The 115,343-nt window shown below is 58.9% G+C and carries 101 protein-coding genes, 1 tRNA gene and 2 pseudogenes (2 of these 104 running past the window's edge); 48 read left to right on the top strand and 56 right to left on the bottom strand.

The genetic code is table 11. The features are described from left to right. Together pyc and ACR9ZQ_RS26460 are read right to left on the bottom strand one after the other, a co-directional pair. Positions 1-395, bottom strand: partial view of a pyruvate carboxylase gene (pyc, locus tag ACR9ZQ_RS26465; RefSeq protein WP_310385406.1) — the 5' end (the start) only. 3,070 nt of this gene lie to the left of the window's left edge; only the first 395 of its 3,465 coding nucleotides appear in the window; the start codon lies at positions 393-395; its stop codon lies beyond the left edge, outside the window. A 117-nt stretch (positions 396-512) separates the two neighbouring features. Then, a complete protein-coding gene (locus ACR9ZQ_RS26460) occupies positions 513-1,253 on the bottom strand; it encodes a LuxR family transcriptional regulator (RefSeq protein WP_113319852.1) in 741 nt (246 codons plus the stop codon). A 320-nt stretch (positions 1,254-1,573) separates the two neighbouring features. Here ACR9ZQ_RS26460 and ACR9ZQ_RS26455 point away from each other — a divergent pair, with 320 nt between their 5' ends. Then, positions 1,574-3,337 (top strand): glucan ABC transporter ATP-binding protein/ permease, encoded by a 1,764-nt coding sequence (locus ACR9ZQ_RS26455; RefSeq protein WP_113319853.1) that lies wholly within the window; start codon positions 1,574-1,576, stop codon positions 3,335-3,337. A gap of 137 nt (positions 3,338-3,474) precedes the next feature. Here the strand turns inward: ACR9ZQ_RS26455 and ACR9ZQ_RS26450 are convergent, their stop codons facing one another. The 13 genes from ACR9ZQ_RS26450 to ACR9ZQ_RS26390 form a co-directional block, all read right to left on the bottom strand. Then, on the bottom strand, positions 3,475-3,714 hold the full coding sequence (locus tag ACR9ZQ_RS26450; RefSeq protein WP_113319854.1) for a hypothetical protein: 240 nt from the start codon (positions 3,712-3,714) through the stop codon (positions 3,475-3,477). Continuing rightward, positions 3,714-3,872, bottom strand: a complete 159-nt coding sequence (locus ACR9ZQ_RS26445; protein ID WP_310385411.1) for a hypothetical protein — start codon at positions 3,870-3,872, stop codon at positions 3,714-3,716. The genes ACR9ZQ_RS26450 and ACR9ZQ_RS26445 overlap by 1 nt, the downstream gene beginning before the upstream one ends. A 28-nt stretch (positions 3,873-3,900) precedes the next feature. Next, positions 3,901-4,671 (bottom strand): 2-keto-4-pentenoate hydratase, encoded by a 771-nt coding sequence (locus ACR9ZQ_RS26440; RefSeq protein ID WP_310385413.1) that lies wholly within the window; start codon positions 4,669-4,671, stop codon positions 3,901-3,903. Positions 4,672-4,907: 236 nt separating this feature from the next. Then, entirely contained in the window at positions 4,908-6,140 is a 1,233-nt protein-coding gene (locus ACR9ZQ_RS26435; protein WP_310385415.1) for an OpgC family protein, read from the bottom strand. Positions 6,141-6,221: 81 nt separating this feature from the next. After that, a complete protein-coding gene (locus tag ACR9ZQ_RS26430; RefSeq protein WP_310385417.1) occupies positions 6,222-14,741 on the bottom strand; it encodes a glycoside hydrolase family 94 protein in 8,520 nt (2,839 codons plus the stop codon). A 550-nt stretch (positions 14,742-15,291) separates the two neighbouring features. Continuing rightward, the gene (locus ACR9ZQ_RS26425; protein ID WP_310385419.1) at positions 15,292-15,456 is read right to left on the bottom strand and encodes a hypothetical protein; all 165 of its coding nucleotides are present in this window, start codon (positions 15,454-15,456) and stop codon (positions 15,292-15,294) included. A gap of 132 nt (positions 15,457-15,588) precedes the next feature. Beyond that, a complete protein-coding gene (locus ACR9ZQ_RS26420; RefSeq protein ID WP_310385421.1) occupies positions 15,589-15,777 on the bottom strand; it encodes a hypothetical protein in 189 nt (62 codons plus the stop codon). Positions 15,778-15,939: 162 nt separating this feature from the next. Next, positions 15,940-16,689, bottom strand: coding sequence for an ABC transporter ATP-binding protein (locus ACR9ZQ_RS26415; protein WP_310385423.1), 750 nt, complete (start codon positions 16,687-16,689; stop codon positions 15,940-15,942). Beyond that, positions 16,686-17,519: an ABC transporter ATP-binding protein gene (locus tag ACR9ZQ_RS26410; protein ID WP_481429053.1), complete on the bottom strand. Its 834-nt coding sequence runs from the start codon at positions 17,517-17,519 to the stop codon at positions 16,686-16,688. Before ACR9ZQ_RS26410 ends, ACR9ZQ_RS26415 begins: the two co-directional genes overlap by 4 nt. Further along, complete coding sequence (locus ACR9ZQ_RS26405; protein ID WP_310385427.1) at positions 17,516-18,451, bottom strand: ABC transporter permease; 936 nt, start codon at positions 18,449-18,451, stop codon at positions 17,516-17,518. The genes ACR9ZQ_RS26410 and ACR9ZQ_RS26405 overlap by 4 nt, the downstream gene beginning before the upstream one ends. After that, a complete protein-coding gene (locus ACR9ZQ_RS26400) occupies positions 18,448-19,515 on the bottom strand; it encodes an ABC transporter permease (RefSeq protein WP_113319862.1) in 1,068 nt (355 codons plus the stop codon). The genes ACR9ZQ_RS26405 and ACR9ZQ_RS26400 overlap by 4 nt, the downstream gene beginning before the upstream one ends. A gap of 21 nt (positions 19,516-19,536) precedes the next feature. Then, complete coding sequence (locus ACR9ZQ_RS26395; protein ID WP_481429052.1) at positions 19,537-21,177, bottom strand: ABC transporter substrate-binding protein; 1,641 nt, start codon at positions 21,175-21,177, stop codon at positions 19,537-19,539. Positions 21,178-21,221: 44 nt separating this feature from the next. After that, positions 21,222-22,280, bottom strand: coding sequence for a dipeptidase (locus tag ACR9ZQ_RS26390; protein ID WP_310385433.1), 1,059 nt, complete (start codon positions 22,278-22,280; stop codon positions 21,222-21,224). 284 nt (positions 22,281-22,564) lie between these two features. On the opposite strand from ACR9ZQ_RS26390, the gene ACR9ZQ_RS26385 reads away from it, so the two are divergent. Beyond that, positions 22,565-23,044: an NUDIX hydrolase gene (locus ACR9ZQ_RS26385; protein WP_481429051.1), complete on the top strand. Its 480-nt coding sequence runs from the start codon at positions 22,565-22,567 to the stop codon at positions 23,042-23,044. Positions 23,045-23,098: 54 nt separating this feature from the next. On the opposite strand, the gene ACR9ZQ_RS26380 is transcribed toward ACR9ZQ_RS26385, so the two are convergent. From ACR9ZQ_RS26380 to ACR9ZQ_RS26370, 3 genes are all read right to left on the bottom strand, one after another. Beyond that, positions 23,099-24,124, bottom strand: coding sequence for an ABC transporter permease (locus tag ACR9ZQ_RS26380; RefSeq protein ID WP_481429050.1), 1,026 nt, complete (start codon positions 24,122-24,124; stop codon positions 23,099-23,101). 34 nt (positions 24,125-24,158) lie between these two features. Beyond that, positions 24,159-25,700, bottom strand: a complete 1,542-nt coding sequence (locus ACR9ZQ_RS26375; protein ID WP_481429049.1) for a sugar ABC transporter ATP-binding protein — start codon at positions 25,698-25,700, stop codon at positions 24,159-24,161. Positions 25,701-25,769: 69 nt separating this feature from the next. Beyond that, on the bottom strand, positions 25,770-26,699 hold the full coding sequence (locus tag ACR9ZQ_RS26370) for a sugar ABC transporter substrate-binding protein (protein WP_310385441.1): 930 nt from the start codon (positions 26,697-26,699) through the stop codon (positions 25,770-25,772). A gap of 385 nt (positions 26,700-27,084) precedes the next feature. On the opposite strand from ACR9ZQ_RS26370, the gene ACR9ZQ_RS26365 reads away from it, so the two are divergent. Further along, positions 27,085-27,588 (top strand): DUF1993 domain-containing protein, encoded by a 504-nt coding sequence (locus tag ACR9ZQ_RS26365; RefSeq protein WP_481429048.1) that lies wholly within the window; start codon positions 27,085-27,087, stop codon positions 27,586-27,588. A 7-nt stretch (positions 27,589-27,595) separates the two neighbouring features. On the opposite strand, the gene ACR9ZQ_RS26360 is transcribed toward ACR9ZQ_RS26365, so the two are convergent. Continuing rightward, the gene (locus ACR9ZQ_RS26360; protein WP_481429047.1) at positions 27,596-29,140 is read right to left on the bottom strand and encodes an alkaline phosphatase family protein; all 1,545 of its coding nucleotides are present in this window, start codon (positions 29,138-29,140) and stop codon (positions 27,596-27,598) included. After that, entirely contained in the window at positions 29,118-30,101 is a 984-nt protein-coding gene (gene galE / locus ACR9ZQ_RS26355; RefSeq protein ID WP_481429046.1) for a UDP-glucose 4-epimerase GalE, read from the bottom strand. The genes ACR9ZQ_RS26360 and galE overlap by 23 nt, the downstream gene beginning before the upstream one ends. Positions 30,102-30,204: 103 nt before the next feature. Here galE and ACR9ZQ_RS26350 point away from each other — a divergent pair, with 103 nt between their 5' ends. Together ACR9ZQ_RS26350 and ACR9ZQ_RS26345 are read left to right on the top strand one after the other, a co-directional pair. Beyond that, positions 30,205-30,405 carry a hypothetical protein gene (locus ACR9ZQ_RS26350; protein ID WP_481429045.1) on the top strand — a complete coding sequence of 67 codons (201 nt, stop codon included), beginning with the start codon at positions 30,205-30,207 and terminating at the stop codon, positions 30,403-30,405. Between the two features lie 10 nt (positions 30,406-30,415). Then, positions 30,416-31,060, top strand: a complete 645-nt coding sequence (locus ACR9ZQ_RS26345) for a ThuA domain-containing protein (RefSeq protein ID WP_310385451.1) — start codon at positions 30,416-30,418, stop codon at positions 31,058-31,060. 189 nt (positions 31,061-31,249) lie between these two features. Here ACR9ZQ_RS26345 and ACR9ZQ_RS26340 read toward each other — a convergent pair whose 3' ends face one another. Together ACR9ZQ_RS26340 and ACR9ZQ_RS26335 are read right to left on the bottom strand one after the other, a co-directional pair. Further along, complete coding sequence (locus ACR9ZQ_RS26340; RefSeq protein WP_481429044.1) at positions 31,250-31,507, bottom strand: DUF2934 domain-containing protein; 258 nt, start codon at positions 31,505-31,507, stop codon at positions 31,250-31,252. A gap of 177 nt (positions 31,508-31,684) precedes the next feature. Then, positions 31,685-33,214 carry an MFS transporter gene (locus tag ACR9ZQ_RS26335; protein WP_310385455.1) on the bottom strand — a complete coding sequence of 510 codons (1,530 nt, stop codon included), beginning with the start codon at positions 33,212-33,214 and terminating at the stop codon, positions 31,685-31,687. Positions 33,215-33,377: 163 nt separating this feature from the next. Here ACR9ZQ_RS26335 and ACR9ZQ_RS26330 point away from each other — a divergent pair, with 163 nt between their 5' ends. The 4 genes and pseudogenes from ACR9ZQ_RS26330 (at position 33,378) to ACR9ZQ_RS26315 (ending at position 37,158) form a co-directional block, all read left to right on the top strand. Continuing rightward, the gene (locus ACR9ZQ_RS26330; protein WP_310385457.1) at positions 33,378-34,322 is read left to right on the top strand and encodes a LysR family transcriptional regulator; all 945 of its coding nucleotides are present in this window, start codon (positions 33,378-33,380) and stop codon (positions 34,320-34,322) included. A gap of 435 nt (positions 34,323-34,757) precedes the next feature. Then, positions 34,758-34,967 (top strand): cold-shock protein, encoded by a 210-nt coding sequence (locus ACR9ZQ_RS26325; RefSeq protein ID WP_007824862.1) that lies wholly within the window; start codon positions 34,758-34,760, stop codon positions 34,965-34,967. Positions 34,968-35,304: 337 nt separating this feature from the next. Further along, positions 35,305-35,592, top strand: a complete 288-nt coding sequence (locus ACR9ZQ_RS26320; RefSeq protein ID WP_037072484.1) for a hypothetical protein — start codon at positions 35,305-35,307, stop codon at positions 35,590-35,592. A gap of 376 nt (positions 35,593-35,968) precedes the next feature. Beyond that, positions 35,969-37,158, top strand: a pseudogene (locus ACR9ZQ_RS26315) (IS481 family transposase). A 44-nt stretch (positions 37,159-37,202) separates the two neighbouring features. On the opposite strand, the gene ACR9ZQ_RS26310 reads toward ACR9ZQ_RS26315, so the two are convergent. Further along, positions 37,203-37,292: transfer RNA gene (locus tag ACR9ZQ_RS26310), tRNA-Ser, on the bottom strand. Positions 37,293-37,596: 304 nt separating this feature from the next. Between ACR9ZQ_RS26310 and rplU the strand changes: the two genes are divergently transcribed. From rplU to ACR9ZQ_RS26290, 4 genes are all read left to right on the top strand, one after another. Then, entirely contained in the window at positions 37,597-37,914 is a 318-nt protein-coding gene (rplU, locus tag ACR9ZQ_RS26305) for a 50S ribosomal protein L21 (protein WP_088677425.1), read from the top strand. A 34-nt stretch (positions 37,915-37,948) separates the two neighbouring features. Next, positions 37,949-38,218, top strand: a complete 270-nt coding sequence (rpmA, locus tag ACR9ZQ_RS26300; protein ID WP_007824841.1) for a 50S ribosomal protein L27 — start codon at positions 37,949-37,951, stop codon at positions 38,216-38,218. Positions 38,219-38,343: 125 nt separating this feature from the next. Further along, on the top strand, positions 38,344-39,000 hold the full coding sequence (locus ACR9ZQ_RS26295) for a GNAT family N-acetyltransferase (protein WP_481429043.1): 657 nt from the start codon (positions 38,344-38,346) through the stop codon (positions 38,998-39,000). After that, entirely contained in the window at positions 38,997-39,584 is a 588-nt protein-coding gene (locus ACR9ZQ_RS26290) for a GNAT family N-acetyltransferase (protein ID WP_481429042.1), read from the top strand. The genes ACR9ZQ_RS26295 and ACR9ZQ_RS26290 overlap by 4 nt, the downstream gene beginning before the upstream one ends. A 138-nt stretch (positions 39,585-39,722) precedes the next feature. Here the strand turns inward: ACR9ZQ_RS26290 and ACR9ZQ_RS26285 are convergent, their stop codons facing one another. After that, on the bottom strand, positions 39,723-40,589 hold the full coding sequence (locus tag ACR9ZQ_RS26285; protein WP_481429041.1) for an endonuclease/exonuclease/phosphatase family protein: 867 nt from the start codon (positions 40,587-40,589) through the stop codon (positions 39,723-39,725). Between the two features lie 83 nt (positions 40,590-40,672). On the opposite strand from ACR9ZQ_RS26285, the gene obgE reads away from it, so the two are divergent. From obgE to modC, 7 genes are all read left to right on the top strand, one after another. Next, complete coding sequence (gene obgE, locus ACR9ZQ_RS26280) at positions 40,673-41,743, top strand: GTPase ObgE (RefSeq protein WP_310389691.1); 1,071 nt, start codon at positions 40,673-40,675, stop codon at positions 41,741-41,743. Beyond that, positions 41,736-42,905: a glutamate 5-kinase gene (proB, locus tag ACR9ZQ_RS26275; RefSeq protein WP_481429040.1), complete on the top strand. Its 1,170-nt coding sequence runs from the start codon at positions 41,736-41,738 to the stop codon at positions 42,903-42,905. Before obgE ends, proB begins: the two co-directional genes overlap by 8 nt. Further along, positions 42,898-44,181 carry a glutamate-5-semialdehyde dehydrogenase gene (locus ACR9ZQ_RS26270; protein WP_481429039.1) on the top strand — a complete coding sequence of 428 codons (1,284 nt, stop codon included), beginning with the start codon at positions 42,898-42,900 and terminating at the stop codon, positions 44,179-44,181. The genes proB and ACR9ZQ_RS26270 overlap by 8 nt, the downstream gene beginning before the upstream one ends. After that, a complete protein-coding gene (locus ACR9ZQ_RS26265) occupies positions 44,162-44,818 on the top strand; it encodes a nicotinate-nucleotide adenylyltransferase (protein WP_310389695.1) in 657 nt (218 codons plus the stop codon). Before ACR9ZQ_RS26270 ends, ACR9ZQ_RS26265 begins: the two co-directional genes overlap by 20 nt. Before the next feature lie 494 nt (positions 44,819-45,312). Continuing rightward, on the top strand, positions 45,313-46,104 hold the full coding sequence (gene modA / locus ACR9ZQ_RS26260; protein WP_481429038.1) for a molybdate ABC transporter substrate-binding protein: 792 nt from the start codon (positions 45,313-45,315) through the stop codon (positions 46,102-46,104). 75 nt (positions 46,105-46,179) lie between these two features. After that, the gene (gene modB, locus ACR9ZQ_RS26255; protein ID WP_310389699.1) at positions 46,180-46,881 is read left to right on the top strand and encodes a molybdate ABC transporter permease subunit; all 702 of its coding nucleotides are present in this window, start codon (positions 46,180-46,182) and stop codon (positions 46,879-46,881) included. Beyond that, positions 46,878-47,948, top strand: coding sequence for a molybdenum ABC transporter ATP-binding protein (gene modC / locus ACR9ZQ_RS26250; protein ID WP_310389701.1), 1,071 nt, complete (start codon positions 46,878-46,880; stop codon positions 47,946-47,948). Before modB ends, modC begins: the two co-directional genes overlap by 4 nt. Here modC and ACR9ZQ_RS26245 read toward each other — a convergent pair whose 3' ends face one another. Continuing rightward, positions 47,949-48,326, bottom strand: coding sequence for a winged helix-turn-helix domain-containing protein (locus ACR9ZQ_RS26245; RefSeq protein ID WP_310389703.1), 378 nt, complete (start codon positions 48,324-48,326; stop codon positions 47,949-47,951). 209 nt (positions 48,327-48,535) lie between these two features. Between ACR9ZQ_RS26245 and rsfS the strand changes: the two genes are divergently transcribed. From rsfS to ACR9ZQ_RS26215, 6 genes are all read left to right on the top strand, one after another. After that, complete coding sequence (gene rsfS, locus ACR9ZQ_RS26240; protein ID WP_007824813.1) at positions 48,536-48,979, top strand: ribosome silencing factor; 444 nt, start codon at positions 48,536-48,538, stop codon at positions 48,977-48,979. A 118-nt stretch (positions 48,980-49,097) separates the two neighbouring features. After that, positions 49,098-49,580 (top strand): 23S rRNA (pseudouridine(1915)-N(3))-methyltransferase RlmH, encoded by a 483-nt coding sequence (gene rlmH, locus ACR9ZQ_RS26235; protein ID WP_310389706.1) that lies wholly within the window; start codon positions 49,098-49,100, stop codon positions 49,578-49,580. A 154-nt stretch (positions 49,581-49,734) separates the two neighbouring features. Next, positions 49,735-51,144, top strand: coding sequence for a murein hydrolase activator EnvC family protein (locus ACR9ZQ_RS26230; protein ID WP_481429360.1), 1,410 nt, complete (start codon positions 49,735-49,737; stop codon positions 51,142-51,144). Beyond that, positions 51,134-52,456 carry a S41 family peptidase gene (locus ACR9ZQ_RS26225; RefSeq protein WP_113183655.1) on the top strand — a complete coding sequence of 441 codons (1,323 nt, stop codon included), beginning with the start codon at positions 51,134-51,136 and terminating at the stop codon, positions 52,454-52,456. Before ACR9ZQ_RS26230 ends, ACR9ZQ_RS26225 begins: the two co-directional genes overlap by 11 nt. A gap of 77 nt (positions 52,457-52,533) precedes the next feature. Then, positions 52,534-53,733, top strand: a complete 1,200-nt coding sequence (locus tag ACR9ZQ_RS26220) for a divergent polysaccharide deacetylase family protein (RefSeq protein ID WP_481429037.1) — start codon at positions 52,534-52,536, stop codon at positions 53,731-53,733. A 12-nt stretch (positions 53,734-53,745) separates the two neighbouring features. After that, positions 53,746-54,279 carry an RNA pyrophosphohydrolase gene (locus ACR9ZQ_RS26215; RefSeq protein WP_007824800.1) on the top strand — a complete coding sequence of 178 codons (534 nt, stop codon included), beginning with the start codon at positions 53,746-53,748 and terminating at the stop codon, positions 54,277-54,279. 86 nt (positions 54,280-54,365) lie between these two features. On the opposite strand, the gene bfr is transcribed toward ACR9ZQ_RS26215, so the two are convergent. The 5 genes from bfr to ACR9ZQ_RS26190 all read right to left on the bottom strand — a co-directional run bounded on the left by bfr (position 54,366) and on the right by ACR9ZQ_RS26190 (position 61,179). Continuing rightward, a complete protein-coding gene (gene bfr / locus ACR9ZQ_RS26210; RefSeq protein WP_481429036.1) occupies positions 54,366-54,851 on the bottom strand; it encodes a bacterioferritin in 486 nt (161 codons plus the stop codon). Next, a complete protein-coding gene (locus ACR9ZQ_RS26205; protein ID WP_081493316.1) occupies positions 54,817-55,191 on the bottom strand; it encodes a BFD-like (2Fe-2S) protein in 375 nt (124 codons plus the stop codon). The genes bfr and ACR9ZQ_RS26205 overlap by 35 nt, the downstream gene beginning before the upstream one ends. A gap of 108 nt (positions 55,192-55,299) precedes the next feature. Then, positions 55,300-58,779 carry an error-prone DNA polymerase gene (locus ACR9ZQ_RS26200; protein WP_481429035.1) on the bottom strand — a complete coding sequence of 1,160 codons (3,480 nt, stop codon included), beginning with the start codon at positions 58,777-58,779 and terminating at the stop codon, positions 55,300-55,302. Beyond that, entirely contained in the window at positions 58,776-60,224 is a 1,449-nt protein-coding gene (locus ACR9ZQ_RS26195) for a Y-family DNA polymerase (RefSeq protein ID WP_481429359.1), read from the bottom strand. The genes ACR9ZQ_RS26200 and ACR9ZQ_RS26195 overlap by 4 nt, the downstream gene beginning before the upstream one ends. 10 nt (positions 60,225-60,234) lie before the next feature. Further along, positions 60,235-61,179, bottom strand: coding sequence for an ImuA family protein (locus ACR9ZQ_RS26190; protein WP_310389714.1), 945 nt, complete (start codon positions 61,177-61,179; stop codon positions 60,235-60,237). A gap of 162 nt (positions 61,180-61,341) precedes the next feature. On the opposite strand from ACR9ZQ_RS26190, the gene ACR9ZQ_RS26185 reads away from it, so the two are divergent. Further along, a complete protein-coding gene (locus ACR9ZQ_RS26185) occupies positions 61,342-61,779 on the top strand; it encodes a metallopeptidase family protein (RefSeq protein ID WP_310389716.1) in 438 nt (145 codons plus the stop codon). 2 nt (positions 61,780-61,781) lie between these two features. Here ACR9ZQ_RS26185 and ACR9ZQ_RS26180 read toward each other — a convergent pair whose 3' ends face one another. Next, entirely contained in the window at positions 61,782-61,988 is a 207-nt protein-coding gene (locus ACR9ZQ_RS26180; RefSeq protein ID WP_310389718.1) for a DUF1737 domain-containing protein, read from the bottom strand. Then, positions 61,988-62,893 carry an HpcH/HpaI aldolase/citrate lyase family protein gene (locus ACR9ZQ_RS26175; RefSeq protein WP_310389720.1) on the bottom strand — a complete coding sequence of 302 codons (906 nt, stop codon included), beginning with the start codon at positions 62,891-62,893 and terminating at the stop codon, positions 61,988-61,990. The genes ACR9ZQ_RS26180 and ACR9ZQ_RS26175 overlap by 1 nt, the downstream gene beginning before the upstream one ends. A gap of 113 nt (positions 62,894-63,006) precedes the next feature. On the opposite strand from ACR9ZQ_RS26175, the gene ACR9ZQ_RS26170 reads away from it, so the two are divergent. The 3 genes from ACR9ZQ_RS26170 to leuD all read left to right on the top strand — a co-directional run bounded on the left by ACR9ZQ_RS26170 (position 63,007) and on the right by leuD (position 64,510). After that, positions 63,007-63,237, top strand: a complete 231-nt coding sequence (locus ACR9ZQ_RS26170; RefSeq protein ID WP_007824784.1) for a hypothetical protein — start codon at positions 63,007-63,009, stop codon at positions 63,235-63,237. A gap of 109 nt (positions 63,238-63,346) precedes the next feature. After that, positions 63,347-63,766, top strand: a complete 420-nt coding sequence (locus ACR9ZQ_RS26165; protein WP_310389722.1) for a VOC family protein — start codon at positions 63,347-63,349, stop codon at positions 63,764-63,766. Positions 63,767-63,901: 135 nt separating this feature from the next. Then, the gene (gene leuD / locus ACR9ZQ_RS26160; RefSeq protein ID WP_113322202.1) at positions 63,902-64,510 is read left to right on the top strand and encodes a 3-isopropylmalate dehydratase small subunit; all 609 of its coding nucleotides are present in this window, start codon (positions 63,902-63,904) and stop codon (positions 64,508-64,510) included. A gap of 62 nt (positions 64,511-64,572) precedes the next feature. On the opposite strand, the gene ACR9ZQ_RS26155 is transcribed toward leuD, so the two are convergent. Then, positions 64,573-65,505 (bottom strand): pyridoxal-phosphate dependent enzyme, encoded by a 933-nt coding sequence (locus ACR9ZQ_RS26155; RefSeq protein ID WP_310389725.1) that lies wholly within the window; start codon positions 65,503-65,505, stop codon positions 64,573-64,575. A gap of 180 nt (positions 65,506-65,685) precedes the next feature. Between ACR9ZQ_RS26155 and leuB the strand changes: the two genes are divergently transcribed. After that, a complete protein-coding gene (gene leuB, locus ACR9ZQ_RS26150) occupies positions 65,686-66,798 on the top strand; it encodes a 3-isopropylmalate dehydrogenase (protein WP_113183662.1) in 1,113 nt (370 codons plus the stop codon). Positions 66,799-67,091: 293 nt separating this feature from the next. After that, positions 67,092-67,827 (top strand): annotated as a pseudogene (gene lpxE / locus ACR9ZQ_RS26145) (lipid A 1-phosphatase LpxE). Positions 67,828-67,911: 84 nt separating this feature from the next. Here lpxE and ACR9ZQ_RS26140 read toward each other — a convergent pair. The 5 genes from ACR9ZQ_RS26140 to ACR9ZQ_RS26120 all read right to left on the bottom strand — a co-directional run bounded on the left by ACR9ZQ_RS26140 (position 67,912) and on the right by ACR9ZQ_RS26120 (position 74,283). Then, positions 67,912-69,798 (bottom strand): MFS transporter, encoded by a 1,887-nt coding sequence (locus tag ACR9ZQ_RS26140; protein WP_310389730.1) that lies wholly within the window; start codon positions 69,796-69,798, stop codon positions 67,912-67,914. Between the two features lie 206 nt (positions 69,799-70,004). Then, positions 70,005-71,288 carry an FtsX-like permease family protein gene (locus tag ACR9ZQ_RS26135; RefSeq protein WP_481429034.1) on the bottom strand — a complete coding sequence of 428 codons (1,284 nt, stop codon included), beginning with the start codon at positions 71,286-71,288 and terminating at the stop codon, positions 70,005-70,007. Continuing rightward, a complete protein-coding gene (locus tag ACR9ZQ_RS26130) occupies positions 71,285-71,974 on the bottom strand; it encodes an ABC transporter ATP-binding protein (RefSeq protein ID WP_481429033.1) in 690 nt (229 codons plus the stop codon). The genes ACR9ZQ_RS26135 and ACR9ZQ_RS26130 overlap by 4 nt, the downstream gene beginning before the upstream one ends. A gap of 6 nt (positions 71,975-71,980) precedes the next feature. Beyond that, complete coding sequence (locus ACR9ZQ_RS26125; protein ID WP_481429358.1) at positions 71,981-72,439, bottom strand: hypothetical protein; 459 nt, start codon at positions 72,437-72,439, stop codon at positions 71,981-71,983. 95 nt (positions 72,440-72,534) lie between these two features. Beyond that, on the bottom strand, positions 72,535-74,283 hold the full coding sequence (locus ACR9ZQ_RS26120) for an alkaline phosphatase (protein WP_310389737.1): 1,749 nt from the start codon (positions 74,281-74,283) through the stop codon (positions 72,535-72,537). A gap of 69 nt (positions 74,284-74,352) precedes the next feature. Between ACR9ZQ_RS26120 and ACR9ZQ_RS26115 the strand changes: the two genes are divergently transcribed. The 3 genes from ACR9ZQ_RS26115 (at position 74,353) to ACR9ZQ_RS26105 (ending at position 76,721) form a co-directional block, all read left to right on the top strand. After that, complete coding sequence (locus ACR9ZQ_RS26115) at positions 74,353-74,583, top strand: hypothetical protein (RefSeq protein ID WP_310389739.1); 231 nt, start codon at positions 74,353-74,355, stop codon at positions 74,581-74,583. A 112-nt stretch (positions 74,584-74,695) separates the two neighbouring features. Beyond that, entirely contained in the window at positions 74,696-75,730 is a 1,035-nt protein-coding gene (locus ACR9ZQ_RS26110) for an aspartate-semialdehyde dehydrogenase (RefSeq protein WP_007824760.1), read from the top strand. A 169-nt stretch (positions 75,731-75,899) separates the two neighbouring features. Continuing rightward, positions 75,900-76,721: a lytic murein transglycosylase gene (locus tag ACR9ZQ_RS26105; protein WP_113322193.1), complete on the top strand. Its 822-nt coding sequence runs from the start codon at positions 75,900-75,902 to the stop codon at positions 76,719-76,721. Between the two features lie 53 nt (positions 76,722-76,774). Here the strand turns inward: ACR9ZQ_RS26105 and ACR9ZQ_RS26100 are convergent, their stop codons facing one another. From ACR9ZQ_RS26100 to pdxY, 3 genes are all read right to left on the bottom strand, one after another. After that, on the bottom strand, positions 76,775-78,400 hold the full coding sequence (locus ACR9ZQ_RS26100; protein WP_310389892.1) for a GGDEF domain-containing protein: 1,626 nt from the start codon (positions 78,398-78,400) through the stop codon (positions 76,775-76,777). A gap of 92 nt (positions 78,401-78,492) precedes the next feature. After that, a complete protein-coding gene (locus ACR9ZQ_RS26095; protein WP_310389743.1) occupies positions 78,493-79,134 on the bottom strand; it encodes a carbonic anhydrase in 642 nt (213 codons plus the stop codon). Positions 79,135-79,194: 60 nt separating this feature from the next. Further along, entirely contained in the window at positions 79,195-80,070 is an 876-nt protein-coding gene (gene pdxY / locus ACR9ZQ_RS26090) for a pyridoxal kinase PdxY (protein ID WP_037102147.1), read from the bottom strand. A gap of 276 nt (positions 80,071-80,346) precedes the next feature. Here pdxY and ACR9ZQ_RS26085 point away from each other — a divergent pair, with 276 nt between their 5' ends. Both ACR9ZQ_RS26085 and ACR9ZQ_RS26080 read left to right on the top strand, forming a co-directional pair. Then, positions 80,347-85,125: an NAD-glutamate dehydrogenase gene (locus tag ACR9ZQ_RS26085; RefSeq protein WP_481429032.1), complete on the top strand. Its 4,779-nt coding sequence runs from the start codon at positions 80,347-80,349 to the stop codon at positions 85,123-85,125. Continuing rightward, a complete protein-coding gene (locus tag ACR9ZQ_RS26080; protein ID WP_310389749.1) occupies positions 85,122-86,540 on the top strand; it encodes an MFS transporter in 1,419 nt (472 codons plus the stop codon). The genes ACR9ZQ_RS26085 and ACR9ZQ_RS26080 overlap by 4 nt, the downstream gene beginning before the upstream one ends. Positions 86,541-86,652: 112 nt before the next feature. Here ACR9ZQ_RS26080 and purH read toward each other — a convergent pair whose 3' ends face one another. From purH to htpX, 4 genes are all read right to left on the bottom strand, one after another. Then, complete coding sequence (purH, locus tag ACR9ZQ_RS26075; protein WP_310389750.1) at positions 86,653-88,269, bottom strand: bifunctional phosphoribosylaminoimidazolecarboxamide formyltransferase/IMP cyclohydrolase; 1,617 nt, start codon at positions 88,267-88,269, stop codon at positions 86,653-86,655. A 92-nt stretch (positions 88,270-88,361) separates the two neighbouring features. Then, a complete protein-coding gene (locus ACR9ZQ_RS26070) occupies positions 88,362-90,029 on the bottom strand; it encodes a heparinase II/III family protein (protein WP_310389752.1) in 1,668 nt (555 codons plus the stop codon). Between the two features lie 102 nt (positions 90,030-90,131). Further along, positions 90,132-91,523 carry an RsmB/NOP family class I SAM-dependent RNA methyltransferase gene (locus ACR9ZQ_RS26065; protein WP_481429031.1) on the bottom strand — a complete coding sequence of 464 codons (1,392 nt, stop codon included), beginning with the start codon at positions 91,521-91,523 and terminating at the stop codon, positions 90,132-90,134. After that, a complete protein-coding gene (gene htpX / locus ACR9ZQ_RS26060; protein ID WP_481429030.1) occupies positions 91,514-92,476 on the bottom strand; it encodes a zinc metalloprotease HtpX in 963 nt (320 codons plus the stop codon). Before htpX ends, ACR9ZQ_RS26065 begins: the two co-directional genes overlap by 10 nt. Before the next feature lie 110 nt (positions 92,477-92,586). Here htpX and ACR9ZQ_RS26055 point away from each other — a divergent pair, with 110 nt between their 5' ends. Together ACR9ZQ_RS26055 and ACR9ZQ_RS26050 are read left to right on the top strand one after the other, a co-directional pair. Beyond that, positions 92,587-92,811 (top strand): DUF1674 domain-containing protein, encoded by a 225-nt coding sequence (locus ACR9ZQ_RS26055; protein WP_310389758.1) that lies wholly within the window; start codon positions 92,587-92,589, stop codon positions 92,809-92,811. Between the two features lie 75 nt (positions 92,812-92,886). Continuing rightward, complete coding sequence (locus tag ACR9ZQ_RS26050) at positions 92,887-93,303, top strand: thermonuclease family protein (RefSeq protein ID WP_481429029.1); 417 nt, start codon at positions 92,887-92,889, stop codon at positions 93,301-93,303. Positions 93,304-93,335: 32 nt separating this feature from the next. Here the strand turns inward: ACR9ZQ_RS26050 and acs are convergent, their stop codons facing one another. Beyond that, positions 93,336-95,291, bottom strand: coding sequence for an acetate--CoA ligase (gene acs, locus ACR9ZQ_RS26045; protein WP_481429028.1), 1,956 nt, complete (start codon positions 95,289-95,291; stop codon positions 93,336-93,338). A 233-nt stretch (positions 95,292-95,524) separates the two neighbouring features. Here acs and ACR9ZQ_RS26040 point away from each other — a divergent pair, with 233 nt between their 5' ends. Continuing rightward, positions 95,525-96,226, top strand: a complete 702-nt coding sequence (locus ACR9ZQ_RS26040; protein WP_037102176.1) for a DUF1013 domain-containing protein — start codon at positions 95,525-95,527, stop codon at positions 96,224-96,226. 71 nt (positions 96,227-96,297) lie between these two features. On the opposite strand, the gene ACR9ZQ_RS26035 is transcribed toward ACR9ZQ_RS26040, so the two are convergent. Together ACR9ZQ_RS26035 and ACR9ZQ_RS26030 are read right to left on the bottom strand one after the other, a co-directional pair. Beyond that, the gene (locus ACR9ZQ_RS26035; RefSeq protein WP_310389764.1) at positions 96,298-97,233 is read right to left on the bottom strand and encodes a flagellin N-terminal helical domain-containing protein; all 936 of its coding nucleotides are present in this window, start codon (positions 97,231-97,233) and stop codon (positions 96,298-96,300) included. A 417-nt stretch (positions 97,234-97,650) separates the two neighbouring features. After that, positions 97,651-98,310 carry a YggS family pyridoxal phosphate-dependent enzyme gene (locus ACR9ZQ_RS26030; protein ID WP_310389766.1) on the bottom strand — a complete coding sequence of 220 codons (660 nt, stop codon included), beginning with the start codon at positions 98,308-98,310 and terminating at the stop codon, positions 97,651-97,653. A 196-nt stretch (positions 98,311-98,506) separates the two neighbouring features. On the opposite strand from ACR9ZQ_RS26030, the gene leuS reads away from it, so the two are divergent. Genes leuS through holA form a run of 3 tightly spaced genes read left to right on the top strand, consistent with a single transcriptional unit; the run spans position 98,507 to position 102,707 of the window. After that, positions 98,507-101,137 (top strand): leucine--tRNA ligase, encoded by a 2,631-nt coding sequence (gene leuS, locus ACR9ZQ_RS26025; protein ID WP_481429027.1) that lies wholly within the window; start codon positions 98,507-98,509, stop codon positions 101,135-101,137. Then, entirely contained in the window at positions 101,127-101,648 is a 522-nt protein-coding gene (gene lptE, locus ACR9ZQ_RS26020) for an LPS assembly lipoprotein LptE (protein WP_310389770.1), read from the top strand. Before leuS ends, lptE begins: the two co-directional genes overlap by 11 nt. Before the next feature lie 12 nt (positions 101,649-101,660). Continuing rightward, positions 101,661-102,707 (top strand): DNA polymerase III subunit delta, encoded by a 1,047-nt coding sequence (gene holA / locus ACR9ZQ_RS26015; protein ID WP_481429026.1) that lies wholly within the window; start codon positions 101,661-101,663, stop codon positions 102,705-102,707. On the opposite strand, the gene ACR9ZQ_RS26010 is transcribed toward holA, so the two are convergent. The 8 genes from ACR9ZQ_RS26010 to hemE form a co-directional block, all read right to left on the bottom strand. Next, complete coding sequence (locus ACR9ZQ_RS26010; protein WP_310389774.1) at positions 102,708-103,589, bottom strand: ParB/RepB/Spo0J family partition protein; 882 nt, start codon at positions 103,587-103,589, stop codon at positions 102,708-102,710. It lies immediately after the preceding gene. Between the two features lie 33 nt (positions 103,590-103,622). Next, complete coding sequence (locus tag ACR9ZQ_RS26005; protein WP_310389775.1) at positions 103,623-104,417, bottom strand: ParA family protein; 795 nt, start codon at positions 104,415-104,417, stop codon at positions 103,623-103,625. A gap of 19 nt (positions 104,418-104,436) precedes the next feature. Next, positions 104,437-105,054 (bottom strand): 16S rRNA (guanine(527)-N(7))-methyltransferase RsmG, encoded by a 618-nt coding sequence (rsmG, locus tag ACR9ZQ_RS26000; protein WP_310389777.1) that lies wholly within the window; start codon positions 105,052-105,054, stop codon positions 104,437-104,439. 28 nt (positions 105,055-105,082) lie between these two features. Then, the gene (gene mnmG, locus ACR9ZQ_RS25995) at positions 105,083-106,957 is read right to left on the bottom strand and encodes a tRNA uridine-5-carboxymethylaminomethyl(34) synthesis enzyme MnmG (RefSeq protein WP_310389779.1); all 1,875 of its coding nucleotides are present in this window, start codon (positions 106,955-106,957) and stop codon (positions 105,083-105,085) included. A gap of 65 nt (positions 106,958-107,022) precedes the next feature. After that, positions 107,023-108,345, bottom strand: a complete 1,323-nt coding sequence (mnmE, locus tag ACR9ZQ_RS25990) for a tRNA uridine-5-carboxymethylaminomethyl(34) synthesis GTPase MnmE (protein ID WP_310389781.1) — start codon at positions 108,343-108,345, stop codon at positions 107,023-107,025. A gap of 105 nt (positions 108,346-108,450) precedes the next feature. Next, on the bottom strand, positions 108,451-109,716 hold the full coding sequence (gene rho / locus ACR9ZQ_RS25985) for a transcription termination factor Rho (protein WP_029868909.1): 1,266 nt from the start codon (positions 109,714-109,716) through the stop codon (positions 108,451-108,453). A 198-nt stretch (positions 109,717-109,914) separates the two neighbouring features. After that, complete coding sequence (hemJ, locus tag ACR9ZQ_RS25980) at positions 109,915-110,451, bottom strand: protoporphyrinogen oxidase HemJ (RefSeq protein WP_007813813.1); 537 nt, start codon at positions 110,449-110,451, stop codon at positions 109,915-109,917. Continuing rightward, positions 110,451-111,488, bottom strand: a complete 1,038-nt coding sequence (gene hemE / locus ACR9ZQ_RS25975; protein WP_310389785.1) for a uroporphyrinogen decarboxylase — start codon at positions 111,486-111,488, stop codon at positions 110,451-110,453. The genes hemJ and hemE overlap by 1 nt, the downstream gene beginning before the upstream one ends. A 402-nt stretch (positions 111,489-111,890) precedes the next feature. On the opposite strand from hemE, the gene ACR9ZQ_RS25970 reads away from it, so the two are divergent. The 5 genes in view from ACR9ZQ_RS25970 to dnaQ are tightly spaced (at most 35 nt apart) and all read left to right on the top strand, a layout consistent with a single transcriptional unit that may run on beyond the window. Beyond that, positions 111,891-112,712 carry a pyruvate, water dikinase regulatory protein gene (locus ACR9ZQ_RS25970; RefSeq protein ID WP_113322174.1) on the top strand — a complete coding sequence of 274 codons (822 nt, stop codon included), beginning with the start codon at positions 111,891-111,893 and terminating at the stop codon, positions 112,710-112,712. Positions 112,713-112,747: 35 nt separating this feature from the next. Then, on the top strand, positions 112,748-113,347 hold the full coding sequence (locus ACR9ZQ_RS25965) for a Maf-like protein (protein ID WP_310389788.1): 600 nt from the start codon (positions 112,748-112,750) through the stop codon (positions 113,345-113,347). Further along, on the top strand, positions 113,340-114,197 hold the full coding sequence (locus ACR9ZQ_RS25960) for a shikimate dehydrogenase (RefSeq protein ID WP_310389790.1): 858 nt from the start codon (positions 113,340-113,342) through the stop codon (positions 114,195-114,197). The genes ACR9ZQ_RS25965 and ACR9ZQ_RS25960 overlap by 8 nt, the downstream gene beginning before the upstream one ends. Further along, positions 114,197-114,808 carry a dephospho-CoA kinase gene (gene coaE / locus ACR9ZQ_RS25955; protein ID WP_310389792.1) on the top strand — a complete coding sequence of 204 codons (612 nt, stop codon included), beginning with the start codon at positions 114,197-114,199 and terminating at the stop codon, positions 114,806-114,808. Before ACR9ZQ_RS25960 ends, coaE begins: the two co-directional genes overlap by 1 nt. Then, a protein-coding gene (gene dnaQ, locus ACR9ZQ_RS25950; protein ID WP_310389794.1) for a DNA polymerase III subunit epsilon crosses the window boundary here: on the top strand, positions 114,801-115,343 show its 5' portion. The gene runs 174 nt beyond the window's last position; 543 of the gene's 717 nt are visible here — the first part of the coding sequence; its start codon is at positions 114,801-114,803; the stop codon falls past the right edge of the window. The genes coaE and dnaQ overlap by 8 nt, the downstream gene beginning before the upstream one ends.

Here is a 115,343-nt window from a genome sequence, read left to right as displayed (position 1 = left end):
ATGGCGAGATTGCGCGCTGCCACCTTGTTGCCGAGCTGACGCATAGTATCGGCCCTCGGGCCGATGAAGGTGATGCCTGCGGCGTTGCAGGCATCGACGAATTCGGGGCTTTCCGAAAGCAGACCGTAGCCCGGATGAATGGCGTCGGCGCCGGAAAGCTTGGCGACACGGATCACTTCGTCGATCGAAAGATAGCTTTCGATCGGGCCGAGATCACGGGCGAGATGCGGGCCGCGGCCGACTTGATAGCTCTCATCGGCCTTAAAGCGGTGCAGCGCCAGCTTGTCTTCCTCAGCCCATATCGCGACCGTTTTTATTCCGAGCTCATTGGCCGCGCGGAAGACGCGGATGGCGATTTCGGAACGGTTGGCGACAAGGATCTTCGATATGGGCAATGTACTCTCCTCAAAGCACGAAAAACGGGCCATGCTGCACCCGCGAAGAGAATTCTTAACGTGCTGTTACAGAAAGTTCAATTTCCCTCGTCTCGACGAAATAGAATTTCTTAGATCTCAGGTAATCAAACCATACCGGAAAGCAAGCGCCACCGCCTGCTGCCGGTTCTTGGCCTTCAGCTTATCCTGCAGACCGTTCATGTACCAGTCGACCGTATGATTGGAGATCTTCAGATGCTTGCTGATTTCCATCGAGGTCATACCCTCGGCGAGATAATGCAGGATTTCCATTTCGCGCCGGGTCAGCTGTGTGTCGGTTATCGGCACCGTTTCCAGCGTCGCAGCTTCGCCCTGCAGATCGAGCAGCCGCCAGAAGGTTTTGCGGGCGATCGCCTCGAAAAGCGAGATTTCAGCCGGTGAAAGCTCGACGGGCTTACCGCCGAGGCTGAGGCTGCCCAAGATGCCGTTTCGTCCATAGATCGGGAAGACATAGCCGTCTTCCAGCCCATGGCCGAAGGCATCGACCATCATCTGCTCCATGCGGCGCTGATGCGGGTCGGCCCTAAAAGCGGCCATGCTGTCGCGCCAGCGGAAGGGCCGCTGCGCATGTGCAAGATACCGCACGGTCGGATCGACGAGCACATATTTTTTCACTGCATAGACGTGTGACCATCTGTCCGGCCACCGGCTGGCCATAGTCACACTCCATGGGTTGTCTCCCTGCTTGGGGTGGCGAAGCAGACCATAGAAATCGAATCCGCTCGCGCGGATCACCTTGTCGAGTTCTTCGATCGCGCTTTCGCTGTCGGAATGTTCCTCTAGAATCACAAGTAATTGAATTAAAGAATGAATTTGCACAAAATGCCCCTTGCCCGGACCAACGAGGCCGCCGGAGCAGGCCCGATAACCCGCCGCTGAACGGTCTTTATTAAAAAATTGCAGTTCACAAACTGGATGGTGCGCTAGACGCTCCAGGGAATGCAAGCGCAAATTGTCGCGATGTATGCCTAAGCAACAATTTCGAAACTATGGTCACTTATCGCACTGAGCGATCGCACCGTACGCGCGAATTTCGAAGCCGGATTCCAAACCTGAATATCCCGTTAATCGTCGGTTCAGGTAGATCTTTGTAGCATCGCATCATCCCGTTTTTTCGCAGATGCAAAAGAGGTCCCGACGTGTCGTTATTCAAGGTCTATGCAAGGGCTCTGCGCTATCTTGGCGCCTACAAGCTCCGCGTATCCCTCGTCGTTATCGCGAATATCGTATTGGCGGCCATCACCATCGCCGAGCCGATACTGTTCGGCCGTATCATCGATGCGATTTCCGGCAAGGGCGAGGTCAAGCCGATCCTCATGATGTGGGCGGCGTTTGCCGTCTTCAACACCATAGCGTTCGTCCTCGTGGCACGCGAAGCCGACAGGTTGGCCCATGGCCGCCGCGCGACGCTTCTGACCGAGGCATTCGGCCGCATCATCTCCATGCCGCTTTCCTGGCACCACCAGCGGGGCACATCCAACGCGCTGCACACGCTGCTGCGCGCTTGCGAAACTCTGTTCGGCCTGTGGCTGGAGTTCATGCGCAACCATCTTTCGACGGTCATTGCGCTTGGTCTGCTCATCCCGACCGCAATGTCCATGGATCTGCGTCTCTCCGCAGTCCTGATCGTGCTCGGTATCGCCTATTGGATCATCGGCCGTGTGGTCATGAGCCGCACCAAGGACGGCCAGGCTTCGGTCGAAAACCACTATCATACCGTCTTCGGCCATGTCAGCGATTCCATCAGCAACGTCTCGGTTCTCCATAGCTACAACCGCATCGATGCCGAGACGCGTGCGCTGAAGTCCTTCGCCGATCGCCTGCTGCAGGCGCAGTATCCGGTACTCGACTGGTGGGCGCTTGCGAGCGCGCTGAACCGCATGGCCTCGACGATCGCCATGATGGTCGTGCTCGTCATCGGCACCGTGCTCGTCCAGAACGGCGAACTGCGCGTCGGCGACGTTATCGCCTTCATTGGCTTCGCCAACCTGCTGATTGCCCGCCTTGACCTGATGCGTCAGTTCGCCACGCAGATTTTCGAAGCCCGTTCGAAGCTGGAAGACTTCTACAATCTGGAAGATTCCGTCCGCGAACGCGAAGAGCCGGCCGGAAACGGCGAGATCAAGGACGTCAAGGGTGACGTCGAGTTCAACGACGTCTCCTTCGGCTTCGCCAACAGCTCGCAGGGCCTGCACAACGTCTCCTTCAAGGTGAAGGCCGGCCAGACGGTTGCGATCGTCGGCCCGACCGGCGCTGGCAAGACGACGCTCGTCAACCTGCTCCAGCGCGTCTATGACCCGCAGGGCGGCCAGATCCTCGTCGACGGCCACGATATCAGCAAGGTCACGCGCAAGTCGCTGCGCCGCTATATCGCCACCGTCTTCCAGGACGCGGGCCTGTTGAACCGCTCGATCAGCGACAACATCCGCCTCGGCCGCGAGAACGCTTCGGAAGAGGATATGCGCCGCGCCGCCGAAGCGGCTGCCGCTGCCGACTTCATCGAGAACCGCGACGAGCAGTACGACACCCATGTCGGCGAGCGCGGCAACAAGCTCTCCGGCGGTGAACGCCAGCGTATCGCGATCGCCCGCGCCATTCTTAAGGATGCGCCGATCCTGGTGCTGGACGAGGCGACCTCCGCTCTCGACGTCGAGACGGAAGCCCGCGTCAAGGCGGCGATCGACAACCTGCGTCAGAACCGCACCACCTTCATCATCGCCCACCGTCTCTCGACGGTCCGCGAGGCGGATATGGTGCTGTTCCTGGATAACGGCCGCATCGTCGAGCACGGCAGCTTCGATGAGCTCAGCCACTCGAACGGCCGCTTCGCCGCTCTGCTCCGCGCCAGCGGCATCCTGACTGACGACGAAGTCCGCAAGGCCCATACGACCGAAGCTGCCTGATCGGCTTCGCAAGGACACGACAAAAGGCCGGAAGGGCATCGCTCTTCCGGCCTTTTTTGTTGCGCGGGATTCCCTGTGAATCGCTGTGGGCAGACCCGCTTGTTCTCATCATCGGTAAGGATTGATCCGTAGAGTCTCTAAGCCGCTTCTGCATAGACGAGGTCAGGTGCAAGGATCCATTCGCCCTGTTTGAGCGACATGACATCAAGTCTGCCGCGGCCATCTCTGGCGGCAACGCCGACAAACCGATAGCAGCCACCGTTCCGGTCGATGACCACGGCAGAAATCGGTTTGCCGCGAAGATGACCGACCACAGGGCCGTCTGCCTTCGCGGCATCAAGCAGGAAATATTCGTGAGGAATGTTGCGACTAACCATCAGGCGCGCCCCTCGCTCCGGATGGCCAGGCCGACAGCCGTCTTTGTCCCTGTCTTCATCGCTGCGTCCGGGCGATTGGCCTCAGCCGGAACCGGCTTGCGGCAGAACTGTTTCGTCTTCTTGATCTCGACAATGAATGGCTTTCGCTGCGACCTCATACCTTGTCCTTTCCGTTTGAAATGCGTGTCACGCAAAGATGCATTCGACCTGTCCAAGCGGTCCGAAATCAGCCGCCAGATGCTGGCCGGGCCAAACCTGAAGAATGGTGGTGCACGATCCCGTCGCAACGATATCGTTGGCCTGAAGCTGCCTGCCGTTCGCCGAAAGTTGGTTTGTCAGCCAGACGACGGCATTGAGCGGATTGCCCATGACCGATGCGGATGTCCCCGAAAAGACCGTCTGCTTGAACAGGAAGGTTGTAATATCGATGCTGGCAAGATCGGCTGATGTCAGCGCTCCGGTATGATCACCGCACAGGGTTGCGACATGTAGGCCGAAGTCGGCGATCGCTGCGTAATCTCCCGTGAAGACCCGCCGCGTGCGCCGGCCGAGAATGCCGACGGCCGGGCGACAATCGAGCACCGCTTCAGCAGCACTGTCGAGGTTGATCGGCTCTCCGATATCCGGATAAGACCGCAGCATCGTGAAAACCAGCTCACACTGGACACCGATGGTGCCTTGCGGCAGCCGGAATTCCTTCGTGCCGGCAAACAGTGCGGAAGCAGGAATTTCGGAATAGATCGACTTTGCAAGACCGAGAGTGTGGCGCGATTCCTCGCTCGTGCCGACGAGCGCATAGCCCTTGCGCTCGAAACCCAGCGCATCCTGCGCAATCGCCTGAATGTCATAGGCCTCACGTTTGGAGGAGATCAGGTCAAGCGGAAGATCGCAGAGTTCGTTATGCCGACGGCTCTTGGCGAGGATATCGGCTGTGGCGTCCTTGAGTTCGAAGTACATCTTCGTGCTCCCTATCATTGGCATTGCCTCAGGAAGCCAAAATGGAGCGAGGCGCGTAGCCGTTCCATTCGTGATGAACGGCTAAAAGATCAAAATCTCATAGTGATCCCGGAGGTCCCGCTTGCGGCTGCGCATTCCACCTGGAACAACTGCGTCAAGGCGTAACCACCCAACGCTCGGCGAAAAAGCCGGCGGCCTCTTCGACCGCCGGCTCCGTATTCCTTAAGGAAGTCTGCCTATTTGCGCTTGCCCTGGCTATAGGCGTCCACTCCACGGCTGATGCGGACGGGCACCGGAATGGCGCCGCCGCTGGCAAGAGGCCGAGTGTTTTCCTGTTCGCGCTTGTATTCGAGATGATAGGCATAGGCGAACTGGGCGGCGATGCCGACAAGCACGAAGATCGGACCGATGATCTGGTCACGGTTGGTAATGTAGAGCAGCACCTGCCCGACCATCGCCAGGATGGTGCCGGCGACAAAGATATTGAGCGAGTGCCGGCCGAGGATCGTCAGCGGATGATCGGCCGGGCGGCGGAAAGCCTGGGACACCGTCGGAATATTGATCACCAGATAGGCGAGCGCCAGCACATGCAGGAGGCGCGGCAGCGACAGGAATGTCTTGTCGAAGCCGGTCAGCACGGCAGGCAGGCCAAGTGCTGCAAGATAGTTTCCGATATCCCAAAGACGCGCCGTCACCCAGATGAAGGAGAGCACGACATAGCCGAGTGCCAGCGCGAAAAGCAGCGGATGGTGGGGAAGCGTGCCGCCGCGCTTGACATGCATCATCGACACGATGCCGATCGTGAACAGGAACTGCCAGGAGAAGGGATTGAGGAACCAGTCGCCCTCGAAAAGCATGTTCTGCGGCGCGATCTGGTAAATGCCGGCGAGCAGCCAGACCGTTCCGGAAACCGCAAGCGCCAGCAACGCGCTCTTCTCGTTCAGCAGCAGGATAAGTGGCACCATCAGCATCAGTGCGCCATACATCGGCAGGATATTGTTGTAGCCGATCTGATGGCCGAGCAAGAGCAGGGCGGGAATGCCCTCCTTCAGGTTCATCAGCACCGCCAGAATATTAATCTCGACCAATAGCCCCGGCCGGTGGAACAACCAGGCGCCGCAGATGAACAGCGCAAGCGTCACGAAAGTGGTGATCATATGGGCAAGATAAAGCGTGAAGGCACGCTTTGCCGCCTTGATCGCCATTTCCAGTCGCTTTCCCGCCTTGAAGCGCGAGCCATAGGCAAGACCGACTGCAATGCCCGAGATCAGCACGAAGGCTTCGGCGGCATCGGAAAAGCCGAAATTCTTGGTCGTGATATATTCGAAGATTTGCCCCGGAACGTGATTGATGAAGATCGTGATGAGGGCGAGACCACGAATCACATCGAGCCTCGTATCACGCTTGGACGCCGCCACTGATATGGAACTTCGTTGGGCGCCAATGGCTTTGGTCGGCATACCTGCCATGGTGTCTCTCCTGTTATCCGTTTTGCAAACGCTACGCCGGCCAAAAGGGTTCCCCCTTTGGCCGCGCGAATCGCCGGAAAATCAGCTTGGAGATTGCTGTTGTCCGACCGGATATCCCTCGTGGGGATTGGCGACTTCGCTGCCGTTTATCGACAGAGTGTAGCCTTCAGCATTGGACGCTTTTGAGACCGAAATGCGGTATTTGCTTCCGTCGCGTTCGATCTCTGCCGCAAACCCGTCCCAATTGGAAGGGAGCGACGGGTTCACAAAAAGTTGTCCACCCTTTAGCCGGATACCGAGGATACCTTCCACCGCCGCGCGGTAGAGCCAGCCGGCCGAGCCGGTGTACCAGGTCCAGCCACCGCGCCCGACATAGGGCGCATGGCCATAGACATCAGCCGCCACGACATAGGGCTCGACGCGATACCGTTCGGCCGCCGCCTTGTCCAGCGAATGGGTGATCGGATTGAGGATCTGGAAGCAACGCAGGGCATCGTCACCCCGCTTCAATTCCGCCAGCGCCATGACCACCCAGGTCGAGGCGTGTGTGTACTGGCCACCATTCTCGCGAACGCCCGGCGGATAGGCCTTGATATAGCCTGGATCCTTTAGCGACCTTTCAAAAGGCGGTGTGAAGAGGCGGATGATCCGTGCATCTTCGTCAACCAGCCGGTCGAGCACCGCATCCATCGCCTTGATGGCCCGCTTCGGATCACCTTCACCTGAGAGCACGCTCCAGGACTGTGCAATCGAATCGATCTGGCATTCCAGGCTCTCCTTCGAACCGAGCGGCGTGCCGTCATCGAAAGTGCCACGGCGGTAATAATCGCCGTCCCAGGCAGCGCTTTCGAGCGCCTTCTTGAGTTCGATGAGATGAGCCTTCCAGCGCTTCGCACGGGCCTTGTCGCCCCGGTCTTCGGCATACGGTATGAAAGAGCGCAATGTGCCGGCAAGGAACCAGCCAAGCCAGACACTCGTGCCACTGCCGCCGATGCCGACGCGATTCATCCCGTCATTCCAGTCGCCACCGAGGAAGAGCGGCAGGCCGTTCGTTCCCTTGCGAGCAATGGCGAGATCGATCGCCCGGGCTGCATGTTCATAGATGCTTACCGTATCCTCGGATATTTCCGGCTTGAAGAAGGAGTCATGCTGACCCTCCAGCAGCGCCGGACCTTCGAGGAAGGCAAGCTGCTCGTCGAGTACGCTCTTGTCACCGCTGACACGGCAATAATGATCGATCGCATAGGCGAGCCACACGACATCGTCGGAGATCATGGTGCGTACGCCGGCTCCCGTCCCCGGCAGCCACCAGTGCTGTACGTCCCCCTCGCGGAACTGGCGCGAGGCCGCATTGATGATCTGGCCTCGCGCAAGCGCAGGCTCCTGCAGCACGAAGGCGAGCGTATCCTGCAACTGGTCGCGGAAGCCGAAGGCGCCGCTCGCCTGGTAGAAGGCCGTCCGGGCCATGATGCGGCAGCCGAGGCTCTGATAGGGCAGCCAGGTATTGACGAGGTTGTTCATGCCTTGATCCGGCGTCGAGATCTGCAGCTTGCCGGTGAACTCCTGCCAAAAGCCCCGGTTCGCCTGCACCGCTTCATCGAACGAGGCCTTTCTGATATCGGCAAGCAGGGCGCGCGCCTCCTCTTCGGTGGACGCATCACCCAGGAAGAAAGTGACGTCGCGCGCTTCGTCAGCGCCGAGCTCGATATCGATCGCAAGGATCGCCGCTGGATCGCCTTCAAGATCCGTGGAGCCGGAAAGAGCAGCGGCTGCAGTCACGGCGACAGGCGCCTCAATCGTCCCGCTCTTGCCGATGAACTCGCGACGGCTTGCCGAGAAACTCGAAACCGTCTCGCTTACGGCGAGGAAGGCGGTGCGACCCGAATAGTCGATGCTGTAGGGGTTCGTCGCAAACAGCGCGCCTGTCTCTTCGTCACGTTTCGACAGGATGAAAGAGGCGGTCTTCTGCGGATTATTCCCAAGGACCCATTCCACATATGCGTAGAGCCTGAGCTTGCGGCTTGCCGAACCGGTGTTACGCAGACGCAGGCGCTGCAGCTTCACCGGCTTCTCGCGATGCACGGTCTGCGTCACTTCCAGCGCGATCTCGTGCTGCGTGCTGGAGAAAGTAGAGTAACCGAGACCGTGGCGCGCTTCGAAGCTGATATCGTTGCGACGGGAGAGCCCTGCAAACGGCGTCATGACCGCGCCACTTTCGAGGTCCGCTATGTAGAGGGCTTCGCCGGAACGGTTGATGACTGCATCGTTCGACCAGGAGGTGAGCTGGTAATCACGCGAATTGACGCTCCAGGTGAAACCGGCACCTTCCGCCGATACATGGAAGCCGAACCGGTCATTCGAGATGACATTGATCCAAGGCTGCGGCGTCGCCTGTCCGCCCGGCAGGCGCACGACATATTCACGGCCGTCGCGGGCAAAGCCACCGATGCCATTCCAGAAGTCGAGATCGCCTTCCTCCTCAATGGCAATAGTCTTGATAGCCGGGGCAGGTAGAGGCGGTATGCGCTTGACCGGCGTCTCCGTGTCCTCTGGCTCCTCCTTGACAGGGGTAAACAGCAGGCGGGCGCGGTTGATCTGATCAACCACCTTACCGTTCTTCGCATGCAGCGTTACGCGCGAGGCGGCGATCAGTGCCTGATAGGTGCCCTCTTCCATTAGATCCTTACGGACTGCGAAGATGTGCTGGCGCAGACCATCGGCCTGGCCCATGCGGCGCACGCCCTCGCACATGGCGTCGAGCGCGTGCTGCATATCCTGTGCATAGGAAGAGGCCCGTTCGTTCATGATGACGAGATCGGCGGTCACCCCGCGTGAACGCAGATATTCCTGCGCCAGCAGCGCTTCGCGGGCGATTTCGAGATCCATTTCGTCATCGATGCGCAGCGTGAAGATCGGGAAATCGCCCGAAATCGCCAGCGGCCAGAGCGCCGACTGCGACTGCATGCCGGCCCGGACGGCGCCATAGTCGCCGCGAAGCTGCATGTCGGGATAGACAAGATAGCGGCCGAGATACTGGAACGCTGCCGCCTGCTGCGAACTGACACCGACATGGCGCATCTGCACCTGTGTACGCGTCCAGGCCTGGATGAGTTCGTGGTTGAAGGCATCCGGATGGCGATAGCGATCGATGGCCTTATCCACCTCGGCACGGCTAGGTGCTGCAATCGTCCAGAAGATCACGCTGACCTTCTTGCCAGCCGGCACGCGCACAGTCCGGCGCAACGACAGGACAGGATCCAGCGTGAAACCATCGGTGCCGGAAAGGCTGGCACCCGGATCAAAAGCAGCAGCATTCGAAAGGCTGCGGCCACGACCGATGAACGTCCTCCGCTCGGTTTCGAATTCCGTATGTCGCGTATTCCCGGCGTTGTCGACGATCAGATGTGCGATACTCATATTCGCTTCGTTCGGATCACGCTTGTTGCGCTCGGCGCGGATGACGTCGCCGCGCGTGTCGATCTCCGTTTTGACGAACATGCGGGCGAAAGCCGGGTGCGCGTTGTCCGTGTCGTCGGATGTGATGACCGGTTCTAGATAGGACGTCACTTCGACGAAGCGATCTTCCGCACCTATGTTGAACAGTGTCAGGCGGCGGGCTTCCGCATCATGCTCGGTGGCAACGATACATTCAACCTCACTCATAAGTTCGCCAAGAACCTTGCTGAACACGGCCTTCTCGTCAGCAAATTCCACTCGAACCGTTTCGCCCTCCACGCTCTTCGGCTCTGATGTTGCCGACCACCATTCATTGGTCACCGTATCGCGCAGGAAGATGAAATTGCCCCAGCGGTCTTCGGTCGGATCTGGCTTCCAGCGGGAGACGGATAGACCGTTCCAGCGGGCATAACCCGCGCCCGTTGCCGTCAGCATCAGGGAATAATGGCCGTTCGACAGGAAGACGAGCTCTCGTTCGCGCGATGCAGGATCGGCGATTTTACGGATGACGGGCCGCATCAACTCGTCCTGGATGCTGGCGGGTGTATCGGATTCATCCTTGCCGCTCATGACCGGGATGTCGCGCGGCGCTTTTTCCTGCAGCAGCAGTTCGGCCGCTTCGATGACCGGATCCGAGTGGAACAGTTCACGCAGATGGCCGTTGAAGGCGACGTTGGCGACGGCCGCGATCGACATGCCGTGATGGTGGGCGTAGTAGTTGTAGACAACTGCACACGTCTTGCCCTCAGGTACGCGTGTCGGCGTGAAGTCGACGGCGTCGTGAAAGCCGAACTTGCCGAGAGCGCCGAGCTTGCGAAGCCTCTGCAGGTTTTCGAGCGATGCTTCCGGGTCATATTGGCTGGCGAGCAGCGATGCATAAGGTGCGATGACGGCATTGTGGCCGAGACCGCGCTTGAGGCCGAGCGTCGGCACGCCGAAGTTCGTGTACTGATAGTTGAGGTTATGGTCGCGGGCATTGAAGGCCGCTTCCGAAATGCCCCAGGGCGTACCGAGCTTACGGGCATGGTTCATCTGTTCGACAATGACGAGATTGTTGGTCTGATTAAGGATGCCTCCGCCGCGCTCCTGCATGACGAGCGGGGGCATCAGATACTCAAACATCGAGCCGGACCACGAAACCAGCACGCCCCGAGAGCCGACCGGAACAACCTGGCGGCCAAGCTTGTACCAATGCTCCGTCGGCAGGTCGCCCTTAGCAATACCGAAGAGCGAGGTTAGCCGACATTCCGAGGCCAGAAGATCGTAGCAGGCCGCATCGAGCTCGCCGCTTTCCACGCGATACCCGATCGACAGCAGGCGACGCTCCGGACGGAATAGAAAGCCGAAATCCATCGAAAATGCGAGATCGCGGGCCTTGTCGCGGAGCGCGACCAGACGGGGGCGCAACGCATCGATATTGGAAAGGTCGAAGGTACTATCGGAGATATGTGCCTCGCAGACCTTGACCAGCGAGGCCGCCCACAACGTGACCTCTTCCGTCTGCTTCGACTTCACCTCGTGATGCAGGTTGCCGGCAAGGTGCTGGATGTCGCGCGCCAGAACGGCAAGGTTGATGACACGGATCGAGGCAAATTCGTGCTCGCGCTTGACAGCGGCAAGCGCATTCTGGAAACCGGCAATACGCTCTTCCAGACGGCGGCGCAGCGGCCGCACGGTCTTGCGGTCGTCAGGCAGGTCGGCAAGCACTTCACCAAGAATGCCGGCCGTGTCACCGACACCGTCGAGATTGCCCTGGACATGTGCTGAGGGTGCTTCCGCCCAGTCGCGGCAGGCCGAGGAAATGGCAATCAGGTGACCGGCGAGATTGCCGCTGTCGACCGCCGAAACGTAGCGAGGTCCAAGCGTCTGCAGCGTATCGGTGTGATACCAGTTGAAGAGATGGCCACGGAATTTTTCCATTCGGTCGACCGTGGCGATTGTCTGCTCCAGGCGCTCGATCGTCTCCTCGAAGGAGAACCAGCCGAAATGGCGGCCGGAAATGACGGACAGGAGATAGACGCCAATATTTGTGGGCGAAGTGCGCGTCGCCACGATGACGTGGGGCGTTTCCTGGACGTTGTCGGGCGGCAGATAGTTCTGCTCCGCCGTCGTGAAGGTTTCGAAGTAGCGCCAGGTGCGGCGCGCGATCTTGCGCAGCTCGCTGGAGACCCCATCCGGCACGTCGAGCCGGTCTTCCGTCTCGGCCGACTGGCTTACGTACCAGGCGACGACGGGCGAACAGATCCAGAGGAGCGCAAAGGGAACGCCGACGAGGAATGAGTCATTTCCCGACAACGCGGCGAAAGCGACCGACAGAATAGCCAGAACCGGAGCATGCCACATCGCTCTATAATAGGAGAGGATGGTACCCTGCCTGCCGGCCCCGACGCTGGCCGCAGTGCGCCACTGCAAGAGCAACTTGCGGCTGACGAAGAGACGATAGAGCGATCGGCCGATCGCATCCACCATCATGCTGACGGTGTCGGCGATGAAGATGATGCGCAGCGCCACCTGGGCATCGGCAGCCGCAATATCCGACCAGACAGTATAAAGATGGGCACTGGCGACAATATCGCTGCTGCGCGGAATGATGCCATTGATGAGCGAAAGGGTTGGCGCCACGAACAGGCAGAAAATCAGCAGGATCTGCCAGATCAGCGCCCCAAATGGCTCCATCAGATACCAGCCGAGCACGGAAGCGAGGAACCAGGCGATCGGTGTCAGCGACCGGCGCAGATTGTCGAACATCTTCCAGCGCCCGAGCGCGGTGACGCCGTGTTTCGGACTGAACATATAGGGCAGAAGCTGCCAATCGCCGCGCACCCAGCGATGCTGGCGCGAGGTTTCGACCTCGTAGCGTACCGGAAAGTCCTCGACGAGTTCGAGATCGGTGACGAGTGCGCAACGTGCCATCGAACCTTCGAGAAGGTCATGGCTGAGCACCGAATTCTCCTCGATACGCCCCTTCAGTGAAGCCTCGAAGGCATCGACATGATAGAGGCCCTTGCCGGTGAATGTGCCTTCGCCGGCAAGATCCTGATAGACATCCGAAACCGTGAAAACATAGGGATCGAGACCGCGATTGATCGAAAAGACGCGTTGAAAGACTGACGCATCCTTGCCCGTCGTCAGCGACGGTGTGACGCGCGGCTGCAGAATGCCGTAGCCGCTTTCGACACGCCCGCTTTCCGGGTTAATGACCGGGCGGTTGATCGGATGATGGAGCTTGCCGACGAGTTTCGTGACGGTATCGCGCATCAGGCGCGTATCGGCATCGAGCGTCATGACATATTCTATGTCGGCCGGCACGGTGTTGGCGCCTGGCAGATAGGTCGTATCGCGGTCGCCGCGCAGCAGCAGGTTCAACTCGTGCAGCTTGCCGCGCTTGCGCTCCCAGCCCATCCACACCCCTTCAGATGGATTGTAGAGGCGGCGGCGATGCAGCAGATAGAAGCGCGTCTTGCCGTCATGGGCATAGCGGGCTGAGAGATTAGCGACCTCCCGGCGTGCATATTCCAACACTTCGAGATCGGCGGAAGTTTCCTCAACCTCGCTATCCGGCCAGTCGCTGAGCAGCGCGAAATAGATCTCGCCGCGCGGATTGGCGAGATAATGGACCTCGAGATTACGGACCATCTCATCGACGCTATCGCGATCAGAAATCAGGCACGGCACGACGAGGAGCGTGCGCGCATCCTCCGGAATGCCCTGTTTGAACTCATAACCGACAAGCCGCGCCGGCGTGACGAAGAAAGAGAGAACAGTGTTGAAAAGCCCGCTCGCACCTTCCGAGGCCGGCAACGCGAACAGGATGAGCAGCAGCGCGATTTCAACCGATCCCATGCCGGCATTGGCCATGAACCCGCCGACGATCCCGATGGCGATGATCGTGATCAGCGCGACCGGAATGGCGATCGCCATCCAATTGAATTTGCGCACCGCGCGAATGACGTGCTGCGCCAACGTCGGGCGGTAGTCTGCGCGCTCTTCGAATTTTAGGCGTTGAGCGCCCGCAATGAAGCCCCCAATATCAGGCTCATGCGGCCGCGGCTCATCGGAAAGCCTGGCCTCAGACACCATATCGACAGCAAGCTGGGCGATTTGCACCTCGCTCAGCGGCGAGCGCCTGGCAAGCCTTTCGATCTGCCGGCGATAGCTGTTGCGCGAACCGGAATCGAGAGCACCGTATTGGGACTGATCCCAGAGCAGCCTGTCGACGTGGCTGACCTGCTCGACCCAGACCGACCACTCCGCATCGTTGATCTCGCGCAGGCTGCGGATGATGTTGCCCATCGTGACATTGCCGGCGGAGAGGCGGCTATGCTCCGCCATCATCGCTTCCTCGCTGTCACGCCCAAGCTTTTCCAAGCGCTCGTCGAGCCAGGAGATCGCCAGGCTCGAAGTCTGCGAACCATCACGCATGCGGTAGAGGAATTGGGTCGAGAAAGTGTTATCCTCAGCAAGCTCTTCCAGCGTCTTCAGATAGGCGGCAGCCTTTGCGGTGTCGGCGAGACGCACCAATTCGTTGGCGGCCTCGTTGGCGCGACGGCGCAGGCGGCGGCTGCGCTCGACGCGGCTCGAAATACGACGGAGGTTTTCAACCAGCACGTAGCGCACCAGCGACGGCAGCGCCCAGAGCTCACCAATCTTGAGGGTTTCGTGCTGCTGGAAGCCGTCGACCAGTGCTGTCAGGCTTTCCTGTGAAATAGTGCCGTGAGTATGGGCGACATAGAGCCAGGCCAATACGAGCGTGCGCGGGATTTCGACGCCGCTGACTTTCATGAGTGGTAGTTCTTGATAGAACCGGCGCGGAAAGTCGCGGCGGACTTCCTGAATTGCCTCCTCGACGATGTAGTGATTGTCCAGCAGCCATTCGGCAGCCGGCGTGATCGCCTCCCCGGCCTCGGCATCGGTCGCAGTCGTGCGGTAGACGCGCAGGATTTCCTTCTCATTTTCCTTGTGGCGCGCGAAGAAATCGAACGCTGCGAAGCCTGGCAACTCGCTCACGGTGCCGCAGGCGACGCTTTCGCCCATGGCCCTGATGTCCTCGTTGGACAGATAAGTTGAGCGGATCGAATCACTGTGGTCGATCTGCTTGTTCTCAGGCTCGTGCGGCGGGCTCGGAGACGGACTTGAAATGGCCATGGGTTCGGTTCTGGATCCAAACGACGTTATGATTTCGGCTAGGTTCTGCATTGCTTATGATGACTCTCGCATGAACGGGCCGATCATCTTCGAAGTCGGGAAAAGCAAGATAAACGGACGGTCGGCGCGCTCTGGAGCAACGGACCGACCGGCTTCGGACGTAACTTTGCGACCGCTCATGGCCGACTTATGCCCTCCCTGCGAAGCCACCCGGGAAAGTTGGACATTCTTGCAATAATTCAAGTCAAAGGAACTGTTTCTCCGCTGCCCTTCCGCCGGCGTGAAAAAGGCGCATAGACATATCCATGCGCCTCGCACGGCGTTCACGGCACTATCAGCGCCTCACGCCTACTTTCCGGAATGGGCTAGACTGCGTGGAACAGGTAAAGAAGGATGATGGGGATTGGGATACCGCAAGATGCCTTTCATAACACTCTCTCCCTGAACAACACCGAAGTGTCAGGAGAATGCCAGCGCATCCCAATTGTTCCGGACAGGAAAATATTCAATCAAATAGGCGCCATCAGTTAGCGCCTCGAACGCGCAGGCGTCAGCCGACGATGCCGCAAACCATAGCGACGACAAAAAGGAATGCCGCCGTAAAAAATGTTGCATGGATCGCGGTCTGGATTCTGTGCCGCGTGGTGACCGGCTTCTTTGCCGGTACGGATCCGTACTGGTTCACATGAGTATGTGAAATACCCAGATTTGCCATGTGTCGCCTCCGCCTGTTTATTTTGCGGCCGAATTACCGGCTCGCATTTATATTCTTATATTCCCTATAAGGTAGGTAGAGATAAAATTCCGTCCAGAGCAGACGGAAGAGAAAATCCACCCAGGCGTCAACTCAGCAGAGCGTGCGCCATGCCCAGATCCAGGAACGCTCGACGGCGCTGTCGCTCTGGGGTGCATTGGGGGATGTTTCGATCAACCGGCGATCCTTTTCCGCCGGGATAGTCACGGAGGTGGTATCCCTCCGCTCGACCTTAACAGGAGGATCGAGGTAACCCATGGTCATCCCACCGAGAAAGAACATGCCTCAACCTCCATCGATCACGAAAGCTAACGGTCGTTAACGGGATCATGACAGAACTAAGGCAGCTGTCAATAGTCTAGTCGAATGGTCGTGTTTTAGGGAAACATTATCCTTAACGCCGACAGCATGCGAGAATTTTCAAAGGCTTGAAAATATTGGCTTTCAAGCCTTCACGAAACCTTTGCTCGCGATCATCAAATTTCGCGTGTACTCCTCGTGAACGCTCCCGGCGGCAAGTTCGGCCGATGTCAGCCGTTCAACAACAGCACCGCCGCGCATCACGGCAAGCCTCTTGCACATATGGGTGATGACCCCAAGATCGTGGCTGACCATGACGAACGTCAGTTTCCGGTCCCGCCGGATCTGCTCAAGGAGATTGAGAACCTCCGCCTGTACGGAGGCGTCGAGCGCCGATGTCGGCTCATCGAGCAGCAGGATGGATGGTTCGACAATCAATGCGCGGGCGATCGCCACACGCTGCCGCTGGCCTCCGGAAAGCTGATGCGGGTAGCGGAAGCGAAAACCATTGCCGAGCCCGACTTCGTCGAGCGCCCGGGCGATGCGTTTCTCGCTGTCGCTAATGCCGTGAATGGCGAGCGGCTCCAGCAGCAGCCGGTCGACGGTCTGGCGAGGATGCAGCGAACCGTAGGGATCCTGGAAGACCATCTGGACGCTTCGATAGAAGCCTTTGCTACGTTTCGAGCCTTTCAGCGGCTCGCCATGAATACGGATCGCTCCCTCGCTGACAGGCGCAAGCCCGGCGACCGCGCGCAGCAGCGTCGACTTGCCCGAGCCGGACTCACCGACAAGGCCGAAGGATTCGCCGCTTTCGATGGAAACGCTCACATCCTTCAACGCATGGAAATGGTCGTAGACGACACCCAGATGGTCTGCAGACAGCGCCGTACTCATAGAGCCCACTCCGGCTTGCGGTCGAGAACCGGCAGCGGATGCCTGTCTTCACCGATCTGCGGCATGCAATTCAGCAGGCCCTGCGTATAGGGATGCTTCGCGTTGCGAAGCTCGGATGCGGCGATCTCTTCGACAATACGACCGGCATACATGACGATGACACGGTCGCAGAAAGAGGAGACGAGCCTCAGATCGTGGGAGACGAAGATCAGCCCCATGCCGCGCTCGGACACCAGCCGGTCCATGATCCTCAAGACATCGAGCTGGACTGTTACGTCGAGGGCCGAAGTGGGTTCGTCGGCGATCAGCAGCTCCGGGCCGGCGATCAACATCATGGCGATCATCGCGCGCTGGCCCATGCCACCCGAAACCTCATGCGGATAAAGATCGAAGACGCGGTTGGGATCGCGGATCTGTACCGCTTCCAGCATGTCGAGCGCACGGTCTCGCGCCTCGCCTTTGCCGACCTTCTCATGAGTGCGCAATGTTTCGCAGATCTGCTTGCCGATGGTCATGACGGGATCGAGCGAATATTTCGGATCCTGCAGGATCATGGCGATACGTTTGCCGCGCAGCTTGCGCCGTTCGGCAGCCGAAGCCTTGAGGAGATCGAGGCCGCTGAAATCCAGCGTGTCGGCGGTGACGACACCGTGCGTCGGTGTCAGCCCCATGATGGCGCGGCCGGTCTGCGACTTGCCGGAGCCAGATTCGCCGACGATGCCGAGACGCTCCTTGCCGAGCATGAAAGACACGCCGCGCACGGCCTCGATAACACCGGTGCGGGTCGGATAGCTGACACGCAGGTTTTCGACGGTCAGAAGCGAGCTCATTGGCCGGCCTCCTTCGGATCGAGCGCATCGCGCAGGCCGTCACCCAACAGGTTGAAGCCGAGGCTGACGACGAGGATGGCAATGCCGGGCATGGCCGCGACCCACCACTGGTCGAGGATGAAGCGGCGCCCGGAGGCGATCATTGCACCCCATTCCGGCAGTGGCGGCTGTGCGCCGAGGCCGAGGAAGCCGAGGCCGGCGGCCGTGAGGATGATGCCCGCCATGTCGAGCGTCACGCGCACGATCAGCGAGGAGATGCAAAGCGGCATGACATGCCTGATAATGATGCGCAGCGGCGAGGCGCCCATCAGCTTGACCGCCGAGATATAGTCGGAGCGCCGGACCGTTAGTGTTTCGGCGCGGGCGATGCGCGCATAAGGTGGCCAGGAGGTGATGGCGATGGCGATGATGGCGTTCTGGATGCCGGGCCCGAGGGCTGCGACGAAGGCAAGCGCCAGCACGAGCTTCGGGAAGGCAAGGAAGATATCGGTGATACGCATCAGCGTCGCATCCACCCATCCTCCGGCATAGCCCGACACAGTGCCGACGATGAGTCCAACAGGCGCGGAGATGATGGCGACCAGCACGACCACGAGCAATGTCAGCCGCGAGCCATAAACGAGGCGTGAGAAGATATCGCGGCCCTGATCGTCGGTGCCGAGCAGATAGCCGGCGCTGCCGGGCGGCAGCAGGCGGGCATTCATGAGATCGCCGACAACGGGATTGTGGGTGGCGATCAGATTGGCAAAGGCAGCAATCAGTAGCAGCGCCACGATGATCAGCAGGCCGACGACGGCAAGCCGGTTTGCCGTAAACTGCCGCCAGGTAACGTAGGCGCGGCCGAGCCGGGCCTGCATGCGTGACTGCGGCCGGTCGGACAGCAACCAGTCACGGCGGCTCAAGGGCGTGGAAGGTGTGGTCGGAACCGTCATCGGTTGCGCGTCCTCGGGTCGAGTATCCGATAGAGAAGATCGGAAATAAGGTTGATGCCGACAAAGACCGTGCCGATGACGATCGTGCCGCCAAGTACGGCGTTCATGTCGGCGTTTTGCAGCGAGTTGGTGATGTAGAGGCCGATGCCCGGCCAGGAGAAGACCGTTTCCGTCAGCACCGAGCCTTCAAGCAGGCCCGCATAGGAAAGCGCTATGACGGTGACGAGCGGCACCGCCGCATTTCTCAGCGCATGACCCCAGATCACCCGCGTTTCCGATAGGCCCTTGGCGCGGGCTGCCACCACATATTCCTGCGACAGCTCGTTCAGCATGAAGCTGCGGGTCATACGGCTGATATAGGCGAGCGAGAAATAGCCCAGCAGCGAGGCCGGCAGGATGATGTGGCGGAAGACGTCATAGAAAACATCCCACTGCCCCTGCCAGGCACTATCGAGGAGATAGAAGCCGGTGACCGGCGTAAAACTGTACTCATAGACGATGTCGATACGGCCGGGGAAAGCCACCCAGCGCAGCCGCGCATAGAAGATGACGAGCGAGATCAGCGCCAGCCAGAAGATCGGCACCGAATAGCCGACGAGGCCGATGACGCGCACGACCTGGTCGGCAATGCTGCCGCGGCGCACGGCAGCGAGAACGCCAAGCGGCACACCGACAACAGAGCCGATGATCGTGCCGACGGTCGCAAGTTCCAGCGTCGCAGGGAAGACGCGGCGAATATCGACCATGACCGGATTGGTGGTCAGGACGGAATTGCCGAAATCACCGGAAAGGATGCCTTTTAGATAGATATAGAACTGCTCGTAGAGCGGCAGGTCAAAGCCCATCTCGCGGCGGACTCGCTCCACGACATGGGTCGGCGCGCGGTCGCCGAGTATGGCGAGCACTGGATCGATCGGCACAACGCGGCCGATGAAGAAGGTGACGGCCAGAAGGCCGAGATAGGTGGTGGCGGCGGCGAAGAGGAAACGCCCCAGCGCCTTCGCAAAGGAGAGTGCACGGCCCTTGCGGGGCCGCGCCTCCTGTCTTGTTTCGACGATGCTCACTGGATCAGCCTAGCCGGCTCATCACTTCGAGATCGGGCCTACATAGTTCGTGTCGAAGCTGGGACCCAGCTTGAAGTCCTTGAGGCTCTTGCGATAGCCAGCCACTTCGATCTGCTGGAAGATGACGACGAAGGGGCTGTTGGCCAGGAACTTTTTCTGGACATCCTCATACATGGCCGCACGCTTAGCGGCGTCACGTTCAAGAAGGGCAGCCTTCGTTTCCTTGTCGAGCTCGGGCGCTTCCCAGGTATTGCGCCATGCGAGCGTCTTCACCGTACCGGCGTCGGAATTGTCCGGGTTGGATGTGAACGTGTCGGCGTTAGAGTTCGGGTCGAAATAGTCCGAGCCCCACTGGCCGATATATATATCGTGCGTGCGAGCGCGGTACTTGGTCAACGTCTGCTTGCCGTCACCGGGGATGATTTCCATCTTCACGCCGGCCTGGGCGAGTGTCTGTTGCATGGATTCGGCAATGCCGGTGACCGGCTGCGTGTTGCGCACATCCATGGTGACCGAGAAACCACCCGGCAGGCCGGCCTTGGCGAGCAGTTCCTTCGCCTTGGCAACATCGAGCTTGTAGGGGTTCTCATTCAGCGCACCGAGCTGGCCGGTCGGCAGGAAAGTCTGGTGGATCTCGCCGATGCCCTTGATGAGGGTCGCGCCGATTGCATCGTAGTCGACCAGATATTTGAAGGCTTCCTGGACCTCAGGCTTCTTCAGATTCTCGTTCTTCCCGTTAAGGCTGACATAATAGACCGTGCTCTTCGGCGCATTGGTCGTCGCCAGATCCGCATTTTTGGTCACGGCGTCGAGGTCACCGGGCTCCAGGTTGCGGGCGATATCGATATCACCGGCCTCAAGCGCCAGGCGCTGAGCGGAGCTTTCCTTCATGTAGCGGTAAATGACGCGATTAAGCTTTGCCTTCTCGCCGTAATAATTGTCGTTACGCTCCATGACGACGACTTCGTTGGCGCGCCACTCACGCAGCTTGTAAGCGCCGGAGCCGGCATAATTCGTCTTCAGCCACTCGTTGCCGAAGTCGTTGTCGTATTTGTGGTCGGCATCGACGGTGACCGGTTTCACATGATCGAGAACTAGCTTCTTGTCGACGACAGAAGCCACCGTTGCCGTCAGGCAGTTCAGTACGAAGCTCGGCGCATAGGCCTTGTCGACAGTGAAGGTGAAGGTGGTCGGATCGACGGCCTTTGCCTTTTCGGTGACGTTGTCGCCGGTCAAGCCGAACTGGGTGAGAATGAAGGCCGGGCTCTTGTCGAGCTTGACGGCACGCTCGAAGGACCAGGCAACGTCTTCGGCGGTAATCGGGTTGCCGGAAGCAAACTTCAGACCCGGCTTCAACTTGAACGTATAGGTCAGGCCGTCATCGGAAACCGTCCAGCTGTCGGCGAGATCCCCCTTGATCTTTGACGTGTCGTTCATGTCGAGACGAACAAGCAGGCTGTAGGTGTTGCTGGTGACTTCCGCAGTCGAAAGCTCGAAAGCTTCGCCCGGATCCATCGTGATGATGTCATCGATGGCAAAACCTTCAACGAGCGTGTCCTTTGGCGTCTCTGCGAAGGCAGCGGGCGCTGCTACCATCAGGAGCGAAAGGGCAGCCCCTGCGGAAAGAAGGCGGAAGCTGCGGTTGAGTTTGGTAATCATCATGGTTTGTTCCCCTGTTTTGATTGATTACTAAGTATTATTTGGTTTCAGGCGTCCTCTTCCCTCCACGCCGAAGCCAGAATGCGAAGCCAGTTTTCGCTGGCCATTTTGGTCAAGTCCTCCTCACCATAGCCAGCTTGCCGGAGAGCGGCAATCAGCCTCTGGTTGCCCGAGGCATCACCGATTTCTTCCGGAATGGTAGCACCGTCAAAGTCCGAGCCGAGCGCAACGCAGTCGATCCCAACGCGGTTCACGAGATAGTCGATGTGGCGGATCATGTCGGAAAGCGGCGTATCGGCATCGGAGCGGCCGTCTGGACGAAGCATCGCCGTCGCATAATTCACGCCGACGAGGCCGCGACGCTCACGGATCGCATCGAGCTGCCTGTCGGTGAGGTTGCGCGCGACCGGCGTCAGCGCATGAACGTTGGAATGGCTGGCTACCAGCGGCTGATCGCTCGTCTTCGCCACATCCCAGAAGCCCTTCTCGGTGATATGGGCAAGGTCGATCATGATTCCGAGGCGATTGCACTCGCGCACCAGCGCGAAGCCGGCTTCCGTCAGACCCGGCGCCGTATCCGGCGAGCTCGGGAAGGCAAAGGGCACGCCATGACCGAAGATATTGTGCCGGCTCCACACCGGGCCGAGCGAGCGCAGCCCGGCGGCATAAAAAACATCAAGCGCAGCAAGATCGGCGCTGATCGCCTCGCAGCCTTCGATATGCATGACAGCAGCGAAAATGCCTGATGCCATCGCCTTACGGATATCTTTCACCGTGCGGCAGAGCCGCCAGGCGCCGGCACGGTCGAGCCGGAGCGCAATCGCCGCCATTTCCGTAGCAATTGTGAGCGACGGCAGTGGATCAAGGGGGGCAGCAAGCGGCGTTGCGTAGTGGCCGTTCCCATCCGGATCGGCAAAAACCAGATCGCCGGAGGGAATGTAGATGGCACAAAGGCCGCCCGCCAGACCGCCGGCCTTTGACCGCGGGGCATCTATATGGCCTGCGGTCGTACCGTTAGCAAATTCCGCAACCGGATCACTTCCGTCTTTCGCATGGGACCAGAGTCGAAGGAGAACGTCGTTATGACCGTCGAATACGAGTTGCATCTGCTTTCCTGCACTGCCCGAACGGGCGGATCGAAGCGGCAAGAATAGAAAAGCTGGCAGAAAGCGCCACCTATTTTTTTACAAATGCGCAATGGAGAAACCGTGCAATTTTGTGATGCAAAAAGGTAACGTCGCAAATACCTTGGATGCCGCAGTCCGCAGGCTCAACCGCCGCGGAACGTCTTTTTCTGCCAATGATCTGAGAGAACCCCACGAGTGAGGAAATTTTCCAGGCGCTTATTCGACAATACCCGGATGCCAGGCTGACGGCAGCCGATCAGCCCTTGCCGGGAACCGATTTTGAGACACAGAAACACAAGCACTTTTCCCGCTGGGCATTGGGCGGAGCGATCGGCATCATCCATAATGCCGGAGGCCAAATCGTCCTGGCGAAGAGAAGCGGTATGCATGCAGGCTGGTCTCTGCCAGGCGGAACGGTCGAAGAGGGCGAGGATTTCTCCGCCGCATTTCGCCGGGAGATATCTGAAGAGATCGGCGTGTCTTTGGATCTGATGGATCTGATCGAAGTCGAACGAAAAAAGTTTATTTCACCACAAGGCGAAACCTTCGATTTTCTGCTCACCGTCTTCGAAGCATGGATGCGTGAGGAAGAGCTGCCGGGACCAACGGATGACGCTATCGCGGAAGGGCTGGAAGTCGCTCTCTTCTACCCGGCCGATATTCCTTCCGAGATGATTTTGGGTGATCGCGAGAAACTCCTGCAACATTTGAAGACATCGGGAGCCCTGGATCCTTCGTTGTGATCGCAGCCATTCCCCATGAAACAATGAAGGGGGCCGAAGCCCCCTTTTTCCGGTTCAGTGCTTGGTCCGTTTCTTCTGCCTGTAGACGTCGATGACGACGGCCGCGATGATGATGACGCCCTTGACGATTTCCTGGTAATAGGCGTCGATCCTCAGAAAAGTGAAACCTGACGTCATGACGCCGAGGATCACGGTGCCGATGACGGTACCGGTGATACGCCCGACACCGCCGGTAAGCGAGGTGCCGCCGATGACGGTCGCAGCAATCGCGTCGAGTTCATATCCGACGCCCATGCTCGCCTGCGCGGTTTCCGCACGCGCCGCCGTGACGATACCGGCAAGACCGGCGAGCAGTCCCGCAATCACATAGACCTTGACGAGATGCGCTTCGATATTGATGCCGGAAACGCGCGCTGCCTGCGGGTTCGCGCCGATGGCATAGGTGAACTTTCCGTAGCGGGTGTAGCGCAGAGCAATGTGAAAGATCAGCGCGACGACGAGGAAAACGACGACCGGCCATGCCTTGGTTCCGATGAAATGGAACTGCTCGGTAATGCCCGAAACCGGCTGTCCCTTCGTATACCACTTCGCCACACCTCTGGCTGAAACGAACATGCCGAGCGTTGCGATGAACGGCGGTATCTTCGTATAGGCAATGAGCGCACCGTTTACGAGACCGGCGGCCGCCCCGATCAGCAGGCCGATCATGATCGGCACGAGAGCAGGCAAATCGGTCAGCGACGGGAAGACGGCTCGTCCCCAGGTGGAGGACTGAGCGAAGCTCGTTGCGATCATTGCCGTCATGCCGACGACCGAGCCCGACGAAAGATCGATGCCGCCTGTGATGATGACCTGGGTGACGCCGACGGCGATAATGCCGATGACGGAAACCTGCAGGATCATGATCGTCAGGCGCTGCGAGTTCAGAAGGAAGCTCTGGCCGATGAAGATCCAGCCGAGCACTTCATAGATAAGCGCAATGCCGACCAGCACAAGGAAGATGCTGAGCTCCGGCGGCATCCGTCGCCGCCTCGGCCGGGTTGCGAGCGGAGCCGTGCCCTCTGCTGCCTTGGTACTCATGTCAAACCTCCCTTGAGTGATCACAGGCGGCGCATTACTGCGCAGCCAGCTCCATCACCTTGATCTGCGTTGCTTCATCGCGATTGAGGAAACCGGTCACGCGTCCTTCATGCATGACCATGATGCGGTCGCTCATGCCGAGCACTTCGGGCATCTCGGACGATATCATGATGATCGCCACGCCGTTTCGCGCCATTTCGGTGACCAGCCGATGAATTTCCGCCTTGGCGCCGACATCGATGCCGCGCGTCGGCTCGTCGAGGATCAGGATCTTCGGATGGGTGAGCAACCAGCGCCCGATCAGCACTTTCTGTTGATTGCCGCCCGAAAGATTCTCGACGCGCTCGTAAAGATTGGGCGTTTTCACGCGTAGCCTTTTTGCCATGTCTTCGCAGGTCGCCTCGATCGCACCCTGCTGCACGAAGCCGCCCTTGACATATCTGTCCTGCAGGACGGCAATCTGCATGTTCTCCAGAATATCGAGGATCAGCAGACAACCGGTGTCTTTCCGATCCTCGGTCAGAAACGCCATCTGGTGACGGATGGCCTCGGTCGGCGAGGATATGGTCACCGGCTTGCCGAAGAGTTCGACCGAGCCGGAACTCGCCGGCGTTACTCCGAAAAGCGTTTCGGCGACGTTCGAGCGCCCGGAGCCGACAAGGCCGGCCACACCGAGAATCTCGCCGGCTCTCACCTCGAAGGAGACGTCGCGGAAGACCCTGTTGAGACAGAGATCCTTGACCGAGAGCACGACCTCGCCAATCGGCACCTCTTCCTTGGGGAACATCTGGGTGATCTCGCGCCCGACCATCATGCGGATGATGTCGTCGCGGGTGACCTCGGTCGAGGCATGCGTGCCGATATAGCGGCCGTCGCGGAAGACAGAGAATTCGTCGGCGATCTCGAAAAGCTCGTTCATCTTGTGGGTGATGTAGACGATGCCGATGCCTTGGGCCCTGAGATCGCGGATAATGCGGAAAAGATGCTCGACCTCGCGCTCCGTCAACGCCGAAGTCGGCTCGTCCATGATGAGGACGTCGGAATTGTAGGAAACCGCCTTGGCGATCTCGACCATCTGCCGGTTTGCGACCGAGAGATAGCGGACTTCGATATCAGGATCGATCGCGATATTGAGCCGGGCAAACAGCTCCTCGGTCATGCGATGCATCACGCCATGATCGACGAAACCGAAGCGGTTCTTGGGCTCGCGGCGAATCCAGATATTTTCCGCAACCGTCATGAACGGCATCAGGTTCAGTTCCTGATGGATCATGGCGATGCCGTTTTCCAGCGCATCGAGCGGAGATTTCAACCGGATTTCGACCCCTTTCAGGCGGATATCGCCTTTGTCAGGCGTGTAGATGCCGGCGAGGATCTTCATCAGCGTCGACTTGCCGGCGCCATTTTCCCCCATCAGCGCATGCACGGAGGCGCGCTTCAGCCGGAACTGCACATCGTCGAGCGCGACGACGCCTGGAAATTCCTTGCGAACACCCTCTGCACTCAAGAGATATTCCGCATTCGGAACTGCGCCGCTCGCGCGCACGGCGGCCATGGTTGACGGGCTGACGGCCATATCATCTCCTCCGGATACGGACAGGCTGAAAGGATGCGGGCAGAGCCCGCATCCTGCTTGGCGTTTGCCTCAGTTCTTGGTGACGAAGTCCTTGACGTTGGCAGGCGTGACGAGCTGGAAGGGGATGTAGACCTTCTTGTCGGCCTTTTCGCCCTTGGCAATCTTGAGTGCCGTATCGAGCGCGCCCTTGCCCTGGCCGGCGGCATCCTGGAACACGGTGACGTCGAGGTCACCCGCCTGCATTGCAGCAAGCGCGTCCTGCGTCGCGTCAACGCCGCCGACGACGACCTTGCTCATATCCTTGCCGGCTGCCTTCAGCGCCTGGATGGCGCCGATCGCCATTTCATCGTTGTTGGAGATCACGGCGTCGAACTCTATGCCGCTGGAGAGCCAGTTGGTCATCAGGTCGGCGCCCTGGGTACGATCCCAGTTAGCCGTCTGCTCTTCCACGATCTCCAGTCCCTTGCATTCGTCCGTCTTGATGACGTCATGAACGTCCTGGGTCCGCATGCGCGCAGCCTGGTTGGAGAGTTCGCCCATGATGACGACGGCCTTGCCCTTGCCGCCGAGAATACGGCAGATTTCCTTGGTTTCCAGCGTGCCGGATTCCTGCTCGTTGGAAGCCACGAAAGCCTGCTTGTCCGGCAGCGTATCGACGTTGACCGGCTGGCGGTTGACGTAAACCAGCGGAATGCCTGCATCAGCCGCAAGCTTCGACATCGCCGTCGTCGCATCGGTATCGACAGGGTTGACGATGATCGCATCGACCTTGGAGGCGATGAAATTCTGGATCTGGCTCTGTTGCTTGGAAACGTCGTTCTGCGCGTCTTCAACCTGCAGCGTGACCCCACTAAGCGTCTTTGCATAATCGGTCATGCCGTTGCGCAGAACGGTCAGGAAGTTGTCGTCGAATTTGGCCATCGAAACGCCGACGGTTTCCGCGTGTGCGGCCGTCGACAGGACGAGCGCCATCGCAGTTCCCAGGATGAATTTTTTCATTGCATTTCCTCCACAAAGCGGTGCCCGGCTGCACCCTCCTCACGCCGGGGCCCCAGACATCCGTCTGCAGACCTCAATCCCACGCCGCCTCTCCCGTGGCGGCTCCGTCAAAACGGAACAAACAAACCGTAAAATTTGTTTCGCGGAATATTCATTCCATTTTATCGAAACGACGTCAAGCCTCTTTGCCGATTTCGGCTTACGTTGCCGAATAGGCGTGCCTGCTGTGGCGAATTCTGCGTAATCGGCCTGTTGCAATCCGGCCATGATGGGCAGGGAACCGTCACAGGCGCTTATTGCGAAAGCCGTAGAGATCCCCATCTAGTCGGAGCCCCGAACAGCCTGCGCACACCGGCTGTTTTTTAAAGATTTTGGAGACAGGACAATGTCCATTTCGATGTATCGCCTGACCGTGCCTATGTTCCAGCGCGGCATTGCCAGCCTGAAGACCTATCTCGACAAGGCGGAAGCCTATGCCGAGGAAAAGAAGATCGACCCGACCATCCTCGTAAACGCTCGCCTCGCCCCGGATATGCTGCCGCTTTCCGGCCAGTACCAGCGCGCCAGCGATAGCGCCAAGTTCGCGCTCGCCCGCCTGACGGCGACTGACGCGCCTAAATTCGAGGACAATGAAGCGACGATCGCCGACCTGCGCGAACGTATGGCAAAGACCGAAGCTTTCCTTGCGAGCTTCACTGCCGAAGCTCTTGATGGCAGCGATGTGAGAGAGATCACCGTGCCGGGCCGCAATGGCTCCGTCGTTCCCGGCATCGAATATGTCGCCCTCTTCGCGCTGCCGAACTTCTATTTTCACGTGACGACGGCACACGCCATCCTGCGCAACCAGGGTGCACCGGTCGGCAAGCGGGATTTCCTCGGAAACTTCTGATGTTCAATCAGGGCCGGTACATTACCGGCCCTTTTTCAGTCAGTTCGGTATAGGCAAGCGTCTGATCCAGATGCCGTGCCCTGAGCGACAGCAGCCGTTCGGCATAGTTGAGCCGCACCGAGGCATAGGCCGGATCATCGGCAAGATTGCGCAGCTCCATCGGATCGTTGACGAGATCGAAGAGCAGCGCCGGCAATGCGGTGAAATGCACGTATTTGAATTGCTCGTCGCGGATGACGGCAAGATTCAGCTCGTTCGACCGAAGGCCGAAATGCCGCTCCGCCTCGCCATGGGCGATATCCCGAAAATCGAATTCCCAGAAAGCCGCATCCCGCCAGCCCTGCGCCATGCCGCCATCGAGGAAAGGCGCAAGCGAGCGCCCGTCGATGCCATTGGCAGGCCTGATACCGAGCCGATCGCAGATCGTAGGGAACACATCGGCAGCACTGGTGAAATTCTCGACGATACCGCCGGCGGAAGCCGCGCCAGGATAGCGGATGACGAGCGGAATATGATAGCTACCGTCGAAATAGCCGCCTTTGCCGAGAGTCCAGTGATCACCCGCCATCTCGGCATGATCGGACGTGAAGACGACGATCGTGTTGTCCCACTCGCCGACGTCCTTCAGCGCTTGCCAGATACGCCCGAGCTGGTCGTCTACCTCGGCAATCATCCCGTAGTAGATCGACCTGATGGCGTCGAAGTCGGCAGCGCTCAAATCGCTGAGCGGCCCTTCTGCCCCATGGATGAAACTGCCCTTGCCGGCACGCGGCATGACATAGGCGAGATAGGGATGGCCTTGCCGTTCAGTTTCGCGGCCTATCGCACGTGCAAAGGCCGGACCTTCGCCTGGCTTGAACATGCGGTTGAATGGCTCCGGCACAGAGAAGGGTGGATGCGGCCGCAGGAAGGAAATATGCGCGAACCACGGCGTATCCTGCTCGCCCATCCAGCGGATGAATTCCCCGGTCAGGAAAGCGGTCTGCGTCTCGTCGCGTGAATAGGCTGGCGCCGCATTCGAGATTTCCCCTGTTGCAGTGCCGACCGGAATATGGATATCACGGCTGGCGGCATCCGCCCGGCCGCGCGAGCGCAGCCAGGAGAGCCATTGCCTCTCATGCTCCGGCAGAAGCTGGCGAACAGTGAAACCGGGCAGCACACCTTCATAGGTCGTCAGATGCGGATCATTGGCATCCATATCGCGCGGATCGGGCGCCGTGTCTGTGTAGCCAAACAGCGTCGGATCGTAACCCGCCCGTCTTGCCGCCAGCGCCAGATTGTCGAACCGCCGGTCGAGCGGCGAGCCGTTCCGGCAGACCCGGTGGTTCATCTGGTAGAGGCCGGTATAAAGTGTGGCGCGCGCCGGCGAACAGGGAGCAGCACCGGCATAATGGCGCCGGAAAAGCGTTCCCTCCTTCGCCAGGGCATCGACATTCGGCGTCCTGACGCAAGCGTGCCCCACAGCCGAGAGACAATCGCCGCGCCATTGATCCGCAGTGATGACGAGAACGTTGGGCCGCGACCCGCGTTCAGTAATGATTTGATCTCGCATGCCAGTTCCAGGCCGACTGAATGATCTGCGAGAGATCATACTGCGGCACCCAGCCGAGCACGTCTCGCGCTTTGTCGTTATTGGCGACCAGCGTATGCGAATCGCCTTCACGACGACCGATATATTCGACCGGGAAGGGCTTGTTGGAGACATCCTCGATGGCGCCGAGCAATTCCTTCACAGTGGTACCGGTGCCCGTGCCGAGATTGAGCGCAACGGATTCGCCGCCATCCAGCAGATACTGGACGGCACGCACATGCGCGTCGGCAAGATCGAGAACATGGATATAGTCGCGCACGCAGGTGCCGTCGCGTGTCTCGTAATCGCTGCCGAAAACCTTGAAGCCCTGGCGACGGCCCAGCGCCGCATCGATCGCCAGCGGGATCGCATGCGTTTCCGGCTGGTGCCATTCGCCGATCCGGCCTTCGAAATCGGCACCGGCGGCATTGAAATAGCGCAGCACGACGGAGCGAAGGCTCTTGTACTGGTCGTAATCGGCAAGCGCCTGCTCGACGATATATTTGGTGCGGCCATAGGGATTGATCGGCACCTGACGGTGCGTCTCATCGAGCGGCACGCTCTGCGGCAGACCATAGGTCGCGCAGGTGGAGGAGAAGACGAAAGCATTGATGCCGGTGGCCTGCGCTGCCGACAGCAGCGTCAGCGTGCCGATGACGTTGTTCTCATAGAAGGAGACCGGATCCTTGACCGATTCGCCGACTTCGATCAGCGCCGCGAAATGCAGGATCGCCGACGGCTTGTGCTTTGCCAGCACCTCATCGAGCCGGGCGCGATCGCGAATATCACCCTCTTCCGCCGGTCCCCATTTGACGAATTCGCGATGGCCGTTGGAAAAATTATCGAAGACGACGGGCTTGTAACCCTTATTCGCCAAATCGAGACACGTATGCGAGCCAATATACCCAGCGCCGCCGACGACGAGTACCGTTTCACCTGCCATACATCTCACCTTTTGCAAGCCACAGATGCGCGGACCTTAGCCAAGTTACACGTCAGGAAAAAGTTATCTCGGTTACATATCTGCAAAAATAAGAAGATTAGAGATGGCTTTCATACGGAAATGCGCCTTTCGGCGGAGCGATTGGCTTGCCGGCCACATGGAAACCGGCTGCGTCCCGAGTGTGCCGACAGCGGCTTTCGCATCGGAGACATTCGTTATATCGGTCGAAGAGATCGGGCGACATCTGGCCGACGAACCGTTGCGCTATAATGTTGCCGTCGAAAGCCTGCTTATTCAGGCCTAGAGGAGGAAATATGAAAAAGGCGATCATCGTCTGGGGCGGCTGGCTGGGCCACGAGCCGGAGCCCTGCGCCAATATCGTCGGCGAATTGCTGCGTGAAGATGGCTTTGCAGTCGAAATCACCAATGATCTCGGCATATTCGGCTCGCAGCTTCTCGCCAGGGCCGATCTGCTGGTGCCGATCATTACCGGCGAGAAGCTGGAAAAGCCGCATGCGGATGCCCTGGTCGAAGCCGTTCGCGGTGGCCTCGGCCTCGGCGGCCATCACGGCTGCCTTGCCACCTCCTTCAAGGAAAGTGCCCCCTTCCGCTACGTCTCCGGCGTCACCTGGGTTGCCCATCCCGGCAATGTCATTGACTTCCGGGTTGCCGTAACGCGGCAGGACGATCCGTTAATGGAGGGCATTCCAGACTTCGACTACCGCTCGGAGCAGTATTATCTGCACTATGATCCCTCGGTCGAAATCCTCGCTACCACGACCTTCACCGGCCAGTACGATCCTGCCGCGCGCAATATCGCGATGCCCGTCGTCTTCAAGCGACATTTCGGCGAGGGCCGCATCTTCTATTCCGCACTTGGCCATGTCGCCGCTGAATTCAGTCACCCCTACATGCCCCTCATTCTCCGGCGCGGTCTCAGTTGGGCCGCTCGCCAGTAGTCGGAGGCAGGACCGGAATGAACTGCGATGCTTGGCCGGCAGCTTCGATGAATATATAGAGCGGAGGAACGTTCACATCATGTTTGCGAACAAGCCGGCCCTGACAACGAAAAGGCCGCCGGCCGGGCGGCCTGCGGCCTTTAGCATTCAGTATATAAAGCGCCTCTGCGACGCCGGCCTCAGCTCAGCCTAGCGGCCGGCCGCCTTGCGCCGGCTGCTCTCACTATCCTGTGCCTCAGCCTCATCATAAGCCCGCAGCAGGCGCCCGGCTGCCTTCAGCTTTTCGATGAGATCGCTCCCATCGGCAGAAGCCTTGGTAGCTTCGAGCTGTTCGAATTCCCTGAGCGCCTGTGCCCAGTGGCTCTCGCCCCGACCATGCGGCCGGCCTTCCTCTTCCCAGATGGCATATGCCCGCTGGCTGACCCAATCATCCCGATTACGACTCATTGAAAAACCCCAGCCAATAAATACGCACACGCAATGCCAATGAGAATAAAAGTGCCAGCCGGGACTTTAGGAGTCGTTACTGCGGGATGTAATTTTGCAGGATAAATTGCTTCGAAAAGAGTAGTTTTTCAGTAGCTATAGTTAAAAGGGCGGAAACGTTCATCCGCCCTCATATATTCACACAGCGATAGACTCTTCAGCCGCCTCCCCGGCTTCGCCGGTAACTCGTCCCATGAAGGTGAAAATGACGATTGCCGTCAGAATGGTAATGCCGGTCAGAAGCCACAGAAGCAGGCCGAAGGCACTATTATAGGCACGGATGAGTTCCAGTTCTCCCATGCCGGAAAGAGCCTGGCCCGCACCGTTGAGATCCCCCGTCACCAGTCGCTGTGCCGCCACTGTCGCTTCATGGCTTGTTCCAAGATAGGACTGCGTCAGTGCGGAGAGGACCGCACTCACGATAGCGAGCGCCACCCCTTCGCCGGCAACGCGGGTCGTACTGAAGATCCCGGTTGCCATGCCGGCACGCTCCTTCGGCACGACACTGACGGCAAGTCCGTCCATGAGACCCCAGGGCAGGCTGATGCCGATACCGATCGTCAGCAGCGGTGCGATCAGCGCCACATGGTCCGAACCGACGGGAATATGCGCGAGCCAGAAGAGACCGGCAGCCGAAATGACGAGACCGACGCTGCAGATCGTTGCTGCCGGCAACCACCGGGTCAGCAGCCCGGCCGCGATCGGCAGGATGAGAAGCGGACCGGAAAGCGCGATCATCATCTGTCCGGCGGCGACCGCGCTCAAACGCTCGACACCGACGAAGCGCACCGGCAGCAGGATCAGCAGGACGACGAAAGCATAAGCGGGAGCAGCCGCCAGAAGCTGCACACCGACAAAGCGAGGGTAGCGGAAAAGCGTCAGATCAAGCATCGGCCGCTTTACGAGATGCTCAATGAAGCAGAAGAGGGCCATCAGCAGCGCCGAGCCAAGAATGAGCCCAAGCGTGAGAGCATCGCCCCAGCCGCTTTCCGGCACCCGCAGCACGCCATAAGTAAAGAGCGACAGGGCGAGCGTGAAGCTGATAGCGCCCGGCCAGTCGAGCCCCCTTGCCTCGGGGTCGCGGGTTTCCGTCAGGAATACCGCCCCGAAAACGAAAGCGATGATAGCGAGGCCAACCACGAGTGCGAAAATCGCTCGCCACCCGAAGGCCTCGATCATCATGCCCGACGCCATCGGTCCGAACGCCAGGCCAATACCGAAACTTGCACCGACGAGACTGAAGGCGCGCATGCGTTCCTTTCCGTCAAACTCCTGTGCCAGCGATGCCATTCCGCCGGAAAAGGCCGCGGCCGAGCCGAAACCCTGAAGCGCGCGAAGGCTGTCGAACCAGATAATGTCAGGCGAAAAAGCAAGCCCGCCGGCAAACAGGATGAAGGCGGCAAGGCCACACAGGAAGATGCGTTTGCGGCCATAGCTGTCTGCCAGCGCGCCGGCCGCCATCAATGTGCTGCCGAATGTCAGCATGAAGGCATTGGTGACCCAATTATGGGCAATAGGGCTGCCGCCAAGTTCGGTACTGATCGCCGGCAGGGCCACCGCGGGACCAGTGAATGTGAGCGGCATAGCCGCGGCCGCAGAGCAGACGGCGATCAAGACGAAGATTTTCTCCGCGATACTTGTAGGTTTGGACTTGTGGGGAACAGTCATCTGATATCCGCTGGTTCGAGGGTGGGACGCGCTTGGGAGGGGCGCGGGGCGCTGAAACGCCTGGACTTCGATTGCGAAAAGCAGCATAAATTGAGGATAATTCTTCGATAACCTATGGTTTGTTCCGCGTATAAAGGAAGAAACCGCTCGAATGGACCTGCATATGGACCAACCTCTGGGTGGCCTCACGGCATTTGTCAGAACGGCGGATCTCGGAAGTTTCGTCGCCGCCGGGCGTGCTCTCGGCCTTTCCGCCTCCGCTGTCGGCAAGGCTGTGACCGCGCTTGAACAACAGCTCGGCGTCCGCCTGTTCCAGCGCTCGACACGAAGCTTGCGGCTGACGGAAGAAGGCCGCCTGTTCCACGAGCGTTGCCGGCGTATCCTTGATGACCTGGAAGACGCCCAGGCCTCGCTCGCTCAGGCTGTCGCGACCCCTCGGGGACGGCTGCGCGTCAGCGTGCCGCTTGTCAGCTACCATCTGATCCTGCCGATCCTGCCGGAATTTGTGAACCTCTACCCGGAGGTCGAACTGGATCTCGACTTCAACGACCGGATTGTCGACCTGATCGAAGAAGGCGTCGATGTTGCAATCCGCAGTGGAACCTTGCCCGATTCAAGACTGATGTCGCGTGCGCTGCGCCCGTTTCAACTCTTGCTATGCGCCGCGCCTGCCTATCTGGAAAAACACGGAACACCCGATTGCCCTCGTGATCTCGAAGGCCATCGGAGCGTCCGGTTCCGATTTCCCAATTCCGGAAAGCTGCAGCCCTGGCCGCTCAGCCTCACAGCGGACCATCCGGAAATCAGAACCCGTACCGTTCTGACCTGCAACAACATGGAGGCGCTACGCGGCGCTACCGTCAGCGGCATGGGGATCGGCTGCATGCCGGATTTCCTCGCGCGCGACCCGCTAGCCGACGGCAGGCTACGCACCGTGCTGGACGCCCATATAGACGCCCCTGCCCAGTTCCATCTCCTCTGGCCATCCAACCGGCACCTCTCGCCCAAGGTCCGCGTCCTCGTCGATTTCCTCAGCGAAAAACTATTCTCAGACCGCTGTGAGATTCGCATGGAAGAAGAGCGACGATCACAGCCCTTGAAGCCCTGAAAATTGCACCACTGCAGATGATTGCATCGGAGAAGGCTGCGGGCCGGCATTGATTCCGATCGAGGCGAAAAACGCCATCGTCAACGAGACCTTTGGGGAATGCGCAGACGACGTCACCGAAACAATGAAGCCACAGTTCGGAAACGCAAAGCATGTCGCGCACCCGCGAACGCAAAATCGATACCCGGAGCCTATTACAGTGTGATTCAGATCAACGACGCAGAAATACATCCCTTAGTAGCAAATCCCAAACTTTGAGGAACAAAGGTTGACGCGATAACCCATTATGGATATAGAACGCCATCGATACTTTGTTTGCCGTTATTTGCTTTTGCTGCGCTTTGCGCTTCTTGATCAACTTTCCCTCTCAAAAGTCGAAACAACCGCCGTGCGTCGCCCGGCGGCAGATTAATCGTTGCTATGAAAGGGTTTGTTATGACCACCGGCACAGTTAAATGGTTCAACGCCACCAAGGGCTTCGGCTTCATTCAGCCTGACGACGGCAGTGCGGACGTCTTCGTTCACATCTCCGCAGTCGAGCGCGCCGGCATGGGCTCGATCGTCGAAGGTCAGAAGCTTGGCTATCAACTTGAGCAGGACCAAAGGTCCGGCAAAATGTCCGCAGGCCAGCTTCAGGCCGCTTAAGGCTTAACTCCCCATGACCACGGATGTACTGGCATGGTGATGAAGGCATAGAAGGCCAGGCGGATGTCTGGCCTTTTTCGTTGGGTATTGAACTGCCACCGATCCGCAATCTGCCCATGCCGAAGAGCTGCTACCGCCGGCTTTCAACCGTATCGGGTCGAAATCGCAGATGCCGGTCGCAAACCCGCTGCCAGGCCTGCCATGTCCGTGCTGCGCGCGGCGATAAAAGGCGACTGCAGAGAATGTCACAGACCCGCATTTCAAAACGATTACACCATTCAAGGACCGAACTTTGACTACAACCGAAAAAAGCACCAAAGACACCGCGCCGGCGCCACTGGTCTCGCTGACGCCGACCCAGATCAGGGGTTTAAAGCTCGCCAAGGACGGTGACCTGTTTGCCCAGGACGGCAACAAATGGACCCATCTGAACGCCACCGTCACCTATGCCAGGACCGACCGTTTCAAGGAGCGGCCGATCAAGGTGAAATTCCTGACAACGACCACGTTGAACGAATTGCGAGACTACGGCTTTCTGCAGAGCCTGGACGCAGATGCGACCCCGGAAACCTCCGCGCAGGGCATTACCATGGCAGGCAAAATGTGGCTCCTGAAGAATAAATGATCGCTGGGTAGAACGGATATTGTGAGCGCTGGAGGTTTGATCTGTGACATCGGCAGGTTTCGCATGCTGTTTCGACGCGGCCGACCTCAGGCTGAAACAAGCATTGTGAAAAGCCTTTAGTTATCAGCGACATAGTGGCGCCACATCACCGCCCGTTAAAGCACTGACTCGTAAGCATATCCCACTAGCCGATCACGTTCTGCGAACTGAAATCGACCTTATTGGCAGAATTGAGATCAGGGTAAGCAACAGGTATCACGCCGTCCGCGCTGAAAAAGCATTTTTCATAAGGGTTATGAATGCCCGACCCGAGAGATAGGTGACGTTTCGTACCGGAGACATGGGTAACACTTTTCGCTTTTTGCGGGAGGTGTTGATGCTGTGGAGAGAGACTTCGGTGATGGAGGAACGTCTTCGATTTGTCGCCCGGCTGCTTGAGGGCGAAGGCATGAGCGATGTGTGCCGGGAGTTCGGCATCTCGCGCAAGACCGGCTACAAGATCTTCAACCGCTACAAGGACGACGGCCTGGAGGCGCTGACGGATCGATCCCGACGGCCGGTGCGTTACGCCAACCAGTTGCCCGATCCGGTGGAGGCAATGATTGTTCACCTCAAAAAGGAGAAGCCTCACTGGGGTGCCAGGAAGATCAGGGAGTTGCTCGTTAAACGGCTCGCTGGCGATGTGCGCATTCCAGCAAAGAGCACGGTGCACGCTGTGCTTGATCGACACGGCCTTGTGAGCCAGGCCCGCAAGAGGAACCGGGCTAACAAGGCCGTTGGCACGCAGCTTTCGGAAGCCCTTGAGCCCAATGATCTGTGGTGCGCCGACTTCAAAGGCGAATTCAAGCTTGGTAACGGCCGCTACTGTTACCCCTTGACGATCACAGACAGGCCTCACGCTATCTTCTTTGCTGCGAAGCCTTCGAATCGACGCGCGAACAGGGCGTCTTTGAAGCGTTCCGCAGGATCTTTACCGAACACGGCCTGCCTGCAGCCATTCGTTCCGACAATGGCCTTCCTTTCGCAAGCCCGAATGGCCTCTATAATCTATCGAAGCTGTCCGTTTGGTGGCTGCGATTGGGGATCGGCCTCGAACGCATTAGGCCTGGTCATCCGCAACAGAACGGACGCCATGAGCGCATGCATCTGACGCTGAAGAAGGAGGCGACGAGGCCACCTGGCAGGAACACTCTGCAGCAGCAGGCCCGCTTTGATGCATTCGTCAGCGAATTCAATGAGGAGCGGCCGCACGAAGCGTTGGACATGAAGGTGCCGGCAGATCTCTTTGTCGCATCGTCACGCCCCTATCGGGGCCTGCCGGAGATCGACTATCCCTTCCACGACAGGGAGGCGCTCGTCACCAATTGCGGCCGCCTCTGCATCTATCGCAAGAAGATCAACATCTCCACCGTACCGGCCGGACAGAAGCTTGGAATCAAGGAAGTTGATGACGGCATTTGGCTCGTCAGCTTCATGCACTATGATCTGGGATATATCGACCTGGAACAGAGGACTTTGCAAACCATCGACAACCCGTTCGGCACGAGGTTGTCACCCATGTGTTAGGTACGTTCTGTTACCTATGTCTTCGGTATGGACAAAAAAGGACGTGGCGGAGAGGGTGGGATTTGAACCCACGATACCCTTGCAGGTATGCCGCATTTCGAGTGCGGTGCATTCGACCACTCTGCCACCTCTCCGCGGTCTCGGTCGGCGCTTGTTCGGCGCGGGCGTTCTCATAACGAGCAAATGACAGACTGGCAAGCCGAAATCTCAAGCTTTTCCATCCTTTTGCCTTGACACCTTTTTGTCACTCGCGTATCCCGCTTTCGCAATAGGAGTGGAGTAATCCGCCCCTTGCCCGCCTCGCGCTTGCGCGGGGTTTCACCGGCAGACCAGAGTTCCGGGCTAGTCCCCTGAAATCCCTGCTTAACTTCGACTGATAAGAAGACAGCCACCTGCGTATTGCGGGGAGAGCTGGATCGAACATGAAAGGATAAAATAATGTTCGCAGTCATCAAGACCGGCGGTAAGCAGTACCGTGTGGCAGCCAACGACGTGCTGACCATCGAGAAGCTTGAAGCCACCGCTGGCGACTCCATTGAATTCACCGAAGTCCTCGTGATCGGCGAAGGCGCCGACGCAGCGATCGGTGCGCCCTTCGTAGCCGGCGCCTCCGTCAAGGCGGAAGTCGTCGACCAGACCCGCGGCAAGAAGGTTATCGCCTTCAAGAAGCGCCGTCGTCAGAATTCGAAGCGTTCGCGCGGCCATCGCCAGCATCACACGGTTGTCCGTATCACGGACATCGTGGCTGCCAAGTAAGATCAACGGGTTTCAGGTTTAAAGGAGAACTCCAATGGCACATAAAAAAGCTGGCGGTTCCTCGCGTAACGGTCGCGATTCCGATTCCAAGCGCCTCGGCGTGAAGAAGTTCGGCGGCGAGAACGTCGTAGCCGGCAACATCATCGTTCGCCAGCGCGGTACGCAGTGGCATCCGGGCGCCAATGTCGGCCTCGGCAAGGATCATACTATTTTTGCGCTTACGGCTGGCAATGTGGACTACCGAACGAAGGCCAATGGTCGCGTGTACGTGTCTGTAATGCCGAAAGCGGAAGCAGCGGAATAAGCCGGTAGCGCTCAAAAACAGCCGGCGTCTCATCGACCCGGCTGACCGTACCAGGTTCAGTCCAGAAAACAGGGGAGATGGGGCGCCATCTCCCCTTTTTCTTTGTCCAAACAGGAGGACTGAACATGCAAGGCGAATTGATAAGGGTCGACCAATCACGGTCAACCCGGGAAGACCAGCGGTCTTCCACGGAATGGCTGAGGCCGGAGCGGTTAAGGACCGATTGCCCTGTCTTGTTATCGGAAAGGCTCGTCATGCGCGCGCCCCACGAAGAAGACATTGACGCCCTTGCCCATCTCGCCAACAACGCCAAAGTCGCCACCATGGTATCGCGTATGCCGCACCCCTATACCGCCAATGATGCCGCCGACTTTGTTTGGCGTACGCGAAATGGCGAGATTGGCAAGTGCGTCTATGCCATCACCAAGGCCGAGAATGGCGCCTTCATGGGTTGCTGCGGAATAGAGCCGCATACCGACGAGAAGACCGTCGAAATCGGCTACTGGCTGGGCGAACCCTATTGGAACCAGGGTTATATGACCGAGGCCTGCCATGCCCTCGTCGACATGGTGTTCAGGACGCGGCAGCAGGTCGAGCAGATCGATGCCCGCTGCCGGGTTATGAACGTCGCTTCGCGCCGCGTCATCCAGAAGTGCGGCTTCCAGTTCCAGGGATCCGGCCTTGCCGCATCGCTGGCACTCGGCAGCAACGTGCCGGTCGAATGGTACCGGCTCGACCGCAAGACCTGGATGTCGCTCAGAAGCTGGGGTGCAATCTCATGAACGCCGCACCCCTACAAAGACCCGGGACCAAGCCCATGATGCCCGGCCCCGCGCCGCTCATATCAACGGCTAGGCTGACGCTTCGTCCCCATAGGCTGAGTGACGCTTCGGCGATTGCGGAATCACTTTCCGATTTCGCAGTCACCCGCATGCTGGCCCGCGTTCCCGCCCCTTACGACCGGCAGGATGCGCTGGACTGGCTGATTCCGGTCATATCGGGCGTCATGCCGGATTGGGCGCTGGCAATAACAGGCAATGACGACGTCCACATCGGCAATGTGTCGATAGAACTTCGTCACGGCCGCTGGCACCTCGGTTACTGGCTGAACCGCTACTACTGGCAGCGCGGCTATATGAGCGAGGCGGCGGAAGCCGTGCTGGAGCGTTTCTCGCAGCGCATGCCTGACGTTCCGGTTCATTCGGGCGTCTTTGCCGACAATCCTGCATCGTTCCGGCTGCAGGAGAAGCTCGGTTTCCGGATGACCGGCTGCAGCGAAATCTACTCTTTCGCCCGCAACACCATGGTCGCCCATATCGAAACCGTGCTGCAGCCAGGCGGTCTGCAGCAGAAAAAGGTCGCCTGACATCGGAAGGACGCCGCTCTGATGCATGTCGCGCAAAAGTGTGCAGCGGTTTTGCGATAACGACATGCGCGAAACAAAGACATTAAAGCGAGGTGAGCGATCTGAAAGATCGCGGCACGCTTTAAGGGCGGCGTCCTTTCAATCGCCGATTTCGACCCGCAGGGGAAAATGATCGGAACCGAGGGAATTCGTATCAGTGACAGCGGATTTCAACCGGTCCTTAAGGCCGCAACTGACGAAACAGTAATCGATATGCATGCGCTTGCCGTGATCTTCCGGATCCATCCAGCTGTAGCTGCCAGGCCCATACGCGCCAAGCGCTGCAAAGGCATCGATCGGCGTGCCGATCCGCGCCGTGCGGCCGTAAAATCCGTCAAAAGCGCCGGCGAAGGTACAGTATTCCGGCGATTCCGGCTCCATATTGAAATCGCCCATAATAACGTAATCCTCCGGCAGCGGCGGCTCGGGAAGCCCGAATTCGCAGGCTCCGGTCAGCGACGCACCCTCCTGAGTGAACGCATTGATGCGGTCGCCGAGATGGTGGAGCTGCGCAATGCGCTCGTCGATGGAAACGTGGTCGAGATGGACGGAATAGACGCGGACAGCACCATCAGGGATGGCAATAACGGCTTCCGTCGCGCCGCGCTGCAAATTGATCTTGTCGACCGTGCGGCTGCGCGGCAGAAGCAGCGTTCGCGTCGACAGGATGGGCCAGCGCGACAGAACCATATTGCCGAACTGGAAACGGGTGCCGCGCGGCGGGGAAACCTGGCCTTCCGGCGCCTCGACATGTATGTCGCAGGCCGGTCCATAGACCCAGAAATGGTCGGGAAACAAGGCCGCAATGATATCAGGCATGTCGGCATAATCGTTCCGAACGAAACCTCTCGTCACCTCCTGCAGGGCGATGACATCAGCGCCTTCGAGACTTTGGGCGATGCGTTCCAGATCGTATCTGCCATCGAGACCGAAGCCGTACTGTATGTTATAGCTCGCAAAAATCACGATATTCTTTGACCTCCGCCTGAACCGCCTATATCGAATGGGCCAAGAGGGGTCGCCCAAACGCACCGAGTACTGGAAGTAAAATGAAATTTCTCGATGAAGCAAAGGTCTATATCCGGTCGGGTGATGGCGGCGCAGGCAGCGTTTCCTTCCGTCGTGAGAAGTTCATCGAGTTCGGCGGGCCGGATGGCGGCGACGGCGGGCGCGGCGGCGACGTCTGGGTAGAGGCCGTCAATGGCCTCAACACACTGATCGATTTTCGCTACCAGCAGCACTTCAAGGCCAAGGTCGGCATGCACGGCATGGGCAAGAATCGCACCGGCGCCAATGGCGACGACGTGACGCTCAAGGTTCCCGTCGGCACACAGATATTCGAAGAGGATCAGGAAAGCCTCATCTGCGACCTTACCGAGGAGGGCCAGCGCTTCTGCCTCGCAAAAGGTGGCAATGGCGGCTTCGGCAACGCCCACTTCAAGTCTTCGGTCAATCAGGCGCCGGACTGGGCCAATCCCGGCCTGGAGGGCGAAGAAAAGACCATCTGGCTGCATCTGAAGCTGATTGCCGATGCCGGCCTCGTCGGCCTGCCGAATGCCGGCAAGTCCACCTTCCTCGCTTCCGTGACACGCGCCCGGCCGAAGATCGCCAATTACCCCTTCACGACGCTGCACCCCAACCTCGGTGTCGCGACCATCGACGAGCGGGAATTCATCCTTGCCGATATTCCCGGCCTTATCGAAGGCGCGCATGAGGGCGTGGGCATCGGCGACCGCTTCCTCGGCCATGTCGAGCGCACACGCGTGCTGCTGCATCTCGTCTCTGCCCAGGAGGAAAAGGTCGGCAAGGCCTATAAGACGGTGAAGCACGAGCTCGAAGCCTATGGCAACGACCTGGTCGACAAGCCGGAAATTGTCGCACTCTCGCAGATCGACGTACTCGACGATGCGACCCTGAAGAAGAAGGCCAAGGAACTCGCCAAGGCCTGCGGCAAGACACCCTTCCTGATTTCCGCCGTCACCGGCAAGGGAATGACGGAAGTGCTGCGCGCGCTGCGCGACATCATCGTCGAAGCCAATACCGTAGAGAAGCCGGCCAAGACGCCAAAACTGCGCCATCGCGACATGATCCTCACCGACGAGGACGAGAGCGATGAGTAGCCGCAAGCCGCTGGATCGCTATCGCCGCGTCGTCATCAAGATCGGCTCGGCGCTCTTGGTCGATCGCAAGACCGGCCTGAAGAAATCATGGCTCGATGCCATGTGCGCCGATATCGCTGTGCTGAAGTCCAAAGGCGTCGATGTGCTCGTGGTCTCCTCCGGTGCCATCGCTCTTGGCCGCTCGGTGCTCGATCTTCCCTCCGGCGCCCTGAAGCTGGAGGAAAGCCAGGCGGCAGCGGCCGTCGGCCAGATCGCGTTGGCCCGGGCTTGGTCCGAAAGCCTCTCACACGATGAGATCGTCGCTGGCCAGATCCTGCTGACCTTGGGCGATACCGAAGAGCGGCGCCGTTACCTTAACGCCCGCGCCACCATCAATCAGCTTCTGAAGATCGGCGCCGTGCCGATCATCAACGAGAACGACACGGTCGCAACCAGCGAAATCCGTTATGGCGACAATGATCGCCTCGCTGCCCGCGTCGCCACTATGACCGGCGCCGACCTGCTGATCCTTCTCTCCGATATAGACGGTCTCTACACCGCCCCGCCGCATCTCGATCTGGATGCGCAATTCCTGGAAAGCATTGCGGAAATCACCCCCGAGATCGAAGCCATGGCCGGTGGTGCGGCCTCCGAACTTTCGCGCGGCGGCATGCGCACCAAGATCGATGCCGGCAAGATTGCGACGACCTCCGGCTGCGCCATGATCATCGCGTCGGGCAAGACGGAAAGCCCGCTTTCGGCAATCGAAAACGGTGCGCGCTCCTCCTGGTTTGCGCCTTCGGGCACGCCTGTCACCGCCCGCAAGACCTGGATCGCCGGACAGCTTCAGCCGGCCGGCATGCTGCATCTCGACGAAGGCGCGGTAACGGCACTCGGCGCTGGCAAGAGCCTGCTGCCCGCTGGCGTGCGCAGTATCTCCGGCAATTTCGCCCGAGGCGATACGGTTGCGATCATCGCCCCCTCCGGCCGCGAGATCGCCCGTGGACTGGTCAGCTACGACGCAGAGGAAGCCCGCCAGATCGCCGGCCGCAAATCGGCAGATATCGAGGCGATCCTCGGTTATCCCGGCCGCGCCGCCATGGTCCATCGTGACGATATGGTCATGACGGCGCAGATCGGTTCGAAATCGGAAAGGCAGAAGAAGGACGCAAGCTATGCTTGATACAGTTGCGCAGGGCCCTGACATTGACGTGCTGATGAACGACATCGGCCGCAAGGCCAAGGTCGCCGCGCGACCATTGGGCTTTGCTCCGACCGACGCCAAGAATAAGGCTTTGCACGCCATGGCAGATGCCATTCTGGCGAACAAGACCCATATCCTGTCGGAAAATGCCAAGGATTTGAAGGATGTGGAGGGAACGGACATGCTCGCCTCCTTCATCGATCGCTTGACGCTGAACGAGAAGCGCGTCACGGAAATGGCCGAGGGCATCCGCGCGATTGCCGCTCTTCCCGATCCTGTCGGCGAAGTCATCGCCGCCTGGGATCGCCCGAATGGCCTGAAGATCGAACGCGTCCGCACGCCACTCGGCGTCATCGGTGTCATCTTCGAAAGCCGGCCGAACGTCACGGCCGATGCCGGTGCGCTCTGCCTGAAGGCCGGCAATGCGGTGATCCTGCGCTGCGGTTCGGATTCGCGCCGTTCCTCGGCTGCGATCCATGCCTGCATGGTCGAGGGCCTGAAGGCAGCCGGCTTGCCGGAGCATGCGATCCAGCTTGTGCCCGTGACCGATCGCGCCGCTGTCGGCGCCATGCTACGCGGGCTTGATGGTTCAATCGATGTTATTGTGCCCCGCGGTGGCAAGAGCCTCGTTGCTCGCGTTCAGAGCGAGGCACGCGTACCGGTTTTCGCCCATCTCGAAGGCCTCTGCCATATCTATGTCGACGCCTCCGCCGATCTCGAAATGGCCAAGAACATCATCGTCAACGCCAAGATGCGCCGCACCGGCGTCTGCGGCGCAGCCGAGACCCTGCTGATCGACGGCGCCGCCATCGGCACGCATCTGACGCCGCTGATCGAGGTCCTAGTTGAAGCCGGCTGCGAGGTTCGCGGTTCGGCCACGGTTCTCAAAGTCGTGCCGGGCCTGAAGCCTGCCACCGAAGAGGACTGGTCGACCGAATATCTGGATGCCGTCATTTCCGTTGCCGTCGTTGACGGCATTTCCGGCGCGATCGACCATATCCAGAAATATTCGTCGAACCATACCGAAGCCGTGCTTGCCGAAAACCCCGAGGTCGTCGAACGCTTCTTTACGGAGATCGACTCAGCCATCCTGCTGCATAACGCCTCGACCCAGTTTGCCGATGGCGGCGAATTCGGCATGGGTGCGGAGATCGGCATCGCCACCGGCAAGATGCATGCGCGTGGCCCAGTCGGCGTCGAGCAGCTCACCTCCTTCAAATACCGCGTTCGCGGTCATGGACAGACGCGGCCCTGACGTGACCACAGAGCATATAGACCGGCGCTATCTCCGCATGCCGCATAGCGAACGCGGCATGATCGTCGGTCTGTTCGGCGGCTCATTCAATCCGCCGCATGAGGGTCATGCCTTGGTTGCCGAAATCGCCATCCGGCGTCTGGGACTGGATCAGCTCTGGTGGATGGTGACACCGGGCAATCCGTTGAAAAGCCGCAATTATCTGGCACCACTTTCGGAGCGTATAGCGCGCAGCGAAAGCATTGCCACCGACCCGCATATCAAGGTCACAGCCTTTGAACAGGCATTTGGCGTGAGCTATACGGCCAATACGCTTGCCCGCGTGAAGGCACGCAATCCGCATGTGAATTTCATCTGGATCATGGGCGCCGACAGCCTGGAAAATTTCCATCGCTGGCAGAAATGGCAGAATATCGCGCGAACCTTCCCGATAGCGGTCATCGACCGGCCGGGCTCGACGCTCTCTTACCTTTCTTCGAAAATGGCCAAGACCTTTGCCTTTGCCCGCATCGACGAAGATGACGCCCGTGTTCTCTGGAAGAAGCCGGCGCCCGCCTGGACCTTCATTCACGGTCCGCGCTCGACTTTGAGCTCGACAGCCATCCGCAACGGCGATCAGCACAAGGCCGCGGAATAAATCGGATTGTTTGAAAATTCCCGGAAATGAAAAGCCCGACGCGGGAGGAGGTGCGTCGGGCTTAAAACTTGATCGACAACTGGGAGGAGGAGTGTTGTCGATCCTATCGGACGGCTATGGGAGGAGGAGAAGCCGTCGGATGATTGTGTTTTAGCACATTTGTTCAGAAGGTGAATATAGGCTAGTGCATTGCAGCAATGCGCGAAATGCAAACCTCCGTGGAACTGAATCGAATTCCCTGCCAGTTTTATCAGCAAAAACAGATTGATCCAAACTGGCTTGCCAGATCCCTTGCCATTTACCAAGCAGAAGCGCCACATTTTTGCCTCACGAACTCTCGGCTTAACGGGAGCCATGCGCCTCACGAATGCGTGAAGAGACGGCGCGAGTAAATCACGTCTCCGCCGTCGTTATGTTTTATGAAATACAACTCTAGCCAAAGCTCACACGCCGTTATATTCGTCTAAATATTTCGAGCCTGGGGAGAATAAATTATGCAGAGCCGCCGCCACTGGATGAAACTGGCAACCGCCGCGATCTCGGCCGTCTGGCTTGGCGCAGCAGCGCTTTCGACGCCTGTCGCAGCCGCCGAAAAGGTAACTGTCTTCGCCGCCGCAAGCCTCAAGGATGGGCTTGATGCGGCCAACGCCGCCTGGGCCAAGGAAAGCGGCAAGGAAGCCGTTACTTCCTACGCGGCAAGCGGCGCGCTGGCAAAGCAGATCGAAAATGCGGCCCCGGCTGACGTCTTCATTTCTGCCGACCTGAACTGGATGGACTATGTCGCCGATAAAAAGCTGATCAAAGCGGACACACGCTCCAACCTGCTCGGCAACCGCCTTGTTCTGGTCGCTGAAAACGGTAAGCAGAAGCCGGTTGAAATCAAGGCAGGCTTCGATCTCGCCAGTCTCATCGGCGACGGCAAGCTCGCCATGGGCGAGCCGAAATCGGTTCCGGCCGGCAAATATGGCCAAACCGCACTCGACAAACTCGGCGTCTGGAAGTCGGTGGAAACGAAGGTTGCCTATTCGGAAAGCGTGCGCGCCGCCCTCGCCCTCGTTTCCCGTGGCGAAGCGCCCTACGGCATCGTCTACCAGACGGATGCCGCCGCCGATAAGGGCGTTGCAATTGTCGGCACCTTCCCGACAGATTCTCACCCGCCGATCATCTATCCGATCGCCCTGCTTGCCGAGAGCAAGAACCCGGATGCTGCTGCCTATCTCGACTTCCTGAAGTCGGACAAGGCTGCCCCTTTCTTCACTGCGCAGGGTTTCACCATCCTGAAATAATTGCGTAATTGGCGCCCAAAGCTTAGCGTGAAGGCTCGCTTCGGCGGGCCTTCACTGTTTCGGAGAAGATGACGCTTGGATATGTTCGGCTTGAGCGATGAGGAATGGACGGCGATCCTGCTGACCCTGCGCATTTCCTTCGTCGCCATGGTGGCAAGCCTGCCGCTCGGCATCCTCGTCGCCTTGCTGCTTGCCCGCGGCCGCTTCTGGGGTAAGTCCATCCTGAACGGCATCGTCCATCTGCCGCTGATCCTGCCACCTGTCGTTACCGGCTTCATTCTCCTCATCCTTTTCGGCCGCCGCGGCCCGATCGGCAGCCTGCTGGATCAATATCTGGGTATCGTGCTCTCCTTCCGCTGGACCGGTGCAGCGCTTGCCTGTGGCGTCATGGGTTTTCCACTGATGGTGCGCAGCATCCGTCTCTCCATCGAGGCCGTCGACCGCAAGCTCGAGGAAGCCGCCGGGACGCTTGGCGCGAGCCCGGCATTGGTCTTCCTGACCGTCACGCTGCCGCTGATCATTCCCGGCATCATTACCGGCATGATCCTCTGCTTTGCCAAGGCGATGGGCGAGTTCGGGGCCACCATCACCTTCGTCTCCAATATCCCGGGCGAAACGCAGACCCTGTCGACCGCCATCTATACCTTTACCCAGGTGCCGGGTGGTGACGCTGTCGCCATGCGGCTCACCCTCATTTCCATCGCCATTTCGATGCTGGCCCTACTGGCTTCGGAATTCCTCGCCTATCTCGCCGGCCGGAGGATCGATCCGGAATGACGCTCATCGTCGAAGCAAGACATCGCCTCGGCGCCTTCAGGCTCGATGCCGCCTTCACCTCCGAACGCGGCGTGACGGCGCTCTTCGGCCGTTCCGGCTCCGGCAAGACCTCCGTGATCCGCATCATTGCTGGCCTCACCCGACCGACCGAAGGCCGGATCCTGCTCGACGGCGAGGCGCTGACGGATACGGCAAAGGACATCTTCATTCCCCGGCACCGCCGCCGCTTCGGCTACGTCTTCCAGGAAGCGCGGCTTTTTCCGCATTTGAGCGTCCGGACAAATCTCGCCTACGGCCGCTGGTTCACGCCGAGATCCGCACGCATTGAAAATTTCGATCGTGTCGTCGACCTGCTCGGCATCGGCCAGTTGCTCGCCCGCAGCCCTTCAAAGCTGTCGGGGGGCGAAAAGCAGCGTGTCGCGATCGGTCGCGCACTGCTTTCTTCGCCGCGCCTGCTCTTGATGGACGAGCCATTGGCCGCATTGGACGAAGCCCGCAAGGCCGAGATCCTGCCCTATCTTGAGCGTCTGCGTGACGAGATGGATATTCCGATCGTCTACGTCAGCCATTCAATCTCCGAAGTCGCGCGCTTGGCAAATCAGGTCGTGGTCATGCGCGACGGCAAAGTGGAAGCCACAGGCCCCGCAGCAGAAATCCTCAGCCGTTCGTCGCTGCTCCCGGAAGACCGAAAGGAAGCCGGTGCAGTGCTGGAAGGCACAGTCGAAAGTATCGATTTGGCCCATCGGATTTCGACAGTGCTGCTGAAGGCGGGCAGGCTCTATGTTCCGGGTGCTGCGCCCGCCATAGGCAAGCCTGTGCGCATCCACATCCCCGCCCGAGACGTGATGCTGGCAACACGGAAGCCGGAAGGGTTGAGCGCCCTCAACATTCTGGAAGGAACCGTCACGCAGATTTCGCCGACGGAGGATGGAACCGTCGAGATCCGCCTCGATTGCACCGGCAACGCCGTTCTCTCGCGCATCACCGCGCTGTCCTGCGAGCGTCTGGGATTACGCCCGGGCATGCCGGCTTTCGCCGTTATCAAGACCGTGGCGCTGGAAGCCTGATCAGCGCCGCTCGTCCGACTGCAGATTACGGTTGTTTTCCAGCCAGGCGAGATCATCGGCAAGGCTGGTGCGCACCGTCTTTTCCATGTCGCGAAAGCGCGCCAGCAATTGCTCCCCGAATGGCGTCAGTGCCGCGCCGCCGCCCTTCTGGCCGCCGCGCTGCGATTCCACCACCTGCGCCTTGAACATGCGGTTCATCTCGGCGACCAGCATCCAGGCACGGCGATAGGACATGTCCATGGCGCGGCCGGCGGCCGAGATCGAACCTGTCTCGCGGATATGCTCGAGCAGCTCCATCTTGCCGTGGCCGAGGCGATCGTCATCGGGAAAGGTGATTCGCAGGACAGGTGCGAGCGGATTTTTGGCGGTTTCGGTCATGTCGGTCGGTATTTGCGGAAATCACCGGCACTTTACGCCCGACCGCAGACGCTGTACACCGCACCTCCATCTCGACCGAGGGTCGAAATCTCGATTTCGTGACGCCAAATGCGGCTTTCGGCCGTTCGCGCGCTGCGCCGCGTCTTGAAACATTAATGGTTTGATGCCTATCTTAACCATGATCCGGTTCTGCTGGATCCGTGTTGTGCATGGTTTGTCATTCCAGGAAAGGGAAAGCACTGACAACAGTACACGCCAAGGGAAAAACGCTTGCCGTTATCCCGAAGGGTGCGGAACGTGGCGCCGATGCCGCCGCCCGTGCTCTGGAAGCCGTCCTCGTCAGCCTCGAGGACTCCAAAGCTGAAGATATCGTCACCATCAACATTGCCGGAAAATCGGCGCTGGGAGACTACATGGTTGTCGTCTCCGGCCGCTCGAACAGGCATGTCATGGCGATCGCCGATCATCTTCTGACTGATCTCAAGGACGAGGGCTTCGGTACTGCCCGCGTCGAAGGTCAGGAAGGCGGTGACTGGATCCTGATCGATACCGGTGACATCATTGTGCATGTGTTCCGTCCCGAAATTCGTGAGTTCTACAACATCGAAAAGATGTGGGCGGCTCCGGATATGGACGAGGAAACGCGGCACTGACAGGCAGCCTGGCATTCGCCCGGCGCCTGAGACGTGGTAGCTGACCGGGCCGGCTTTCGATAGCTGGCCGGTAAGTCCACATTGCGCTGCGGAAGCGCGGCATAGCAGGAGCGGATGAATGCGGATTGGTCTTTTTGCGGTGGGACGGCTGAAGCCCGGCCCCGAAAAGGATCTTGCGGCCCGTTATTTCGACCGTTTTGCAAAGGCCGGTCCTGCGATCGGCCTGGAATTTTCTCGTATCGCCGAAGTAGCCGAAAGCCGCGCCTCCAATGCGGACACCCGCAAGCGCGAGGAAGCGGCCATGCTGCTGAAATCGCTCCCCGAAGGCAGCATCCTCGTTCTCCTCGACGAACGCGGCAAGGCGCTGGACAGCGAAGCTTTCGCCAATCTTCTCGGCGGCTACCGCGATCAAGGCAAACGCGACCTGACGATCGCAATCGGCGGTGCCGATGGCCTCGACCCTTCCCTCTACGACCGCGCCAACATGATCCTTTGCCTTGGCAAGATGACCTGGCCTCATCAGATCGTCCGCACGCTCATTGCCGAACAGCTTTATCGGGCCGTGACCATCCTGTCCGGCCACCCTTATCATCGCGTCTGATGCAGACCAAAACACTCACGCAGCCGTGTTTTGCCTCAGGGCCTCTTCTCATTCAAACTTTCTGGTCAACAGCCCCAAATCAGCTTAGGTTCCGGGCGATTTGAACGAGTAAACCCCGACACGCATGACGAGAGCTGCCCCCAAGCGATCCCGCCTGTTTCTGCCGGCCGTTGCCGCAGGGCTCGGTGCGGCCGTCATCGCCATTTCGGGAAACCCCTTGGCCGTGCAGGCGCAGGATGCGCCGCCACCGCCCGCAGCAGCCGAACCGGCCGCGCCAGTCACATCAGCCGAACAGCCGCCACCTGATCCTGCCGCCGAACTTGCGAAGAAGCGCGACGAAACGAGGGCCGAGCTCGACAAGCTGTCGAAGACGATCAGTCTCTCCTCGGACAAGGCGAGCGAGCTTCAGAGCAGCATCGACAATCTGGAAAAGAGTACGGCAAGCATTCGACAGGCACTGATCGATTCCGCCGCCCGCCGGAAATCCCTGGAAGGCAAAATTCTCGACAGCGAGAAGAAGCTCGCCGAGCTCGGCGTCAAGGAAGATGGCATCCGCCGTTCGCTGCATGAGCGCCGCGGCCTCCTGGCCGAGGTTCTCGCCGCCTTGCAGCGCATGGGCCGCAACCCACCGCCCGCCCTTCTCGTGACACCCGATGATGCGCTTGCCTCTGTTCGCAGCGCCATTCTGCTCGGCGCCGTGGTGCCGGGCATCCGCAAGGAAACTGAAAAGCTCGCAGCCGATCTTGCCGACCTTGCAGCCTTGCAGACGGCGAGCGCCAAGGAGAGGGAGGGCCTGACCACCACCATGGCAAACAGCCTGGAGGAGGAGCGGCGCATGGATCTGCTGCTTGCCGAAAACGACAAGCTGAGCCGCTCCAATGCCGCCGAACTGGAAGCCGAAAAGCAGCGGTCTCAGGAGCTGGCAAGCAAGGCAACGACGCTCGAAAGCCTCGTCGCTTCGATGGAAACGGAAATCGCCTCCGTACGCGATGCCGCCGCCGCCGCCAGGCAGGCAGAGGAGAACCGCAAGCTCCTCACGGACGAGCAGCGCGCCCAGGCGAAGGCCCTGGCCGACAGCGGAGTGCCCGATAAAAACCGCATTGCGCCCGCATATCCCTTCGGAGAATTGAAGGCGAAACTGGAGCTGCCTGTGGCAGGCGATATTCTGCGCCAGTTCGGCGATGCTGACGGCACCGGACACGAGGCCATGGGAATGACGGTCGCGACCAATGCGGAAACGGTGGTGACCGCGCCTGCTGACGGGCTGGTGGTTTTCGCCGGCGCCTTCCGCAGCTATGGCCAGATGATTATCCTCGACGCTGGCGGTGGATATCACCTGGTTCTCTCAGGTATGGATACGATCAACACCCGTCAGGGAAAATTCGTTTTCTCCGGCGAGCCCCTGGCCGTGATGGGTGCGAAAAGAGTGGCAAGCGCAACCGCATTGGCGCTGGAAACAGATCGGCCAACGCTTTACATTGAGTTTCGAAAGGACGGTAAACCGGTCGATTCCCGACCGTGGTGGACCGCCAAAGACACTGGAAAGGCACGCAATGATTCGTAGGGCTTCTCTTGTTCTGGTCGGCGCACTGATGGGCGCGACCGCGATGAGCGTCATTTACTCCGCAGGCGTGCCTGCAGAGGCGGCGGGAGCATCGACCTATAAGGAGCTTTCGGTATTCGGTGACGTCTTCGAACGCGTGCGTGCACAATACGTAACGCCGCCGGCCGAGGACAAGCTGATCGAAAGCGCCATCAATGGCATGCTTTCCTCGCTCGACCCGCATTCCAGCTACATGAATGCGAAGGACGCCGAAGACATGCGCACCCAGACCAAGGGTGAGTTCGGCGGCCTCGGTATCGAAGTCACCATGGAAGACGAACTCGTCAAGGTCATCACCCCGATCGACGATACTCCGGCTGCCAAGGCTGGCGTTCTGGCCGGCGACTATATTTCGGAAATCGATGGCCAGTCTGTTCGCGGCCTGAAGCTCGAAGACGCCGTCGAAAAGATGCGTGGCGCCGTCAACACGCCGATCAAGCTGACGCTCATCCGCAAGGGCGCCGACAAGCCGATCGAACTTACGATCGTACGTGACGTCGTTGCCGTTCAGGCGGTCAAGTCGCGCGTCGAGGACGATGTCGGCTATCTGCGCGTCATCTCCTTCACCGAGAAGACCTATCCGGACCTCGAAAAGGCGATCCAGAAGATCAAGGCGACCATTCCGGCCGACAAGCTCAAGGGCTTCGTCCTTGACCTGCGTCTCAACCCCGGCGGTCTGCTCGATCAGGCGATCAATGTTTCCGACGCCTTCCTGCAGCGCGGCGAAGTGGTTTCGACCCGTGGCCGCAATCCGGATGAAACCCGCCGCTTCAATGCTGGCCCGGGCGATCTGACGGATGGCAAGCCGCTGATCGTCCTCATCAACGGCGGCTCGGCTTCCGCGTCGGAAATCGTTGCCGGCGCCCTGCAGGATCTGCGCCGTGCCACGGTTCTCGGCACGCGTTCCTTCGGCAAGGGTTCGGTCCAGACCATCATTCCGCTTGGCGAAAACGGCGCGCTGCGCCTGACGACAGCGCTCTACTACACACCGTCGGGCCGCTCGATCCAGGGCACCGGCATTACGCCTGACATCAAGGTGGAAGAGCCCCTTCCGGCCGATCTGCAAGGCAAGATGGTGACCGAGGGCGAATCTGCCCTGCGCGGCCACATCAAGGGCCAGAGCGAGACCGACGAAGGTTCGGGATCGGTTGCCTACGTCCCGCCGGATCCGAAGGATGACGTCCAGCTCAACTACGCGCTCGATCTGCTGCGCGGCAAGAAGACTGACCCGTCCTTCCCGCCGGACCCTGAAAAGGCTGTCGTCGCCAAGTAATCCATCGATCTCAAGGCCGGGCAGCCCGCCCGGCCTTGAGACTTTCTGCTGTTTCCCGGTTTTGGAGTGGCAACGAATTGGGAACGGACCTGCATGCACCTCTAGGCCGCAACCGCAAGGCCGCGCGAAAGCGCCCCGGCATATTGCGGATCGGACAGATTGCCGCGAGCGTCTGTCTTGTCGCGATTGGCGGCTTTTCCCTTTACACGGCATTTCGCAATGATGGCCTCGAGCAGTCGAAGCCTCCGGCATCGCTGGACACAGCGGCCGCGCCGCCGACCGATGCGATCCAGGAGCCGCAGGTATCTGCCAATCAGGCAGCAAACGGCATGCCCCGCTCCGAGCCGCAATCCGGCGCCAATGTAGAACAGATGGTGACAGGCGACGGTTCTGTCGTCACTAAATACAGCCCTCGCCCGCGCGAGGGTAGCGGCCCGGTTCTGGTCGATGCCATGAAGATGGGCCAGGATCCCCGCATGGCGGCCATCCCCAACGACAATCTGCTCGAAGAGACACCCTTCGGCCGGCTGCCCATCACGGGTCCCGATGGCCGGCGTCCGATGGATCAATATGCGCGGCCGTGGTCCGGCACGCGCGGCACCCGCATCGCGATCGTCCTCAGCGGCCTCGGTCTCAGCCAGACCGGCACGCAGCGCGCCATCAAGCAATTACCGGAGGAAATCACCTTTGCCTTCGCCGCCAGTGGCAACAGCCTGCAGCGCTGGATGCAAGATGCGCGGCGCGGCGGCCATGAAATATTGCTGCAGGTGCCGCTGGAGCCGTTCGATTACCCAGCTAATGATCCAGGACCGGATACGCTGCTGACGTCGAAGCCTGTGGCGCACAACCTCGAAAGCCTGCACCGGGCGATGGGCGAGATCACCAACTATACGGGCATCATGAACTATCTGGGCGGACGTTTCCTCTCCGATCCCAAGGCCATGGAGCCGGTCATGCGGGATATCGGCAAGCGCGGGCTGCTGTTTCTCGACGATGGCACTTCAGCGCAATCCAAGACCGCCGTGGTCGCCAAAGGCACGGAGCTTCCTTACGCTTTCGCTGACTTGCAACTGGACAGCCAGGTCGATGTGAACACCATCCTGCAGAAACTCGACGAACTGGAGCGCATCGCCCGCCGCAACGGCCAGGCAATCGGTGTTGCCTCGGCCTTCGACGAGAGCATTGACGCGATCTCCAAATGGAGCGAGGAAGCGACCATGCGCGGCATCGAGATTGTCGGCGTTGCTGCACTCGTCAACGACCCCAAGAATCCCTGACCGGAGAAAACCATGAGCCAAGCGACCGTAAAAGCTGAGGATCTCCCCTATCGCCCCTGCGTCGGTGTGATGATCCTCAACCGCGAGGGCCTCGTCTGGGCCGGGCGGCGCATTCCTGATGGTAATTCGGAGTATGACGGTTCACCCCAGCTCTGGCAGATGCCGCAGGGCGGCATCGACAAGGGCGAAGACCCGCTGGAGGCAGCCTATCGCGAACTTTACGAAGAAACCGGCATCCGGACCGTGACCCTGCTTGCCGAGGCCAAGGACTGGATCAATTACGACCTGCCGCCACAGCTGATCGGCATCGGGCTGAGGGGCAAGTACCGCGGCCAGACGCAGCGCTGGTTCGCCTTCCGCTTCGAGGGCGACGAAAGTGAGATCGCCATCAACCCGCCGCCCGGCGGCCATGAGCCGGAATTCGACGCTTGGGAATGGAAGCCGATGGAAGACCTGCCCGGCCTGATCGTTCCCTTCAAGCGCGCCGTCTATGAACGGGTCGTGGCGGAATTCAGCCACCTTTCCGGCTTGATCCCGGAAGATTGAGCATCGAACGAAGCTCAGCAATGCGTTCCAAAAGGAAACCGGCCGCCTTTCAGGCGGCCGGCTGAGATAAGATTGCCGACTGCGAATTATTCGGCTTCGTTGGCCGAATCTGCGTTGAGCTGACCATATTTGGCTTCGCCGATCTTCTCGAGCAGTTCGAGCTGCGTTTCGAGGAAGTCGATATGGCCTTCCTCGTCTGCCAACAGCTCTTCGAAAAGCTTCATGGAAACATAGTCGCCGGCGTCATGACAGATATCGCGCGATTTCTTGTAGGCAGTGCGGGCGTCATATTCGCCGGCAAGATCGGCCTCCAGAACTTCCTTGACGTTCTGACCGATGCGCAGCGGCGCAAGCGTCTGTAGATTGGGATGGCCTTCGAGGAAGATGATGCGCGCGACCAGACGGTCGGCATGGTGCATTTCCTCGATCAATTCGGCACGTTCCTTCTTGGCGAGCTTGGTGTAACCCCAGTCCTCAAGAAGGCGATAGTGGACCCAATACTGGTTGACTGCACCGAGCTCTAGAAAAAGGGCCTCGTTAAGCCGCTCGATGACTTTTTTGTCGCCTTTCAATGTCCGCTCTCCTGTTTTCCTCGTGGAATTGTTTCAAGCGGGACATGAAATCAAATATTTCCGTCTCCGTCGAGTGGCGACGGGCATGATAATCTTCGGTTGTCTGGATGATGATATCGACAACGTTCGGGAAACAGCCGCAGCAACGGCCGCGTTTGGCCATGGCGTGATAGACCTTCGCCGGCACGATAAGCTGCCAACAATCTTCATCGAGAAGATTGTTGATGACGTCCCGGATTTCCTTGTCGGTTATGTAATTGCAACTGCAGACGAGCACGTCTTCATTCCAAACATGACACTTACTATCGTGTTTTCTGCAAAAGAAGATGGGAACTGTCAAGAAAATTCGCGACCCTCATCCGATCACGATTCAGCGACAGGATATCACACGCCAGCGAGCGCATCCTTAAGTCCTTAAGAAGCATCAATTTCCTGGCTGCAAGGCCCATCAGTGAAAATTACGCCCGCGCGGCATCACGCTCGCAGTCTCTGCGATATCACCATCTTTCGCTTGTTCTGATGGGCTTCGCTCGCCGATCTTTCTGAGCAGGTTGTCCCGCGCCAGAATATCCGCCGCCTTCCGCTGTCGATGATCCTGTGTCGGGCGCAGCACCTCGTCCGAGCGCTCGCTGACGCCAAAGCGTTTTATCTCTCGCTGAAGGATACCGAGTAGCGGCGTCATATCCTCGATATGTTCGACGACGGTATGGATGACACCGCTCTGGCTTTGTAATTTGCCGTAGATCTTCACAAGCCGAGCGCCCATGACCACTGCGCGGTATTTTTCGAAGACCTTCTTCCAGACGATGGCATTGGCAACACCGGTCTCATCCTCCAACGTCATGAAGATCACACCTTTCGCCGAACCCGGCTGCTGGCGCACCAGCACCAGCCCCGCGATCGTCACTCGTCTCCCATTCGCGACACGAAGCAGATCGACATTGCGCGTCACACCTGCCTTGCCTAACTCCTCGCGCAGGAAGGAAACGGGGTGCCCTTTCAAGGATAGCGACAGGTAACGGTAATCCTCGATGACCTGTTCTCCCGGCAGCATATCCGGCAGCTTCGCAGCCGGCTCAGGCTGAAGATCGATATGGCGGACCTTCTCGAAGAGCGGCAGCTCCTCGGTTGCGCTTTTCACATCCAGCGCCCGCACCGCCCAGAGCGCCTGACGTCGTGATAACTGAAGAGATTGGAAAGCATCCGCATCCGCCAGCCGTTCGATAACGGATTTCTGCAAACCGGAGCGCAGCCAGAGATCACGCACAGAATGGTAACCCTCGCCACGATTCTCGACGAGCTGCTCCATATCTTTAATGGAAACACCCTTGATCTGCAGAAGGCCAAGTCGCACAGCGTGGCGAGTCTTAATGATATTTCGCATCTCACCGTGGCGAAAATCGACACTTGCTCGGTCAAAAACCGCTTCCTCAAGGGTGCATTCCCAATCCGAGCGATTGATATCGGCCGACAAGATTTCCACCCCGTGCTCGCGCGCATCCCGCACCAGCTGCGCCGGCGCATAGAATCCCATTGGCTGTGAGTTCAGCATCGCAGCGCAGAAGGCGTCGGGATAATAGGCCTTCAACCACGAAGAGGCGTAGACGAGCAGTGCAAAAGAAGCTGCATGGCTTTCTGGGAAACCGTATTCGCCGAAACCTTTGATCTGCTTGAAACATTGCTCCGCGAATTCGCGAGGATAGTCATTCTCAACCATGCCCTCGACAAATCGCTCTTCAAAATTATCGATTGTGCCTGTTCTTTTGAAGGTCGCCATTGACCGTCGGAGGCGGTCGGCTTCCGCTGGCTTGAATCCGGCAGCAGTGATGGCGATCTGCATCGCTTGCTCTTGAAACAAGGGAACCCCAAGAGTTCTTTTGAGAACATCCTTTAGCTGCGGACTCGGATATTCAATCGGGATATTCTTATCCCTTGCCTCCCGACGTTTCAGATAGGGATGAACCATGTCACCTTGGATCGGCCCCGGACGAACAATCGCTACTTCAATGACGAGATCATAGAATTCTTTTGGGCGGAGACGCGGTAACATACTCATCTGTGCCCGACTTTCGATCTGGAAAACGCCAAGCGTATCCGCACGCCACATCATCTTATAAACTGGCTCGCCTTCCTCTCCGTGCTCCTTATTGCCGAGGTCGGCGAGTGTCTTTTTCACATCGTAGTGTAGCTCAAGCAGCGTGAAGGCCCTGCGTAAGCAAGTCAGCATGCCGAGCGCCAGCACATCCACCTTGAGGATTTGGACATTGTCGAGATCATCCTTGTCCCACTCGATCATGTAACGATCCGGCATCGCCGTCTTCATAATCGGCACCACTTCATCAAGCCGATCCCGGGTAATGACAAAACCACCGACATGCTGGGTAAGGTGACGGGGAAAGCCAAGAAGCTCGGAGGCATATTTGAGCACGTTCTGTGTCACCGGGTCTTTGATATCGAGGCCGGCCGCCTTCGCGTCCCGTTCGGAGAGATTATCCTCCGACCAACCCCAGACGAGACTGCTGATCGCAGATTGAACATCCTCCGACAGACCGAAGGCCTTGGCGACCTCACGGCCGGCCGAACGGGTGCGATAGCTGGTGACAGCCGCCGTCAGACCGGCATGCTCACGGCCATATCTTTTATAAATGGACTGGATGACCTCTTCCCGTCGATCATGCTCGAAATCGACGTCAATATCCGGCGGTTCGTCCCGATCCATCGAAATGAACCGGTCGAAGAGAAGCGTGGTCTTTGTGGGATCGACTTCCGTGATCTCCAGGCAATAGCAGATGACTGAATTGGCCGCCGACCCTCGCCCCTGACAGAGAACTTCGAGCACATAGCGGGCGTGATGAATGATCTTGTGAACCGTCAAGAAATAGGAAGCGTAATTCTTGTCGCCGATGAGCTTCAGCTCATAATCGATCTGCTTGGCCACTTTCTCGGGAACGCCACCAGGATAACGTACTAGCGCACCCGCTCTGGTCAGCCTTTCGAGAGTTTCCTGCGGCGTTTCACCTGGATCGTTTTCAGGGGGATAATTGTGTTTCAGCTCGTTCAACGAAAAGGTCAGCTTGCCGAAAAACAGCTGCGTATTCTCGACCGCATCTCTGTAATCTCGGAAGACCCTGGATATTTCACGTGAATCCTTGAGATACCGCTCTCCATTCGGCGCCAGAAGGAATCCGGCTTTCGATATCTCCACATGCTCCCGTATGGCGATCACGATATCCGAAAGCGGCCGGCGCCCGGGGTCATGATAGAGTGGCTGATTGGTCGCAATCAGCGGCACCCGGTTGCGGACGGCAAGCATGGCAAGCGCTGCAAAAGCCTGCCGGTCGCGGCCGTCATAGGTCGGCGACAGCGCCAGAAAAAATGCCTTGCGGAAGCGTTTGCGAAACCGTTCCAGATACTCTTCAAGTGCCGACTGGCGGGCAGGATCATTCACGGCGGCCCGATCGGGGATAAGGGCGAGCATCATCTCGTCACCCCATTCCATAAGCTCCGCTTCCGTCAGGATGCAGGTTCCCTTTACAGCTTCGTCCTTCAGATTGCCGGCGCTGAGAAGGCGGCAGAGATTTGCCCAGCCCCGCCGGTTTTGCGGATAGGCAAGGATATCAGGCGTTCCATCCGAAAAAACGAGACGGGCGCCCGGCTGAACCCGGACAGGGTCGAGAATGATCTCCATTTTTCCCTTCTTCTTCGCCTCGGCTAAAATCGCATCCCTGTTCCTGTATCTCTCTCTGAGCTGTTCTGCCTGCGCATGAGCCCGCACTACACCGGCAACCGAATTCCGGTCCGCAATGCCGAGACCGCCGAGCTTCAGCCAAGCGGCCTGCACGACCATCTCTTCAGGCTTCGAAGCACCTTCCAGGAACGAGAAATTCGTCTTCGCACCGATCTCGAAAAATGCGGGTTCGGGCCTCATGCAAAGACCCCCTGCATGAACCAGCGAGGATCGGGGTTCTCACCGTAGAGACCCCGGCGATAGATCCAGAAGCGATGTCCGGCCTCATCCTCGATCCGGAAATAGTCTCGCGCTTCGGCATCATCGCCATCGATCCACCATTCCATGGCAATCCGTTCAGGGCCTTCGCTCCTCGCCACCTGATGCTGCAGGCGACGCCAACGGAAAGTCTGCGGCGCACCATCAGGCACTTCGGCAAATGCGACCTCGACCGGCTCCGGCGTTGCAAAAAGCCGCAGCGGACGCTCCTCACGAAAAGGCAGCGCATTGCCCTGTTCCGCTTTCCGCCGGGCCGGAAGGCTCTCCATTGCCGGCACCGTGATCACGGCGCGCTCCGGCACATGGCTCTCGCGAAGCTGGAAGCTTTGCAGGCAGTCCGAACCAAGCCGGGCCGCGACACGGTCGACAAAACTCGAAAGCGAGATCTCCCCCTGCCGGTCGCCCTCGAAATCGCCCTGCGCCTCGTTGAACGGGTCATGCCGCAGCACGTTCAGGCGCAAGATCTCGAAACCATAGCCGGCATCGATACCGTCATAGATCACCTGCAACCGCTCGGAAAACAGCCCGGCAATGAGCTTCGGTTCACGAAGCGGCCGGGAGGCACCGACGGAAATGCGGAAAACCCTGCCGTCGACACGAAACAGCACCAGTTCGAACACCCGCCCACCGGCGCCGCGCGCTTCCAGGGACGGCTTTAGCGACACGGCGACCTGCCCGGTAACGGCGAGGATCTGCTCTTCCGTGCCGATCGGCTCGACCAGACGGCGTTCGGATGAGAGGCTGGCGACAGGAAGCCGAGGAGAGATGGGTTCTTCCTCACGGCCGAGCGCCTGATCAAGGCGCAGAAGCAGCGTTGGCCCGAAGCGGCGGGTCAGCGGCGCCCGCGGCGCATGAATGACATCGCCGACGTATTTGAGGCCAAGTTTCCTAAGAGCATCGACGGTCTGGCCCTCCAGCCGCAAGGCCGCGACAGGCAGCGGCATCAGCATGCGCTCCATCTCTTCATCCTCCACGACGCCGCCCTGCCCGAAACGGGAGACTGCCCAGGAAAGACCCGGCGATGAGGAGATCGCACCCCGCACATCGAGCCCCATATGGAAGAGCCGGGACAGAATATCCTTGAGAAGCGCCACCTCACCGCCGAAGAGATGGGCGCAGCCGGTAATATCGAGAAACAGCCCGTCCTTGCCGTCGAGCGCGACCATCGGCGTATAGCGGTCGCACCAGTCGGCGATCCCTTCCAGTAACCGTCGATCGGCTGCTGGATCTTCCTCCAGGACATCAAGCGCCGGAAACATGGCGCGCGCTTCGGCAACGCCCTGCTCTTTCCGCAAGCCCAGCTTTTCGGCGAATTCGTCCAGCGCCGTCAGCCGCATGGCATTGTTGAGCTTGCCGGAACAGACGATCGGCGGCTTCTCAGGACGCCCTTTCGAGCGCCAGGACAGCCCCCATCGCTTGCGGGCGATGCGGTCCGTTGCCAGATGCGGAAAACTGAGCGCCAGAATGCGCTGACTGTTCGCCTGGAGGACGAGCGAAGCTTGGTTCGTCGACAGGGAAAAATTCGCGTTCATGAGGGTTCCACTCCAGAAGAAAGGAGAGCGGGGCCGGATTGCGGCTCTTCTCCAGCGTGAGACGGAAAATCGGATTGCCGATACTGACGGAAAGTTTTGATCCGTCCGGCAGCGGCCGCAGGCCCGACGGCGCCGGTTCGACATGCAGGCGGAAGGCGGCACTGCTTGCCTCCTCCTCTCCCGCTTGACGGACAAGAAAGAGTGGGCGGTGGACGGCGCGCGCCCTGAGGCTGAGTCTGCGACTTTCGGTCAGGCCGAAATGCAGGGGATTGCCGCGCACTTCGAAGACGACAGCCGAGAAGGCAGCACTTTCGATGGCCGCTTCCGCCAGCCAGAGCGCATCCTCCAGCTTGCGCGGCGCGGCATGGAAAAACCTTTCCGGCTTCAGCCCGAAATCCTTCAGCCCCGGAGCATAAGGACGACCCGCCTCCAGTGTGCCGACGGCATCACTGATCCAGAGCAGCGGCAGCAACCTGCCGGTATCCTCCTCCTGCTTCTGCAGTCGCGCCACAATGGCCATCGCCAGACCGCTTGCCGCCCCTGCATCACCGGAGCTCGCCGCGCGGAATTCGGTAATCGCATCGAGCTGAAGGCCGCCTTCCAAGGCGTCATCGAACGGTTCCACACCGAAAGGCAGGCGTGGCAGAATACACTCCTGCCGCCTCTCGTGTCCTTCCGCCAGAGCCTCCCGTTCCGCCGCGGCAAGCGCCGGCGCGGGTTTTCCCTCCAGTCGGGCAATGGTTTCGCGGAGCGCAAAAAGCCGCTCGCGCGCCAGGGCGGTCTGCGCCATGGCGTTCTCCCCACTCGTCTTGTTCCTGTTATGTTCTTATAGATTCCAGAGCTCTAATGAAGAGTCAATGATCATTTCATAAGAATTTATTCCTGCCTTTGATTCCGCACTCGAAAATCGGCGATAAAGGTTCTATATGGGCCGGCAAAGGAAGGAATACTTATGGCCCGCATAGACCAGAGCGATGATTGGCGGGACCGCCATGCGCCGACGATCAGCACCTTCGAGTCGCTGGCAATGGAGGCCTACAGTCATCTGCCGGACGAATTTCGTAAGCTGACGACCAATCTGACCATCGAAATCGAAGACTTCCCCGACGACGAAGTTTTTGAAGATATGGCGCTGGAAACGCCCTTTGACCTGCTGGGCCTTTTCGAGGGCCGCGGCATTTCGGAGCGCTTTACCGTGGAAACCGGCGAGATGCCGAACCGCATCCGCCTCTATCGCCGTCCGATCCTCGATTACTGGGCCGAAAACGACGAAACGCTGGGCGACATCATCACCCATGTGCTGATCCATGAGATCGGCCACCACTTCGGCCTCAGCGACGATGACATGGAACGCATCGAGGCAAGCGCCGAAGAGGCGGCAGAGCGTTAAGCTTACTGCTCGGACAGCTTCATGTCCGGGTGATAATCCTTGCCCTCGACCTCCTTGACGACGGCCTGGCCGCACTGCATCTGGCCGGTCGCAGCATTGAAGCCATAGGTGGGCGAGCCGGACAGCGACCAGCCCTTGTTCAGCGCCGCTGTTACCTTGTGGCAAAAGGAGGCGTCGTCGAGACCGGTCAGGAAGCGGTAGAGTTTCATCAGGCGGGCTTTCTTGCAGAAATCAGGCGAGCTTTATGGACCAGAGCTTCGGCCAGGACAAGATGCAGCCGCTCGATCATCCGCCCGTTCGCATTGATGACATTGAGCCCCTCGGTCGCCGGATCGGCGAAGGCGGCGATGATGGCCTCCGCCTCCGCAATCTCCTCCGCGTCAGGTCCGAAATGCGTGTTAGCGGCTGCAATCTGTGCCGGGTGGATCAGCATCTTGCCGGTAAAACCCATGGCGCGGCCCTGACCGCATTCGACATTGAAGCCTTCGCCATCCCGGAAATCGTTGAAGACGCTGTCAAGCGCATCGAGCCCATAGGCCTTGACCGCCAGAACGACCTGCATCAGCCAGGGCACGAGATAGGTCCGCCCCGACTGCGGCAAGACGCCCGTTTCCTTGCGCAGGTCGTTGAGGCCGACGACGAGGCAATCGAGCCGCGAGCCCGGCGTGCGGCCGGATTCGGCGATCGCTGCAGCATTCAGCACGCCACGCGGCGTCTCGATCATCGCCCAGATGCGCAACTCCTCCGGCGCATAGGCCTCGGCAAGCAGATCGCTGACAGCCATTACATCCTGTGGCTCATCCACCTTTGGAAGCAGAACGGCATCGGGCGAAAGCGCCTTGATCAGTTCCAAATCCGCCAGCCCGAATCCGGATGACAAAGAATTGATACGGATGATCCTTTCCTTGCCCTCAAGCAGCGGCCCGGCAAAAAAGGCCTTCAGATTGTCGCGCGCTTCCGCCTTCTTCTCGGGCGCGACGGAATCCTCCAGATCGAGAATAACCGCATCGCAATCAAGGGAATGGGTCTTTTCAAGCGCACGCGCATTGATGGCGGGTACGCTCAACACCGAGCGGCGCAGACGCAGGGAACGAAGAGGTGGTGTTCGGCTCATGGACCATTAGTGCCAAGCTTCGCAAAGCCCGGCAAGACAACAAAAAGCCATGCTTGGCTTGCAGAGAGGAAAAAGAAGGACCACATTCCTTTCCGTAGAAAGGTTTCAAACCAATGCAGAACATTCGCTCCATCTTCTTCATGCTTGCCGGCGCCACCGTTTTCGTGGCCATGCTGCTTCTCACCTTCTCGGTCACGCTCGCCGTTGGCGGCATCCTGACCGTGCTCATGGTCGGCCGCGCCCTTTCGATGAAGATGAAGCCCGCTCCCGTCCGCGCCCGCGCCGATGGTAAGCGCGAGATGCGCATCTGGAACGACGGCCGCGGCACGATCATCGATCTCTGATCATTTTCTCTGAAAATTCTGACCGACATTGTCGGCTCACGTTCCCATGCTACGTCCTTGAAGCAGCCAGGCATTCAGCCGGCACTTTAAAAACGAATGGAGGACGAGCATGGATGCGACGGAGAGCAACCAGACCAAGATGCCGCCGGTCAAGAACGGCCTGCTTCCCTATCTGACGGTCGACGGCGCGGTAAAGGCTGCGGAATTCTACAAGAAAGCTTTCGGCGCTGAAGAAGCCTATCTCGTGCCGGTCGACGAAAGCGGCCGGACGATGCACGTGCATCTCTATATCAATGGCAGCTCGCTCATGCTGTCGGATGCCTATCCGGAATATGGCCATGCCTTCAAAGGCCATGAGGGCTTCGCCATCCAGCTGGTGATCGACGATATCGATTTCTGGTGGAACCGCGCAGTGGCTGCCGGCGCCGAAGTCGTCATGCCGGTCGAACTGATGTTCTGGGGTGATCGCTACGGCCAGCTTCGTGATCCGTTCGGCGTGCTCTGGGGCCTGAATGCACCGTCCAAGTAAAGGGACACGCGTAATCGGCAGGCCACGCGAAACACCACGTGGCCTCCGTCAACGAAAGATTCTTCTTCATTTCGGCGGGAAACTGGAATAGATGCAAAATCAGAAAGTACGTTTTGCTGAAATGGAGCATAGGTCATGGATAAATTCGTGAAGCTCACGGGCGTTGCAGCCCCTCTGCCGGTCGTCAACATCGACACCGACATGATCATTCCGAAGGACTATCTGAAGACCATCAAGCGCACCGGCCTTGGTAAGGGCCTTTTCGCCGAAGCCCGCTACAACGAAGACGGCTCCGAAAACCCCGATTTCGTGCTGAACAAGCCGGCTTACCGCGAGGCAAAGATTCTGGTTGCCGGTGACAATTTCGGCTGCGGCTCCTCGCGCGAACACGCTCCATGGGCGCTGCTCGATTTCGGCATCCGCTGCGTGATCTCGACCAGCTTCGCCGACATCTTCTATAACAACTGCTTCAAGAACGGCATCCTGCCGATCCAGGTCAGCCACGAAGACCTCGACAAGCTGATGGACGACGCCGAGCGCGGCTCCAACGCCATTCTGACGGTCGACCTTGAAAACCTCGAAATCACCGGTCCGGACGGCGGCTCGATCAAGTTCGATCTCGACGAGTTCAAGCGCCACTGCCTGCTGAACGGCCTCGATGATATCGGCCTGACCATGGAAAAGGGCAAGGCGATCGACGAGTTCGAAAAGAAGAACGCCGCTTCGCACCCCTGGGCTGCCTGAGCCTCACTAAATTGCTTTGAGATCGAGCCGGGCTTTCGCCCGGCTTTTTCTTTGTCCGGATCTCAGAGAAACTTCTCTTTCCAGAGATCAAGCTTTTCGAGCGACACACCGATGCCGCCGCAGACTTCGATGAGCGGATTGTCGAAGCGAGACAGCAGATCGGCATGCACATCGGCAACGGCAAGTGCGGCACCACAGGCCGGTTCGACCAGGATGCGCTGCGCATCGGCAAATTTCAGGCAAGCGGCCACGGCATCGGCATCGCTGACGAGAACACTTTCGATCGGGTGATGCTTCGGCAGATCGAAGACATGCTGCGCCACCTGCCGCGCGCCGAGGGAGGTGGCAATCGATGTAATGGCCGGCAGCGAAATACGCTCATTGGCCTTGAGGCTTGCATGAAATGATGCAGCTCCTTCCGTCTCGACGGCAATGACAGGCACGTCCGAAAGCCCGTTCCGCTTCAGCCCCTCGACGATGCCGGCAAGCAGACCGCCACCGCCGATGCTGGTAACGACGCAATCGAATTTGGCACCCTTTGCCACCACCTCATCGATCAGCGTCGCATGGCCATCCCACAGGAGCGGATGGTCGAAAGGATGCACATAGGTCGCCTTGCGGCTTTCGGCGAGTTCGATCGCATGCGCATTGGCCTCATCGAAGACAGAACCATGAACCAGCACATTGGCGCCCGTTGCGGCAATCGTTCGGCGCACGTCAGGTGCCGTCGTCTCAGGCACGACGATCGTAACAGGCACGCCAAGTGCCCGTCCGGCATAGGCTGCGGCAACGCCGGCATTGCCGCCGGAGGCGCAGAAGATCTCACGCGCACCGTTTTGAACCTCATGCTGGCAAAGCCGGCCGACACCACGCAGCTTGAAGCTGCCTGAAGGCTGTAGCGCATCGAGCTTTAACCAAAGCGGCTTGCCGCTGGCGCTGAAATCGGGCGCTGTCCGGATCAGAGGAGTGTCGAGATGGAGGGGCGTAAAAGACATGGGAGAATATCCAGAGAAAGAAGGCAAGGCTGTCGTTCTAGCTCGTTTGCAGGCACGGGAGCAACCTTGTCAGACATCACATGACGCGGAGGCAAGCGTACCGATTCACCTCTTCTCTCGCTTGAAATGCCCATTTCCGGGGTCTAAGAAGCCGCAGCTTGTTTTTCCGCGGAGGGTTTCATGACAGTGCGCAATCTTTTCCTGCTGCCGGGTGACGGTATCGGCCCCGAAGCCATGGGTGAAGTCCGCAAGATCATCGCTTATATGAACGAGGCGATGAATGCCGGCTTCGCCACCGACGAAGGCCTCGTCGGCGGCTGCGCCTATGATGCGCATGGCGCAGCGATCTCCGAAGACGACATGAAGAAGGCGCTTGCAGCCGACGCTGTGCTCTTCGGCGCCGTCGGCGGCCCGAAGTGGGATAGCGTTCCCTACGAAGTACGCCCGGAAGCCGGCCTGCTGCGCCTGCGCAAGGATCTGGAACTCTTTGCCAATCTGCGTCCGGCGATCTGCTATCCCGCACTCGCCTCCGCTTCCTCGCTGAAGCCGGAATTGGTCGAAGGCCTCGACATCCTCATCATCCGCGAGTTGACGGGCGGTGTTTACTTCGGCGAGCCGAAAGAAATCATCGATCTCGGCAATGGCCAGAAGCGCGGCATCGATACGCAGGTTTACGACACCTACGAGATCGAGCGTATTGCCGGTGTCGCCTTTGAAATGGCCCGCACCCGCAACAACCGCGTCTGCTCCATGGAAAAGCGCAACGTCATGAAATCCGGCGTGCTCTGGAACCAGGTCGTGACCGAGACGCACAAGGCGAAATATTCAGACGTGCAGCTCGAGCATATGCTGGCGGATGCCGGCGGCATGCAGCTCGTGCGCCAGCCGAAACAGTTCGACGTCATCGTCACCGACAACCTCTTCGGCGACATGCTCTCGGACGTTGCCGCCATGCTGACCGGCTCGCTCGGGATGCTGCCTTCGGCCTCGCTCGGAGCACCTGATGGAAAGACCGGCAAGCGCAAGGCACTCTATGAGCCGGTTCACGGCTCGGCGCCCGATATCGCCGGCAAGGGCATAGCCAATCCGATCGCCATGATTGCCTCCTTCGCCATGTGCCTTCGCTACTCCTTCAATCTTGTCAAGGAAGCGGACAACCTCGAAAAGGCGATCGCCAACGTGCTCGACAAGGGCATCCGCACTGGCGACATCATGGCACCAGGCAGCCGCCAGGTCGGCACCGTCGAGATGGGCGACGCGATCCTCGACGAGTTCAAGGCCCTTTCTGCCTGATATTTCACGTGAAACGCTTTTCGGCCCTTCGCATCTCATGCGGAGGGCTTTTTTGTGGAAGCCAGCATTCCCGCTCCTATGAATGATATCACGGCAGGGTCTGGCATTCAGCGCACGGGTCGCATTTGCCACCGCTATCACGCTCACTCGCCTCCGCCTGATCTTCTCCTTCAGGGTACGAATTGAGCCATTACCAAAATTGATTAGAATAATCTCGGGAGTCCCGCCCTCTGTCGTAATCCTGTGCATTTTTACCGCCTATCTCATACCCAAGCGTTATACGGATAGTCGGAATGCGGGAACTTCTAGTCTCCTTGGACAGGCGCTGGCGCAGAAATAGATGCGTCATGCCACCATTGCGGTGGCGCGCATGCCTTTTCATTACGCTGAACGCCGTCATCCTTTCCATGCTGATCTTTGATGCGCCAATCGGTGCCGGCCATCTGCCGGAGCCCATTCAGCGCTTCGGCGAGATGTTGACCGATTTCGGCAATTCCGCCTGGCTGATCCTCACCAGCGTCCTGCTCTTTTTCCACGGCAGAGCCGGCTACAAGCTTTTGAACAGTGCAAAAGCAAGGGCCCAAGCTACTCTATGTGAGCTGGATCGGCGCCTACCTGTTTACGACCGTCGTCTTTTCCGGCCTGCTCGCAAACCTTCTGAAACGCACGATCGGCCGCGCGCGCCCCGAACATTTCCAGGACCTCGGGGTGCTTTCCTTCACACCCTTCTCCGGCCATGCAGCGCTGGAAAGTTTCCCGTCAGGCCATTCAACCACGGTGGGCGCCTTCTTTGCCGCCTTCGCCCTGCTCTTCCCGCGTTACCGGGTGCCCTTCATCGCCGGTGCCATCTGGCTCGGCATGACGCGTGTCATGGTCGGCGCGCACTATCCAAGTGATGTCATTGCCGGCCTTGCCTTCGGCGCGTGGTTCTCGCTGCTGACGGCAATCGTCTATGCGCGCTACGGCCTGCTTTTCAAACTTGCGCCGGATGGCTGGCCGATGTCCAAGCGATACTTCCCAAACGCATAAGAAATGACGCGTAAGAAAAATAACGCATGAAAAACCCGGCGCCTTTCGAGCGCCGGGCTTTGTTTTCGGGATATCCGCCTTACCTTAATCCAGCGCGTGAATATCCCGGTTCTTGGTTTCCGGCAGGAACAGCAGGCCGATGACTAGCGTGATCGATGCGAAGACGATTGGATACCAGAGGCCGTAATAGATGTTGCCGGCGGCTGCACTCATCGCAAAGGCCGTAGCAGGCAGCAGACCGCCGAACCAGCCGTTGCCGATATGATAGGGCAGCGACATACCGGTATAGCGGATGCGGGTCGGAAAGAGCTCGACCAGCAGCGCCGCGATCGGGCCGTAGACCATCGTCACGTAAAGTACGAGCACGAACAGGACGGCGATCGTGCCGATCCAGTTGACGCGAGCAGGATCAGCCACCATCGCGAACGTACCACCGCCAGGGATCGTATAGACGGCCATGTCGGTGACACTTTTCGCTTCATCCGCCGTCAACAGCTTGCCGGCAACGAGTTTGTCGGCCGGCAGCGTTTCCTTCTGGCCGGCGCGTATCGCATCGGCATTGAGGGTGAGTTCCGGATTGGCGGCGATGAAGGCATCGAGCTTGGCATCGGCAACCTTGGCAGCACCGCGCTTCAGCGGATAGCCGGCATCATGAAGGGCAAGATTGACGCCCTTTTCGAAGGCAGCATTGGTCTTGGCGGCATCGGCACCGGCTGCGACAGCGTCGTAACCGGTGATCGTGTCGTCACCGACCTTCACGGTCGCCGGCTGGCCGGCCGGACCCGGCACCACGTCATAAGGCACCGAGTTCTTGGTCAGGAACGCCGTTGCGATATCGCATGAACTGGTGAACTTGGAGGTACCGGTCGGATTGAACTGGAATTTGCAATCCGCCGGATCCACCGTCACCGTTGCCCGGATCGTCGCCTGCGCCTCATAGAGGGCTGGATTTGCCGTATAAGTCATCGCCTTGAACAGCGGGAAATAGGTGACCGCTGCGATGAGCAGCCCCGCCATGATGATCGGCTTGCGGCCGATCCTGTCCGACAGTCCGCCGAAGATGACGAAGAATGGCGTGGCGAGGAAGAGGGCAATCGCGACCATGATGTTGGCCGACTGAAGATCGACCTTCAGCACGTTCTGCAGGAAGAAAAGGGCGTAGAATTGACCGCCGTACCAGATGACCGCCTGGCCCATGGTAGCGCCGAAAAGCGCGATCAGCGCGATCTTGGCATTCTTCCACTGGCCGAATGCTTCCGTCAGCGGTGCCTTCGATCCCTTGCCTTCCGCCTTCATGCGCTGGAAGGCGGGCGACTCGTTCATCTTCAACCGGATCCAGACGGAGATACCGAGCAGGACGACCGAGACAAGGAACGGAATGCGCCAGCCCCAAGCGGCAAAGGCGGTCGAGCCCATGATCGACTGGACCGTGACGATGACGATCAGCGACAGGAAGAGACCGAGCGTTGCTGTCGTCTGGATCCAGGACGTGAAATAGCCGCGCCGGCCGTTCGGCGCGTGTTCGGCAACGTAAGTGGCCGCACCGCCATATTCGCCGCCGAGCGCCAGGCCCTGCAGCAGGCGCAGGCCGATCAGGATGATCGGAGCGGCAATGCCGATGGAGGCAGCACCCGGCAGGATGCCGACCAGGAAGGTCGAGAAGCCCATGATGAGAATGGTCACCAGGAAGGTGTATTTGCGGCCGACGAGATCGCCGAGGCGGCCGAAGACCAATGCGCCGAACGGACGCACCAGGAAACCCGCAGCGAAGGCGAGCAGCGTGAAGATGTTACGCGTCGCTTCCGGATACTGGGTGAAATAGGTCGCGCCGATATAGGTGGCGAGCGAACCGTAAAGATAGAAATCATACCATTCGAAAACCGTGCCGAGCGACGAGGCGAAGATAACCTTCTTCTCCTCGCCCGTCATCGGACCGGCTTTCGCGCCGTCGACGCTTGCGACATTTGCCATTGTCTGTCCTCCACAGAGTGATGAGCAACGGTCGCGGCCTACTCTCCTCAAAGCATACCCCTAGCCGCGACACGCCTAACGAGAGTTTGACAGAAAAGACGAGCCAGAAAGAGGGATGCTTTGGGATTATGACTTTAGTCTAATTTTTGTGCATGGAATTGCTGCAGCATGGCTCTTGTCGTGGCGGAACAGGCACGCTGCAATCGTCACACTCGCAAAGCCTGGGCCGGAGACAGCCGGTAGGCGAGCACTGCCGGCAAGGCGGCGAGAACAGCGGCGAAGGCGAGAAGGATCACCGCAAGCGTTCCGTCTTCGCGTGCAAAGCCGACAGGCAGGTTGACGCCGCTGCTTTGCGAGAACAAGCCGGAAAGAATGAGTGCTGCGCCATAGCCGAGTGTAAAGCCAAGCCCGACTCCAACGGCGACGAGGACATAGAATTCCAGCCAGACAATGCCGAAAATCGCACCGCGGGGAGCACCGAAGGCGCGTAGCGCGCCAATCTGCCGCCGACGCTGGCCGATATGGATGACAGTCACGAGGATCAGCGAGGCGGCGACGAGCCCCTGCGCGCCGGAGGCAACAGCAACGAGAATCTGCTTGGCATCACCGAGCGTCGCATAGAGGCTGGTCAGCACCTCGCCGGGAAAGACGGCAATCGTCGTGCCGTTGCGATAGTCCTGCCGCAGCTTGTAGGCATCGGCAATCGTCTTTGGCTTGATGAGGATGGCCGGAAGACCGGGCGTTTCCGCGGTCCAGCTCTCGTTCAGGCCGGCATGGGGATCAGGCTCCGCATGATGGTCGGCATCCTCATGAGCGTCTTCCGCGTGTACGGCCTCTTCATGAGGATCCGCCTCCCGGGCGTGGTCATGCTCATGCTCTTCGCCCGCTTCCAGTCCATGGATATGCCAGACGGCCTGGATTGGAACGAGGATAGCGCGGTCCCAGGCTGTGCCTGTCGGCCGTAGGCGCCCCGTCACATGATAGGCGAGCTCCGTATGCGTATGGCCGCCGGTTTCGATCGTGCCGTGCATCGGCTTGATCTCGCCGCCGATGGCAAGGTCGACGCTCGAGCCGATGACAGCCTCGCCCTCACTGGCGAAAACCTGGCCTTCGGAAAAGCCGCCGGAAATCGTTTCCGTCAACGCCCTCGTCGTGCCGACAATCGGATAGCCCGAGAAGGAATCGCCGAAGCCGACGGGGGCAGCCCATTCAACGCGCGGATCGGCGGCAAGCTTGGCCAGAACGTCGCCGGACATCAGCAGCAGCGCAGACGGCTGCAGAAAGATCGACGATAGCACGAGCTGGGTTTCGCTGCCGCCCGCGCCGATGACGAGATCGAACTTGTCGGCCGCACGGGCGCTGCCAAGACGCAAGGCACGTTCCTGCAGGATGACGGAAACGCCGAGCGCCGTGGCAAGCGCCACCAGCAGCACGACAACAAGGGAACCGGCCCACAACCGGCGCAGATCGGCGAGGATGAAGCGGATCATGCGGCCGCTCCCTTAATGTCGGAATCGTCGATGATACGGCCGGAGCGGAATGTCAGGCGGCGATCGAGACGGGCGGCAAGGCGGGAATCATGCGACACGACGATCAGAGTACTGCCTTCGGCTACGGCAAGATCGAGCAGCAGATCACCGACGGCATCGCCGCTTTCCGCATCGAGGCTGGCGGTCGGCTCGTCGGCGACGATGACGCCGGGCTTGCGCAGGAGCGCCCGGGCAATCGCCACGCGCTGCATTTCACCGCGCGACATGGTCTCGATCTTCTGCCCGGCGCGATTGAGACCGACGATGCCAAGAAGATCATGGGCGCGCGCGATGATCGCCGACGTCGCAGCATGCGCAAGCCGCGCCGGCAACAGCACGTTTTCAACGGCCGACAGGCCGGAGAACAGGTGAAACTCCTGCATGACCAGTCCGATATTGGCCGCCCGGAAGCGGTCGCGGCGACTTTCGGAGAACCCGGCGATATCTTCGCTGTTCCAGCTGATGCAGCCTTCGCGGACCCGCTCCAGCCCGGTGATGATATTGACGAAGGTGCTTTTGCCGGAGCCCGAGGCGCCGGTAACCGCGACACGGCTACCCGCCGCAATCGACAGATTGTCGATGGCGAGCGCAGGCGCTGAAAGGCCGGGAAACCTGACGGCCAGATGTTCGATTTCGAGACCCAGCATCGATGCTCAGACGCTGAAATATTCGGCCTGGCGGATGCGCAGCAGGCTGACAAAGCCAGTTTCCGGGTCCTTCCACGACCCGTATTCGAGCGTGCCCCGCACTTCGATCGTCTGGCTCGGCTGTACGAAAGTCTGCTTCTCGCCGAGATAAACGACGATGATATTGTCCGGCCAGTCTGCATCGGAAGAGCAGAAGGGGCAGAGTGACATCGGTATCTCCGTCAGGACGAAGAATTGCGCTTCGGCCTTTAACGGCGGCGCCATGAAGCCCTTGATGCTGATATCCTTGCCGGCAAGGCGCTTGACCTTGTCGGAAAATTCGAGACCGAGCACACCGAACTTTCCATAAAGTTCATCAAAGCTGATCAAGGAATCATCGGCAAGAACAGGCCGGGCGAAGGGAAGCGCGGCCATGACGCCCATGAGACGACGGCGGCTGAGATTCAGCAAAACGAGCTTTTCCATGGCGATCTCCAGAAACGGATACCCGGCCGCATAGCGGCCGGGATGAGGATCGATGAGAAGTTCCCAGGTCGGCAAGCCGCCTCGGACACAGGTGCTTAATTCGTCTGCTTGGCGCCGAGGGCGAATGCGTCGGCGAGAACGCGGTAGACGTCGCTCTGTTCCATGTAACCCTTGAAGCCTTCCGATCCGGGGCCGGTCGACTGCAGGACAACGTCATCGACGGTGTGGGCGCCGGTGGCTGCGCTCTTCGGCAGATTACCGGGAACGAAGACGGCGCCAGGAACGTCCTTGTAAGCTTCGTTGGCGACGTAATCCTTCTTTTCGTTCTGGATGGCAGGAGTGTACGGATTATCCAGCTTCGGGCGGAAGGTTTCGTAGTGGTCGGGATAGTTGCTGACGAACAGAGCCAGGCGCTTGGAGACGTCGACGCTGTCGGGATAGCCGTCATTATTGGCGTCGACATAGTTGGTGAAGCTGCGGCCCGCGACCTTCTCGCGCATCTCCGTACCTTCGATCGTATCGTCGATCGTGCCGACGACGGTGATACCGTGAGTGTGATCGCCGGTGACGACGATTAACGTGTCGGGGTTGCTGGCGGCGAATTCCTTCGCCAGTCCGACAGCCTTGTCGAACTCGATCGTATCGATGGCAGCACGCTCGCCGTCGAGAGGATGCGTCATCTTGTCGATATTGGCAGCTTCGACCATCAGGAAGAAGCCTTCCGGATTCTTCGAGAGCTTGTCGAGCGCGACCTTGGTCATTTCAACGAGTCCGGGCTGGGCCGGAAACTTGCCGACCGTGCCCTTCTTCAGGAATTCGCGATCAAGCGTCGTATCCATGTTGCCGGTGTGGAACAGGCCGAGGATCTTGCTGTCGTTGGCGCCGGCAGCGGCGGCGAGTTCCGTCTTGTCGGTCGCGAGCTTGTAACCGGCGTCCTGGAACATTTTGACGTAGTCCTTGTCATCCTTGCGCTTCGAGCCAGCAGTCGCCTGGGGCAGGAAGTAAGCCGAGCCGCCACCGAGGATGACATCCGGCTTCACGTCGAGCAGCATGCCGGTAATTTCAGCCTTGTCGTCACGGCGACGGGTATGGGAGACGACGGCAGCCGGCGTCGCGTCCTGAAGTTCGGAGGTCGTGACGACGCCGATCGACTTGGAGGTCTGGCGGCGCAGAGCTTCGCCAAAGGTTTCGACACGCGGATCGTCCAGCGTGTCGAGCGTGCGGTCGGCATAGACGCCGAGCGAGTTGATGGCGCCCTTATGGCCGGTCATATAAGCCGACATGGTGTTGGCGCTGTCAGTGGTAACCGAATCGGTGGCGGACGTGCCGATGAAGGCCATATGGTCGAGGTCGTCCATGTTCAGACGGCCGTTCGCCTTACCTTCGGTCATGCCCTTGGACATGATGCGGGCGGCGGTGCGGTGAGCAACGGAAAGGCCGTCGCCGAGGAAGAAGATGACGTTCTTGGCCTTCGGCTGTGCGTTCGTGCCGTAAACATCCCAGGTCACGGCCTTCTTTTCGTCGCCGGCGGCGACTTCAACCTTGTAGGTGCCCGGAGCGGCGATCTTCAGGCCGCGCAGGATGAGAGCGGAGCCGAGAGCCTTGTCGTCCTTGCCCTTCTCCAGTTCTACAAACTTGGCCTCGCCCCCGAGGACAGTCTTGTAGTCCTGGCCGTTGACTGTGATCTTCACATCTTCCGGCTTGACCTGCTTGGAAAGTTCGACCTTGAAGTCGAACGGTGAACCAGCGAGAATCGTAGCGCGATCAAGCGGATAGATCGAAGCTGCCTGAGCAGCGCCAGCAAGAATCGTGGTGGCCGCGAAAGCGGCGAGAAGCATACGCATGGAAAAACCCCCGTTTTTCGTTGCAGTTATTACAACGGGTCGGGGATACCCCCCGGCAATGACAGAGGGATGACAAAACGCTGCAGCATTGCAGCGCCCTTCTCCTACTCTCGTTCCGCACGCAAAAACCTTGACTCCTGTGGAAAACCTTTTATGAGCAACGACGGAAAAGGAATATCCATGGTTCGCCACGAGCACGCCATCGCTGAGCGCAATAACCTGGCAGAAAATGCCCGGTTGGATTTTGCCGTTCCGGTTTCTTCCAAAACCAAGGCCAAAACGACGACGAAAACCGTCTGACGTCTCTGGCCTGCCGCTCTCTCCCCGGCCCGGCTGGGGACAGGAAGCCGCGATGATATCGCGCTTCCCCCCTCACCGGACAAGAGGAGAGAAGAGAAAGAGAGCTTGAGAAATGGGTTTCAAAGTTGCAGTTGCCGGAGCCACCGGAAATGTCGGGCGCGAAATGCTCAACATTCTCTCCGAACGTGGTTTCCCGGCCGATGAAGTCGTAGCACTCGCCTCCTCCCGCTCCCAGGGCCTAGAGGTTTCCTACGGCGATCGGACGCTGAAGGTCTCCAATCTGGAGAATTACGATTTCTCCGACACCGATATCTGCCTGATGTCGGCCGGCGGCGAGGTTTCCAAGCGCGTCTCCCCGAAGATCGGCCAGCAGGGCTGCGTCGTCATCGATAATTCTTCGGCCTGGCGCTACGACGCCGACGTGCCGCTAATTGTTCCGGAAGTAAATCCGGACGCGATTTCGCTCTTCACAAAGCGCAACATTATTGCCAACCCGAACTGCTCGACTGCCCAGCTCGTCGTCGCGCTGAAGCCGCTGCATGACTTCGCCAAGATCAAGCGCGTCGTCGTCTCGACTTACCAGTCGGTTTCCGGCGCCGGCAAGGATGGCATGGACGAGCTCTTCAACCAGACACGCGCCGTCTTCGTTGCCGATCCGATCGAGAACAAGAAATTCACCAAGCGTATCGCCTTCAACGTCATTCCGCACATCGACACTTTCATGGAAGACGGCTACACGAAGGAAGAGTGGAAGGTTCTGGCTGAAACGAAGAAGATGCTGGATCCGAAGATCAAGGTGACCTGCACCGCGGTCCGCGTTCCTGTTTTCATCGGCCATTCTGAATCGGTCAACATCGAATTCGAAAACGAGATTACGGCTGACCAGGCTCGCGATATCCTGCGCGATGCGCCGGGCTGCCTCGTCATCGACAAGCACGAGGATGGCGGCTACATCACGCCATACGAATCCGCCGGCGAGGATGCGACCTTCATCTCGCGCATCCGCGAAGACGCAACCGTCGAGAATGGCCTCAACCTGTGGGTCGTCTCCGACAACCTTCGCAAGGGTGCGGCCCTCAACGCCATCCAGATCGCCGAGCTGCTCATCAATCGTGGCCTCGTCAAGCCGCGCAAGCAGGCAGCCTGATACCATTTGTAAACCATAATATGCTAAAGCCCTGCTCGACGAGCGGGGCTTTTTCGGGCAAATACTGCCGTATAAGCGTTCGCTAAAAGGTGATCGTGACAAAGTCGCCGGTGGCTGGCATTCTCTTGCCCGGCTTAAAAGCTATGCAGATCGAGAGCGGGGTTTCTCAATGCGCATGAAAAAATTGATTTTGGCGGCCGCCGCGGCAATGGGCGTCCTCCATACGGTACCGGCGTTCGCGCAGGGTCCCCAATGCGGCAATACCAGCGCCGGTTTCGATGCCTGGGTCGCCGACTTCAAGCAGACGGCAGCGGCCAATGGCGTCAGCCAGTCGGTCCTGAGCCGTGCCTTCGCCAATGTCAGCTATAACAAGCCGACTATCGCCGCCGACCGCGGCCAGAAGAGCTTCAAGCTGTCCTTCGACGCATTCATGAAGAAGCGCGGCGGTGCGGCCGTCATCTCTCGCGGCCGTTCGATGAAAGCCGCCAACCAGGCTCTCTTCGCTTCGATCGAGCGCCGCTTCGGCGTTCCGGCCGGTCCGCTGATCGCCATCTGGGGCATGGAAACCGGCTTCGGCAGCTATATGGGCAACCAGCATACGATGTCCGCAGTCTCCACCCTCGCCTATGACTGCCGTCGCTCGGAATATTTCACCGACCAGCTTTATGCAGCCTTGCAGCTCGTTTCGGAAGGCTATCTCAGCCCGCAAGCCCGCGGTGCTGCCCATGGCGAAATCGGCCAGACGCAGTTCCTGCCACGCAACGTCGTAAGCTACGGCGCGGACGGTGACGGTGACGGCCGCGTCGATATGGTTGGCTCCCGCGCTGATGCGCTGGCCTCTACCGCCAATTTCCTTAAGGGTCACGGCTGGCGTGCCGGCGCCGGTTACCAGCCGGGCGAGCCGAACTTCGTCGCCATCCAGGGCTGGAATGCCGCAACGGTCTATCAGCAGGCAATCGCCTATATCGGTCAGCAGATCGACGGCAACTGAAGAGACGTTCAATAGGAAAATGATACGAGCGCCGCATGCGAATGCGGCGTTTTTCAGCTGCGGATATCGTGGGTTCCGCCGGCAGCCTTGCGCCGCTCTTCCTGCGGTGCCGCCGAAGGAACAATCGGCCCGGCAACGACGCAATTGCGTCCCGAGGCCTTGGCGGCATAGAGCGCCAGATCGGCGCGCTTCACCAGATCATCGAAGTTACGATTGCTCACGGCATTTGCACGCCCCGCGCAGCCGAAGCTTGCCGTAACTCGCAGCCGCTCGCCACTCGGCAGCGCGATGTCAGCAGCCTCGATGGCCAATCGGACACGTTCCGCAACGATCGCCGCATCCTCAGGTGTCGAATCCGGCAGCAATGCCATGAACTCCTCGCCGCCGTGGCGCACCAGCAGATCGAAGGAGCGAAAGCTTTCCCGCGCGACGGCGGCTACGTGCTTCAGCACGATATCGCCTGCGTCATGGCCATATACGTCGTTGATTTTCTTGAAGTGATCGAGATCGAACAGCACGACCGAAATCCAGCGTGATCCATACTCAGCCTGCATCAGAAGCGCCAAAGCGGCAGCCTCGAAGCCACGGCGATTATAAAGGCCCGTCAGAAGATCGGTTTGGGCAGCATTGCGCAGTTCGTTGATGAGCAGTTCACGCTCTTCGGTGACACGGGCGACGAGACGGATGCCCCGAACCGCAAGCGCCACAATAAGGGCAACGAGCAGAACCAGTCCGGATGACAACGCAAGCACGATCGTCATGTGAATGTGCGAGCGCATCGACAGCTTCTGTCCGGTCACATGAATATCATCGGTTACGGAGGCGATTTTCTGCCGCAGGAAATCCAGCCGCTCGTTCTGGATACCAATCCATTTGTCTCGGATCGCCTTGTCCGGCCGCAGCGCACCCGAAACCATGGCCTTTGTGAAGGTATCGGCCCAGACCTCGTCGGGCTGAGCCCTATAGGCAAGGATCTCCCGGACGACAGGCGAGGAAGAATGAAAACGCAGGCGATCCATGCCGTTACCGAGCATCATTTCGCCTTGAACGAGCTGCTCGTGTGACATGGCGGAAAAGTCGGTTTGGTCGAAATAACGCTGGCCAAGGTTGCCGATCAGCCGCTCACCGTAGTAGGTCAGCAGGATACTCATCAGCTCGCTGGATTTGCGCATCAACACGGGATCATGGATCCTCGACGAAAGCGACGAGACGAGACCAAGCTGCTTCAATCCGGCCTGACCATAGATATGAACGGGGTTGCCGCCTTTGCCGTAATAACCTCGATCGACCGCCGAACGCGCCGCAACGATACGGCTGTAAGCAAGACGGAGATCGGAAAGCTGTGACTGCAGACCGAGATCAAGTGTTTCAACGGGCGGGAGACTGGCGTTGAAACGCGCGCGTTCGCTGTCGAGCGCGCTGCGCCTTTCCATCATGGCCGCCCTGGTTATCTCGTCCGGATTGTTGATGTAGGTTCGCGTCGCGACGAGTTCCGCCAGAATCTCATTGGCAGCAATCGATCCTCCACGAGCAAGAACATCGGCAAAGAGATGGTCATTTTCGAGCGCGCGGTACTGCATGAGCGAGGAGCGGATCAACACCACTCCTTCGACAATCATGAAGACGAAGGGCAGCAGAATGGCGGCTAGTACTGCCCTTCTGATATTCTTGAATTTCAGCACTTCGAAATTCATAACTGATCCACGCGCATATACCGCCTGCAAGCGCAGCTTAGTGGAATATCTTAAAAAACTGCTAAAGCGGTCTATCCCTAGATTTCGGGACGGATAAAATCGAGTGTCTCAGAATCCATCACCCAGAGCTCGCCGGTCGAAATGTCGAACCAGACGCCGTGAAGCTCCAGCTTGCCCTCTTCTTCGAGAGCCTTGATATCAGGGAAAGATCTGAGATTGTTGATCGAATTGCGGATGGAGACCCGCTCCAGCGCAGTCTGCCGTTCGGCCGGCGTCATGACGTTGTTGCTGCCAATCTGCTCGGCGGCAGGGCGAACGAGCGACATCCAGCGGCCGATGAAATCACCGGATGATAAAGGCTCAGCATCGGGATCAAGGGCTGCGCGGATACCGCCGCAGCGGCCATGGCCCATGACAACGATATTCTTGACCTTCAGAGCCTGCACGGCGAATTCGAGCGCTGCCGACGTGGAATGGAAATGGCCATCCGGTTCATAAGGCGGCACCATGTTGGCGACGTTGCGGATGACGAAGAGTTCGCCCGGCCCTGCATCGAAGATCAGTTCGGGAGCCGCGCGCGAGTCGCAACAGGCAATAACGAGCGTCGTCGGGTTCTGCCCGTTTTCCGCAAGCTGCCGATACCGGTCGCGGGCATCGGCATATCGCCCGCTCATGAAGTTGCGATAACCGTCCAGCAGGGAGTTAGGGAAGCTCATCATGTCTCTGGATTAGCGCGCGTGTGAGCCAAGATCAACTGCTGCGCTGCAAAAGCCTGAGACCTATTTTTTCCGCCGCTGGGCAGGATGGACGAGGTGACGCATCTGCACCATTGCCATGGGCGTCGAAAGACTGGAGGCATCGCTTGCCAGCATCAGCTCGTTGCTGCCGCGCTTGACAGCGCGCGCCAACACTTCGAACACGCTGGCGGTCGCCAGCTGCAGCGCCTTTTCATCCTCCATTCCCGAGAGCAGGCGAGAGAGAAAAAGGGCGGCAAGCAGGTCGCCGAGCCCATTTGGTGGGTTTTCAACGACACGGTGTTCAGCAAGGAGGGCGTGCCTTCCGGAGAGATAGAGATTGCCGGTGCCCCCCGCCATCATCGGCACCGCCGATGTGACCAGCATGCGTGAGGGGCCGAGCGAAAGAGCGGCCTCCATGACCGCGTTGTTGTCATCGAGTGCCGCGCCTGAAAGCCAGGCAAGTTCGTACCGGTTCGGCGTTGCGAGCGAGGCAAGCGGTATCAGATGGTCACGGATCGCCTCGGCTGTCGCTTCCGGCACGTAGAGGCCGCCGAGATCACCCATGACCGGATCGCAGACATAGAGCAGCTCCGGATTCTTCTCGCGCAAGGATGCAACGAGTTTCGCGACGGAACGGGCCTGGGCTGCGTTGCCGAAGTAGCCCGACAAGACGGCCTTGACCTCGCCGATCCACGGCGCGCGGATGAGATCGTCGATCGCCGCCTCGAAATCGGCCTCGGCGAAGGTCAGCCGTGTCGAGCGGCCATGGCCGGGATGCCAGGGCAGCACGATCGTCGGCAGCGCCCAGACCTGATGGCCGAGCGTTTCCAGCGCAAAGACAGCAGCACGATTTCCAACTGACCCCCGCACGACATGGCTGGAGATGACGATGACTGCGCCCGCTGCGTTTTCCGACATGGCATCCGAATCCGAATTTCGACCGCCGTTGATGATCTTTTTGACGAGGCGCTGTCAACCATTCTTCACGGGAGCGTGGAAATGTGCGGCGGGACGAAAAAGCCGGATAAAGTCATTTCGCCGTCGATTGGCATAAAACGACCTAAGAGCTTTCGAAATCTCTCGCCAGCATAGCCAAAAAAGCACGAAAACTACTTTTCGAAGCGCTCTTTTAAGGATTCTTTCGAAGAACCTTCTGCTACCTTGCCCACATCAAAACAATCGGGGGGATGATCCATGGCCACCAGAAACAATCCAAAACGGGAAAAGCAGATCGAGAGCGCGCGCAAAATCGCGGCCGCGACCGGCGAACCCCATCTCGATCCCGAAATCCTCTTCGGCCGTGCCAGCGGCGACGACCTCGAACTCTACACGCCGGAAATGCTTGCGCTTTCCGCCGTACACTCGGCAGCCGAGCTCGGCGCCTGGAACGGCAAGGTGCCGCGCGTCAGCATCGACACGGTCGCCGATGTCACGCCCGATGGCGTTGCAATCTCCATTCTTTCGGTGACGGATCACAATAAGCCCTTCCTCTACGAATCCGTCATGGGTGAGGTGACCAGCACCTACCGCGACATCTACATGGCAGTTCATCCGATCCTGATCCTGGAAGACGGCAAGGCTCCGGAACTCTATTCCGCCGATGTGCCGAGCGACCCGGCAAAGCGGGTGAGCCACATCCAGCTTCACATTTCGCCTCTGAGCCCCTCCCAGGCCGCCGACCTGATCAAGCGGATCAAGGCGGTACTCGAGCAGGTAGAGCTTGCCGTTTCCGACTGGAAGCCGATGCTTGCCCGCGTCGATGAAGTGATTTCAGAGCTTTCGAATTACAACGCCAGCCGCAAGAAAGCCGACCGTGACGAGGCCATCGCCTTCCTGACCTGGCTGCGTGACGAGAACTTCACCTTCCTCGGCATGCGCGACTACGTCTATTCCGGCAAGGGTCCCGATTCCAAGGTCGAACGCGACAAGGGAACAGGCCTCGGCATTCTCTCCAATCCCGAGGTTCTTGTTCTGCGCACCGGTAAGGACGCCGTGACGACGACGCCGGAAATTCTCGCCTTCCTCGATGGTCCCGATTTCCTGATCGTCACCAAAGCCAACGTGAAATCCATTGTCCATCGCCGCGCCTACATGGATTATGTCGGCGTCAAGCGCTTCGACGCACAGGGCAACGTAACGGGGGAACTCCGCATCGTTGGCCTGTTCACCTCGACAGCCTATACGTCCTCGGCCACCGAAATCCCGCTGCTGCGGTCCAAGATCGAAAAGGTGAAGGAGCATTTCGGCTTCGACCCGATGAGCCACTCCGGCCGCATGCTCGACAACACCTTGGAATCCTATCCGCGTGATGATCTCTTCCAGATCGATACCCCGCTGCTCGCGACCTTTGCAGAACAGATCAACGACCTCGCCGATCGCCCGCGCGTGCGGGTGCTGCCGCGCATCGACCATTTCGACCGTTTCGTCTCGGTCATCATCTTTGTGCCGCGCGAGGAATATGACTCGATCGTGCGCGAACGCATCGGCGCCTATCTGAAAACCGTCTATGACGGCCGTGTTTCCGCCTATTATCCGGCCTTCCCGGAAGGTGGAGTGGCTCGCGTTCACTTCATCATCGGCCGCTCGGGCGGTAAGACGCCACGCATCCATCAGGCCAAGCTCGAGGAGACGATCCGCCAGATCACCGCGCGCTGGGACAGCCGCTTCGAGATGCTCGCCGGCCCCAAGGCGCCGAAGCTCGGCGTCAGCAACGCCTTCCAGGAAGCCTTCACGCCGGATGAAGCGGTCGGCGATCTGCCCGACATCGCCGCATGCGCCGCCGGCGAGCCGATCCGCATCGAATTCTACTATCGCCAGGACGATGAACGCGGCCGCATCCTGTCGCTGAAGATCTTCCATAGCGGCGAGCAGCTGCCGCTGTCGCGCCGCGTGCCTCTACTCGAAAACCTCGGCTTCAACGTCCTGAGCGAACGGACCTTCGATATCGAAGTTCCGGCCGCCGACAGCGCCATCAACATTGTCGTGCTGCACGACATGGAACTCGAGGCTCGCAGCGGTGCGGACATTGACCTCGCACGTTTTGGCGCACCGCTCGAAGAAGCCTTCGTCGCAGCCTTCAGTGACACGATCGACAATGACAGCTTCAACCGGCTGATCCTGTCGGCCGGTCTCTCGGCCCGCGAGGTTAGTGTGCTGCGCGCCTATGCGCGCTATCTGCGCCAGGCCGGCATCGCCTATTCGCAGGATTATATCGCAACCACCCTCGACAAATATCCTGTTATCGCCGCTTCGATCTTCCGCCTGTTCCACGACACGCTCGATACGAAGCTGTCGGAAAAGGCGCGTATCAAGAAGCTCGCCGAACTGCATCAGGCAATCGAAGCCGAGCTTGCCGACGTGCCGAGCCTGGATGACGACCGTATCCTGCGCCGCTATGTCAATATCGTCGATGCAACGCTGCGCACCAATTATTTCCAGCGCAATGCCGATGGGACACCGAAGGCGATGCTCGCCTTCAAGCTCGACCCGTATCTGGTCGACGGCCTACCGGAACCGAAGCCTTTCCGTGAAATCTTCGTGTATGGCGTGGAAGTGGAAGGCGTGCATCTGCGCTTCGGCCGCGTTGCCCGTGGCGGCCTGCGCTGGTCGGACCGCGCCGAGGACTATCGTACCGAAGTTCTGGGCCTCGTGAAGGCGCAGCAGGTCAAGAATGCTGTGATCGTGCCTGTCGGTGCCAAGGGCGGTTTCTATCCCAAGAAACTGCCGATCGGCGGCAGCCGCGATGAGGTCTTCAATGCAGGCAGGGAAGCCTACAAAACCTATATCCGTACGCTGCTTTCCATCACTGACAATATCTCCGGCGCCGACATCGTCCCGCCTGATAACACGGTGCGTCTCGATGGCGATGACCCCTATTTCGTCGTCGCTGCCGACAAGGGCACGGCAACCTTTTCCGACACCGCCAATGCCCTTGCTCAGGAAGCGGGCTTCTGGCTGGACGACGCCTTCGCTTCGGGTGGTTCGGCCGGTTACGACCACAAGAAAATGGGCATCACTGCCCGTGGCGCCTGGGAAACGGTGAAACGCCACTTCCGCGAAATGGACATCGATATCCAGACGACACCCTTTACGGTGTCAGGCGTCGGCGACATGTCCGGTGACGTTTTCGGCAACGGCATGCTGCTTTCGCCGAAGATCAGGCTGGTCGCTGCTTTCGATCATCGCGACATCATCATCGACCCCGACCCGAATACGGAAAAGACGCTCGCCGAGCGCCAGCGCTTGTTCAACCTACCGCGCTCAAGCTGGCAGGACTTCGACAAGTCCGTGCTCTCGAAAGGCGCCATGATCATTTCGCGCTCGGCAAAGTCGGTTACGCTGACGCCGGAGGCCGTAGCCGCAATCGACATCGACAAGGCGGTCGCCACGCCCTTCGAGATCATGACGGCGATCCTGAAGAGCCCGGTCGACCTGCTCTGGTTTGGCGGCATCGGCACCTACGTGAAGGCCGCGTCGGAAACCGATGCGGAAGTGGGCGACCGCGCCAACGATCCGATCCGCATCACGGCCGACGAAGTGCGCGCCAAGGTAATCGGCGAAGGCGCCAATCTCGGCGTCACGCAGAAGGGCCGCATTGCCTATGGCCTGAAGGGCGGACGCAGCAATTCCGATGCCATCGACAACTCTGCCGGCGTCAACACGTCGGACGTCGAGGTCAATATCAAGATCGCGCTGGCAAACGCCATGCATGAACAGCGCCTCAACCGGGCAAAGCGCGACCAGCTTCTCGGCAGCATGACCGATGAAGTGGCCGGACTCGTGCTGCGCAACAACTACCTGCAGTCCCTGGCGATCTCACTGACATCCCGCAAAGGAACGGCAAACGGCCTGGAACTCGGCCGTTTCATGAGCGTGCTGGAAGCAGCCGGCCAACTGAACCGCAAGGTCGAGACGCTTCCCGACGACGCCTCGCTGTCCGAACGTTATACGGCCGGACGGCCGCTGACGCGCCCCGAGATCGGCGTGCTGCTCTCCTATGCCAAGATCGTCCTCTTCGACGCGCTGATCGCCAGTGAGTTGCCTGATGACCCTTATTTCATCAGCACGCTATTCAACTACTTCCCGGCCAAGATGCAGAAGTCGAACGCATCCGACATCGACACCCACCGGCTGAAGCGGGAAATCGTCGCGACCGTCCTCGCAAATGAGGCGATCAACCGCGGCGGGCCGGGCTTTACCGTGAGCATGATGGATGCCACAGCGGCCTCTGCCTCTGAGGTCGTACGCGCCGCGATCGTCGCCAGTGACGGCTTTGATCTCAACCGGCTATGGGCCGCAACCGATGCCCTGGACAACAAGGTTTCCGGCGAGGTCCAGAACCGGATTTACGAGGAGATCACCAATAACTTCACCGTGCTGACACGTCTGCTGCTGAAGACCGGCATGACCCGAGGCGGGATGGCGGAAATCATTAGCCGGCTGCAGGCTGCTCTGAAAAAACTTAAACCCGCCTTTGCCGAGCAGGCAGCAGCCGAAGTCTCAGCGCGCCAGCAGGAGTACCAGCAGGCCGGCCTGCCGGAAAAACTGGCCGCCGAAATTGCAGCTCTACCGACCCTCGCCCTCGTGCCGGAAATCATGCAGATCGCCGAACGGACCGGCGAGGCGCTGCCGCGTGCGGCCGAAAACTACTTTGCCGTGACCCAGACCTTCCGTGTCGGCCGGCTGCTTGCTGCCGGCAACCGCATCATTACGTCGGACCACTATGAAAACCTCGCGCTTGCCCGTAGCATCGACCAGATCGCCAGCGCCCGTCGCGATATCGTGATCTCCGCACTTTCCGATCACGGCAAGGAAAAGCAGCCGGTCCAGGCCTGGCATGCGCAGGACAGGATCCGCATCAACCGCATCGTCGAGGAGCTTGCGAGCCTCAGTGATGGCGCCGATCCGAACCTCGCCCGCATCACTGTTGCCGCAGGCATCCTGACCGACCTTGCGCGCGACCGGGCGAGATGAGACAGTCCGCCCCAAAAAGGAGCGGACGCTTGAATCGCATTGACTGGACAGGAACGCAGCCGCCGAAAGCCACGGAGAAGGGCATATGGGGCTGGATGCTCTTCGATTGGGCAGCCCAGCCTTTCTTCACCGTGGTCACCACCTTCATTTTCGGCCCCTACTTCGTCTCGCGGCTGACGGCCGATCCCGTCTCCGCGCAGACGATGTGGAGCAATATGGCGACGATCTCCTCGATCATCATCGCCATCCTGTCTCCCATACTAGGCTCCATTGCCGACCAGTCCGGCGCACGCAAACCCTGGATCGCCTTCTTCGCTGTGATCAAGATCGTCAGCCTCTGCTGCCTCTGGTTTGCTGCCCCGGGCTCACCAATTATCTATCCCGTCATCTTCATGATCCTTGCCTCGATCTCGGCGGAGTTTTCGATCGTATTCAACGATTCCATGATGCCGCGCCTTGTCGGCAAGGATGAGGTTGGCAGGCTTTCCAACACCGCCTGGGGTCTTGGTTATCTCGGCGGTATGATCGTGCTGATCGCCGTCGTGGCACTGCTGGCCGGCAGCCCGGAAAGCGGCAAGACCATTCTGGGCCTCGATCCGCTTTTCGGTCTCGATCCTCATACGGGCGAGGATGCGCGCGTCACCGGTCCGATTTCGGCCGTCTGGTATCTGATCTTCATCCTGCCGATGTTTTTCTTCACACCGGATGCCCGCAAGGGACTGCCTTTCGGCTTTGCCGTGCGTTTCGGCCTCAAGGAATTGCGCAATACGCTCGGCGAACTGAAGACGCGCCGCAATATCCTGACCTTCCTTATCGCCCGCATGATCTATCAGGATGGCGTCAACGGCCTGCTGATCCTTGGCGGCGCCTTCGCGGCGGGCATGTTCGGCTGGGCCACGATCGAGATCGGCATCTACGGGATCATTCTCAATGTCGTGGCAATCCTCGGCTGCCTGATTGCCGGACGCGTCGACAGGGGGATCGGCTCGAAGGTGACTGTTATCATCAGCCTCACCATGCTGTTGCTGGCCACGATCGGCATTATTTCCACCGGCCCCGGCTACACTTTCTTCGGACTGATGCCGCTTTCGACCGCCGACGGCGGTGGACTTTTCGGCACGATGGCAGAAAAAGCCTATATCCTCTATGGCCTGTTGATCGGTCTTGCCTTTGGCCCGGTGCAGGCCTCATCGCGCTCCTATCTGGCGCGCAGCGTCAGCCTCGAAGAAGCGGGCCGTTATTTCGGCATCTATGCGCTGTCCGGCCGCGCCACGAGCTTCATGGCAACGCTGTTGTTTTCGATTGTGACCTATTTGACCGGATCGGCGCATCTCGGCATGTCGACGCTGATCCTGTTCCTGGCCGGAGGCCTGGTGCTGCTGATCCGCACGCCCTATCCGGCGGATCGCGCCTGACATATTCCCCCGGCCGCAAAGCCGGGGGAATAATCCGCTGCTCCGCCTTAGAGCAATTCCAGCAAAAGTGTGTAACGGTTTTGCGTCCGGAATTGCGTCAGAACAAAGAGCTTTAGTGGCGGAAATGGCGCATGCCGGTAAAGACCATCGCGACATTGTGCTCGTTTGCCGCATCGATGACTTCCTGATCGCGCATAGAACCGCCCGGCTGGATCACGGCGGTGGCGCCAGCAGCAATCATCGACAGTAAGCCATCGGCGAAGGGCAGGAAGGCCTCGGAGGCGACTGCCGAACCATGTGTCATCGGAACGGCGAGACCAAGCGCCTTGGCCGCTTCCTCAGCTTTGAGCGCAGCGATGCGGGCGGAATCGACACGGCTCATCTGGCCGGCGCCTATACCTGCGGTCTGGCCGTCCTTGGCATAGACCACGGCATTCGACTTCACATGCTTGCCGACCTTGAAGGCGAACTTCATGTCTTCGAGTTCCTGGGCCGTGGGCGCGCGTTTAGTGACCACCTTCAGTTCCAGATCCTCGACCATGCCGTTGTCGCGGCTCTGGACGAGCAGGCCGCCGGAAACGGTCTTGGCAGTGATGCCGGCCGCACGCGCGTCCGGCAGGCCGCCGGCTGAAAGCAGGCGCAGGTTCGGCTTGCGTGCTACGATTGCCTTGGCTTCTTCGGTGACGTCAGGCGCAATGATGACCTCGGTGAAGAGCTGGATGATTTCTTCGGCCGTCGCCGCATCGAGCGTCTGGTTCAATGCGATGATACCGCCGAAAGCCGAGACGGAATCGCAAGCGAGCGCCCGCTTATAGGCCTCGAGAAGTGTTGAACCGGTTGCGACACCGCAGGGATTGGCGTGCTTGATGATGGCGCAGGCCGGCGACTTCTCCGGCAGGAACTCGGCCACGAGTTCGTAGGCTGCATCGGTATCGTTGATATTGTTGTAGGAAAGTTGCTTACCCTGCAGCAGGACGGCTGTCGAAACGCCCGGGCGCTTTTCGCCCGTCACGTAGAAGGCGGCCTTCTGGTGCGGGTTTTCACCGTAGCGCATCTCTTCCTTCAGCACGCCGCCAATGGTGCGATGACGCGGCGTATCGATCGAAAGCGCTTCAGCAAACCAGTTTGAGATGGCAGCGTCATAGGCGGCAGTACGGGCATAGGCTTTGGCCGCCATGCGCTGGCGGAAGGCATAGGCTGTCTTGCCGGCATCGGCCGACAGTTGCTCGGCCAGCTCGGCATAGTCGGCCGGGTCGGTGATGACGGTGACATAGGCATGGTTCTTAGCGGAAGCACGGATCATTGCCGGGCCACCGATATCGATATTCTCGACCGTCGTCGGATAGTCACCGCCGGCCGCACGAACATCCTCAAAGGGGTAGAGATTGACGACCAGCAGGTCGATGCCGTCGATCCCATGGGCCTTCATGGCTTCCTGATGCTCGACATCGTCACGGATCGCCAGCAGGCCGCCATGCACCTTGGGATGCAGGGTCTTCACGCGGCCATCCATGATTTCCGGAAACTGCGTCACTTCGGAAACGTCGGTCACCGCAAGTCCTTCGGCTGCGATCGCCTTGTAAGTGCCGCCGGTCGACAGCAGGCGCACGCCACGCGCCGAAAGCGCACGGGCAAGTTCGATGATACCGGTCTTGTCGAAGACAGAGAGCAGCGCGGTCTTGACTTCGACCTTGTCGGGGGCGGGGATTTTCTTGGAAATGACGGCCATGAACCTTCTCCGTTCGGGCTTCGGGAGACATCCGGGCAAGGGACGCTTGATGGGGCCGCGTTACCACAGCTTGGAGCCGGCGCAAACAGCTGCTAGCCCTTGCGCGATAAAAACCAGCGAATTTCAGGTTTCTCCGCCAAATCGAAATCGATCTCGATCTGGTCCGAGCTGCTGATACCGGCGCTGTCAGCAAAGAAAATATCTTCCGAGATCAGCACTTCATTGCCGGGAGAGGAAAACAACCAGCTTTCGCCATCCGGCGCCGTCAGCAGCACGGATTCCGTATCGTTCTGCCTCGGCACGATGGCGGGATGGATGTGGAAGCGGGCAACCGCCCGCAGCGGACCTTCGCTGTGATACCGGTCGTCCGTCACAAAACGGTCCATGCCGGTCACGATGGAGCCAGCGGCGTTCAGCGTCAGCTCCCGCTCATGGATGACGCCAAAAGCATCGAGATAGCCGTCATGCCTCGCCTTGATGCCTTCACGGCCATCCTCGGTCTCCACGCGCTCGGCGGCAACCGTTTCCACCGGCTCCGTCATCATATGGGCCAGAAAAGCCGAGGGAGAGAACCGACTAGAGGACGTATCGTTCAGGACCACGGTGGAATGGGCAGCCGTGGTGCGGGCCATCTGGACATAGCGTTGGCCTGCGAATTTCGGCGATCCCGAGTTGACGATGAAGCGGTAGCGGCCTGAGGACATTTCGAAGGAGAGACTGCCTGCATGGGCTGTTCTGAAGCAGGCGGGCGAGGGTGGTCCGGTATCGGCAATGATCACCGTCTTGCCGGCGGCAAGTCGCTGATAGCGGGAATGCGGTAGCGCTTTGAACGGCTGGCCTGCAGTCTCGTCGTAGCGCAGCACGGACATCAGCTCGTCTGCCAGCGTGGATGTCGCACCGTTGAAGAGCGCCAGATCTCCATCCTGATGGCGGAAGAAGCGCAGGGCAGGGTACATGCGGTCAATACCGGAGATCAGCTTCTGTGGCAGATCGTGGCCGAGATTGACATAGGTCTGCCGCAGCGGCAGCAGATCGAGCAGCAGCTCAAGCCCGACGCGTGGATTGCGGGAGATATGGCCTCCGTCAGGCAGAATCTGGCTGTCGAATTCGCGGTCGAGCGCCTGGGCCGCCCGCCGCACTGTCGAGGCACGCACTGGCATAGCGACAGAGGCCGTCGCGAGCGCGATGCGCAAGCGGAAGCGGACTTCACCAGTCGAATAGGGCGCCATGCGGCGCAAATAACCGATATGAAAGGCGAGCGACTTCATGAAACGGCGATAAAAACCGCGATCGGCATTCTGCAGGACGACCGGAGAATGCGCCAGCCAGGCAATGACACGCTGCGAGACGACGTCGGTCTCCCAGGCGATCCCTTCAATACGACCCCCGTGAATAGAGAGCCAACTATCGACGATCACACGGGCAACGGCCGAACCGCGCTCGCTCTTATTGGCCCGCATATGCCGCAGCCAGCCGAAGCTATGAAGCCTGACCGCAAAAGCGCGTGACGGAAGCGTCAACGTGAAGGGGGATTTGCCGCCGGTTTCCAACATACGCCCGGCAAGCGGAAACCGGCCGTCCATGATTTCTTCGGCAACGTGTGAATCGACGCCTCTCAGATCCGTCGGCGCGACGATCAGGCGTTCCGGCACCGGTATGGCATGGCGGAAGAAACGCAAGCGCAGAAGTGCGGCACGGCGCGTACCGCGCCGCCAAGCTTCCCGAACATACATGCTCGCAAGACGCCGACCGGACTGCATATCAATTGTCTATTGCCCCTCGTGGTTAAGAATAGATGAATCAAAACCGATTTCATTAGCCACGATGTATTATTTTGTGATGAAGTTGGAATATAATAGAACTTAGACGCGTCTGAGCACCGCAGCGTAGAAGCCATCGAGGCCCGATGCAAAACCATCAGGCATATCCAGCATTGTAGGAAGTGTGCGGAACTCGCCCAGTGGTGTAATCGCCTGGCTCATACCGGGCCATTTTTCGGTGTCGATCGGCACCCGTTCAACGACCTTCACATCTTCGAGAACGCGCGCCACGACCTCCTCGCCTTCCTGCGGATCGAGCGAGCAGTTGGAAAAGACGAGCACGCCGCCAGGGTTCAGCAGGGTAATAGCATGGCGCAGAAGACGCTCCTGCAGTGCTGCGAGCTTGGTGATATCCTCGGCGCCTTTCGTCCAGAGCACGTCGGGATGCCGGCGCGTCGTACCTGTCGAAGAGCAGGGCGCGTCGAGAAGAATCGCGTCGAAACGCTCCGACGGTTCGAATTTCGTAAGATCCACCGCGATCGTATCGGCTTCGAGGCCCAGCCGCTCCAGATTGGAGCGTAAGCGCTTCAGCCGATTTTCGGACTGGTCGATCGCCGTCACCTTGCCACCGGCAAGGATGAGCTGTGCGGTCTTGCCGCCCGGCGCAGCGCAGAGATCGGCAACACGCTTGCCGGTGAGATCACCGAAGAGCTTCGCGGGAATGCTCGCGGCCGCATCCTGAACCCACCATTCACCCTCGTCAAAGCCGGCAAGCAAGGGAATACCGCCTTCAAAAGCGGAAAGTCGCACGCCGCCAGTGGGTAGCACAGTGCCGTTCAGGCGCTCCGCCCAGCCTGCGGCATCGGATTTAACGGTAAGATCGATCGCCGCCGGCTCAAGCTGGGATTCCGAAATGGCAAGTGCCCGCTCTTTCCCATAGGCTTTTTCAAGCCGCGCGATGAACCACGCCGGCATTGGCGGAATGTCAGCGATCTCGGCAAGGATATGCTCCTTCTCACGGCTAAGACGGCGCAGGATCGCATTGACGAGCTTGGCGAAACGCCGATTGCGAGGATCCTGATTGGCCTGTTCGACCGAAAGGTCGACGGCGGAGTGATCGGGAACGTCGAGATAGAGAATCTGCGCAGCTCCAACGGCAAGCACATGATGCAAAGCTCGGGCACCTTCCGGCAACGGCGTTTCGAGCAGCGAGGCAATGGCGGCATCGATGCGAGGCAGATGCCTAAGGGTGGTGTTGAGGATGGCGCGAACCAGAGCACGATCGCTTTCCCCGAGCGCCTTGTAGGCCGGATTTCCATGCTCGTGATCCAGCGCGCCATCGAGCGGCAGTTTTTTGTCGACGACGGCGGCAAGGATTTTTGCGGCTGCAGCACGCGCCGGCAGGCCGGGTTTTATCGGCGCCTGCGCTGAGCGTTCTGGGGAAGGTTTATGTTTGTGAACTGGCTTCTTCTTGCCGTCTGAATTCAAGACCACGGACCCTTTGGCGGTTGCGAGCCACCGCCGCCGGAACCCGTATTCGGAACCGAGCGCGATTTGCGTGTCGGATTAGCAGCACGAACCGGCCGCGTCGAGACGTCGAAACCTCCCCGTGCCATTTCCTGCAGGGCCGCAATACGATTTTCGGTGTTCGGATGGGTCGAAAACAGGTTGTCCATGCGCTCGCCGGAGAGCGGATTGATGATGAACATATGCGCGGTGGCCGGGTTGCGTTCAGCGTCGTAGTTCGGCACATGCGCCGCACCGCGGGCAATCTTGCCGAGCGCGGAGGCCAACCACAGCGGGTTGCCGCAGATTTCAGCACCCCGCCTGTCGGCCGAATATTCGCGCGTGCGGCTGATTGCCATCTGCACCAGCATGGCGGCAAGCGGCGCAACGATCATCGCGACGAGCACGCCGACGAAGCCCAGGGCATTGTTGTTGTTCTCGCGGTTGCCGCCAAAGAAGAAGGCGAAATTGCCGAGCATCGAGATCGCACCGGCAAGCGTGGCGGTGATCGTCATGGTCAGCGTATCGCGGTTCTGGACGTGGGCAAGCTCATGCGCCATCACGCCCGCAACTTCTTCTGGCGAGAGGGCGGCAAGCAGGCCGGTCGAGGCCGCGACGGCAGCGTTCTCCGGATTGCGCCCGGTCGCAAAGGCATTCGGCTGAGGGCTGTCGTAGAGATAGACCTTCGGCATCGGCAGGCCCGCATTGTGGGCGAGATCGCGCACGATACGGTAAAATTCCGGGGCGTTGCGCTCATCGACCTCCTGCGCCCGATAGGCCGATAATACCATCCGGTCGGCATTCCAGTAGGAGAAGAAATTCATGCCGGCAGCGATGAGAAAGGCGATCATCATGCCGCCTCTGCCGCCGATCAAAAAGCCAACAAACATGAAAAGCGCCGTCATGAAGGCAAGCAACATGGCAGTACGCACGAGGTTCATCAGAGGTCTCCATCTCCTTGATTGCAGCGCGATGCTTTAAATCCTGGCGCCAACGCACTATGATTTGGTTATTCGCCAGCCATTTTCAATATTTTCAGGCGGGAGTCAGCATGCAGACGGCCGATAACGATAATGTGGAAACCCCGGTGCCAGAGGGCTCCGAGCCGCCGCGCAAGATGCTTTCCCCTGCCGCGAAGCGTGCGTTGGCCGAAGCCGAGGAGCGCCGCAAAAACGCCAGGCTTGCCGATCTGCCACCGGAGATCGGCGGACGGGGCGGAGCTGAACCCTCCCGCTTCGGCGACTATGAAATCAACGGCCGTGCGATCGATTTCTAGGTAAATATTCCCATTGACTTCAGGGCATAATCGGAATTTATTCCTGTTATGCTTAAGCCGCTTTTGATTCTTCTGTTGTCTCTTTCGTCTGTGCCGGCCCTTGCGGCACGGGACGAAATCGAAGGTCCTGTATCGGCGAAGATTATCCGGATCATTGACGGCGATACGCTGCTGGTTGCAGCAACACCCTGGCCGCAGCAGACCATGGAAGTCTATGTCCGCATTCGCGGCATAGATGCGCCCGAAATCCATTCGAAATGCGCTGAAATCCGGAAGGCCGGTCTCGAGGCAAGAGACGCGCTTGAACAAATGATATCAGGCGTTTCCAATATCCAGCTGAGGGAGATCGCCGGCGACAAATATTTCGGACGAATTCTCGCCAATGTCACTTTCGCGGATGGGCGCAATCCTGCACAGGATCTTCTTTCGGAAGGACTGGTCCGCACCTATGACGGCGGTCGCAAACCACGGGTTTTCTGCGCGGAAGAATAGGGCCGCTCCTTACGATGGAGCGGCCCTTTGACTCAAGCCGTAGCCTTGTTCTGCCGGTTAGTGATCAGATCTTCGACAACGGCCGGATCTGCCAGCGTCGAGGTATCGCCAAGCGAACCGAAATCGTCCTCGGCAATCTTGCGCAGGATGCGGCGCATGATCTTGCCGGACCGGGTCTTCGGCAGGCCGGGCGCGAACTGGATTTTGTCGGGCGCTGCAATCGGGCCGATTTCCGCACGCACATGCTTGACAAGCTGCTGGCGCAGCTCGTCTGTGCCCTCATTGCCCGCCATCAGCGTGACGTAGCAATAAATGCCCTGGCCTTTGATCGGGTGCGGATAACCAACGACGGCAGCTTCCGAGACGAGATTGTGCGAGACGAGGGCGGATTCGACTTCCGCCGTACCGAGACGATGGCCGGAGACGTTCAGAACATCGTCGACGCGGCCGGTGATCCAGTAATAGCCGTCTTCGTCGCGGCGGCAGCCGTCACCGGTGAAATATTTGCCCTTATAGGTGGAGAAGTAGGTTTGGATGAAGCGCTCGTGATCGCCATAGACCGTGCGCATCTGGCCGGGCCAGCTATCGGTGATGCAGAGATTGCCGTCGGCGGCACCTTCCAGCACCTTGCCTTCATTATCGACGAGCTGCGGCTTGACGCCGAAGAAGGGCTTGGTGGCCGAACCGGGCTTGAGGTCGGTGGCGCCCGGCAATGGCGTGATCATATGGCCGCCGGTTTCCGTCTGCCACCAGGTATCGATCACGGGGCAACGCTTGTCGCCGACGACATTGTAGTACCATTCCCAAGCTTCCGGATTGATCGGCTCGCCGACCGTGCCGAGCAAGCGCAGGCTCTCGCGGGAAGAGCGGGTAACGAAATGGTCGCCGGCGCCCATGAGCGAGCGGATCGCCGTTGGCGCCGTGTAGAAGATATTGACCTTGTGCTTGTCGATGATTTCCCAAAAACGGCCCTGGTCCGGGAAATTCGGCACACCTTCGAACATCAGGGTGGTGGCACAGTTCGCGAGTGGCCCGTAGACGATATAGGAGTGACCGGTAACCCAGCCGACATCGGCCGTGCACCAGTAGATATCACCGGGGTGGTAATCGAAGACATATTCATGTGTCATCGCCGCATAGACGAGATAACCGCCCGTCGTGTGCAGCACGCCCTTCGGCTTGCCCGTAGAACCCGAAGTGTAGAGGATGAAAAGCGGGTCTTCCGCCCTCATCTTCACCGGCGGGCATTCCGGCTTCACCGTGGCGATTTCCTGATGGTGCCAGAGGTCGCGACCCGGCGCCCAGCCGGTCTTGCCGCCAGTGCGGCGCACGACGAGCACCTTGTTGACCGTGACATGCTGGCGGGCCGCAATATGAATGGCGGTATCCGTATTGTCCTTTAGCGGAACCGGCTTACCGCCGCGGATGCCCTCGTCGCAGGTGATGATGAAGGTGGATTCGCAGTCGACGATACGGCCGGCCAGCGCTTCCGGCGAGAAGCCGCCGAAGACGACGGAATGCACCGCGCCGATGCGGGCGCAGGCGAGCATCGCATAGGCCGCTTCCGGGATCATCGGCATGTAGATGGTGACGCGGTCACCCTTCTTGACGCCATGCTTCTTCAGCACGTTCGCCATGCGGCAGACATGCTCGTAGAGCTCGTTATAGGTGATCTTTTTATCGATATAGGGATTGTCGCCTTCGAAGATGATGGCGGTCTGATTGCCGTTCGTCTTCAGGTGACGATCGATACAATTATAGGAAACATTGGTCTGGCCATCCTCGAACCACTTGATCGAGACTTTGCCGGTAAAGGACGTGTTCTTGACCTTGGTGTAGGGCTTGAACCAGTCGATGCGCTTGCCGTGTTTGCCCCAGAACTTGTCGGGGTTTTCAATGCTTTCCTCGTACCATTGCTCGTACTTGGCCTGATCGATCAGCGCACGGGTCTTCACCGGTTTGGAAACCGGATAGATCTTCTCCGACATGGGAACTCCTCCTCACAAGGCTATGCAACGGCCGATGGTTTCGACGCAGCGACCGGGACTCGAATTGCGTAATTCATATCAGGTAGTCTGATGACGGCAATTAGACAAAGGTCATTTCATTTCTGAAGAATTGCAATTCTGCGACAGTGCGGTTATATAGCGCCATATTTCCCGGACATTGTGGTGACAATCCACGGACCGCGACCGGCGCGGACGATAGAAGGACTATATCCATGGCTCAACAGCTGCTCATGCCGAAGGCGACTGCCATCTGGCTCGTCGACAATACAGCCCTGTCTTTCGACCAGATCGCTCAGTTTTGCAAACTGCATCCGCTCGAAGTCAAGGCGATTGCCGATGGTGAAGCCGCGCAGGGCATCAAGGGCCTGGACCCGATCGCCACCGGCCAGCTTTCCCGTGATGAAATCGCCCGCGCAGAGGGCAACCCGAACTACAAGCTGAAGCTTTCCGAGCCGAAGGTCCGCGTGCCGGAATCCAAGCGCCGTGGCCCGCGCTATACGCCAGTTTCCAAGCGTCAGGACCGCCCGAACGCCATTCTCTGGCTGGTTCGCAACCATCCGGAACTGAAGGATGCCCAGATTTCGCGTCTCGTCGGCACCACCAAGTCGACGATCGAGCAGATCCGCGAGCGCACCCACTGGAATTCGGCAAACCTCGCACCGATGGACCCGGTCACACTCGGCCTTTGCAGCCAGATCGATCTCGACATGGAAGTGGAAAAGGCATCCAAGGGCCGTCCGCTGCCAACCGCTGCCGAACTCGGCGCAACGCTGCAGTCCGCTCAGGAAACCGAGCGTCTGACGCCGAGCTATGAGCGTGAGGAAGAAAAGGAAATCGACGCCGATGCCGTCTTCCGCAAGCTGAGCTCGCTGCGCTCGACCCCCAAGGACGAGGATGAAGATGATCACTTCTGAGATCGTCATATCCTGAAATGAATAAACCCCGCCAGTGGCGGGGTTTTTTGTTGCCGTTCTCCTGCGCGCTATTAGCTGCGGAAGAGCGAGAGAATGTTCTGCGCCGAGGAATTGGCGATCGAGAGGGACTGGATCGCGAGCTGCTGCTGCGTCTGCAGGGCAGAGAGCTTGGAGGACTCTTCTTCCATGTCGGCGTCGACGAGGCGGCCGACACCGGAGTCGATCGAGTCACCCAGAGCGCTGACGAAGGTTTCCTGCAACTGAATTCGGGTCGAAATCGAGCCGAGCTGTGAACCTGCATTCGTCATGGCCTGGAGCACGAGTTCGACGCCGGAAAGCGCTCCATCGAGCTGGCCCTGAGTGAAGGTGGTGATGTCGAGTGCATAGATCGACGGCATCACGATGGAGACGTTGCCATAGGTGCCGTTGAATGCGGTACCGATGATGCCGCTCGTCGTTTGGATCGTGCCGTTGCTGTTCATGCCGAACAGCACGTTGCCGAGCGTGCCGGCATCAAGAACATAGTCCGTCATCTTGACCGAAACGGCATTGGAACCGTCACGGACGAAGGAGGAGACGACGCTCTTCGTGCCCGAAGCGCCGGCAACCCAGTTTTCACCGGAGAAGGACGCCGACTGAGCGATGCTTACCAGCTGTTCCTGCAGCTGGTCGATTTCTTCCTGGACCTTGGTCTTGTCGACGCCCTTTTCCGTAGCGGCGACGATCTTGGACTTGATTTCGCTGACGACGTCGATGGCATTGTCCATGGCAGTGTAGGCCGTATCGACCTTTGCAGCGCCGAGGCCGAGAGCGTCGGAAACAGCCGAGAGGGCCTTGTTGTCCGAACGCATGGTCGTTGCGATCGACCAATAAGCAGCGTTGTCGGCAGCTTTGTCGATACGATAGCCCGAGGAGACGCGGCCCTGGGTATCCTTGAGGCTGTCATTTACGCCGCGCAGGGTCTGCAGCGCTGCCATAGCAGCGTTGTTGGTGAGGATGCTTGTCATGTTCCGTTTTCCGCAATCAAAGTGAAAGGGGTCATCCGGACGAGTCCGGTAACGGCGACGCTTCATGCAAAACCCAGGAGAGCTGGGTCATTGCCGTTAACGAATGGTTGCGCCCAACATAGTTAATAATTCCTCAATTAGCTTTGCTGAAAATTTAATTTAAGTTCTCGTTAGGGCTTGCGGCGGCAGTCAATCGGCTTTGGAAAAGCGCGAGAAATCGTCAAAAATTATTCAATAATTTAAGTATCTTAGGGGAATGCCGCGAACGATGTGTGGTCGGGCATTAACTAGAAAAGCCGCGCGCTTAAACTTTTTTTCGAATTAATGAATATTATCGCTTTCCAAACAACGGCCACCGGATACCTCTTCGAATCATGAGCAATCCTCCGATTCGAAGAGATCGTTTTCCGCCATTTGTTAACGCGTGCCGAAAATCGCCGAGCCGACGCGCACGCTGGTGGCACCGAACGCAATGGCAATCTCGTAGTCACCGGACATGCCCATGGAGAGTTTTTTGACGCCGCACTTTTCCGCGAGCTTGGCGAGCAGGGCGAAATGCGGACCGGGATTTTCATCCGCCGGCGGAATACACATCAGCCCTTCAATGGCAAGGCTGAGCTCATCGCGACAGAAGTTCACGAAAGCTGCCGTATCGTCAGGTGCAATGCCGGCCTTTTGTGGCTCCAGGCCGGTATTGACCTGCACATAGAGACGCAGCGTCTTGCCCTGCCGCTTCATTTCCTCGGCAATGGCGCGCGCGATCTTCTCACGATCAATGGTCTCGATCACGTCGAAGAGCGCAACCGCTTCGGCAGCCTTGTTGGATTGCAGCGGACCAATGAGGTGCAGCTCGATGCCGGGCGTTTCCGCCTTCAGTTCCGGCCATTTTCCCTGGCTTTCCTGAACGCGGTTTTCTCCGAAGACGCGCTGACCGGCTTCGATCGCCAGGCGAATGGTATCGGCCTCAAAGGTCTTGGAGACCGCCACCAGCTGCACGGAACGTTCCGGACGACCCGCATCCCGCCCCGCTGCAGCAACCCTGGACCATACTTCTTTCAACCGCTCTTGAAGTTCCATCGTTTCGTCCCGATAACAGGCATAAATTCATCGGCAATGCACTACTGGGCTGCCGTGGGCTTGCCAAGGCTTCTCTCCGTGAAATCGCCTCATAGCCAAGATCGAACGCGTGAAGCGCCTGCAAAACTTGACGCTTGGTTGGTTTCATGGTGAAGGTCTCGACCAACCTCCCCTGATTTTCCGGAAATTCTGATACATGGCTACCGAACGTTACAATCCGCGCGACGCCGAGCCCCGCTGGCAGCAGAAATGGAACGAGGAAAAGGTCTTCGAGACCGATAACTCCGATCCGCGCGAGAAATATTACGTCCTAGAGATGTTCCCCTATCCGTCGGGCCGTATCCACATGGGCCATGTCCGCAACTACGCCATGGGTGACGTCGTGGCACGCTACAAGCGTGCTCGCGGCTATAACGTCCTTCATCCGATGGGTTGGGACGCCTTTGGCATGCCAGCGGAAAATGCGGCGATGGAGCGCGGCGTACACCCCGCATCCTGGACTTATCAGAATATCGGCTCGATGAAGGCACAGCTGAAGGCGATGGGCCTGTCGCTGGACTGGTCCCGCGAATTCGCGACCTGCGATGTCGAATATTACCAGCAGCAGCAGCATCTCTTCCTGGACTTCCTGGAAAAGGGCCTCGTGTACCGCAAGCAGTCCAAGGTGAACTGGGATCCGGTCGACAACACCGTTCTCGCCAACGAACAGGTCATCGACGGCCGCGGCTGGCGGTCCGGCGCGCTGGTCGAACAGCGCGAACTGACGCAGTGGTTCTTTAAGATCACCGATTTCAGCCAGGACCTGCTGGACGCGCTCGATACGCTCGACCAGTGGCCGGAAAAAGTGCGGCTGATGCAGAAGAACTGGATCGGCCGCTCTGAAGGTCTCACGATCCGCTGGGAGGTCGTCCCGGAAACCGCACCTGCCGGCGAAACCGAAGTGGTGGTCTACACGACCCGTCCGGATACGCTGTTTGGCGCCTCCTTCCTGGCGATCGCCGCTGATCATCCGCTCGCCAAGGAGGCCGCGGGAAAGAATGCTGACATCGAGGCCTTCTGCGAGGAATGCCGCCGCGCTGGTACCTCTCTTGCCGCACTCGAGACGGCTGAGAAGAAGGGCATGGATACCGGCATCCGCGTGAAGCACCCGCTCGATCCTTCCTGGGAGCTGCCGGTCTACGTCGCCAATTTCGTCCTGATGGATTACGGCACGGGCGCCATCTTCGGCTGCCCTTCCGGCGACCAGCGAGACCTGGATTTCGCCCGCAAATATGGTCTGCCGGTCGTGCCGGTCGTCATGCCTAAGGACGGCGATGCCGCAAGCTTTACCATCGGCGATGTCGCCTATGACGGCGAGGGCGTGATGATCAACTCGCGCTTCCTTGATGGCAAGACGGCGGACGAAGCTTTCCAGATCGTTGCCGACAAGCTGTCGTCCACTCTGCTCGGCAACGCGCCGCAGGGCGAACGCAAGGTCAATTTCCGCCTGCGTGACTGGGGTATCTCCCGTCAGCGTTACTGGGGCTGCCCCATCCCGGTTATCCATTGCGATGACTGCGGCGTCATCCCGGTTCCGAAAAAGGACCTGCCGGTAAAGCTGCCGCAGGATGTGACTTTCGATCAGCCGGGCAACCCGCTGGACCGCCACCCGACCTGGCGGCACGTCGCCTGCCCGCAATGTGGCAAGGATGCGCGTCGTGAGACGGACACGATGGACACATTCGTCGATTCGAGCTGGTACTTCACCCGCTTCACGGCCCCCTGGGAGACGCAGCCGACCGACCCGGCTGCGGCCAACCGCTGGCTGCCGGTAGACCAGTATATCGGCGGTATCGAACACGCGATCCTGCATCTGCTCTATTCGCGCTTCTTCACCCGCGCGATGCGCGAGACAGGCCACGTGGATGTCAAGGAGCCTTTCAAGGGTCTCTTCACCCAGGGTATGGTGGTCCACGAAACCTATAGCCGCGGCGCGGGCATGCATCGCGAATGGATTTCCCCCACCGATATCCGCATCGAGGAGATTGACGGGAAGCGCAGCGCTTATCTGCTGGAAGGCGGCGAAGAAATCACCATCGGCTCGATCGAAAAGATGTCGAAGTCGAAAAAGAACGTCGTAGACCCCGACGATATCATCGCCTCCTATGGCGCCGATACTGCCCGCTTCTTCGTTCTGTCAGACTCTCCGCCCGAGCGCGACGTGATCTGGTCGGAAGCCGGCGTTGAAGGTGCTCACCGCTTCACACAGCGGCTGTGGCGTCTGATTTCGGAAGCGGCTGAAGTGCTCTCCACCGTGGAACCGAAGACGGCGAAAGACGGCGAAGCCCTCGCAATCTCTCAGCTCGCCCACAAGACGCTGAAGGCAGTCCAGAACGACTATGACAGGCTTTGGTTCAACAAAGCAGTCGCCCGCATCTACGAACTCGTCAACGCGCTGGCAGGCCCGCTGACGAAGGTCGCGGCCGGTGAGGGCGATGCAACCTATCGGGCTGCAATCCGCGATGCGGCTGAGATCCTCATCCAACTCGTCGCGCCGATGACGCCGCATCTGGCTGAGGAATGCTGGATGACCCTCGGCAACAAGGACCTCATCGCCCATACGACCTGGCCGGATTTTGATGAATCGCTCGTCGTCGAGAACGACGTGATCCTTCCCGTGCAAATCAACGGCAAGAAGCGCGCCGAATTGACAATTTCTCGCGACGCAGATCAAAATGCCGTCACCGAAGCCGTGCTGGAATTGGACGCGGTGAAGAATATCTTGAACGGTCAAGCACCGAAAAAAATCATCGTGGTTCCACAGAGGATTGTAAACATTGTCGTCTGATTTCGCCCGCAAGCTTGCGCGCCGCGCCGGCATCGTCACGATCCTTGTCTCTACGGCGTTTCTTTCCGCCTGCCAGGTTCGGCCGCTCTATTCCGAAAACACCGGCGTTACCGAAAAGCTCGGCTCCGTCGGCTTTTCCGAAGCGGGTACACGTGTCGGACAGGAAGTTCGCAATCATCTGATCTTCCTGGCTTCCCGCGGTGCCGGGGAAGTCGAGAAGCCGGATTACATGGTTGATATGCAAGTTTCGTCATACGTTGCCGATACTTTGCTTGTTCAGTCCTCGGATACGTCTCGCGCAGGCCGCGCGACCGTTTCGGTTAGCTACACTTTGCGCACCACTAAAGACAATCAGGTGATCAAGGCAGGCAGACGCGAAGCGACGGCCCTGGTAGACTTCCCGAGTCAGGAATTTGCAAAGCAGCGCGCCATCCGTGATGCCGAAAATCGCGCAGCCAATCAGGCGGCCGAATTCGTTGGAGCGGATCTTGCCGCCGCACTCAGCCGCTAAGGGAGCGGTGGCGTGGCGGAAATCAAATCCCATGAGTTCGAGGGGTTTCTGCAGAAATCCGCACGCCTGTACCGTATCTATCTGATCTATGGTCCGGACCGTGGACTCGTTTCCGAGCGCGCCGGTATGATCGCTGGAAAGACGGGCATAGATCAGAACGATCCGTTCTCCGTCACCAAGCTTGATGTCGGCGATCTGCAGAAAGAGCCTGGCCGGCTGGTTGATGAAGCCCAATCCATCGGTCTTTTCGGCGGTGAAAAGCTAATATGGGTAAAGGGTGGCGCGAATGAGAAATATCTCGTCGATGCTGTCGCGTTTCTGTCCGGCGCTTCCCTGGAAGCAGTCAGCATCATCATCGAAGCAGGTGACCTGAAAAAGGGATCTGCCTTACGCAAGACAGTCGAGGCTGCTCGTAGCGCAGCAGTTGCCATCCCCTGCTATGCTGACGACGGCCGAGCGCTGAACGCGCTGATCGACAACGAACTTTCCGCCGAAGGGTTGGGCATAACGCCTGCTGCCAGGCAAGCTCTCGTCGCGCTGATCGGGGGCGACAGAATTGCTTCGAGAAACGAAATTCGCAAACTGGCGCTCTATTGCCGAGGCATGGGAACGATCGATGATCATCACGTTACCGAAATAATCGGGGACGCCAGTGCAATTTCGGTCGATGATGCTGTGGATGCGATATTGAGCGGCAACAGCAACAGTTTCCTGCATGCGATGCAGAAGATCACCAGTTCCAAAACCTCGGTTTTTCTGGTTCTCCAAGCCTGCCTTAGACAATTTCAGCTTCTCGATACGATGCGCGCTGAGATGGATGAGAAGAGACTGCCGCCCGCGCAAATCATGCAGACGCTGGGCAGACATCTTCATTTCCGCCGCAAGCCGATTATAGAACAAGCGTTAAAAAGCTGGAGCGCAGACGCCATCTCGCGTGAAACAAAGCGCCTGCAGGCAGCCGTTCTGCAAACGAGACAGCGTCAGATATTGGAAGACAGCATCGCCATGCAGACATTGCTCTCCACGACACTGCAGTCGGCAAGACGCCCTCAAGCCTGATTAGCGGCGCTCCAGAAGCCGGCAGACTTCCTCGAGCTGCTCCAGGGATTTGTAGGAGATGCGGATCTGGCCGCCACTGGCCTTGTGATTGATGGATACATCAAGTCCGAGCGTATCCGATAGTGTGCGCTCCAGAGCCAGCGTATCGGAATCCTTCTGGTTCCTTTGAACAGGTGCGTGTGGCTCTGACTGAGCCTTGATGTCGTTCTGCGCAAGCTTCTCCGCATCGCGCACCGACATGCCCTTGGAAACAATTGTACGCGCAAGTGCCGAGGGGTCCGATGTCGAAACCAGCGCACGCGCATGCCCCGCGGAAAGGCTCCCAGCAGCCAGCATGTCCCGAACGGGCTCAGGCAGCTTCAATAGGCGCAACGAATTGGCGACATGGCTGCGGCTCTTGCCGATAATCTCACCGAGATCATTTTGGGTATATCCATATTCGGCGATGAGCTGCTCATACCCGAGCGCCTCTTCGAGAGCATTGAGATCGGAGCGTTGGACGTTCTCAACGATCGCAATTTCCAGCGCCGTCTTGTCATCAACATCCCTGATAATAACAGGGATTTCAATCAAACCCGCCAGTTGGGCTGCCCGCCAACGTCTTTCGCCGGCTATGATTTCATAGCGGTCCCGCGCGAGCGTTCTGGCGACGATTGGCTGCACGATCCCATGCTGGCGGATCGAGCTCGCAAGGTCGTGAAGCTCGGCGTCATCGAAGAAACGACGAGGGTTGCGAGGGTTGCGAGTGACGAACTCGATGGGGATCATCCGGTCGGCGCTGACCGTAGGCCGCTCCGCCTCGGCCGGAACGGGCTGATCCATTTCACCTATAAGGGCTGCGAGGCCACGGCCAAGCCGTCTTTTCGATGTATCGTCATTCATGTTCAAAACTCGCTTACTCTGTCATGCAGTCTTTCAAGCTGCCAGTCTCTGCCGCTCCCGCTGGATAACTTCCGATGCGAGCTGCAGATAGGCCTGGCTGCCGGCGCACTTGAGATCATAGAGAATAGCCGGCTTGCCGTATGAGGGCGCTTCTGAAACACGAACATTCCGCGGGATAAGTGTGTGATAGACCTTTTCACCGAGATGAGTCCGCACGTCGTTGACGACCTGCTGTGCCAGATTATTACGAGCATCGAACATCGTCAGCACGATGCCTTGAATATCGAGCTGAGGATTGACCGTTCCGCGGACCTGGTTGACGGTCTCCAGAAGCTGGCTCAAACCTTCAAGCGCGAAGAACTCGCACTGCAGCGGTACCAGCACGGAATGGGCAGCCGCCATCGCATTCATCGTCAGCAGGTTGAAGGAAGGCGGGCAGTCGAGAAGAATGTAAGAAAAAGACACCGCTTCGGGGGAAGACAATGCCTTTTTGAGCTTGAAGACGCGATCATTCTGCTGGGAGATTTCCATCTCGACTCCGAGAAGATCCATCGTCGACGGAACAATAAAGAGATTAGGAACTGCCGTTTCCAACGCAGTCTCAGCGACACCAGCTTGCCCGACCATCAGATCGTAAGAGGAAAGCTTACGATTGCGTCTATCAATACCCAAACCAGTGCTTGCATTGCCCTGTGGGTCCAGATCGATAATCAACACCCGCTCACCAATGGCGGCGAGAGCGGTTGCCAAATTGATTGCGGTGGTCGTCTTGCCGACGCCACCCTTTTGATTTGCGATGGTGATAATCCGATTACGTTCGCCCGCCATTGCCGCAATATCCGTTTCGTTAAACCAGGCGCTGGAGACTTGATATTTCGAGAATTACAGAATCTTGCTCAACAGCGCTATTGTGTTCTAGCAGATCAAAACTCCAGCGGCCACGTGCTTTCTGGATCTCTCTTTGGTAATCCCGGCCTTTATGAAAATATGCGCGATTATTTTCTTTTCCAACCATCCATGGCGCCGCGTATTCAATCAGCTTATCGAGATCGGCTAGCGCACGGGCGGAAATAGCATTACAAGCAGCTATTGCTACCGGCGCATCTTCAATCCTTATGGCATGTACCTCGCCTCGCGCGCCGGTCTCTCGTAAAGCGGTACGCAGAAATGCCGCCTTCTTATTGTTGCTCTCCACCAAGTGAACCCAACCCTGTTGCTGTTCGGCCAAGAAGATCGCGGTGATCACACCGGGAAAACCGCCACCGCTTCCGAGATCGATCCAGGTTTGAGGGTGAGGGGAGATCTGAAATATCTGCGCACTATCCGCGATATGCCGGTTCCACATATCACTCATGGTCGAAGGCGCGACGAGGTTGATCGCCTTGGCCCATTTGGTGAAAAGCTCTGCGAAATATTGCAGACGTTCTTGTGTTTCACGTGAAACACGCAATCCGTTTAATTCCATTCCCGAAGACTCTCAAACCTTGCGGCGACTACGCGACCTGCCCACGAACACTTTCACCGCGACGCAAGTGCACGAGCAAGAGCGAAATCGCCGCTGGCGTCATACCTTCCACTTTCAGAGCCTGAGCGATGTTGGCGGGCTTTTGTGTGTTGAGCTTATTCTTCAGCTCATTCGAGAGTCCCGATAGACTGCTGTAATCAAAGCTCTCAGGAATCAAGCGCGCCTCATCTCGCCGCTGTGCCTCGATGGCCGCGGTCTGACGATCCATATAAACCGAATAGATCGCCTCGATCTCCAGAGCCTCGACAACCTTCTTAGAGAAGGACTTCAGATCTCCCCACACCTGCTCCAACTGCGAAAACGCATATTCGGGATAGGACAGAAGTTCATAGGCTGTTCGGCGCTGGCCGTCGAGATTAAGATTAAGTCCTGCCTTACGCGCTTCATTCGGCGTAACGGATAAAGACTGAAGGAGCGTTCGACCGCTCTCCAACTCGTCTTGATATGCCGCAAAACGAGCTTGGCGTTCACTGGAAACACACCCAAGTTCGATCGCGCCTCGCGTAAGCCTCGCGTCAGCATTATCGGCGCGGAGTGTCAATCGATACTCCGCGCGAGACGTGAACATTCGATACGGCTCCGTAACACCCCGCGTCGTCAGGTCATCAATCATGACGCCGATATAGGAGTTTGTACGACTGAATATAAAAGGTTTGGAATTGCCACTCGACAATGCGGCGTTGAGACCTGCAGCAAGACCTTGGGCGCCAGCTTCCTCATAACCCGTCGTCCCGTTAATCTGACCAGCCAGGAAAAGCCCTGGTAGTTTTTTAACTTCCAATGTTGCCGTCAACTCTCTTGGATCGACATGGTCATATTCAATCGCGTAGCCAGGATGCAATATTTCTACGCGCTCCAAACCAGGAATCGTCCTGATGAACGCGGCTTGAACGTCGGCCGGCAGCGACGTTGAAATCCCGTTTGGATAAACGGTATTGTCGTCAAGCCCTTCAGGTTCCAAGAAAATCTGATGTCCGTCCCTCTCACCAAATTTAACGAGCTTGTCTTCAATCGATGGGCAATATCGCGGACCGACACCTTCGATTTGTCCAGAATACATCGCCGATTTTTGCAGGTTAGCGACGATGATACGGTGCGTCGCCTCTGTTGTTCTCGTTACGCCGCATTCGACCTGTGGATTCACGATCCGATCGGTCATGAAGGAGAACGGCACCAGCTCGTCATCGGCAGTTTGACGCCCGACAGATTCCCAATCAATCGTTTTCCCGTTCAAGCGAGCCGGTGTCCCTGTCTTAAGACGGCCCAGCTTCAAACCCAATTGCAGGAACGTCGTGGAAAGCCCCATCGAAGGTGGCTCCCCGGTGCGTCCTGCAGGTGTCTTCTCATTTCCTATATGGATAAGTCCCCGAAGGAACGTGCCTGTCGTAATAACAACCGACGGGCCTACGATGAGCCTTCCGTCTTTCATTATTACGCCAGCGACTCGATTGCTTTTGATATCCAGATCAAATGCATCGCCTTCGATCACATCAAGGTTCTCAATTGCCTCGATGGCATTCAACATGGCGAGGCGATAGAGCTTGCGATCGGCTTGGGTGCGCGGACCACGAACCGCTGCACCCTTCTTCTTGTTCAACATACGAAACTGGATACCTGCGGCATCAGCAATACGACCCATAAGACCATCCATCGCATCAATCTCGCGAACAAGATGGCCCTTGCCAAGCCCGCCGATGGCCGGATTGCAGGACATTACGCCGATCGTGTCGCGCCGATGCGTGATCAAGGCAGTTTTTGCGCCCATCCTCGCGGCAGCCGCGGCTGCTTCTGATCCGGCATGACCGCCTCCGATCACGATAACGTCATAACTACTGGCGCTCATGCGCTACTCCACAAAAGGTTTCACGTGAAACTTCTCACGCCGCTGCCGCCGGCGTTCCACGTGAATCATTTTCCGATACAAAACTCCGAAAAGATGACGCCAAGAAGATCTTCAACGTCGACCCGTCCGGTGATGCGCCCCAGATGATCACCGGCGAGTCTTAAAGATTCCGCCCTGATCTCCAGGCTTTGCTCTGCCTGATCGATTGCCGCCGATAGGGTAATCAGGCATTTCGAGAGCGAATCCTTATGCCGCTCCCGTGTCGGAACGGATAGAGACAATCCCTCAAACTTCTGTTCGATGAAGGAAGAAACAAAGTCCCGAAGTTCCGGAAGGCCTTCACCTGTCATTGTAGAAATCTGAAGGTCGTATGAAGCAGTTGAAGGATATAGGTCCCGCTTGGTGCCGACAATAACATGCGATGAAGCGCGTTCCAAGTCGATAGGATCTATTGGTGATGGCGACCCCATGTCAGTCAGAAAGAGCACGAGATCAGCATTGTTCAACGCCAGCTGTGCTCTCTTGATACCTTCCTGCTCCACTATATCGCCGGTGTCTCTCAGACCCGCTGTGTCATAAAGCTTGACCAGATAGCCATTCAGATTGATATCGACATGAAGCACGTCGCGCGTCGTGCCTGCTATGTCGGTAACGATCGCCACGTCCCTTTGCGCAAACCAGTTCATCAGGCTGGACTTTCCAGCATTGGGCGCCCCGGCAATAACAACTTTAAAACCATCTCGGACAATCTCTCCCATTTCAGCATGGGAAAGATGATCCTCCATCTCTCGCCGAAGCTCCGCCAACGACACCCAGATCTGATCCGAGACAGACCCGGGAACGTCGTCTTCATCCGCAAAATCCAGTTCAGCTTCAATCAAAGCGCGAGAGCGTGTAATTCGTTCCGCCCACGAATCATATAGGCGCGACAGCCCGCCGGAGCTCTGCTCCAGCGCTAGACGACGCTGCATTTCCGTCTCAGCTGCTATAAGGTCCGCTAACCCCTCGACCTCAACGAGGTCAAGCTTGCCGTTTTCAAAGGCGCGACGGCTGAATTCACCTTCCATTGCAAGTCTGGTCCCGGAAAACGTTGCCAGTTCTCTCGAGAGAGCCGATATAACTGCCTTCGAACCGTGAACCTGGAATTCGGCGGAGTCCTCGCCGGTAAAGGAAGCCGGACCAGGAAAGAAAAGAACCAGCCCGGCATCGATCGGAAAACCATTCCGAGTCCGAATCGTTCTGTAGGCGGCCGTTCGCGGTGATGGAATCCCACCGATCAGCCCCTCTAGGATTAGACAGGTCTGGGGGCCACTGACGCGAACAACCGACACGCCTGACGGCGGGGCGCCGCTCGAAAGAGCAAATATGGTGTCGTTCCACGTTTCCATATGGTCTTTGACCTATCGGTTCGTTTCCGAATCAATTCAAAACAGAAAAGGCTGGTAGTCGCGCGAACGACCCACCAGCCTCTGTCTGAGGAATCCGGCTAATAATCAGGTATTCATCGAGTCGAAGAAGTCACCATTATTCTTCGTCTGTTTCAGCTTGTCGATAAGGAATTCAATCGCATCGGTCGTCCCCATCGGAGCGAGGATACGGCGCAGAACGAAGATCTTCTGCAGATCCTGACGCGGAACGAGCAGGTCTTCCTTGCGCGTTCCCGACTTGAGAATATCCATGGCCGGGAAGATACGCTTGTCAGCCACCTTACGGTCGAGAACGATTTCAGAGTTACCGGTGCCCTTGAACTCTTCGAAGATAACTTCGTCCATACGGCTGCCGGTGTCGATGAGAGCCGTTGCAATGATGGTCAGCGAACCACCTTCTTCAATGTTACGTGCTGCACCGAAGAAGCGCTTCGGGCGCTGGAGCGCGTTGGCGTCGACACCACCAGTCAGAACCTTACCAGACGAGGGAACGACGGTATTGTAGGCGCGGCCAAGGCGGGTGATGGAATCGAGCAGGATGACAACGTCGCGGCCGTGTTCCACGAGGCGCTTGGCCTTTTCGATCACCATTTCTGCGACCTGGACGTGCCGAACCGCCGGCTCGTCAAATGTAGAAGAAATGACTTCGCCGCGGACTGAACGCTGCATATCCGTGACTTCTTCCGGACGTTCATCGATCAGCAAAACGATCAGATAGCATTCCGGATGGTTGGCGGTGATCGAGTGAGCGATGTTCTGCAGGAGAACCGTCTTACCCGTACGTGGCGGAGCAACGATCAGGCCGCGCTGGCCCTTGCCGAGAGGCGCCACGAGATCGATCACACGGGGCGAAAGATCCTTGGAGGTTGGAACATCCAGTTCCATCTTGAAACGCTCGTTCGGATAGAGCGGCGTCAGGTTGTCGAAGTGAACCTTGTGACGGATCTTTTCGGGATCATCAAAATTGATTGTGTTGACCTTGAGAAGCGCGAAATAGCGTTCGCCTTCCTTCGGACCGCGAATCGGACCCTCGACCGTATCGCCAGTCTTCAGAGAGAAGCGGCGAATCTGGGAGGGAGAGATGTAGATATCGTCCGGGCCGGGCAGATAGTTAGCATTTGCGGAGCGCAGAAACCCGAAACCATCCTGCAGGACTTCAACGACACCTTCGCCGATGATTTCGATATCCTGACTGGCAAGAACCTTGAGGATTGCAAACATGAGCTCCTGCTTGCGCATCGTGCTCGCATTTTCGACCTCGAGCGATTCGGCAAAAGCCAGAAGATCCGTCGGGGATTTACTCTTAAGTTCCTGAAGCTTCATTTCAGCCATGAAGTGACCAATACTCGTTATTTTATAAGGGGAAAGGCGATGTTGGGTCGTATTCGGTACTGCGAAAGGGGCTCGCAGGCGACTGAACTCTACACACATGCCACGAAGATGAGATGGGCGGAAAATAGCGAGTCGGAACCCGACCCGCAAGGGGGCTGCTTAAAATGACTGAAATTTAACCTCAGCAACCCCTGGGCTTCAAAAAGGCTTCACCACCACCAAGATGACGATGAGGATCATCAGTGCCGTTGGCGCCTCGTTCATGAAGCGCCAGTAACGCGCCGAACGACGGTTTTCATCCCGCTCGAACGCCCGCACGGCTCTGCTGAAAAAGACATGGACGATTGTCAGGAGGACAACCAACCCGATCTTCGCATGTAGCCAACCGCCGTGGAAACCATAGACCGACCAGGCAAGATAAAGACCAAGGATCCAGGTCAGCATCATCGCCGGGTTCATGATGATCTTGAGCAGCCGCCGCTCCATCACCTTGAAGGTCTCGGATTGAACCGAGCCAGGTTCTGCATCCGTGTGGTAGATGAAAAGGCGGGGCATGTAGAAAAGCCCCGCCATCCACGAGATCACGGCGATGATGTGAAGGGCCTTGATCCAGAGATAGAGATTATCAGGGTTCCAGACGAAGAGCCCGACAGCCAGAAGAGCGAAGAAGGCCAGCGCAAAATGGGCACGCCGGCGGGCATAGGCACCCGGCTTTTGATCAGTCTGCTTTTCCATCACGCAGCCCTCATGCCACGCACGCGATCGACAAGAAGGCGTACATTCTCCGGATCCGCTTGCGGCGTTATGCCATGACCCAGATTGAAGATCAGCGGTCCGTTTCCGAGCGCTTGAAGAATATCGTCGATACCTTCCTCCAGTGAACGACCGCCAGCCACGACACGCATTGGGTCGAGATTGCCCTGCACGGGTCCGTCCTTCTGCAGCTCGGCGGCAAAGGCAAGTGGTACGGACCAGTCGAGCCCGATCGCATCTGCTCCGGTTTTCTGCCGGTAAGTCTTGAGCATGTAGCCCGCACCTTTGGCGAAGGCGATGATCCGCGCTTGCGGCCGCCGCGCCCTGATCGACGCGATCATCCGCGCCATCGGACGGATTGCGAAAGCTTCAAATTCCCTCTCGCCGAGGACACCGGCCCAGGAATCGAAGATTTGCACCGCATCAGCGCCAGCATCGATCTGCGCGACGAGATAATCTGCAGAGACATCCGCAAGCAGCATCAACAGGTATTCGAAGGCGCGCGGATGCCTGTAGGCGAAGAGCCGAGCGGGTGCCTGATCTGGCGTGCCATGACCGGCAATCATGTAGGTCGCAACCGTCCAGGGCGCGCCACAGAAGCCAAGGAGGGTTGTCTCGGTGGGCAGCTCATTCCTCAGGCGCTTCACCGTCTCCAGGACTGGCTGCAGGTAATCGACAACGCTTTCTCCATCCAGGCCGGCGATACCCGCCTCGTCGATCGGATCCATCTCAGGGCCATGCCCCTCGGTAAAGCGTACATTGCGCTTCATCGCATCAGGGATGACCAGGATATCGGAAAATAGGATGGCGGCATCGAAGCCATAGCGGCGTATCGGCTGAAGCGTGACCTCGACGGCATGCTCAGGCGAATAACAGAGATCGAGGAAACTCCCGGCCTTCGCGCGCGTTTCCCTGTACTCGGGCAGATAGCGACCCGCCTGCCTCATGAGCCAGAGGGGTGGGGGCGTCAGGGTCTCGCCATCAAGAACCCGCATAATTTTCCGGCGCGTTTCGCTCAAGCGCTTCTTCCCTATAAAAATACAAAGATATTTTAAAAGGTTTCTATTTCTTAGAGTCGGTGTCTATCAAGGATTAAAATCCATCCACCGACAGCGCGATTTGTCACGCAGGCTGGGTTAGCGGGAACCAAGATTCGCATATTTGCGCTTAAAGCGGTAGGAAACTCGAATCCCGCAGAGATTCCAGAAGCTTCCAGGAATTCATTTTGTCACCCATCTTGTGGATAAGCTGTGCATTGTTTTGGGAAGCATAACCACAGTCCCCACACTCCACAGGTATCTCTGAAACGACCTCCGAAAGTTCCGGATGTGGATAAGGAGGCATGTTTTCCCTTGCCTCGATCCCGGCCACGCCATTAGCTCTTCGCTGTCCAGTGTTTTCAACAGGCAGCGGAAAATAGCGTGGAGAACAGAACGAACTTCTTCCATCTGCATCTGATTTCTGACTCGACCGGGGAGACTCTGATCTCCGCCGGCCGGGCCGCGTCGGCGCAGTTCAAGTCTTCTCAGCCGATCGAACACGTCTATCCGCTGATCAGAAACCGCAAGCAGCTGATGCCGGTGCTTCAGGCGATCGACAGTGAACCCGGCATTGTTCTGTACACGATCGTCGATCCGGAGCTTGCCAGCATCATTGATGAACGCTGCGCAGAAATGGGTGTGGCCTCCGTCAATGTTCTGGAACCGGTTATCGGCGCATTCCAAATCTATCTCGGCGCTCCCTCCAGAAGGCGGGTCGGCGCTCAACACGTGATGAATGCCGGCTACTTCGCGCGCATCGAAGCGCTGAATTTCACGATGGACCATGATGATGGTCAGATGCCGGAGGATTATAATGATGCTGACGTCGTCATCGTCGGCATCAGCCGTACGTCGAAGACGCCGACCAGCATTTATCTCGCAAACCGTGGCATCAAGACCGCGAATATCCCGATCGTCTATGGCGTGCCCTTGCCCGAGGCTTTGGCGGCGGCGACCAAACCGCTGATCGTCTGCCTCATCGCCACCACCGATCGGATTTCTCAAGTCCGTGAAAATCGTCTGCTCGGATCGACGCCGGGTTTCGACCAGGAACACTATACCGACCGTGCAGCAATCTCGGAGGAGCTGAAGTATGCGCGCTCTCTTTGTGCCCGTCATAACTGGCCAATGATCGACGTCACCCGGCGCTCGATCGAGGAAACGGCAGCGGCGATCGTTGCCCTGCGCCCAAAGCTGCGTTAAGCGCTGAACAACTGAATCGCTCCCGAGGAACTGGGATGACACCAAAGCTCGTTCTCGCATCGTCGAGCCCATTCCGGCGGATGCTGATGGAAAATGCCGGTCTGGCTTTTGAAGCGCATGCCGCTCAAATCGATGAACGGGCAATCGAGGCTCCTCTGGAAAAATCGGGCGCCACGCCCGATCAGGTGGCGCTCGTTCTTGCCGAAGCAAAGGCGGATGAGGTCAGCCGGCGCTTCGGTGGTGCGCTCGTCATCGGCTCCGACCAGACGATGTCGCTTGGCGCTCAGGTCTTTCACAAGCCGAAGGATATGGCGGATGCAGCCAATCATCTGAGCATACTTGGCGGCAGAACACACCGCTTGAACAGCGCGATTGCGATTGTCAGAGATGGCGAAGTCCTATGGCAGCACGTGGCGCATGCGGAACTGACGATGCGTCCGCTGACCGATGATTTTATTGCGCGCCATCTCAAGCGCGTGGGACCAAAGGCTCTGGCAAGCGTCGGTGCCTATCAGCTTGAGGGGGAAGGGATCCACCTGTTCGAGAAGATCAACGGAGATTATTTCACGATCCTCGGTCTGCCGATGTTGCCTCTCCTTGCAAAACTCCGGGAACTGGATGCGATCGATGGATGATTCACGTGAAACACATGGGCCGAAAGCGTTTGTCACGGGTTTTCCCGTCAAGCATTCGCGCTCACCATTGATCCACGGCTACTGGCTGAAGACGCTCGATCTGCCCGGCAGCTATCGGGCGCATGAGGTTGCCCCGGAAATCTTTGCGGATTTCATCGCCTCGTTAAGGGACGGTAGTGCCGGTTTCGTTGGCGGCAATGTCACGATCCCGCACAAGGAGATGGCGTTCAAACTGGCGGACCAACCGGACGAACTCTCGGAAGAACTCGGCGCATCGAATACGCTGTGGCTGGAGGATGGAAAACTTCTTGCGACGAACACGGACGGCCGCGGCTTTACCGCCAATCTCGATGAACGCCATCCCGGCTGGGACCGACATGACCGAGTCGTCATCTTCGGCGCCGGCGGTGCAAGTCGCGCTGTCATTCAGGCGGTCCGCAACCGCGGCTTGAAAGAAATCCACGTCGTCAACCGCACAGTCGAGCGGGCGCAGGAGCTGGCCGACCGCTTCGGCCCGAAGGTCCATGCGCATCCGACCGCAGCACTCGCCGAAGTAATGACCGGGGCGGGGCTATTCATCAACACCACCTCTCTCGGCATGGACGGAGAGGCGGCACCCGCCATCGATTTCTCGCCAATGCTTTCGGACGCAGTCGTCACGGATATCGTCTATGTGCCGCTGAAAACACCGATCCTCGCACAGGCAGAGGAACAAGGTTTTGCCATCGTCGATGGCCTTGGCATGCTCCTGCATCAGGCGGTTCCGGGATTTGAAAAATGGTTCGGCATGCGGCCTGTCGTTGATGAAACGCTGCGCGCATTGATAATAGCGGATATGGAAAAACACTGATGCTGAAGATCGGCCTCACCGGCTCCATCGGAATGGGTAAGTCGACGGCGGCGAAGCTCTTTGCCGAAGCCGGTGTCGCGGTCAACGATTCTGACGCTGTTGTGCACGATCTTTATGCGGGCGAGGCGGCGCCTCTGGTCGATGCAGCTTTCCCGGGCACAATGAAGAACGGTACCGTCGACCGTCAGGAACTTGGCCGGCAACTCGCTCGAGATCCAGCTGGCTTCAAGCGGCTCGAACAGATTGTTCATCCCTTGGTGCGCAAGCGGGAGAATGAATTCCTGGCACGGCAGGAGGCCGCGGGAGCAGATATGGTCCTGCTCGACATTCCCCTCCTTTTCGAAACCGACGCCGATCAGAGGGTGGATGTTATTGTCGTCGTCAGCGCCGATCCACAGATTCAGCGGGAGAGGGTGCTTGCGCGGCCGAACATGACGGAAGAAAAATTCAATATGATTCTCTCCCGCCAGATATCAGATACAGAAAAACGCCGTCGGGCCGACTACATCGTAGATAGCAGCCACAGCATCGAGACGACAAGAAAACAGGTGGCAGATATCGTCGCCGACTTGAAGAAGCGGATAGCGAAGGAAGAAGTCCCACATGCGTGAGATCATTTTCGATACGGAAACCACCGGCCTCGACAACCGCATGGACCGCATCATCGAAATCGGCGGTATTGAACTCTTCAATCATTTTCCGACAGGAAGGACGCTCCACCTCTTCGTCAATCCGGGTGATCAGAAGGTTCATCCCGATGCGCTCGCCGTCCACGGCATCACCGACGAATTCCTGAAGGACAAGCCGCCTTTTGCCGATGTCTTCGAGCAGATTCTGGAATTCTTCGGCGACGGCAAGTGGATCGCCCACAACGCCACTTTCGACATGGGCTTTGTGAATGCCGAGCTTGCCAGGCTCGGCGTTCCGCCGATCCTGCCGGATCGCGTCGTCGACACGCTCTCGCTTGCTCGCCGAAAGCATCCAATGGGACCGAACTCGCTCGATGCTCTCTGCCGCCGTTACGGCATCGACAACTCGCACCGTACCAAACACGGCGCTCTCCTCGACTCCGAACTTCTCGCCGAAGTCTATATCGAGATGATCGGCGGCAGACAGGCTGCACTGGGGCTCGGCGTTACAGGATCT

This window comes from Rhizobium sp. KNZ14-9A, from assembly GCF_056755015.1.
This window is presented reverse-complemented; position numbering and strand designations above follow the sequence as displayed.

Excerpts from the sequence above, each read along its gene's own strand:
- ACR9ZQ_RS26165 (WP_310389722.1), top strand. The coding sequence starts at position 63,347 with ATGGATGCGACGGAGAGCAACCAGACCAAGATGCCGCCGGTCAAGAAC.
- purH (WP_310389750.1), bottom strand. The coding sequence starts at position 88,269 with ATGGCCGTCATTTCCAAGAAAATCCCCGCCCCCGACAAGGTCGAAGTC.
- ACR9ZQ_RS26005 (WP_310389775.1), bottom strand. The coding sequence starts at position 104,417 with ATGGCGGGCGAACGTAATCGGATTATCACCATCGCAAATCAAAAGGGT.
- ACR9ZQ_RS26225 (WP_113183655.1), top strand. The coding sequence starts at position 51,134 with ATGATTCGTAGGGCTTCTCTTGTTCTGGTCGGCGCACTGATGGGCGCG.
- ACR9ZQ_RS26290 (WP_481429042.1), top strand. The coding sequence starts at position 38,997 with ATGAACGCCGCACCCCTACAAAGACCCGGGACCAAGCCCATGATGCCC.
- ACR9ZQ_RS26245 (WP_310389703.1), bottom strand. The coding sequence starts at position 48,326 with ATGACCGAAACCGCCAAAAATCCGCTCGCACCTGTCCTGCGAATCACC.
- ACR9ZQ_RS26370 (WP_310385441.1), bottom strand. The coding sequence starts at position 26,699 with ATGAAAAAATTCATCCTGGGAACTGCGATGGCGCTCGTCCTGTCGACG.
- ACR9ZQ_RS26125 (WP_481429358.1), bottom strand. The coding sequence starts at position 72,439 with ATGGAAAAGCTCGTTTTGCTGAATCTCAGCCGCCGTCGTCTCATGGGC.
- ACR9ZQ_RS26445 (WP_310385411.1), bottom strand. The coding sequence starts at position 3,872 with ATGAGGTCGCAGCGAAAGCCATTCATTGTCGAGATCAAGAAGACGAAA.
- hemJ (WP_007813813.1), bottom strand. The coding sequence starts at position 110,451 with ATGGAAAAGCAGACTGATCAAAAGCCGGGTGCCTATGCCCGCCGGCGT.
- ACR9ZQ_RS26295 (WP_481429043.1), top strand. The coding sequence starts at position 38,344 with ATGCAAGGCGAATTGATAAGGGTCGACCAATCACGGTCAACCCGGGAA.
- proB (WP_481429040.1), top strand. The coding sequence starts at position 41,736 with ATGAGTAGCCGCAAGCCGCTGGATCGCTATCGCCGCGTCGTCATCAAG.
- ACR9ZQ_RS26395 (WP_481429052.1), bottom strand. The coding sequence starts at position 21,177 with ATGATGATTACCAAACTCAACCGCAGCTTCCGCCTTCTTTCCGCAGGG.
- ACR9ZQ_RS26390 (WP_310385433.1), bottom strand. The coding sequence starts at position 22,280 with ATGCAACTCGTATTCGACGGTCATAACGACGTTCTCCTTCGACTCTGG.
- ACR9ZQ_RS26055 (WP_310389758.1), top strand. The coding sequence starts at position 92,587 with ATGCAGACGGCCGATAACGATAATGTGGAAACCCCGGTGCCAGAGGGC.
- ACR9ZQ_RS26425 (WP_310385419.1), bottom strand. The coding sequence starts at position 15,456 with ATGGCAAATCTGGGTATTTCACATACTCATGTGAACCAGTACGGATCC.
- rlmH (WP_310389706.1), top strand. The coding sequence starts at position 49,098 with ATGCGGATTGGTCTTTTTGCGGTGGGACGGCTGAAGCCCGGCCCCGAA.
- coaE (WP_310389792.1), top strand. The coding sequence starts at position 114,197 with ATGCTGAAGATCGGCCTCACCGGCTCCATCGGAATGGGTAAGTCGACG.
- leuB (WP_113183662.1), top strand. The coding sequence starts at position 65,686 with ATGACAGTGCGCAATCTTTTCCTGCTGCCGGGTGACGGTATCGGCCCC.
- htpX (WP_481429030.1), bottom strand. The coding sequence starts at position 92,476 with ATGAACCTCGTGCGTACTGCCATGTTGCTTGCCTTCATGACGGCGCTT.
- ACR9ZQ_RS26170 (WP_007824784.1), top strand. The coding sequence starts at position 63,007 with ATGCAGAACATTCGCTCCATCTTCTTCATGCTTGCCGGCGCCACCGTT.
- ACR9ZQ_RS26175 (WP_310389720.1), bottom strand. The coding sequence starts at position 62,893 with ATGAGCCGAACACCACCTCTTCGTTCCCTGCGTCTGCGCCGCTCGGTG.
- ACR9ZQ_RS26185 (WP_310389716.1), top strand. The coding sequence starts at position 61,342 with ATGGCCCGCATAGACCAGAGCGATGATTGGCGGGACCGCCATGCGCCG.
- ACR9ZQ_RS26335 (WP_310385455.1), bottom strand. The coding sequence starts at position 33,214 with ATGACTGTTCCCCACAAGTCCAAACCTACAAGTATCGCGGAGAAAATC.
- ACR9ZQ_RS26450 (WP_113319854.1), bottom strand. The coding sequence starts at position 3,714 with ATGGTTAGTCGCAACATTCCTCACGAATATTTCCTGCTTGATGCCGCG.
- ACR9ZQ_RS26155 (WP_310389725.1), bottom strand. The coding sequence starts at position 65,505 with ATGTCTTTTACGCCCCTCCATCTCGACACTCCTCTGATCCGGACAGCG.
- ACR9ZQ_RS26135 (WP_481429034.1), bottom strand. The coding sequence starts at position 71,288 with ATGATCCGCTTCATCCTCGCCGATCTGCGCCGGTTGTGGGCCGGTTCC.
- galE (WP_481429046.1), bottom strand. The coding sequence starts at position 30,101 with ATGGCAGGTGAAACGGTACTCGTCGTCGGCGGCGCTGGGTATATTGGC.
- ACR9ZQ_RS26365 (WP_481429048.1), top strand. The coding sequence starts at position 27,085 with ATGTCCATTTCGATGTATCGCCTGACCGTGCCTATGTTCCAGCGCGGC.
- ACR9ZQ_RS26190 (WP_310389714.1), bottom strand. The coding sequence starts at position 61,179 with ATGGCGCAGACCGCCCTGGCGCGCGAGCGGCTTTTTGCGCTCCGCGAA.
- rplU (WP_088677425.1), top strand. The coding sequence starts at position 37,597 with ATGTTCGCAGTCATCAAGACCGGCGGTAAGCAGTACCGTGTGGCAGCC.
- ACR9ZQ_RS26265 (WP_310389695.1), top strand. The coding sequence starts at position 44,162 with ATGGACAGACGCGGCCCTGACGTGACCACAGAGCATATAGACCGGCGC.
- ACR9ZQ_RS26080 (WP_310389749.1), top strand. The coding sequence starts at position 85,122 with ATGAGACAGTCCGCCCCAAAAAGGAGCGGACGCTTGAATCGCATTGAC.
- ACR9ZQ_RS26035 (WP_310389764.1), bottom strand. The coding sequence starts at position 97,233 with ATGACAAGCATCCTCACCAACAACGCTGCTATGGCAGCGCTGCAGACC.
- rsmG (WP_310389777.1), bottom strand. The coding sequence starts at position 105,054 with ATGGAATTAAACGGATTGCGTGTTTCACGTGAAACACAAGAACGTCTG.
- rho (WP_029868909.1), bottom strand. The coding sequence starts at position 109,716 with ATGGCTGAAATGAAGCTTCAGGAACTTAAGAGTAAATCCCCGACGGAT.
- ACR9ZQ_RS26085 (WP_481429032.1), top strand. The coding sequence starts at position 80,347 with ATGGCCACCAGAAACAATCCAAAACGGGAAAAGCAGATCGAGAGCGCG.
- ACR9ZQ_RS26180 (WP_310389718.1), bottom strand. The coding sequence starts at position 61,988 with ATGAAACTCTACCGCTTCCTGACCGGTCTCGACGACGCCTCCTTTTGC.
- leuS (WP_481429027.1), top strand. The coding sequence starts at position 98,507 with ATGGCTACCGAACGTTACAATCCGCGCGACGCCGAGCCCCGCTGGCAG.
- ACR9ZQ_RS26040 (WP_037102176.1), top strand. The coding sequence starts at position 95,525 with ATGGCTCAACAGCTGCTCATGCCGAAGGCGACTGCCATCTGGCTCGTC.
- ACR9ZQ_RS26330 (WP_310385457.1), top strand. The coding sequence starts at position 33,378 with ATGGACCAACCTCTGGGTGGCCTCACGGCATTTGTCAGAACGGCGGAT.
- ACR9ZQ_RS26120 (WP_310389737.1), bottom strand. The coding sequence starts at position 74,283 with ATGCGTATGCTTCTCGCCGCTTTCGCGGCCACCACGATTCTTGCTGGC.
- ACR9ZQ_RS26215 (WP_007824800.1), top strand. The coding sequence starts at position 53,746 with ATGAGCCAAGCGACCGTAAAAGCTGAGGATCTCCCCTATCGCCCCTGC.
- ACR9ZQ_RS26030 (WP_310389766.1), bottom strand. The coding sequence starts at position 98,310 with ATGGAACTTCAAGAGCGGTTGAAAGAAGTATGGTCCAGGGTTGCTGCA.
- ACR9ZQ_RS26110 (WP_007824760.1), top strand. The coding sequence starts at position 74,696 with ATGGGTTTCAAAGTTGCAGTTGCCGGAGCCACCGGAAATGTCGGGCGC.
- ACR9ZQ_RS26325 (WP_007824862.1), top strand. The coding sequence starts at position 34,758 with ATGACCACCGGCACAGTTAAATGGTTCAACGCCACCAAGGGCTTCGGC.
- ACR9ZQ_RS26415 (WP_310385423.1), bottom strand. The coding sequence starts at position 16,689 with ATGAGTACGGCGCTGTCTGCAGACCATCTGGGTGTCGTCTACGACCAT.
- ACR9ZQ_RS26420 (WP_310385421.1), bottom strand. The coding sequence starts at position 15,777 with ATGTTCTTTCTCGGTGGGATGACCATGGGTTACCTCGATCCTCCTGTT.
- ACR9ZQ_RS26375 (WP_481429049.1), bottom strand. The coding sequence starts at position 25,700 with ATGGCCGTCAGCCCGTCAACCATGGCCGCCGTGCGCGCGAGCGGCGCA.
- ACR9ZQ_RS25965 (WP_310389788.1), top strand. The coding sequence starts at position 112,748 with ATGACACCAAAGCTCGTTCTCGCATCGTCGAGCCCATTCCGGCGGATG.
- ACR9ZQ_RS26350 (WP_481429045.1), top strand. The coding sequence starts at position 30,205 with ATGGCTTTCATACGGAAATGCGCCTTTCGGCGGAGCGATTGGCTTGCC.
- ACR9ZQ_RS26140 (WP_310389730.1), bottom strand. The coding sequence starts at position 69,798 with ATGGCAAATGTCGCAAGCGTCGACGGCGCGAAAGCCGGTCCGATGACG.
- ACR9ZQ_RS26410 (WP_481429053.1), bottom strand. The coding sequence starts at position 17,519 with ATGAGCTCGCTTCTGACCGTCGAAAACCTGCGTGTCAGCTATCCGACC.
- ACR9ZQ_RS26095 (WP_310389743.1), bottom strand. The coding sequence starts at position 79,134 with ATGATGAGCTTCCCTAACTCCCTGCTGGACGGTTATCGCAACTTCATG.
- modC (WP_310389701.1), top strand. The coding sequence starts at position 46,878 with ATGACGCTCATCGTCGAAGCAAGACATCGCCTCGGCGCCTTCAGGCTC.
- ACR9ZQ_RS26010 (WP_310389774.1), bottom strand. The coding sequence starts at position 103,589 with ATGAATGACGATACATCGAAAAGACGGCTTGGCCGTGGCCTCGCAGCC.
- pdxY (WP_037102147.1), bottom strand. The coding sequence starts at position 80,070 with ATGTCGGAAAACGCAGCGGGCGCAGTCATCGTCATCTCCAGCCATGTC.
- ACR9ZQ_RS26270 (WP_481429039.1), top strand. The coding sequence starts at position 42,898 with ATGCTTGATACAGTTGCGCAGGGCCCTGACATTGACGTGCTGATGAAC.
- leuD (WP_113322202.1), top strand. The coding sequence starts at position 63,902 with ATGGATAAATTCGTGAAGCTCACGGGCGTTGCAGCCCCTCTGCCGGTC.
- ACR9ZQ_RS26435 (WP_310385415.1), bottom strand. The coding sequence starts at position 6,140 with ATGGCAGGTATGCCGACCAAAGCCATTGGCGCCCAACGAAGTTCCATA.
- ACR9ZQ_RS26345 (WP_310385451.1), top strand. The coding sequence starts at position 30,416 with ATGAAAAAGGCGATCATCGTCTGGGGCGGCTGGCTGGGCCACGAGCCG.
- ACR9ZQ_RS26070 (WP_310389752.1), bottom strand. The coding sequence starts at position 90,029 with ATGCAGTCCGGTCGGCGTCTTGCGAGCATGTATGTTCGGGAAGCTTGG.
- ACR9ZQ_RS26200 (WP_481429035.1), bottom strand. The coding sequence starts at position 58,779 with ATGAGGCCCGAACCCGCATTTTTCGAGATCGGTGCGAAGACGAATTTC.
- ACR9ZQ_RS26115 (WP_310389739.1), top strand. The coding sequence starts at position 74,353 with ATGACAAAACGCTGCAGCATTGCAGCGCCCTTCTCCTACTCTCGTTCC.
- ACR9ZQ_RS26340 (WP_481429044.1), bottom strand. The coding sequence starts at position 31,507 with ATGAGTCGTAATCGGGATGATTGGGTCAGCCAGCGGGCATATGCCATC.
- rsfS (WP_007824813.1), top strand. The coding sequence starts at position 48,536 with ATGGTTTGTCATTCCAGGAAAGGGAAAGCACTGACAACAGTACACGCC.
- modA (WP_481429038.1), top strand. The coding sequence starts at position 45,313 with ATGCAGAGCCGCCGCCACTGGATGAAACTGGCAACCGCCGCGATCTCG.
- mnmE (WP_310389781.1), bottom strand. The coding sequence starts at position 108,345 with ATGGAAACGTGGAACGACACCATATTTGCTCTTTCGAGCGGCGCCCCG.
- acs (WP_481429028.1), bottom strand. The coding sequence starts at position 95,291 with ATGTCGGAGAAGATCTATCCGGTTTCCAAACCGGTGAAGACCCGTGCG.
- ACR9ZQ_RS26430 (WP_310385417.1), bottom strand. The coding sequence starts at position 14,741 with ATGGCCATTTCAAGTCCGTCTCCGAGCCCGCCGCACGAGCCTGAGAAC.
- obgE (WP_310389691.1), top strand. The coding sequence starts at position 40,673 with ATGAAATTTCTCGATGAAGCAAAGGTCTATATCCGGTCGGGTGATGGC.
- ACR9ZQ_RS25960 (WP_310389790.1), top strand. The coding sequence starts at position 113,340 with ATGGATGATTCACGTGAAACACATGGGCCGAAAGCGTTTGTCACGGGT.
- ACR9ZQ_RS26440 (WP_310385413.1), bottom strand. The coding sequence starts at position 4,671 with ATGTACTTCGAACTCAAGGACGCCACAGCCGATATCCTCGCCAAGAGC.
- ACR9ZQ_RS26380 (WP_481429050.1), bottom strand. The coding sequence starts at position 24,124 with ATGAGTACCAAGGCAGCAGAGGGCACGGCTCCGCTCGCAACCCGGCCG.
- rpmA (WP_007824841.1), top strand. The coding sequence starts at position 37,949 with ATGGCACATAAAAAAGCTGGCGGTTCCTCGCGTAACGGTCGCGATTCC.
- ACR9ZQ_RS26405 (WP_310385427.1), bottom strand. The coding sequence starts at position 18,451 with ATGACGGTTCCGACCACACCTTCCACGCCCTTGAGCCGCCGTGACTGG.
- mnmG (WP_310389779.1), bottom strand. The coding sequence starts at position 106,957 with ATGAGCGCCAGTAGTTATGACGTTATCGTGATCGGAGGCGGTCATGCC.
- ACR9ZQ_RS26130 (WP_481429033.1), bottom strand. The coding sequence starts at position 71,974 with ATGCTGGGTCTCGAAATCGAACATCTGGCCGTCAGGTTTCCCGGCCTT.
- ACR9ZQ_RS26360 (WP_481429047.1), bottom strand. The coding sequence starts at position 29,140 with ATGCGAGATCAAATCATTACTGAACGCGGGTCGCGGCCCAACGTTCTC.
- ACR9ZQ_RS26105 (WP_113322193.1), top strand. The coding sequence starts at position 75,900 with ATGCGCATGAAAAAATTGATTTTGGCGGCCGCCGCGGCAATGGGCGTC.